Origin of the sequence: Catellatospora coxensis, assembly GCF_016862635.1 — a bacterium.
Classification (GTDB): Bacteria; Actinomycetota; Actinomycetes; order Mycobacteriales; family Micromonosporaceae; genus Catellatospora; species Catellatospora coxensis.
Genome location: NZ_BONI01000034.1, coordinates 1 through 95,043 on the forward strand (window position 1 = coordinate 1; position 95,043 = coordinate 95,043).

95 protein-coding genes and 2 riboswitches are annotated in these 95,043 nt (G+C 72.8%); of the genes, 50 read left to right on the forward strand and 45 right to left on the reverse strand.

Annotated elements, in window-relative coordinates:
• From Cco03nite_RS20295 to Cco03nite_RS20305, 3 genes are all read right to left on the reverse strand, one after another.
• On the reverse strand, positions 1 to 1,114 hold a 1,114-nt coding region (locus Cco03nite_RS20295), incomplete at its 3' end, for a peptidoglycan DD-metalloendopeptidase family protein (protein ID WP_373314282.1).
• A gap of 261 nt (positions 1,115 to 1,375) precedes the next feature.
• A complete protein-coding gene (locus Cco03nite_RS20300; protein ID WP_203693729.1) occupies positions 1,376 to 1,837 on the reverse strand; it encodes a hypothetical protein in 462 nt (153 codons plus the stop codon).
• 143 nt (positions 1,838 to 1,980) lie between these two features.
• Complete coding sequence (locus tag Cco03nite_RS20305) at positions 1,981 to 3,042, reverse strand: alanine racemase (RefSeq protein ID WP_203693730.1); 1,062 nt, start codon at positions 3,040 to 3,042, stop codon at positions 1,981 to 1,983.
• A 103-nt stretch (positions 3,043 to 3,145) separates the two neighbouring features.
• Between Cco03nite_RS20305 and Cco03nite_RS20310 the strand changes: the two genes are divergently transcribed.
• Positions 3,146 to 3,856 (forward strand): hypothetical protein, encoded by a 711-nt coding sequence (locus Cco03nite_RS20310; RefSeq protein ID WP_203693731.1) that lies wholly within the window; start codon positions 3,146 to 3,148, stop codon positions 3,854 to 3,856.
• A gap of 17 nt (positions 3,857 to 3,873) precedes the next feature.
• Complete coding sequence (locus Cco03nite_RS20315; RefSeq protein ID WP_203693732.1) at positions 3,874 to 4,494, forward strand: hypothetical protein; 621 nt, start codon at positions 3,874 to 3,876, stop codon at positions 4,492 to 4,494.
• 54 nt (positions 4,495 to 4,548) lie between these two features.
• On the opposite strand, the gene Cco03nite_RS20320 is transcribed toward Cco03nite_RS20315, so the two are convergent.
• From Cco03nite_RS20320 to Cco03nite_RS20355, 8 genes are all read right to left on the reverse strand, one after another.
• Positions 4,549 to 6,858 carry an ABC transporter permease gene (locus Cco03nite_RS20320; protein WP_203693733.1) on the reverse strand — a complete coding sequence of 770 codons (2,310 nt, stop codon included), beginning with the start codon at positions 6,856 to 6,858 and terminating at the stop codon, positions 4,549 to 4,551.
• Positions 6,855 to 7,535 carry an ABC transporter ATP-binding protein gene (locus Cco03nite_RS20325; protein WP_203693734.1) on the reverse strand — a complete coding sequence of 227 codons (681 nt, stop codon included), beginning with the start codon at positions 7,533 to 7,535 and terminating at the stop codon, positions 6,855 to 6,857. Before Cco03nite_RS20325 ends, Cco03nite_RS20320 begins: the two co-directional genes overlap by 4 nt.
• A 32-nt stretch (positions 7,536 to 7,567) precedes the next feature.
• Entirely contained in the window at positions 7,568 to 8,092 is a 525-nt protein-coding gene (locus tag Cco03nite_RS20330; protein WP_203693735.1) for a PadR family transcriptional regulator, read from the reverse strand.
• A gap of 95 nt (positions 8,093 to 8,187) precedes the next feature.
• Positions 8,188 to 8,511 carry a plasmid stabilization protein gene (locus Cco03nite_RS20335; RefSeq protein WP_203693736.1) on the reverse strand — a complete coding sequence of 108 codons (324 nt, stop codon included), beginning with the start codon at positions 8,509 to 8,511 and terminating at the stop codon, positions 8,188 to 8,190.
• A 197-nt stretch (positions 8,512 to 8,708) separates the two neighbouring features.
• Entirely contained in the window at positions 8,709 to 9,134 is a 426-nt protein-coding gene (locus Cco03nite_RS20340; RefSeq protein ID WP_239167508.1) for a TIGR03668 family PPOX class F420-dependent oxidoreductase, read from the reverse strand.
• A complete protein-coding gene (locus tag Cco03nite_RS20345) occupies positions 9,131 to 9,961 on the reverse strand; it encodes an LLM class F420-dependent oxidoreductase (RefSeq protein WP_203693738.1) in 831 nt (276 codons plus the stop codon). The genes Cco03nite_RS20340 and Cco03nite_RS20345 overlap by 4 nt, the downstream gene beginning before the upstream one ends.
• Positions 9,962 to 10,060: 99 nt before the next feature.
• Positions 10,061 to 11,023 carry a ketopantoate reductase family protein gene (locus tag Cco03nite_RS20350; protein WP_203693739.1) on the reverse strand — a complete coding sequence of 321 codons (963 nt, stop codon included), beginning with the start codon at positions 11,021 to 11,023 and terminating at the stop codon, positions 10,061 to 10,063.
• Positions 11,024 to 11,156: 133 nt separating this feature from the next.
• Entirely contained in the window at positions 11,157 to 11,393 is a 237-nt protein-coding gene (locus Cco03nite_RS20355) for a hypothetical protein (RefSeq protein ID WP_203693740.1), read from the reverse strand.
• 163 nt (positions 11,394 to 11,556) lie between these two features.
• Here Cco03nite_RS20355 and Cco03nite_RS20360 point away from each other — a divergent pair, with 163 nt between their 5' ends.
• Positions 11,557 to 12,471: an NmrA family NAD(P)-binding protein gene (locus Cco03nite_RS20360; RefSeq protein ID WP_239167509.1), complete on the forward strand. Its 915-nt coding sequence runs from the start codon at positions 11,557 to 11,559 to the stop codon at positions 12,469 to 12,471.
• Between the two features lie 39 nt (positions 12,472 to 12,510).
• Here the strand turns inward: Cco03nite_RS20360 and Cco03nite_RS20365 are convergent, their stop codons facing one another.
• From Cco03nite_RS20365 to Cco03nite_RS20390, 6 genes are all read right to left on the reverse strand, one after another.
• Positions 12,511 to 12,759: a hypothetical protein gene (locus Cco03nite_RS20365; RefSeq protein WP_203693741.1), complete on the reverse strand. Its 249-nt coding sequence runs from the start codon at positions 12,757 to 12,759 to the stop codon at positions 12,511 to 12,513.
• Positions 12,760 to 12,829: 70 nt separating this feature from the next.
• Entirely contained in the window at positions 12,830 to 13,762 is a 933-nt protein-coding gene (locus tag Cco03nite_RS20370) for an NAD-dependent epimerase/dehydratase family protein (RefSeq protein WP_203693742.1), read from the reverse strand.
• Complete coding sequence (locus tag Cco03nite_RS20375; protein ID WP_203693743.1) at positions 13,759 to 15,297, reverse strand: class I adenylate-forming enzyme family protein; 1,539 nt, start codon at positions 15,295 to 15,297, stop codon at positions 13,759 to 13,761. Before Cco03nite_RS20375 ends, Cco03nite_RS20370 begins: the two co-directional genes overlap by 4 nt.
• A 52-nt stretch (positions 15,298 to 15,349) precedes the next feature.
• On the reverse strand, positions 15,350 to 16,501 hold the full coding sequence (locus Cco03nite_RS20380) for a cytochrome P450 (protein WP_203693744.1): 1,152 nt from the start codon (positions 16,499 to 16,501) through the stop codon (positions 15,350 to 15,352).
• Positions 16,498 to 17,247 carry a glycosyltransferase family 2 protein gene (locus tag Cco03nite_RS20385; RefSeq protein WP_203693745.1) on the reverse strand — a complete coding sequence of 250 codons (750 nt, stop codon included), beginning with the start codon at positions 17,245 to 17,247 and terminating at the stop codon, positions 16,498 to 16,500. Before Cco03nite_RS20385 ends, Cco03nite_RS20380 begins: the two co-directional genes overlap by 4 nt.
• On the reverse strand, positions 17,247 to 18,248 hold the full coding sequence (locus tag Cco03nite_RS20390) for a 3-oxoacyl-ACP synthase III family protein (protein ID WP_203693746.1): 1,002 nt from the start codon (positions 18,246 to 18,248) through the stop codon (positions 17,247 to 17,249). Before Cco03nite_RS20390 ends, Cco03nite_RS20385 begins: the two co-directional genes overlap by 1 nt.
• Positions 18,249 to 18,346: 98 nt before the next feature.
• On the opposite strand from Cco03nite_RS20390, the gene Cco03nite_RS20395 reads away from it, so the two are divergent.
• The 3 genes from Cco03nite_RS20395 (at position 18,347) to Cco03nite_RS20405 (ending at position 22,387) form a co-directional block, all read left to right on the forward strand.
• Positions 18,347 to 19,519, forward strand: coding sequence for a cytochrome P450 (locus Cco03nite_RS20395; protein WP_239167510.1), 1,173 nt, complete (start codon positions 18,347 to 18,349; stop codon positions 19,517 to 19,519).
• Between the two features lie 285 nt (positions 19,520 to 19,804).
• Positions 19,805 to 21,571, forward strand: a complete 1,767-nt coding sequence (locus Cco03nite_RS20400) for a family 43 glycosylhydrolase (RefSeq protein WP_203693748.1) — start codon at positions 19,805 to 19,807, stop codon at positions 21,569 to 21,571.
• Positions 21,572 to 22,108: 537 nt separating this feature from the next.
• Positions 22,109 to 22,387, forward strand: a complete 279-nt coding sequence (locus tag Cco03nite_RS20405; RefSeq protein ID WP_203693749.1) for a DUF4193 family protein — start codon at positions 22,109 to 22,111, stop codon at positions 22,385 to 22,387.
• Positions 22,388 to 22,513: 126 nt separating this feature from the next.
• Here Cco03nite_RS20405 and Cco03nite_RS20410 read toward each other — a convergent pair whose 3' ends face one another.
• Positions 22,514 to 22,753, reverse strand: a complete 240-nt coding sequence (locus Cco03nite_RS20410; protein WP_203693750.1) for a proprotein convertase P-domain-containing protein — start codon at positions 22,751 to 22,753, stop codon at positions 22,514 to 22,516.
• 41 nt (positions 22,754 to 22,794) lie between these two features.
• Between Cco03nite_RS20410 and Cco03nite_RS20415 the strand changes: the two genes are divergently transcribed.
• On the forward strand, positions 22,795 to 23,271 hold the full coding sequence (locus Cco03nite_RS20415) for a glutaminase (protein WP_203693817.1): 477 nt from the start codon (positions 22,795 to 22,797) through the stop codon (positions 23,269 to 23,271).
• Positions 23,272 to 23,281: 10 nt separating this feature from the next.
• On the opposite strand, the gene Cco03nite_RS20420 is transcribed toward Cco03nite_RS20415, so the two are convergent.
• Positions 23,282 to 24,271, reverse strand: a complete 990-nt coding sequence (locus Cco03nite_RS20420) for an ABC transporter permease (RefSeq protein WP_203693751.1) — start codon at positions 24,269 to 24,271, stop codon at positions 23,282 to 23,284.
• A 188-nt stretch (positions 24,272 to 24,459) separates the two neighbouring features.
• On the opposite strand from Cco03nite_RS20420, the gene Cco03nite_RS20425 reads away from it, so the two are divergent.
• Positions 24,460 to 24,903, forward strand: a complete 444-nt coding sequence (locus tag Cco03nite_RS20425; protein ID WP_203693752.1) for a CBS domain-containing protein — start codon at positions 24,460 to 24,462, stop codon at positions 24,901 to 24,903.
• Complete coding sequence (locus Cco03nite_RS20430) at positions 24,900 to 26,186, forward strand: ArsB/NhaD family transporter (RefSeq protein WP_203693753.1); 1,287 nt, start codon at positions 24,900 to 24,902, stop codon at positions 26,184 to 26,186. Before Cco03nite_RS20425 ends, Cco03nite_RS20430 begins: the two co-directional genes overlap by 4 nt.
• Position 26,187: 1 nt before the next feature.
• On the opposite strand, the gene Cco03nite_RS20435 is transcribed toward Cco03nite_RS20430, so the two are convergent.
• Entirely contained in the window at positions 26,188 to 27,666 is a 1,479-nt protein-coding gene (locus Cco03nite_RS20435) for a hypothetical protein (RefSeq protein WP_203693754.1), read from the reverse strand.
• A 1-nt stretch (position 27,667) separates the two neighbouring features.
• A complete protein-coding gene (locus Cco03nite_RS20440) occupies positions 27,668 to 28,720 on the reverse strand; it encodes an NAD-dependent epimerase/dehydratase family protein (RefSeq protein WP_203693755.1) in 1,053 nt (350 codons plus the stop codon).
• A gap of 114 nt (positions 28,721 to 28,834) precedes the next feature.
• Here Cco03nite_RS20440 and Cco03nite_RS20445 point away from each other — a divergent pair, with 114 nt between their 5' ends.
• From Cco03nite_RS20445 to Cco03nite_RS20470, 6 genes are read left to right on the forward strand one after another with little or no spacing between them, the layout of a single operon-like run.
• Positions 28,835 to 29,488, forward strand: a complete 654-nt coding sequence (locus tag Cco03nite_RS20445; RefSeq protein ID WP_203693756.1) for a glycosyltransferase family 2 protein — start codon at positions 28,835 to 28,837, stop codon at positions 29,486 to 29,488.
• Positions 29,485 to 30,129, forward strand: coding sequence for a TIGR04282 family arsenosugar biosynthesis glycosyltransferase (locus Cco03nite_RS20450; RefSeq protein WP_203693757.1), 645 nt, complete (start codon positions 29,485 to 29,487; stop codon positions 30,127 to 30,129). Before Cco03nite_RS20445 ends, Cco03nite_RS20450 begins: the two co-directional genes overlap by 4 nt.
• Positions 30,126 to 30,770: a methyltransferase domain-containing protein gene (locus tag Cco03nite_RS20455; RefSeq protein WP_203693758.1), complete on the forward strand. Its 645-nt coding sequence runs from the start codon at positions 30,126 to 30,128 to the stop codon at positions 30,768 to 30,770. The genes Cco03nite_RS20450 and Cco03nite_RS20455 overlap by 4 nt, the downstream gene beginning before the upstream one ends.
• Positions 30,746 to 31,906, forward strand: coding sequence for a molybdopterin-dependent oxidoreductase (locus Cco03nite_RS20460; protein ID WP_239167511.1), 1,161 nt, complete (start codon positions 30,746 to 30,748; stop codon positions 31,904 to 31,906). Before Cco03nite_RS20455 ends, Cco03nite_RS20460 begins: the two co-directional genes overlap by 25 nt.
• The gene (locus tag Cco03nite_RS20465) at positions 31,903 to 32,376 is read left to right on the forward strand and encodes a hypothetical protein (protein ID WP_203693760.1); all 474 of its coding nucleotides are present in this window, start codon (positions 31,903 to 31,905) and stop codon (positions 32,374 to 32,376) included. The genes Cco03nite_RS20460 and Cco03nite_RS20465 overlap by 4 nt, the downstream gene beginning before the upstream one ends.
• Positions 32,373 to 33,176 carry an S-methyl-5'-thioadenosine phosphorylase gene (locus Cco03nite_RS20470; protein WP_203693761.1) on the forward strand — a complete coding sequence of 268 codons (804 nt, stop codon included), beginning with the start codon at positions 32,373 to 32,375 and terminating at the stop codon, positions 33,174 to 33,176. The genes Cco03nite_RS20465 and Cco03nite_RS20470 overlap by 4 nt, the downstream gene beginning before the upstream one ends.
• Positions 33,177 to 33,245: 69 nt before the next feature.
• On the opposite strand, the gene Cco03nite_RS20475 is transcribed toward Cco03nite_RS20470, so the two are convergent.
• The 5 genes from Cco03nite_RS20475 to Cco03nite_RS20495 form a co-directional block, all read right to left on the reverse strand.
• Entirely contained in the window at positions 33,246 to 34,217 is a 972-nt protein-coding gene (locus tag Cco03nite_RS20475) for a golvesin C-terminal-like domain-containing protein (RefSeq protein ID WP_203693762.1), read from the reverse strand.
• Between the two features lie 149 nt (positions 34,218 to 34,366).
• Positions 34,367 to 35,638: a serine hydroxymethyltransferase gene (gene glyA, locus Cco03nite_RS20480; RefSeq protein ID WP_275412064.1), complete on the reverse strand. Its 1,272-nt coding sequence runs from the start codon at positions 35,636 to 35,638 to the stop codon at positions 34,367 to 34,369.
• Positions 35,635 to 36,018, reverse strand: coding sequence for a glycine cleavage system protein GcvH (gene gcvH / locus Cco03nite_RS20485; protein ID WP_203693763.1), 384 nt, complete (start codon positions 36,016 to 36,018; stop codon positions 35,635 to 35,637). Before gcvH ends, glyA begins: the two co-directional genes overlap by 4 nt.
• Positions 36,015 to 37,193, reverse strand: coding sequence for a glycine cleavage system aminomethyltransferase GcvT (gene gcvT, locus Cco03nite_RS20490; RefSeq protein WP_239167512.1), 1,179 nt, complete (start codon positions 37,191 to 37,193; stop codon positions 36,015 to 36,017). Before gcvT ends, gcvH begins: the two co-directional genes overlap by 4 nt.
• A gap of 57 nt (positions 37,194 to 37,250) precedes the next feature.
• Positions 37,251 to 37,333: riboswitch (glycine riboswitch) on the reverse strand.
• Between the two features lie 5 nt (positions 37,334 to 37,338).
• A riboswitch (glycine riboswitch) is annotated at positions 37,339 to 37,430 on the reverse strand.
• Between the two features lie 74 nt (positions 37,431 to 37,504).
• A complete protein-coding gene (locus Cco03nite_RS20495; protein WP_203693765.1) occupies positions 37,505 to 38,221 on the reverse strand; it encodes a polyamine aminopropyltransferase in 717 nt (238 codons plus the stop codon).
• A gap of 182 nt (positions 38,222 to 38,403) precedes the next feature.
• Between Cco03nite_RS20495 and Cco03nite_RS20500 the strand changes: the two genes are divergently transcribed.
• A complete protein-coding gene (locus tag Cco03nite_RS20500; RefSeq protein ID WP_203693819.1) occupies positions 38,404 to 38,712 on the forward strand; it encodes a putative quinol monooxygenase in 309 nt (102 codons plus the stop codon).
• Between the two features lie 252 nt (positions 38,713 to 38,964).
• Here Cco03nite_RS20500 and Cco03nite_RS42910 read toward each other — a convergent pair whose 3' ends face one another.
• The gene (locus Cco03nite_RS42910) at positions 38,965 to 39,099 is read right to left on the reverse strand and encodes a hypothetical protein (RefSeq protein WP_275412065.1); all 135 of its coding nucleotides are present in this window, start codon (positions 39,097 to 39,099) and stop codon (positions 38,965 to 38,967) included.
• Between the two features lie 207 nt (positions 39,100 to 39,306).
• Here Cco03nite_RS42910 and Cco03nite_RS20505 point away from each other — a divergent pair, with 207 nt between their 5' ends.
• The 4 genes from Cco03nite_RS20505 to Cco03nite_RS20520 all read left to right on the forward strand — a co-directional run bounded on the left by Cco03nite_RS20505 (position 39,307) and on the right by Cco03nite_RS20520 (position 43,432).
• On the forward strand, positions 39,307 to 40,674 hold the full coding sequence (locus Cco03nite_RS20505) for an NsdA family TPR-like regulatory protein (RefSeq protein WP_203693766.1): 1,368 nt from the start codon (positions 39,307 to 39,309) through the stop codon (positions 40,672 to 40,674).
• A gap of 76 nt (positions 40,675 to 40,750) precedes the next feature.
• The gene (locus Cco03nite_RS20510; protein ID WP_203693767.1) at positions 40,751 to 41,209 is read left to right on the forward strand and encodes a hypothetical protein; all 459 of its coding nucleotides are present in this window, start codon (positions 40,751 to 40,753) and stop codon (positions 41,207 to 41,209) included.
• A gap of 196 nt (positions 41,210 to 41,405) precedes the next feature.
• Positions 41,406 to 42,251 carry a hypothetical protein gene (locus Cco03nite_RS20515; protein ID WP_203693768.1) on the forward strand — a complete coding sequence of 282 codons (846 nt, stop codon included), beginning with the start codon at positions 41,406 to 41,408 and terminating at the stop codon, positions 42,249 to 42,251.
• A gap of 548 nt (positions 42,252 to 42,799) precedes the next feature.
• Entirely contained in the window at positions 42,800 to 43,432 is a 633-nt protein-coding gene (locus tag Cco03nite_RS20520; RefSeq protein WP_203693769.1) for a TetR/AcrR family transcriptional regulator C-terminal domain-containing protein, read from the forward strand.
• 73 nt (positions 43,433 to 43,505) lie between these two features.
• On the opposite strand, the gene Cco03nite_RS20525 is transcribed toward Cco03nite_RS20520, so the two are convergent.
• Both Cco03nite_RS20525 and Cco03nite_RS20530 read right to left on the reverse strand, forming a co-directional pair.
• Positions 43,506 to 43,877, reverse strand: coding sequence for a hypothetical protein (locus Cco03nite_RS20525; RefSeq protein WP_203693770.1), 372 nt, complete (start codon positions 43,875 to 43,877; stop codon positions 43,506 to 43,508).
• 74 nt (positions 43,878 to 43,951) lie between these two features.
• The gene (locus Cco03nite_RS20530; protein WP_203693771.1) at positions 43,952 to 44,776 is read right to left on the reverse strand and encodes a class I SAM-dependent methyltransferase; all 825 of its coding nucleotides are present in this window, start codon (positions 44,774 to 44,776) and stop codon (positions 43,952 to 43,954) included.
• Positions 44,777 to 44,884: 108 nt separating this feature from the next.
• Between Cco03nite_RS20530 and Cco03nite_RS20535 the strand changes: the two genes are divergently transcribed.
• The 6 genes from Cco03nite_RS20535 to Cco03nite_RS20560 all read left to right on the forward strand — a co-directional run bounded on the left by Cco03nite_RS20535 (position 44,885) and on the right by Cco03nite_RS20560 (position 50,077).
• Positions 44,885 to 45,592 (forward strand): winged helix-turn-helix transcriptional regulator, encoded by a 708-nt coding sequence (locus Cco03nite_RS20535; RefSeq protein ID WP_203693772.1) that lies wholly within the window; start codon positions 44,885 to 44,887, stop codon positions 45,590 to 45,592.
• A gap of 157 nt (positions 45,593 to 45,749) precedes the next feature.
• A complete protein-coding gene (locus tag Cco03nite_RS20540) occupies positions 45,750 to 46,970 on the forward strand; it encodes a sugar ABC transporter substrate-binding protein (RefSeq protein ID WP_203693773.1) in 1,221 nt (406 codons plus the stop codon).
• Entirely contained in the window at positions 46,963 to 48,048 is a 1,086-nt protein-coding gene (locus tag Cco03nite_RS20545; protein WP_203693774.1) for a carbohydrate ABC transporter permease, read from the forward strand. The genes Cco03nite_RS20540 and Cco03nite_RS20545 overlap by 8 nt, the downstream gene beginning before the upstream one ends.
• Positions 48,045 to 48,902 (forward strand): carbohydrate ABC transporter permease, encoded by an 858-nt coding sequence (locus Cco03nite_RS20550; protein ID WP_239167513.1) that lies wholly within the window; start codon positions 48,045 to 48,047, stop codon positions 48,900 to 48,902. Before Cco03nite_RS20545 ends, Cco03nite_RS20550 begins: the two co-directional genes overlap by 4 nt.
• Before the next feature lie 130 nt (positions 48,903 to 49,032).
• Positions 49,033 to 49,473 (forward strand): hypothetical protein, encoded by a 441-nt coding sequence (locus tag Cco03nite_RS20555; RefSeq protein ID WP_203693775.1) that lies wholly within the window; start codon positions 49,033 to 49,035, stop codon positions 49,471 to 49,473.
• A gap of 40 nt (positions 49,474 to 49,513) precedes the next feature.
• On the forward strand, positions 49,514 to 50,077 hold the full coding sequence (locus tag Cco03nite_RS20560; protein WP_203693776.1) for a GNAT family N-acetyltransferase: 564 nt from the start codon (positions 49,514 to 49,516) through the stop codon (positions 50,075 to 50,077).
• Between the two features lie 43 nt (positions 50,078 to 50,120).
• On the opposite strand, the gene Cco03nite_RS20565 is transcribed toward Cco03nite_RS20560, so the two are convergent.
• Positions 50,121 to 50,612 (reverse strand): DUF4265 domain-containing protein, encoded by a 492-nt coding sequence (locus Cco03nite_RS20565; RefSeq protein ID WP_203693777.1) that lies wholly within the window; start codon positions 50,610 to 50,612, stop codon positions 50,121 to 50,123.
• A gap of 102 nt (positions 50,613 to 50,714) precedes the next feature.
• On the opposite strand from Cco03nite_RS20565, the gene Cco03nite_RS20570 reads away from it, so the two are divergent.
• From Cco03nite_RS20570 to Cco03nite_RS20580, 3 genes are read left to right on the forward strand one after another with little or no spacing between them, the layout of a single operon-like run.
• Positions 50,715 to 52,235, forward strand: coding sequence for a DUF4419 domain-containing protein (locus Cco03nite_RS20570; RefSeq protein ID WP_203693778.1), 1,521 nt, complete (start codon positions 50,715 to 50,717; stop codon positions 52,233 to 52,235).
• 57 nt (positions 52,236 to 52,292) lie between these two features.
• Entirely contained in the window at positions 52,293 to 53,837 is a 1,545-nt protein-coding gene (locus Cco03nite_RS20575; RefSeq protein WP_203693779.1) for a DUF4419 domain-containing protein, read from the forward strand.
• A 10-nt stretch (positions 53,838 to 53,847) separates the two neighbouring features.
• On the forward strand, positions 53,848 to 54,774 hold the full coding sequence (locus tag Cco03nite_RS20580; RefSeq protein ID WP_203693780.1) for a cation diffusion facilitator family transporter: 927 nt from the start codon (positions 53,848 to 53,850) through the stop codon (positions 54,772 to 54,774).
• Positions 54,775 to 54,837: 63 nt separating this feature from the next.
• Here Cco03nite_RS20580 and Cco03nite_RS20585 read toward each other — a convergent pair whose 3' ends face one another.
• Positions 54,838 to 56,358, reverse strand: a complete 1,521-nt coding sequence (locus Cco03nite_RS20585; RefSeq protein WP_239167514.1) for a fused MFS/spermidine synthase — start codon at positions 56,356 to 56,358, stop codon at positions 54,838 to 54,840.
• Positions 56,359 to 56,479: 121 nt separating this feature from the next.
• Here Cco03nite_RS20585 and Cco03nite_RS20590 point away from each other — a divergent pair, with 121 nt between their 5' ends.
• From Cco03nite_RS20590 to Cco03nite_RS20605, 4 genes are all read left to right on the forward strand, one after another.
• A complete protein-coding gene (locus Cco03nite_RS20590; RefSeq protein WP_203693782.1) occupies positions 56,480 to 58,072 on the forward strand; it encodes a GNAT family N-acetyltransferase in 1,593 nt (530 codons plus the stop codon).
• Between the two features lie 100 nt (positions 58,073 to 58,172).
• The gene (locus tag Cco03nite_RS20595) at positions 58,173 to 58,685 is read left to right on the forward strand and encodes a hypothetical protein (RefSeq protein ID WP_203693783.1); all 513 of its coding nucleotides are present in this window, start codon (positions 58,173 to 58,175) and stop codon (positions 58,683 to 58,685) included.
• Between the two features lie 197 nt (positions 58,686 to 58,882).
• Entirely contained in the window at positions 58,883 to 61,426 is a 2,544-nt protein-coding gene (locus tag Cco03nite_RS20600; protein WP_203693784.1) for a Dyp-type peroxidase, read from the forward strand.
• A complete protein-coding gene (locus tag Cco03nite_RS20605; protein ID WP_203693785.1) occupies positions 61,423 to 61,908 on the forward strand; it encodes a cupredoxin domain-containing protein in 486 nt (161 codons plus the stop codon). Before Cco03nite_RS20600 ends, Cco03nite_RS20605 begins: the two co-directional genes overlap by 4 nt.
• A gap of 38 nt (positions 61,909 to 61,946) precedes the next feature.
• Here Cco03nite_RS20605 and Cco03nite_RS20610 read toward each other — a convergent pair whose 3' ends face one another.
• Positions 61,947 to 62,882 (reverse strand): DMT family transporter, encoded by a 936-nt coding sequence (locus Cco03nite_RS20610; protein ID WP_203693786.1) that lies wholly within the window; start codon positions 62,880 to 62,882, stop codon positions 61,947 to 61,949.
• A 67-nt stretch (positions 62,883 to 62,949) separates the two neighbouring features.
• Between Cco03nite_RS20610 and pdxR the strand changes: the two genes are divergently transcribed.
• The 6 genes from pdxR to Cco03nite_RS20640 all read left to right on the forward strand — a co-directional run bounded on the left by pdxR (position 62,950) and on the right by Cco03nite_RS20640 (position 69,975).
• On the forward strand, positions 62,950 to 64,314 hold the full coding sequence (gene pdxR, locus Cco03nite_RS20615; protein ID WP_239167515.1) for a MocR-like pyridoxine biosynthesis transcription factor PdxR: 1,365 nt from the start codon (positions 62,950 to 62,952) through the stop codon (positions 64,312 to 64,314).
• Positions 64,315 to 64,408: 94 nt separating this feature from the next.
• Positions 64,409 to 65,083 (forward strand): class I SAM-dependent methyltransferase, encoded by a 675-nt coding sequence (locus Cco03nite_RS20620; protein WP_203693788.1) that lies wholly within the window; start codon positions 64,409 to 64,411, stop codon positions 65,081 to 65,083.
• Positions 65,084 to 65,189: 106 nt separating this feature from the next.
• Entirely contained in the window at positions 65,190 to 66,092 is a 903-nt protein-coding gene (locus Cco03nite_RS20625) for an extracellular catalytic domain type 1 short-chain-length polyhydroxyalkanoate depolymerase (RefSeq protein ID WP_203693789.1), read from the forward strand.
• A gap of 136 nt (positions 66,093 to 66,228) precedes the next feature.
• Entirely contained in the window at positions 66,229 to 67,413 is a 1,185-nt protein-coding gene (locus Cco03nite_RS20630) for an FIST signal transduction protein (RefSeq protein ID WP_203693790.1), read from the forward strand.
• A gap of 1 nt (position 67,414) precedes the next feature.
• Positions 67,415 to 68,917, forward strand: coding sequence for a sensor domain-containing diguanylate cyclase (locus Cco03nite_RS20635; protein WP_203693791.1), 1,503 nt, complete (start codon positions 67,415 to 67,417; stop codon positions 68,915 to 68,917).
• 161 nt (positions 68,918 to 69,078) lie between these two features.
• Complete coding sequence (locus tag Cco03nite_RS20640; protein WP_203693792.1) at positions 69,079 to 69,975, forward strand: hypothetical protein; 897 nt, start codon at positions 69,079 to 69,081, stop codon at positions 69,973 to 69,975.
• Positions 69,976 to 69,983: 8 nt separating this feature from the next.
• Here the strand turns inward: Cco03nite_RS20640 and Cco03nite_RS20645 are convergent, their stop codons facing one another.
• Complete coding sequence (locus Cco03nite_RS20645) at positions 69,984 to 73,019, reverse strand: BTAD domain-containing putative transcriptional regulator (RefSeq protein WP_203693793.1); 3,036 nt, start codon at positions 73,017 to 73,019, stop codon at positions 69,984 to 69,986.
• An 85-nt stretch (positions 73,020 to 73,104) separates the two neighbouring features.
• Here Cco03nite_RS20645 and Cco03nite_RS20650 point away from each other — a divergent pair, with 85 nt between their 5' ends.
• Together Cco03nite_RS20650 and Cco03nite_RS20655 are read left to right on the forward strand one after the other, a co-directional pair.
• On the forward strand, positions 73,105 to 73,941 hold the full coding sequence (locus Cco03nite_RS20650) for a hypothetical protein (RefSeq protein ID WP_203693794.1): 837 nt from the start codon (positions 73,105 to 73,107) through the stop codon (positions 73,939 to 73,941).
• 193 nt (positions 73,942 to 74,134) lie between these two features.
• On the forward strand, positions 74,135 to 75,043 hold the full coding sequence (locus tag Cco03nite_RS20655; protein ID WP_203693795.1) for a class I SAM-dependent methyltransferase: 909 nt from the start codon (positions 74,135 to 74,137) through the stop codon (positions 75,041 to 75,043).
• A gap of 4 nt (positions 75,044 to 75,047) precedes the next feature.
• On the opposite strand, the gene Cco03nite_RS20660 is transcribed toward Cco03nite_RS20655, so the two are convergent.
• Positions 75,048 to 75,452: a hypothetical protein gene (locus tag Cco03nite_RS20660; RefSeq protein ID WP_203693796.1), complete on the reverse strand. Its 405-nt coding sequence runs from the start codon at positions 75,450 to 75,452 to the stop codon at positions 75,048 to 75,050.
• A gap of 133 nt (positions 75,453 to 75,585) precedes the next feature.
• Here Cco03nite_RS20660 and Cco03nite_RS20665 point away from each other — a divergent pair, with 133 nt between their 5' ends.
• Together Cco03nite_RS20665 and Cco03nite_RS20670 are read left to right on the forward strand one after the other, a co-directional pair.
• Positions 75,586 to 76,623 (forward strand): glutathione S-transferase family protein, encoded by a 1,038-nt coding sequence (locus Cco03nite_RS20665; protein ID WP_239167516.1) that lies wholly within the window; start codon positions 75,586 to 75,588, stop codon positions 76,621 to 76,623.
• Positions 76,624 to 76,660: 37 nt separating this feature from the next.
• Positions 76,661 to 77,113 carry a GNAT family N-acetyltransferase gene (locus Cco03nite_RS20670; protein WP_203693798.1) on the forward strand — a complete coding sequence of 151 codons (453 nt, stop codon included), beginning with the start codon at positions 76,661 to 76,663 and terminating at the stop codon, positions 77,111 to 77,113.
• Between the two features lie 60 nt (positions 77,114 to 77,173).
• On the opposite strand, the gene Cco03nite_RS20675 is transcribed toward Cco03nite_RS20670, so the two are convergent.
• The 7 genes from Cco03nite_RS20675 to Cco03nite_RS20705 all read right to left on the reverse strand — a co-directional run bounded on the left by Cco03nite_RS20675 (position 77,174) and on the right by Cco03nite_RS20705 (position 85,784).
• Positions 77,174 to 77,398, reverse strand: a complete 225-nt coding sequence (locus tag Cco03nite_RS20675) for a hypothetical protein (RefSeq protein WP_203693799.1) — start codon at positions 77,396 to 77,398, stop codon at positions 77,174 to 77,176.
• 90 nt (positions 77,399 to 77,488) lie between these two features.
• On the reverse strand, positions 77,489 to 78,343 hold the full coding sequence (locus Cco03nite_RS20680) for an NAD(P)H-hydrate dehydratase (RefSeq protein WP_203693800.1): 855 nt from the start codon (positions 78,341 to 78,343) through the stop codon (positions 77,489 to 77,491).
• Positions 78,327 to 79,049, reverse strand: a complete 723-nt coding sequence (locus Cco03nite_RS20685; RefSeq protein ID WP_203693801.1) for a histidine phosphatase family protein — start codon at positions 79,047 to 79,049, stop codon at positions 78,327 to 78,329. Before Cco03nite_RS20685 ends, Cco03nite_RS20680 begins: the two co-directional genes overlap by 17 nt.
• Before the next feature lie 32 nt (positions 79,050 to 79,081).
• Positions 79,082 to 79,450: an SDR family NAD(P)-dependent oxidoreductase gene (locus Cco03nite_RS42915; protein WP_203693821.1), complete on the reverse strand. Its 369-nt coding sequence runs from the start codon at positions 79,448 to 79,450 to the stop codon at positions 79,082 to 79,084.
• Positions 79,451 to 79,510: 60 nt separating this feature from the next.
• Positions 79,511 to 80,944, reverse strand: a complete 1,434-nt coding sequence (locus tag Cco03nite_RS20695) for a uracil-xanthine permease family protein (protein ID WP_203693802.1) — start codon at positions 80,942 to 80,944, stop codon at positions 79,511 to 79,513.
• 267 nt (positions 80,945 to 81,211) lie between these two features.
• Positions 81,212 to 82,954, reverse strand: a complete 1,743-nt coding sequence (locus Cco03nite_RS20700) for a putative bifunctional diguanylate cyclase/phosphodiesterase (protein ID WP_203693803.1) — start codon at positions 82,952 to 82,954, stop codon at positions 81,212 to 81,214.
• A gap of 199 nt (positions 82,955 to 83,153) precedes the next feature.
• The gene (locus Cco03nite_RS20705) at positions 83,154 to 85,784 is read right to left on the reverse strand and encodes a discoidin domain-containing protein (protein ID WP_203693804.1); all 2,631 of its coding nucleotides are present in this window, start codon (positions 85,782 to 85,784) and stop codon (positions 83,154 to 83,156) included.
• A 446-nt stretch (positions 85,785 to 86,230) separates the two neighbouring features.
• Here Cco03nite_RS20705 and Cco03nite_RS20710 point away from each other — a divergent pair, with 446 nt between their 5' ends.
• Together Cco03nite_RS20710 and Cco03nite_RS20715 are read left to right on the forward strand one after the other, a co-directional pair.
• Positions 86,231 to 87,091, forward strand: coding sequence for an MEDS domain-containing protein (locus tag Cco03nite_RS20710; protein WP_203693805.1), 861 nt, complete (start codon positions 86,231 to 86,233; stop codon positions 87,089 to 87,091).
• Positions 87,088 to 87,516, forward strand: coding sequence for an ATP-binding protein (locus Cco03nite_RS20715; RefSeq protein WP_203693806.1), 429 nt, complete (start codon positions 87,088 to 87,090; stop codon positions 87,514 to 87,516). Before Cco03nite_RS20710 ends, Cco03nite_RS20715 begins: the two co-directional genes overlap by 4 nt.
• A 6-nt stretch (positions 87,517 to 87,522) precedes the next feature.
• On the opposite strand, the gene Cco03nite_RS20720 is transcribed toward Cco03nite_RS20715, so the two are convergent.
• Both Cco03nite_RS20720 and Cco03nite_RS20725 read right to left on the reverse strand, forming a co-directional pair.
• The gene (locus Cco03nite_RS20720; RefSeq protein ID WP_373314281.1) at positions 87,523 to 88,194 is read right to left on the reverse strand and encodes a response regulator; all 672 of its coding nucleotides are present in this window, start codon (positions 88,192 to 88,194) and stop codon (positions 87,523 to 87,525) included.
• Positions 88,173 to 89,408 (reverse strand): sensor histidine kinase, encoded by a 1,236-nt coding sequence (locus Cco03nite_RS20725; protein WP_373314284.1) that lies wholly within the window; start codon positions 89,406 to 89,408, stop codon positions 88,173 to 88,175. The genes Cco03nite_RS20720 and Cco03nite_RS20725 overlap by 22 nt, the downstream gene beginning before the upstream one ends.
• Positions 89,409 to 89,541: 133 nt before the next feature.
• Here Cco03nite_RS20725 and Cco03nite_RS20730 point away from each other — a divergent pair, with 133 nt between their 5' ends.
• From Cco03nite_RS20730 to Cco03nite_RS20740, 3 genes are all read left to right on the forward strand, one after another.
• Entirely contained in the window at positions 89,542 to 90,444 is a 903-nt protein-coding gene (locus tag Cco03nite_RS20730) for an ABC transporter ATP-binding protein (protein WP_203693808.1), read from the forward strand.
• Complete coding sequence (locus Cco03nite_RS20735) at positions 90,441 to 91,220, forward strand: ABC transporter permease (RefSeq protein ID WP_203693809.1); 780 nt, start codon at positions 90,441 to 90,443, stop codon at positions 91,218 to 91,220. The genes Cco03nite_RS20730 and Cco03nite_RS20735 overlap by 4 nt, the downstream gene beginning before the upstream one ends.
• Before the next feature lie 79 nt (positions 91,221 to 91,299).
• On the forward strand, positions 91,300 to 91,632 hold the full coding sequence (locus tag Cco03nite_RS20740; protein WP_203693810.1) for a hypothetical protein: 333 nt from the start codon (positions 91,300 to 91,302) through the stop codon (positions 91,630 to 91,632).
• Here the strand turns inward: Cco03nite_RS20740 and Cco03nite_RS20745 are convergent.
• Both Cco03nite_RS20745 and Cco03nite_RS20750 read right to left on the reverse strand, forming a co-directional pair.
• Entirely contained in the window at positions 91,593 to 92,108 is a 516-nt protein-coding gene (locus Cco03nite_RS20745) for an SUKH-4 family immunity protein (protein WP_203693811.1), read from the reverse strand. The two genes, Cco03nite_RS20740 and Cco03nite_RS20745, sit on opposite strands and share 40 nt — an antisense overlap.
• A 56-nt stretch (positions 92,109 to 92,164) precedes the next feature.
• Positions 92,165 to 93,046: a CE1 family esterase gene (locus Cco03nite_RS20750; protein ID WP_203693812.1), complete on the reverse strand. Its 882-nt coding sequence runs from the start codon at positions 93,044 to 93,046 to the stop codon at positions 92,165 to 92,167.
• 55 nt (positions 93,047 to 93,101) lie between these two features.
• Between Cco03nite_RS20750 and Cco03nite_RS20755 the strand changes: the two genes are divergently transcribed.
• A complete protein-coding gene (locus tag Cco03nite_RS20755; RefSeq protein WP_203693813.1) occupies positions 93,102 to 93,710 on the forward strand; it encodes a PadR family transcriptional regulator in 609 nt (202 codons plus the stop codon).
• A 107-nt stretch (positions 93,711 to 93,817) separates the two neighbouring features.
• Positions 93,818 to 95,005 carry an RtcB family protein gene (locus Cco03nite_RS20760; protein ID WP_203693814.1) on the forward strand — a complete coding sequence of 396 codons (1,188 nt, stop codon included), beginning with the start codon at positions 93,818 to 93,820 and terminating at the stop codon, positions 95,003 to 95,005.
• Positions 95,006 to 95,043: the final 38 nt, after the last annotated feature.

The following is a 95,043-nucleotide window of genomic DNA, read 5'->3' on the forward strand; positions in this document are numbered from 1 at the left end:
GGCCCGGGCCGAACGACGAACCGTTGGAAAGGCCCACGATCACGTCCGAGGCCGACGCCGGCCCCTGCGTGAACGTGATCAGGTCGTCCTTGCCGTCACCGTCGACGTCGCCCAGCGCGGGGAACTCGTTGGCGGGCGAGAAGAACTCGTGCCACTTCACACCCGGTCCGAAGGAGCTGCCGTTGGACAGCGCGACATAGACATCGCCCGCGGCGTCGTGCGTGAACGTCACGATGTCGTCCTTGCCGTCGCCGTTGACGTCGCCGACCGCCGGGACCTCCGCGCCCGGCGCGAACCAGTCGTGCCACTTCGCCCCGCCGAGGAACCCGGTGCCGGTCGACAGGGCCACATAGACGTCACCAGCCGCGGTGCCCGTGGTGCCGTGGGTGAACGCTACGACGTCATCCTTGCCGTCGCCGTTGAAGTCACCGGTCAGCGTCGTCTCCCCGGACAGGCCGAAGAAGTCGTTCCACTTCACCGACGTGCCCGCGAACGCCGAACCGGTCGACGTGGAGACGTACACGTCGGCCGGCGAGCCGTGCGTGAACGTCACGATGTCGTCCTTGCCGTCACCGCTGAAGTCGGTCGGCGAGCCGCCGAAGTACTTCGCCCCGGCCGGGGCGCCGCCGCAGTTGTCGCTGGTCAGGTAGCGCTGGTTGTAGGAGCCGGGATAGGGGGCGAGCGACACGCCGTTGATGGAGATGACCTGCCCGACGCCGTTGAGCAGCTGCTCGTAGTGGATGTGCGCGCCGGAGGAGTTGCCCGTGCTGCCGGTGATGCCGATCTGCTGGCCCTGCTGCACGACCGCGCCGTCGGGCACCGAATAGGAGGTGAGGTGGAAGTAGTAGGTCTTCCAGCCGCCGCCGTGCTCGATGGCGATGTAGTTGCCGGCCCCGCTGGGCTGCGAGAACCGGTACGCCGTGCCGGCCGCGGACGCCACGACGGGGGTGCCGCCGGTGACGCCGCCGTCGGCGCGTACGAAGTCGAGGGCCTGGCGGACCTCGGCGCTGTGGTGGCTGTAGGTCCAGCGCTGCCCGCATGGGAACGGGGCCTTGAAGTTGGGCGCGGCCCACGCCGCGGCGGGGGCGACGACGACCGAGGCCAGGGCGATCAGCCCGGCCAGGGCGCGGGCGAGCAGACGTGCCGATGGGGGGTGCACGATGACGTCCTCAGGGGTGTGGAGGGGTGCGACGCGTCGCCGCCGAGCGGCGGTCGATCAGGGTCACGGCGCGCACGTGATCCACACACGTCGATCAGGTGGGTTGAAACTATCAACCCGTGCAATCGATTTCAAGAAAGAATTTCTTCATCCCCCGCCGGTCCACGCCCCTGGATGCGGAAGGCCGGGCAAGCAGATCGCTCGTCCGGCCCCGGTTCACTCCGTGATCGCGGCGGGTGGCGGCGGGTCCTCGTACCGGCTCGCGATTTGCGCCACGACGGACACGGGCAGAAACGCCAGGGCGTACAGCAGGGCTGCCTGTCCGGGGCCCGCATGGCCGGAGGTCGCGAGCAGCAGCGTGATGGCGAACGTCGCCAGCCACAGGACGTCGGCCACCGCGTCCACGAACCGCACCCAGCGCGGGGCGAAGCTCCGCCAGCCCGGCTCGTACCACATCGTGTCGCGCCGCTTGAGCCGCTGCGCCCAGCCGATCACGGCCGCGACCACCGCGGTCGCCAGCCACAGGATCCCGATGACCAGCCCGTCCCACCGGACCGGCGTGCCCTCGCCGAGCAGCGCGACGATACCTCTACCGACCAGGTGCATCACCGCCACCGCGGCGCAGACCTCTGCCGCCACGGACCACCAGCCCATACGCTTGCGCAGACGGCTCAGCACGGCATCACCACACGGGCGCCAAGAATGATCATGTGGCGGAGTGTAGGCACCGCACGCCGCCGGCGGCAGAGCCGTTCCGGCAGGACTTCGCCGGCCGGGCCCTACGCGGCCGGCCCCGCCGGAGATCCGGACCGGGCGCCGAATCAGGTGTTGGCGCCGCGCGCGGCGACCGCCCAGCGGTCGACAGCCGTGCCACCGGAGACGACGACCAGCTCGTCGGCGAGGTTCACCGTGGCGCACACGTGGTTCGGCACCACCCGCAGGGTCGTGCCGCGTTCGGGCAGCTCCGCGCCCGGCGGCAGGGTCACCGTCGCGTGGTGCTCGGACAGGGCGGTGATCCGCGCGTCGGGCAGGTCGGGCAGCCGCCCGTGCCCGGTCGCCCACGCGGACCGGTCCGCGCCGAGCACCTTGCCGCCCGCGTCGAGGATCACGTGGTCGGCGGACCGGCTGACCACCGTCGCCACCACGCTGAGCGCCACCTCGTCGAAGTCGCAGACACCGAGTTCGACCTGCTGGGCGTCGTTGAAGACGTACACGCCGGGGCGGATCTCGTTGAGCGCCGCGACGTTGCTCCACGCCGCGGTGGGCGTCGAGCCGCCGCTGACCACGTCGGGCTCGAACCCGGCCTTGCGCAGCGCGTCGGCGGCGTCCACCAGCGCCACCGCCTCCTCGGCGGCGACACCCTCGGCCAGCGACGGGCCGTAGCCGTGGCCCGGGAACGTGAACACGCCGCGTACCCGCAGGCCCGCCTTGTCCGCAGCCAACGCGACCGCGCCCGCGGCGGCGGGTCGTACGCCGCTGCGGTGGTGGCCGCTGTCGACCTCCACCATCACCTCGACGTCGCGCCCGGCGTACCGGGCCAGGGCCTGCGCGCCCTCCGCCGAGTCCACGCCGACCCGCACCGCGGCCCGCGCGGCGACCGCCCGCAGCCGCGCCCCGCGGGCCTGGTCCACCCACAGCGGGTACGCGATGAACAGGTCCTCGCAGCCGGCCTCGACGAAGATCTCGGCCTCGGCGACCGTCGCCACGGTCAGTCCCGTCGCGCCCGCCGCGAGCTGCCGCCGCGCGATCTCCAGGCACTTGTGCGTCTTGGCGTGCGGGCGCAGGGCCAGGTCGCGCTCGCGGGTGAACGACGCCATCCGGGCGATGTTGCGGTCTAGCACGGCGACATCGACCGACACGTAAGGGGTGGGCAGCTGCGTCATGCCATCATGCTGCCACTGCCCGGGGCCGTCGCGACACGACGCCGCCAAACGCGCGGGCGCGGCGAGCGGTGTAGTCCCGTCCGCGCCCGGGTATCGCCTGATCATGAGAGCACGCACCGTCCTGGCCGGACTGACCCTGACCCTGCTGGCGACCGGGTGCGTCCCGTGGCACGACGGCGACGAGGGGCGCGACGGGCTCGGCCGGGAGCACGCCGTCTCCGCCGAGCGGGGCGACCTCGACGCGGCGGCGCTGACCGTCGTCAGCGGCGCGACCACGCTGGCCGTGCGCGCGGCCGACCTCGGCGGCGACCTGTACCGGATCAGCACCCCGGACGGCTCGCGCATCGCGCCCGACGTCGTGGAGTCCGGCGGCCGGCACCAGCTGCATCTGCGCGACACCGGCGAGCACGGCCCGGCCGCGGTGGAGATCCTGCTCGACCAGCGGGTGCGCTGGGACCTGCGTTTCTCCGGCGGCGCGAACGAGACGCTGGTGGACCTGGGCGGCGGGCGGGTGGCCGGCATGGACTTCACCGCCGGTTCGGCGCGGATCGAGGCGGTCCTGCCCCGGCCGGAAGGTCCGGTGACGGTGCGTATGGCCGGTGGGTCCAGCGATTTCGTGGTACGCGCCCCCGACGGCGTGCCGGTGCGGGTCACCGCGGGCGGTGGCGCGGCGAACGTGACCGTCGACGGCGCGCGCCGGTCGGGCATCGCCGGTGGCACGGTGTTCGCCCCGGCGGGCTGGGACGCCGCGGCCGACCGGTACGACGTGGACGCGGTGGCCGGGGTGGCCAGTCTGACGGTGTCCCGCCGCTGACCGTCTACCATCCCCGCATGCGCGAGGACGGGTCCCTTCGGTGGGATGAGGCGATGTCAGGCTGGCGGTCGGACTTCGCTGCCGCGTCGGTGCAGCTCGACCGTCAGCGGTCGCGGCTGCTCGACCTGGTAGGGCGGACGGTGGTGGCGGGCTGGACAGGCTGGGACCCGAATCGTGATCAGTGGGAGCCGCACATCCCGCTGGTGCTGGTGCTGGACGGCGGTCTGCAGCTCGAACTGCAATGGTCCAAGTGGGACGACCTGTCGATCACCTGGAACACCGTCGACCTGGCGGTCCCGCCGCAGCTGGTCGGGCGGCCCCACGAATGGCGCCGGTCAGCCCCCAAGGCGGTCGCGGCGATCGTGGGCCGCGCCCTGACCGGCTTCGCGGTGACCGAAGGTCCCTGCTTCAGCGGCGAAGGCGGCGACGACTTCTCCAACGGCCTGCCGATGCATGCCTTCGCGGGCTGGGTCACATCCGGTCTGTGGATTGCCGCCGGGGATGCCGGCCTGCACGTCTGCAACGGGACGGACTCGAACAGACTCTCGTCCGCGCCGGATGACCCGGCTAACGAGGGGGACGCCCGGGTGACGGCGCTGGCGTTTTTCGGGCTCGACGGCGGCCAGTCCTCGGCGTGAGCGCATGCGGGGCTGTTCCGCATCGGTGATCCGGTGCGGAACAGCCCCCGTACGTCACTCGGTACGCAGGCCCTCGGCGCGCATGAGGCGCCACAGCACCGGCAGGCTCAGTGCGGTGACCAGCAGGATCACTGCTCCGGCCAGTGCCGACACGATGCCGATGCCGGCCCAGTCGATCGCCACCGGCTCCCCGATGATCCGCAGCAGCACCGCGCCCAGGGCAAGACCCGCGGCGCAGGCGAGCACCAGGCCGAGCACCACCGGCACCGCGGTCTGCCACAGGATCGCCCAGCTCATGGTGCGCCGCCGGGTGCCGAACGCGACGAGGACCGCGAGCAGCCTGCGCCGGTCGCGCAGCTGTTCCAGCACCACCACGAGCAGGCTCGCGCCGATCAGCAGCAGCGTCACCGCGGCCCCGGCGAACAGCCCTTTCCGGACCTGGGCGAACTTGTTGTCGACCATCGTCGGGTTGATCTCCCATGTCGCCCCGAGCTGGTCCAGCTCCCAGCGGGTGTTGGTGACATGGTCGGCGACGTCGACGGCGGCCGGGTCCACGGTCAGCAGCGCCTGCAGTTGCAGCCCCGGCCGGTCGCGGACGGCCGCGGGCAGCGCGGCGGGGGTCACCAGGACTCCGCTGGCCAGCCCGTAGTACGGGTCGGACAGCGGCGGGACGGTGCGTGCCCCGGCCGGAACGGTCCACGGGGTCTGCGCCTCGCCGTCCCGGATCGTGACCGCCGCGCCTGCGGCCGGGGTCGGCGCCTCGGGGTTGTCCACGAGGTAGGCGTCGCCGTCCGTGCAGGCGCCGATCTCGGCGATCCTGCTCAGCGCGGCGCAGTCGCCGAGGAACAGCGCCGCCCCGGGCTGCTCGCCGTTGGGCAGTGCGGGCAGCTCCAGACCGAGCATGGCACGGGGGTTGACCGAGGTGACACCCGTGGTCGCGGCGAGCTTGGCGACCACCCCGGCGGCGTCGGACCAGCCGTGGGGCATCGCGGTGGCTACGTAGAGCTGGGCGCGGGACGGGTCCTGGCCGGTGCGCTGCTGGTAGTTGGCCTCGACGGCGGCGAACATCATCTGCAGCCCGATCGCGCCGGCGACGGCGACCGCCACGCCGGTGACGGCGCGGGCCGACATGCTGCCGTCGAGCTGCAGCCGCCGTACCGCGAGCTGCCAGGCGACCGGGCCGCCGTGCAGCCGCCGGACGACCGACTGCACCAGCCAGGGCAGCAGGGTGGCCACGCCGAGCAGGATGAGGCAGACCCCGCCGATGACCTGCCACTCGCTGAAGCCCTCGCTCGACCTGCTGACGCTGCCGACCATCGGCAGCAGCAGGAGCACGCCGAGGACCGGCATGATCAGCCGCCACCAGAGGCGGCGGCGGGTGTCGCCACCGCGGCGCACCACGCCCAAGGGCTCGATCATGACGCGGCGCAGTGACAGCACGGTGACCACGACCGCGGCCGCGGGTACGGCGAGCACGATGAGGGCCGCGAGCACCGGGTCGGGCTGGACGTCGGACGGGAACACGGTGATGTCCATCAGCTCGACCGAGCCCACGAACGAGCGCCCGGCGAAGAACATGACCGCCCCGGCCGCGACGCCGAGCAGGGCGCTCAGCATCGCCTCGCCGGCGGCGATACGCCGGGCCATGCCGGTGTCCGCGCCGACCAGGCGCACCCCGGCCAGCCGCCGGTCGCGGCTGTCGCCGCCGAAGCGGATCGCCGAGGCGACGAACATGGCCACGGGCAGCAGCAGCACCACGAAGATGATGACGACCAGGAGCAGCAGCACCGGGTCCAGTCCTTCGCTGGTGTTCTCATCACCGAAGGCGTTGCGCCGGCCGACGCCGGGGGTGTCGGCGGTGAGCTTGTCCGAGCCGAGGTAGAAGGCCAGCTCACCGGGGCCTTGCAGGCCTTTGTCACCGATGATGGCGGTCGCCGGGTAGTGCAGCCGCTCGCGCAGCAGCGCTCCGTCCGGGGACAGCAGGAGCCGGGCCAGGGCCGGGGACACGGCCATCTCGCCGGGTCGTGGCAGCGCGGTCAGACCGGGTGGCAGCGCGGGGTCGGCGCCTTCGGCCTGGAGCAGCCGCCCGCGGATGCCGTCGGTGCGGTATGCCATGTCGGTCTCGCCGACCAGGGTGCTCCGGTCGGTGCGTTCGACCTGCGTGCCGTAGTTCTGGTCGGCGCGGGAGGCGCCGCGGTCGCTGCGGGCCTGCATCATGTGCGGGATGCTGACGGCGGCGAGCAGCATCGCCACGCCGAGCCCCACGCCGACGGCGGTCAGCGCGGCGCGGGCCAGCCCGGAGCGGCCGCCGGCCAGCGCCATGCGCGCGCCGAGCAGCAGTTCACGCAGCCAGGACGGGCTCACGCGACACGCTCCAGGTCCAGCGAGGCACCGTCGCGGACCACGACCTCCCGGTCGGCGTACGCCGCGACGCGGGGTTCGTGCGTGACGAGCACGACGGCCGCGCCGGTGTCGCGGGCGGCCTGGCCGAGCAGCTGCATGACCTTCTCGCCGTTGAGGGAGTCCAGGGCCCCGGTGGGCTCGTCGGCGAAGACCACTTTGGGCTCGGTGACCAGGGCACGGGCCACGGCCACGCGCTGGCCCTGGCCGCCGGAGATCTGGCCGGGCAGCTTCGCGGCGACGTCGCCGACCTCCAGCCGGTCGAGCCAGACCCGGGCGCGGCGTTCGGCCTCCTTGCGGCGGACCCCGTCCAGCCGCAGCGGCAGGGCGACGTTCTCGACGCAGGTCAGTTCGGGCACGAGCTGGCCGAACTGGAACACGAAGCCGAAGTCGCGGCGGCGCAGGGCGCTGCGCTCGACGTCGGACATCGCGGAGATCTCGCGGCCGGCGTACACGACGGTGCCGTCGTCGGGGCGCACGATGCCGGCCAGGCAGTGCAGCAGCGTCGACTTGCCGGAGCCGGAGGAGCCCATCACCGCGACGATCTCCCCGGCGCGGACGGTGAGGGAGGAGCCGCGCAGGGCGGGGGTGGTGCCGTACATCTTGTGCAGGTCGGTGCCGACCAGCAGGGGCTCGGTCATGGGGTGGTTCTCCTTGCGGGGGCGGTCCGGGGTCACGGGCGGACTCGGGCGGCGAGCTCGTTGAGCCGGGCCGCGGTCAGTTCGAGCCAGCGCAGGTCGGCTTCGAGGTGGAACAGCGCGTGGTCGCAGATGAGCTGCTCGGCGAGGTCGCCGCCGGTCTTGCGGCGGGTCACGTCGCGCATGAGGCGCAGGTGCTCGGTGCGCTGCACGTCGAGGATCTCGTCGGCGGGACGGCCGGTCATCAGCGCGAGGACGACCTTGGTGTACAGGACGCTCTGCAGGTAGGGCTCGGGCTTCTCGGGCTGGCTGAGCCAGGCCTGCACGTCGGTGATGCCGGCGTCGGTGACCGCGTAGCGCTTGCGCTCGGGCCCCTCCCCCGGTTCGAGGCCGTCGACGACGACCAGGCCGTTCTTGAGCAGGCGGGACAGCGTGGCGTAGACCTGGCCGTGGTGCAGGGGGCGGCCGGGTGAGAAGCGCTCGTCGTAGGCGCGTTTGAGGTCGTACCCGTGTCGTGGCTTGCCTTCGAGCAGGCCGAGGAATGAGTGACCGATCGACATGCCGAGGACTGTACACCACACGTATACATCGTGTGTATACGTGTGGTGTCTACGGCAGTTTACGTCTCCGACAGAGCGTTTGCCGAGGTCAGCGCTTAGCGGCGCAGCGCGTGCTCCAGCTGGGCCTTGGTCATCGAGGAGCGGCCCTTGATGTTGCGCCGCCGCGCCTCCTCGTAGAGCTCGTCGCGGCTCATCTCACCGGACACCGGCGAGGGCGGCATGGACAGCATCCGGCCGGAGTTGATCTCCTTCTTCGCCCGGGCGCGGGCCCGCTTGGCCTCCATCGCCAGGATCTCCTCGGTGCCCGGCACCCGGGTGGCCTTCGCCTCCGCCTCGCCGATCCTGCGCTCGCGCTCGCGGACCGCCGAGGTCACGTGCTTGCGCCGACGGCTGCGTTTCTCGTCCGGGTCCTGCGGCATGACGCTCCCCTTCCGCGAGGCCACCAGCGCGACGCCGGGGCCAGGGCACTCACCTCGACCATCGTCGCGCGAACCGCGCCCGCCGCGGATTCGAACGGCCAACTCACCCCCGTACGCGGGTTCCGGCCGCCATCCTGTCGGGCTGAAGCCGCACACTGTGCGCGTGATCAGACTGCGGTTGTACAAGGCTCGCGGGTCTAAGGTTGCCGGCCCTCGCCGCTCGCGCACCATCCCGTCCAGTGCACGACGTCGACGGCGATCACCGGACCGGGTGGCGGCTGTGCGGCGTACTGCGGGTAACGCTCGGTGAGCAGGGTGAGCGCGACCTTGGCCTCGGCATCGTCGAGGGTCAGCAGGCGGGCGGCGCCGTCGGCGCGGACCCACCACAGCGCCGACCAGTCGTCGTCGTAGTGGTCGGCGAGCAGGCACACCCGCGGGTCGGCGGCGATGTTCGCCAGCCGGCGCAGGGCCGGGGTGCGTTTGGGCTTGCGGTCCACGGCGCTGTACACGGTGTCCCCGGCCAGCGCGAACACCACCGGCACCAGGTGCGGCGCGCCGGACGGGCCGACCGTCGCGAGCCGGGCGACCCGCGCGGTCGCGAAACGCTCCCGGGCGGCGCTCACCCCTTGGTGTACGTGCCGATCGCGTGCTCCCACTGCTCCAGCCCGCGCTGCACGACCGCCTCCGGGCCGGACGGCAGCCAGTGCATGGCCCGGTGGACCCCAGCCTCAGCCAGGCGCTCCAGCACGGCCGGGTCGGCGGGCACGGACATCAGCTGCACCTGGACCGGCCGCTCGGCGCGGGCGCGCAGCTCGGCGATGCGCTCCAGCACGCCGGCGTCCTCGCCCCAGTTCGGCATCCAGCCGTCGGCGAAGGCCAGCACCCGGTCGAGCACCGTCGGGCCGGTGCCGCCGACCAGGATCGGCGGGTGCGGCCACTGCGCGGGTTTCGGGTACGACCAGATCCGGTCGAAGTTCACGTACTCGCCGGAGTAGCTGGCCTCGTGCCGGGCCCAGATCTCCTTCATCGCCTCGACCCGCTCGGCCAGGATCGCCATGCGCACCTTCGGGTCGGTGCCGTGGTTGCGCATCTCCTCGCGGTTCCAGCCCGCCCCGACCCCGAACTCGAACCGGCCGCCGGACAGATGGTCGACGCTGGCCACGGCCTTCGCCGTGTGGATCGGGTCGCGCTGGATGACCAGGCAGATGCCGCTGCCCACGCGCAGCCGGGAGGTCGCCGCGGCGGCCGCCGTCAGCGCCACGAACAGGTCGTAGCAGTGCCAGTACTTGGGCGGCATCTCACCGCCCGGGTAGGGGCTCTCCCGGCTGGCGGGGATGTGGCTGTGCTCGGCGAAGAACAGCGCGTTCTGGCCGCGGTCCTCGACGAGCCGGGCCACCTCGCCCGGGCTCATGCCGTCATGGGTCGGGAAATATCCGACACCGAACTCCATACCGTGCCCCCGTCCGTGCAGCCGCCGCCAGCATATGCACTGATACCGGGTGTAATCCGGAATATCGACGGCGGCTCGCCCGGTGGCGCGCCGTCACGCCTACTCGAACAGCGTGGCCAGCCAGTCCACCGGGGTCAGCGACGCGGGGGCACGGCCCTCGCGGGCGAAGTGGTTCGCCCAGCGGCGCGCGTTCTCGTTGTACGGCGCGGCCAGCTTGTGCAGGCGTGCCAGCAGCACGATCTCGCCGCTGAGGAAGTCGGCCTCGATGTGGCCGGTGCCCCGGGCCAGGCTCTGCCACGACGAACCGCCGCCGCGCGAGTCGGCGACCGCCGCCTTGAGGATGTCGGCCCGGCGCGCGTCGTCCTCGTCCTCCGGGGTGTACGCGATCCCGGCCGCGTCCAGCACCGCCGCCGCCTCGGCCCGGATCCGCCCCACGATCTCCCGGACCCCGGCGGCCCGCCCGCACACCGCGTCAACCGCGTTGCCGACGTTGCGCAGCAGCTTGCCGTACTTCCAGCGCATGATGTCCGGGCGCGGCACGCTCTCGTATCCGGCCTTGCGGAAGGCCGCGGCGATCGCCTCTGCGGCCGAGTCGGCACCGGACGGGAAGCGGCCGATGTCGAGCAGCCCCGGGACGGGGTGGCAGTCGGCCCGGACGACGCCGGGCGTCAGGTGGGTCGTCGGCGACATGACGCAGACGCCGTACACGTGCTCGAAGGCGCGCAGCGCCTGGCGCTCGTTGTCGACGCCGTTCTGCAGGCAGACGACGGGCGTGGCGGCGGGCGCGCAGGCGGCCAGCTCGCGCAGCGCCGCCTCGGTGTCCTGGCCCTTCACGCCGAGCAGCACGACGTCGCCGTCCTGCCACTCGATCTCCCCCGGCCCCGCGACGGCCGGCACGGCCATGGTGCGCGAGCCGGTGGCGTCCTCCAGGGTCAGCCCGTGGTCGCGGATCGCGGCGAGGTGTGCGCCGCGGGCGATGAGGACCACCTGCTGCCCGGACAGGTGAAGGTAGGCGCCGAGCACGCCACCGACCGCGCCTGCCCCATAAACGATGAACCGCATCCAGCCAACCTACCCGCGGTCCGTTCGGGGCCGCGGCCTGGCAGATATACGTGTGCGCCGGTTTACAGCTTTTCTGATGTGGCCACATCAGAAAAGCTGTAAACCGGCGCGGACACACCCTTGTGAGCGGGGCTCATTCCGCCGGGTGGCCGCCGTCGCCTTCGACGATGATGTCCATCTCGCCGTCCTGGGTGAGGTCGACCATGGTGACATCGGGCTGCCCGTCGCCGTTGGTGTCCGATTGGAACAGGTCGGCCTTGCCGTCGCCGTCGGTGTCGATCGCCCACAGGTCGGGCTGCCCGTCGCCGTTGGTGTCGAGCGCGAGGATCTCGTCGTGGCCGTCGCCGCGGGTCTGCACAGTCTCACTCATGCCGGCCCCGATACCCGGGCACCACCGGGTTATGCGTGGTGGTCCTGCGTTCGCGGGCTCGGGAAGGTTCCCGGCTGCCCGGCCCCACCTTCGCGGCGGGTAAGGCGTCAAAGTCTATGGGTGCCCGGTTCCGGGCACCCGGACCCGACGGCGGGGGGACGACGTGACCACGGACCACAGGACCGTGCTGGTGATCGGGGCGACAGGGCAGCAGGGTGGCACGGCGGCCAGGGCTCTGCTGGCGCGCGGCTGGGACGTGCTGGCCTTCGTGCGTGATCCCGGCACTCCGGCGGCACGACGGCTGGCGGCGGCCGGGGCCGGGCTCGTCGTCGGCGATCTCGACGACCCGGTGTCGGTGGGCGCGGCGATGACCGGGGCGTACGGCGTCTTCCTCGCGCTGCCCATGATGGACGGGCCGCTGGTCACCGCCGACGGGGTGGCCGCCGAGCGGCGGCGCGGCTGCTCGGCCGTCGAGCAGGCGGACCGGGCCGGGGTCGGGCACCTGGTGTACAGCTCGGTGTTCGGGGCCGACAGCGGCACCGACATCTCCTTCTACGACAGCAAGGCCGTGATCGAGGCGCGTATCCGCGAGGTGGGCGTGCCCGCGACCGTGCTGCGGCCGGTGACCTTCATGGAGACGTTCACGACGCTGACCCGTCCGGCGATCGTGGCGGGCGAGGTGATCCTGCCGCTGGCCCTGCACCCGCAGACTCCCCTGCCGACGATCGCGGCGCGCGACGTCGGGGAGTTCGCGGCGATCGCGTTCGAGGACCCGTACCGGCTGCGCGGCGCCGTCTTGGAGATCGCCGGGGACGTGCGCACCGGGCCGGAGGCGGCGGCCGCGTTCGGTCGTGCCGCGGGACTGCCGGGCCGGTTCGCGCGGCTGCCGGCCGAGAACCTGCGCGCCTTCGACCCCGAGGTGGCCCGGATGTTCGCGTGGATCGACTCCCGGCCCGCGGCGCCCAAGCCTGCCGCCCTGTACGACCTGCACCCCGACCTGATGACCCTGGAGACGTGGATCGGCACGACCACCGCGTGGCGCGGCGGCCACCTGCCGTTCGGCGGCTGGGTGGCGTGACCGGCCGAGCGGCCTGCTGCGGCCCGAGAACGTGGCAGGTCAGGGCCCGCTCACGCCGTCCGCGCCGTAGATGCTCGTGTCGCCGAAGTTGTCGCCGGAGCCCTTGCCCCGTTGGCCCGAGCGGCCGAGCCGGGCGCTCTCCCGCGACGCCGCACGCACCGCCCGGCGCGCGGCCTCCATCGGCGTTCGGGCCCGCCGCCGACGCGACACCACGACAGCGAGAACGACACCCAAGGCGACGCACACCGGCACCGCGATGGCGATCAGCAGCAGAATCCCTCGGTCCATGACGACACCGTAGGAACACGGCGCAAACTCGCGGCTTCCCCGCGAACGGCCTGAGCGTTGCGGTAGACGGCTACCAGTCGGCCGCGCCGGTGAACGACGTCGACTCGGGGCGGTAGCCGAGCACCGCGCGGGCGGCGGTGATGTCCAGCGTCCGCTCGACGGCGAGATGGCTGATCGCGTACCGGGTCAGGCGTGGTGGGCGCGGGGAGCGGGCCAGTCGGTACAGCGCTTCCACGACCGTGGCCACCGGCCACACAGCGGCGAGCGGCAGGTAGACCGGCCGGGCGTGGACGCCGCGGGCGGCCAGGATGGCGCGCAGCGCGTCGTCGAGCACGACGGGTGCGGCGTCGGTGACGTTGAAGACGCCCCGGTCCACCGGTCCGCAGGCGGCAAGTGTGCACGCCTGCACGACGTTGCCGATCGAGGTGAGGCTGATCGGCTGCCGGCCGTCGCCGACCGCGGGCAGTCTTCGGCCGCGCACCGCGGCCAGGACCCGGGGCAGCAGCGTCGTGTCGCCAGGCCCGTAGACGGCATGGGGGCGTAGCACGATCGCGGAACGGTCCGCGGCGAGCACAACCCGTTCGGCCTCGGCCTTGGACTGGCCGTAGGCGTTGAGGTACCGGCCGGCCGGGGCCTCGTTCTCGGTGGCCATGACCGTCGGCCGCCGGGGGTCGTACACGCTGACGGTGCTGACGTGCACGAACCGCGCATCGGGCCAGGTGGCCAGCGCGTGCCTGGTCCCGTCGACGTTCACGGCGAAGAACTCCCGGCGCGGCCCCCAGTCGGAGACGGTCCCCGCGCAGTGCACCACCGCGTCGGCGTCGGGCGCGTCGGCGAGCGGCCCGCCGGTCAGGTCCCACCGCCGGTACGCGGCCGCGCCGACGTGGCCGGGTGCGGGTGTGGGGCGGCGGCCGAAGCCGACGACCTCATGCCCCGCGGCGGACAGCGCGCGGCACACCGCGCCGCCGACGAAGCCGGACGCGCCGGTCACGGCGACCCTCACCGGGTCACCGGGTCCGGCGTCGTCACCAGGTCGCGCAGCGCCGCGCGGTCGATCTTGTGCCCGCGACCCGAGCGGGGCAGGCGCGGCAGCACCACGATGTCGTCGGGCAGCGCGTCGTGGTCGATGATCCCGGGCAGCTCACGCCGCAGCCGGGCGGGCAGCGCGGCGGCCGGTTCCGGCCCGTCGGCGACGATCGCGAGCACGACCCGCTCGTCACCGTGTCCGGGGTCGGGCACCCCGACATAGGCGGCGTCGGCCACTCCGGGCAGCGCGGTCACCGCGGGTTCGTAGAGTCCTGGATAGAGGTTGAACGAGCCGCGGATGAGCATGTCCTTCTTGCGGCCGAGCAGCACCAGGCGGCCCGAGGAGTCGAGGCGGGCCAGGTCGCCGGTCGGCAGCCAGGGTGACGGCGGCTCGCCGAGGTAGCCGGGGCTGCGGTTCGGCCCGGCGAGCAGCAGCTCGCCGTCGTCGGCCGGCCGGGTCCTGACTCCGGGCAGGGGCGCGCCGAGCAGGTCGCCGGTGTGTCCCTGCTCGACGTGGGCGATCTTGTCGGCGGCCGTGGCGATGGCGACGGGCAGCATCTCGGTCATCGCGTACACCGACAGCACTTCGGCGTGCGGGGCGGCCGCGACGGCCCGGCGCAGCACCCCGGCGGGTGCGGGCGCGGAGCCGAGCAGGATGTGCCGCAGGCTCGGCGACAGCGGGCCCGGGGCCGCGTCGAGGACCTCGGCCAGCCGCACCGGCACGCAGTACGTGTGGGTCGCCTGCCGCTGCCGTAGGTGCTCGCGGAACAGGGCCGCCGAGCCGGTCAGCGGCGGCAGCGACCAGCGGGCCCCGGAGGCGAGCGTGGGCAGGCCGAGCATGAGCTGGTCGGTGTGCACGACGTCGCCGGGGCCGAGCGGCACGCGTTCGCGCAGCAGCCCGAGCGCCGCCGACAGCGACGCCCCGGTGTGCACCACGGCACGCGGGTGGGCGGTGGTGCCGGAGGTGAAGATGACCGCGGCGGGGGCGTCCGGGTCGGTCGCCGACTCCGGCTCGACCGGCTGCGCGGTGAGCAGCTTGTTCAGCGCCAGCGCACCGGGCGGCACGCCGGGCAGCCATCGTCCGGTGTAGACGTGGCGGGCCACGTCGAGCGCGGACAGGTTCGGCAGCAGCAGGCCGCGGCGACGGGCGTACGCGCGGACCGGGCCGAGCCGGCTCGCCGCGTACAGCAGGGCTTCGGCGGCCGACCAGCGCGGACGGGCCAGCCGCATGCGGGCGGTGAACATCTCCGGTCCCGCGCCCGGGTCAGCGAAGATCACGCACCCGCCCGCGGCGACCACGGCGATGGCCAGCACCAGCGACTCCGGTGACGGGCGTACCGAGAACAGCACCCCGTCGCCGGGGCGCAGCCCGTGCTCGCGCAGCCCGTGGCGCACCGACAGCACCTGCCGGCGCAGCTCGCCGTAGCTCAGCTCCGCACCGTCCCCCGCGACCAGCGCCACCGCCGACGGGGTCCGCCCCGCCTGCCCCAGCACCTCCTCCACCAGGCTCACCCGCCCACCTCCGGGGCCTGGGCGACCTGCATTTTCGGGGAGACTGACGGGCTCATCGGGTCACCACCAGTTCGCGGTAGGTCGGGATCAGGACGCCGCGGGCTGCGCTGCGGCGCACGATGCGCAGGGGTGCGGCGGACAGGATGGTCGCGGCGACCGCGCGGATCTCGGCCATGGCCAGCGGGTAGCCGATGCAGAAGTGCGGGCCCGCGCCGAACCACAGCCGCCGCAGTTCCGGTGGGTGCGGACGGTCCAGGTCGAACGGTCCGTACGCCTGGCAGCAGTTGTGCGTCGCGAGCAGCACCCGGTCCCCCGGCCGGACGGGGACGTCGCCGATCGCGGTCTCGGCGTGCACGCTGCGCAGCATCATCGGGGTGGGGGTGCTCACCCGCATGGCCTCGTCGATCGCGGGGTCGAGCAGCGCGGGGTCGGCGGCGACGCGGTCGAACTGCCCGGCGTCGTGCAGCAGGGCGATCAGGCGCGGGACCAGCGTCGCGACGGTCTCGGTGCCGGTGAGGAAGAACGCGCCCGCCGCGCCGCGCGCCTCGGCCTCGGAGATGCCGAGTTCGCGCATTCGGCCCATCACGGTGCTCTGGTCGCCAGCCAGGTAGGCGCGTGCCGCGATCTCGCCGACCGGTTCCAGGACCTCGCGGGCACGGCGGGCCTGCGCCGGGGGCAGCGTCCGGGTGCGCAGGGTCACCATGGACACGATCTGCTCGCCCCGGTGGAACATCTGCCGGTGGTCGTCCTCCGAGCGCGACTCCAGCCCGACGACGGCGCAGATGACCGCGCCCGCCATCACCCGCATGGTGTCGACCAGGTCCACGGGTTCGCCGCGGCCGAGCCGCCCGGACAGTGCCGCCAGCGGCTCGGCCAGGACCTGCGCGCAGAGCCGGTCGGCGTAGCCGGGGGTGAACAGCTCGGCGAGTCTGGCGCGCAGTGCCCGGTGCGCCGGGCCCTCCATGTTGAGCAGCACCGACGGACCGAGGATCGGGGTCCACAGGTCGCCGGACGAGCCGGGGCCGTCCTTGCGGAACGTCTCCCCGTCGAGCAGGACCTGCCGGGCCAGGGCCGCGTCGTTGACGACGACGCCGAGGCCGGGCACCCGCACGACCGGCCCGCGCCGGGCCAGCAGCCGCAGCAGCGGGTACGCGAACGGGTGCGCGCGCCGGTAGAGCCGGCGCTCCCAGGTGCCGGGGTTCACCGGATGTCCACCCGGTCCGGGGTGTAGCGGTGGTCGGCGTACCAGGCCAGGGTGCCGACTAGGCCGTACGCGCGCAGCCGCCGGACCGAGCCGTGCACCAGCACGTCGCGGCGCAGGCCGTAGTCGCGGGTGAGGCGGCGGACCCGGTTGACCAGTGCCCGGTCCTCGTGCACGTCCTCGATGCGGGTGCGGGGGAAGCCGCCCGCGGCCTCGTACAGCTCGGCGGTGATGGCGAGGTTGCAGCCCGGCATCATCACGTACGGGCCGAGGTACGCGGCGTCGCGGTTGCCGGGCCGGAAACGGCCGAACGTCGCCGCGATCGACACCACGGCGGGCAGCAGCCGCCGTTCCCACCAGCGCAGCGGGAACTCGTCGGCACGGGGCCGCAGCGGGCCGCTGAGCATGCGCAGCCCGTCGGCGAAGCCGCGGCGCACCGCGGCGGTCCAGCCGGGCGCGGGCAGGCAGTCGGCGTCGGTGCGGGCCAGCAGCGTCGCACCGTGGGCGATGGCGTGCCGCATGCCGGTGTCGGCGGCCGCGCCGGTGCCCTTCACCGGTTCGGTGATCACGTGCAGGTCGAGGCGGTCGGCGAACCCGGCGGCGATCTCCGCGGTCGCGTCGGTGCTGCCGTTGTCGACCACGACCACCGTGAACGCGCCGTCGGTCTGCTCGGTCAGCCGCTGCAGCGTCGCCCCGATGGAGCGCTGCTCGTCGTACGCGGGGATGACGACCCAGAGGTGGTGGCCCATCACAGCTCCGCGAACATGACGCCGAGGCTGACCCCGCCGGCCAGGCCGATCAGCGCGACCCGGTCGCCGGGGCCGCACCGCCCGTCCTGGATCGCGGTCGCCAGCTGCAGGGGCAGCGTGACGCTGGCCAGGTTGCCGTGCTCGGGCAGGGTGACCACGAGCCGGTCCGCCGGGACGCCCAGGCCCGCCCGCAGCTGCTCCAGGTAGGGCAGCGCGACCTGGTGCACGGCCACGACGGCGAAGTCGTCCCAGGTCAGGCCGGTGTCGCCGAGCGCCTCCAGGAACAGCCGGGCGCCGTTGCGCACGAACACGTCACGCAGCCGCCGCCCGTCGCCGCTGAAGTACGTCGCGTCGGGGTCGCGCGGGCGCATGGTGCCGCCGGCGGGCAGGGTGCCCACGTCCCAGGCGGTGGAGTCGGCGGCGAAACGCCGGTGGAAGATCCCGCCCGAGGCGGCCGCTTCGAGCAGCATCGCCGCCCCGCCGTCGGACAGGGTGTAGCCGGCGAACGCGTCGATGAACTGGGCCCGGTCGCGCACCTGCCAGCGGATCGCCCGCGACGGCACCTCGCCGGAGCAGACCAGCACCCGCCGGTGCTGCCCGGTGACGATCAGGGCCTCGGCGAGCTGGATAGCGTTGAGGAAGCTGTTGCAGGCGTTCTTCACGTCGAAGACCGGGCAGCTCGCGCCGAGCTTGGCGGCCACGATGTGCGCGGTCGCGGGTTCGATCAGGTCCTGCGACGCCGACCCGAAGACGATCAGGTCCACGTCGGCGGCGGCCAGGCCGTGCCCGGCGAGCAGCTTGTCCGCGGCGGCGACGGCCAGGTCGGAGGCCTGCACGTCGTCTGCGGCGTAGTGCCGGCGCCGGATGCCGGTCAGCCGCTCCACGATGGAGGCGTGCGGGACGAACCCGGGACTGTGCTCGGCGATACGGCGCTCCACCTGCGCACTGCTGAGCAGCGCGGGCGGCAGGTGCGCCTCCACCCCGACGATCCTGGCTCTCATCACACCTCCTGCACGGCCGGGACGCCCGGCTACGGGCGGTCCGGCATGGCCTACCATCTGTGCACGGTAGTCGGAGGGCGAAAATGCTTCACGGTCCGGTGACGGAGGACGCACAGGCCCGCAGGCACGAGGCGCGGCTGCTGCGGGCGGGCAACCCGGCGCTGTGGGCGCTGCTGACGGTCGGGCGGGTGCTCGGGCCGCTGGTGCGGCTGCCCCGGCTCGGCTGGGTGGTGACAGACCCGGTGCTGGCCCGGCGCGTCCTCAACGATCCCGCGTTCAGCATGGTCGGCGAGGGCGGCGTCGGCGACCTGTGGGGTCAGCTGTTCGGGGCCGAGTTCGCGTCGTTCTTCGCCGGGGCCCGCCACGCCGAGCTGCGCTCGCTGGCCCGGGACCTGTTCACCGAGGACAGCGCGCGGCGGCTGGTCGATCGGGTGCAGGGCCCGCATCACGCGCGGCTGCGCGCCCGGCTGGCGGCGGGCGAGGAGGTGGATCTGGCGGCGGTGGTCCGCATGACATCGGCGTACACCGTCGCCGACCTGCTCGGGGTGACCGTGTCCGATGACGAGGCGGCGCTGGCGCTGTTCGCCTCCGCGGAGCGGCTGGCGGCCCTCGCCCTGGGCACGCAGGCGTCGACGGCGCTCGCGCCCGAGGTGATCGCGAAGGCGGGCGGGCTGGTCGAGGCGATCACCGGCGACGTCGAGCGGGCCTACCGCACCGGTGGCCCGGACACCATCCTGGGCCGCAGCCGTGGGCTGGACCTGGGGCTCGACCTGGCGAGAGGGCTCACCACGCTGCTGGTGATCGCGGGCACGGAGACGGGCGCGTCGTCGCTGACCCGGACCGTGGCGCTGCTGCACGACACCGGCCAGCAGCACCGGCTGCTGGCCGACCCGGCGCTGACCGCCAACGCCGTGCGGGAGGGCCTGCGGGTGACCACGCCCGCGCCGGTGATCGGGCGGCACATCGCCCGCGACACCGAGATCGACGGGCGGCGGCTGCGCCGCGACGGCCGGGTGATGATGCTGACCTACGTCGCGGACAACAAGGCCGGGCCGTTCGACATCACCCGCGAGTACGTGCCGGAGACGCGGCAGCTGTGGTTCGGCGCGGGTCGGCACCTGTGCCTGGGCGCGGCGGTGGCCCGGGTCCAGCTGACCCGGCTGCTGGAGACGCTGACCGCCGACGGGCGGCCGTGGCAGGTGGTGTCGCGCGCTCCGGCGCGGCGGGTGCTCGTGCCGACGTACGAGTCGCTGCGCATCCGTACGGCCTGATTTCGAAAGGTTTTCGCCCGGGGTGGCGTGCCGTTGCCGAAAAGGTTTTCGTAGTCCATCGTGGCACCTGTCGATGCACCGGCATCCCCGGCGAGAGGAGTCCACGCCCCCAGACCGGCATCCCCACCGACACCCCCTGTACAGGTGAGGCACCGACCAGCCCTCGCGGTGACCGGGTAGGCACGGCTCCCCCGCGGCGCGTCCCGCCGTGCCGGGAGACGGCGTGCGCCGCGGCGGCCCATGGCGGCGTCTCGCCGAGCCCGCCCCTACCCGGAGGACGCGAACATGACACGCTCCCGACTACTGTCCCTGCTCACCGTGCCCGCCATCGTGGCCGCGACGCTGTTCGTCCCGCAGCCGGCCGCCGCGATCGTCACGTTCGGCTCCACCGCCGTCAATCAGAACGGCGGCAACTGCGCGGCCCTGCCCAACGGCGACACCGCCAACCTGGTGCAGCTCACCCAGCAGGTCTGCAACTCGGCCACGTACCAGCGGTTCACCTTCACGCCGGTGTCGGGCACCTCGGACACCTACACCATCGCGACGTCGACCTCGGGCAAGTGCGTGGACGTCAACGGCGCGTCCACGGCCGACAACGCCACGATCATCCAGTGGCCGTGCCACACCAACGCCAACCAGCGCTGGCGGCTGGCCGCGGTGACGGTCAGCGGCACCGACAAGACGTTCAACGTGATCTCGGTCGGCTCGGGCAAGTGCCTGGTGCCCAGCGGCGGCTCGTCGGCGGCGAACACCGGCCTGGTGCAGCTGCCGTGCAGCACCGCGACGAGCCGGGTGTGGCGTCTGCCGTCGTACGTCACCGACAGCACCGGCGTCACGGTCACCAACCCGGGCAGCCGCTCCACCACGGTGAACACCGCCACGTCGCTGGCCCTGCAGGCGTCGGGCGGCTCCGGCGGCTACACGTGGACGGCCAGCGGCCTGCCCGCCGGGCTGAGCATCAACGGCTCGACCGGTGTCATCAGCGGCACGCCGACGACCGTGGCGTCGTACTCCGTCACCGCCACCGCGACCAGCGGCGGCGTCAGCGGCAGCACCACGTTCAGCTGGACGATCACGTCGAGCGGCGGCACGAACACGTTCACCAACCCGATCAAGGCGCAGGGCCCGGACCCGTGGCTGCAGTACTACAACGGCTACTACTACCTGGCCACGACCACCTGGAACCGCACCATCACCATGCGCCGGGCGACCACCATGCGCGGCCTGGCCACGGCCACCGACCAGGTGCTGTTCAACCTGACCAACCCCAACGGCGCGGGCACCATGTGGGCCCCGGAGTTCCACCTGCTCAACGGACCGAACGGGCTGCGGTGGTACTTCTACTACACCGCCGGGCAGGAGCCGTACAACCTGGGCACCCAGCGCATCCACGTGCTGGAGAGCGCGGGCACGGACCCGATGGGCCCGTACAGCTTCAAGGCCGACCTGCTCGACCCGACGCAGAACAACACCTGGGAGCTCGACCCGGGCATCCTGCAGCTCAACGGCCAGCTGTACCTGCTGGGCACGTTCTACAACGGCTCGCAGCCGCTGTTCATCCGGCCGCTGAGCAACCCGTGGACCGCCAGCGGCACCCGCCGCATCCTGACCACCCCGACGCTGAGCTGGGAGACGGTCGGCGGGGCGGTCGCCGAGGGCGGTGAGGTCCTGCAGCGCAACGGCAAGACGTTCATCATCTACTCGGCCAGCCACTGCTCCACCCCGGACTACAAGCTGGGCATGCTCACCTACAACGGCACCGGCGACCCGCTGCTGTCGTCGTCGTGGACCAAGTCGCCGAACCCGGTCTTCCAGCGCTCCAACGCCAACGGCGTGTACGGGCCGGGCCACAACGGCTTCTTCAAGTCCCCCGACGGCACCGAGGACTGGATCGTGTACCACGCGAACAGCTCGACCAGCGGCGGCTGCGACATGAACCGCTCCACCCGGGTCCAGAAGATCACCTGGAACGCCGACGGCACCCCTAACCTCGGCGTGCCGGTCGCGACCGGCGTCACCCTGACGGCGCCCTCGGGCGAGCCGACGTCGTGACCCGTGCCGCCCGCCGCCACCGGGCCACGGTGGCGGCGGGCGGCCGCGACCCCCTCCGGTACAGGAATGAATGTGCATTTCACCGGACGACCACCGGCACCAGCGCTAACCTCGCCGCATGTCGCCAAACCGGTCATCGTGGCCCAGATCACCCACCGTGTGACGACGCGCCGATCTTCGGCGGGTCCGCGATCGAGGACCTAGATCACGGCTACACTCTCGCCCGCACGCGGTGGTGGCCGCGGGCGCCGGCGGGAGCGGGGATCCAGCTCGTCTCCTCCGCCTGCCGCACCCCTGTCCGGGGGCCGCGGGACGCCGTGCACCGTTGCCACCACGCCGTTCTCGGAGCCGTCGAGGCGATCCGTGAGGGCCGAAAAGAAGACCCTCGCAATCGCGAACCGAAACGACGGCCCCGGCGTTGAACCTGCAACACCCCGCCGCTGCCGAGATGTGACGCGGAACAACATCGGCGGGACTGGAATAGGCACCACAGTGACGGTGTTCCAACGGTGCGTCACGAGGGGGGAGAGAAAGACCATGGCAATCACCGACTACGACACGCCCCGCACGCCCGCCGTCGAGGAGGACAGCCTCGAGGAGCTGCGTGCTCGGCGTGATGCGCCCAACGCTTCGGCGGTGGACGTCGAGGAGAGCGAGTCCTACGACCTGCCCGGCGGCGAGCAGCTCGACGAAGAGCTGACCGTGCCGGTCGTGGCCCAGCAGGCGGACGAGTTCCGCTGCACGAAGTGCTTCCTGGTCCGCCACCGCAATCAGCGGGCGGCGGCCGGCAAGGACGTGTGCCTCGAGTGCTCGTGACCTGACGCGGGCCGGTGGCGGGGCCCGGGTGCGCGAGCGTCAGCTCCGCGCGACCCGGGTGGTCCCGCCACTGCGGGCTGGTGGCCCGCCGGCGTCCCCATGGGGGGCAGGGACGCCGGGCGGCTGTCACAGCGTGATCGACCAGCCGTTGAGTGAGCCGAAGTTCCACGATCGGGTGTCGCTGGCGCGCAGCAGCCAGGTGCCCGCGGCTGGCGAGGACACCCCGGCCGCCGTGTACGAACCACCCTGGTAGCTGGTGCACGCACCGGTGGTCGCCGTGACCGGCGCGCTCGCCGCCGACGTGTTGCCCGCGGTCCGCGCCCGCACGGTGAACGTGTACGACGTGGCCGCCGACAGCTTGGACACCGTGGCCGAGGTGCCGCGACCGACATGGCCAGCGACGACCCCTGGTACACGTCGTAGCCGCAGTCGCGCAGGACGAACACGGCCGCGCCGAGCGCAACCTCGCCACCGCGCACCTGGTGGCCGCGTACGGCGACCTGCACCAGCCGGTCGACACGGTGCCGGCCCACTACGTGTGGCAGTGCGCGATCGCGGCGAGCTGCCGGGACCTGGCCCTGGCGGGGCTGCTGCTGGCCCGGGGCGGGGTGCGGGCCGACGGGCGGCGGCTGCTGAGCGCGCAGGACACCCGGCGGGTGAACGCGACGATGCTGACCTCCGGCGCGTACGACGCCAGCCCCGACCTGGCGGACCGGATCGGGCTGCCGCTGAGGTCAGGGGTCGGGGGCGGGATCCTGGCCGTGGCCCCCCGCCTGGGCGCTGTCTGCGCGTGGGGGCCCGGCCTGGACTCCTCCGGCAACTCGATCGCCGGTCAGCTGGCGCTGGAGCACTTCGCCGCGCTGACCGGCTGGTCGGTGTTCTGAGCCGCCGGGGTCAGCTCACCGGCCGCGAAGGCCCGGTGATCTTGTCGATGCCCCAGCCGACGCCGACCCCGACCAGCAGCGCGATCCCGGCGGTCAGCCCGTAGGTCAGCCAGCTGGGCGCGTCGGCCAGGCGCAGCGCGGTGTCACCCAGCACCAGCAGCGCGGTGGCCAGCAGCGTGCCCGCCACGCCACCGCGGTAGGTGAAGACGCTGACACCGCCGAGCAGCACCGCGGCGACGGCGACCAGCTGACGGTCACCGGTGACGGCGAACGCCCCGCCGAGGTAGCCGACCAGGGCGATGCCGCTCAGCGCGGCCAGCAGCCCCGAGCCGGCGAATCCGAGCACCGCGCCGGCCAGCCGCTTGCCCTGGAAACGCGGGACCTCGCCGTCAGTCCGGGCGGCGACGAGCATGCGGTGCAGCGCCGTGCCCTGGAAGGCGGCTCCGCCGACGAGTGATCCGATCACGAACAGCCCCGCCCAGGCCCAGATGGCCCACTCGCTGGTCGGTCCGTCGCGCAGCGGGACGCCCTGCGCTTCGGACAGGCCCAGCGCGACGCTCTGCGCCACGGCCAGGCCGCCGAGCGACACCGCCCAGGCGGGAGCCGAGGTGAGCCCGGTGATCACGCCGAGGACGAGGCAGAACAGCAGGATCACGACTACGGCGGTCGCCGCGGCGAGCACGCCGGGCCAGTCGGCTTCGACGAGTTTGGCGTAGACGACCCCGGCGAGCGCGGCCAGTGCCCCGACCGCGAGGTTCGGGTTGCCGGTGCGCAGCGAGAACGCGAACGCGCTGGCGAGCAGGCCGAGCGAGGCCAGGCTCAGCCATAGGCCGCGGCCGAACGCGTCGCCGTCGCTCTGCACGGCCACCACGATCGCGGCGACGACGACCAGCAGGAACAGGATCGCCTCCCAGCCGATGCGGGCCAGCAGGCCGGCGGTGCGGCGGGGCCGGGGCGGGAGCGCGTCCACGGCCGTCGTGGGCGGCGCGATGATCACCATGGCTGGACCTCCACAGACCGTCGTGAATGGACGAAAGCCCACTATAGAACGGGTCCGCACGGCTGTCACCGGCGTCGCGCGCCGAGCGCGGTGCGGTCGGCCGGGAGATCGGCTAGGCTGTCCCCTGGAGCGCCGGGAAGTCTGGTCGGCAACGGTATCCGTCGACGACCGGAACAGGAGTCCCGCCCGTGCGCGCTTCCGATCTCGTGGTCCCCTGGCCCACCGTCACCATGTCCACGCCCGCGCTGGACACCACCCGCATCCTGGCCGACGCCGACCTGCCCGGCCTGATCGTGGTCGACGAGGCGGGTGCGCCGTTCGCGGTGCTGCCCGGCACGCAGGTGCTGCGCCTGGCGGTGCCGTCGTACTACCAGGACGACCCGAACCTGACCCACCTGGTCGACGAGGCCGCGGCCGACGTGTTCATGCGCGAGCTGGGCGGGCGTACGGTGCGCGAGCTGTTGCCCCCGCAGCCGCACGAGCTGCCCGTGGTCGGGCCGGAGGCGACCGCGCTGGAGCTCGCCGCGCTGATGGCGCGCACCCGCAGCCCGCTGGTCGCGGTGGTCGACGGCGGCAGGCTGCTGGGCGCGGTGACCCTGCACGGGTTGCTGGACCGGGTGGTGCCGGCATGAGCACGCAGGCCTGGCTGGCGGTGGCGGTGTTCGCGGTCGCGTACGTGTTCATCGCGACGGAGTGGGTGCACCGGGTCGCGGCGGCGCTGGGCGGTGCGGTGGTGATGCTGCTGATCGGCGCGACCGACGCCGAGCACGCGTTCTTCTCCCCGGAGTCGGGCATCGACTGGAACGTGATCATGCTGCTGATCGGCATGATGCTGATCGTGGCGGTGCTGCGGCGCACGGGGCTGTTCGAGTTCGTCGCGATCTGGGCGGTCAAACGCGCCCGCGGTCGGCCGTACCCGGTGATGGTCCTGCTCGTGGTGCTGACCGCGGTGGCGTCGGCGGGGCTGGACAACGTGACGACGGTGCTGCTGGTCGCGCCGGTGACGCTGTTCGTCTGCGACCGGCTCGGCCTGCCCGCCGCGCCGTTCCTGATCGCGGAGGTGATGGCGTCGAACATCGGCGGCACCGCGACGCTGATCGGCGACCCGCCCAACATCATCATCGCCAGCCGGTCCGGCCTGACGTTCAACGACTTCCTGAACGTGCTGGCCCCGGTAGTGGTGATCCTGCTGGTGGTGTTCCTGGGGCTGTGCCGGTGGCTGTTCCGCGACGCGTTCCGCTCCGACAGCGCCAAGGTCGCCGCGGTGATGGCGATGCGCGAGCGCGACGCGATCCGCAACCCGCGCCTGCTCGCGGTGAGCCTGGTCTTCCTGGCCGCGGTGCTGGCCGCGTTCATGCTGCACACGATCCTGCACCTGGAGCCGGCGGTGGTCGCGATCGTGGGCGGGCTGCTGCTGCTGGCGGCGTCGCGGCTCGACCCGGACGAGATCGCCCGCGACGTCGAGTGGCACACGCTGATCTTCTTCGCCGGGCTGTTCGTCATGGTCGGCGCGCTGGTCAACACCGGCGTCATCGACACGGTGTCGGCGGCGGCCGTCGACGCGGTCGAGGGCCGGCTGTGGGGTGCGACGATGCTGCTGCTGTGGGCGTCGGCGGCGCTGTCGGCGATCGTGGACAACATCCCGTACGTCGCCACGATGAGCCCGATCGTCGCCGACCTGGTCGAAGCCGACGGCACGCCGCAGGGCAACGTGCTGTGGTGGGCCCTGGCGCTGGGCGCCGACCTGGGCGGCAACGCCACCGCGATCGGCGCGTCGGCAAACGTCGTGGTGCTCGGCATCGCCGAGCGCGCGGGCAAGCCGATCTCGTTCTGGCAGTTCACGAAGTACGGCCTGATCGTCACCGTGATCACCGTGGCGATCTGCGTGCCGTACCTGTATCTGCGGTTCTTCTAGCTCACCACACGGTCAACACGACGTGGTTGACGACCAGGGCGGTCGCCGCGCCCGCTGCCAGCCAGCCGCGCCTGGCAGCGGGCGGCAGCAGGGCCGCCCCGGCCGGCAGCCACACGGCGAAGGGCAGCCAGATCCGTTCCACCTCGGCCTTGCTCAGCCCGGACAGGTCGGCGGCGGCGATCGACAGCGCCGCCGCAGCGGGTAGCAGCACGTAGGCGGCCCGGTCCCGGGGCAGGGCGACCAGGACCCGCCGCAGGATGACCGCGGCGGCGGGCCCGGCCGCCAGCAGCAGCGCGGCGAGATTGGCGAAGGCCCAGTAGCCGTAACTGCGCTCGGACGCGATGCCCTGGTAGTAGCGCTGCACCACGAGGTGGTAGCCGTCGAGCCACCAGAACCCCGCCGCCGTGAACGCCGCCACCACCAGCCCGCCGCCGAGCATCACCGCCACGAGCACGGGCCCGACGGCCCGGATGCGCGCGCCGGTGGGATCCGCACCAGCCGCCGCCGCGAGCCGCGCAGAATTCGCGGCTTGCCCGGTCGGCATGGTTCGTGGCGGCGTCGCCCGCCAGGTCGGTGTGGATTGTCTGGAGGCGGCGGCAACCACCACCGTGGCGAGCGCGATCGGGGCGAGCAGCACCAGGCCGTAGGAGAGGTGGCAGCCGAAGGCGAGCAGCCCGCCCGCGGCGAGGCCGCACAGCAGCGCCTCCGCTCGCCGCGCGGTGGTGAGCGCAAGCGCCAGCAGCGCGACGGCCGCGCTGGTCAGGCCCGCGAACAGGCCGTCGGCGGAGGCCCCGACCCAGACCGCGCCCGGCAGCAGCACCAGGAACGGCAGGGCGGTGCGGGCGGCGGCCTCCTGGCCCAGCGCGTGCAGGGTCGCCGGCACCGCCACCGCGGCCAGCGCACCGAACAGGACGCAGGTCAGCGCGGCCGCGCCGCCGCCGCCGAGCCCGATGCGGTCGAGCCAGACGAACACGAGCAGCGCCCCCGGCGGGTGGCCGGAGACATGCGTGGTCCAGGAGTCGGGCTGGTAGTCCAGGATCCGGCCGGTGAACTCGCGCAGCATGGCCGGGATGTCGGTGACGCCCCGCACCTCGGTGAGGTATTCGGCCTGTTCGGTGAGCCGCCCGGCGAGCCCGCGCCGCCAGCCGTCGATCATGGCGAGCGTGAGCGTCCAGCCCACGGCGGTGGTATAGGACGCCGCAAGCAGCCGCCGCCACGACAGCGCCATAGCCAGGCGCGGCCCGTGCAGGACGACCACGGCGGCGAGCGCGAACGCGAACGGCGTGCCGGGGCCGAGGTGCGGCTTCCAGTTCCCGTACAGCGGCGCGGTGGCGGCCTGGACCGGTGAGCCGGTCAGGTTGAGCACGAGTCCGGTGACGATCGAGCCGGCGACGAGCACGCCCGCCACCGCCGTCGTGACCTGGTCGGCGCGCGGGAACGCCGCGGTGTCCGGCCGGGTGCCGGCCTGCGTGGCGAGCATGTCAGGCCCGCAGCGGGGCGGTGGCGAACTCGGCCAGCCCGGCCGCGAACGGCACCTGGGCGGTGAAGCCGAGCTCGTCGCGGGCACGCCGTGGGCAGGCGACGACATGGCGTACGTCGCCGGCCCGGAACGCCCCGGTGACGACGGGCGCGAGCCCGTCCATGGCGGCGGCGAGCGTGGCGGCCATGTCGGCGACGGTGCGCGGTTCGCCGGAGGCGACGTTGTACGCGCGCAGTCCCGGCGGCCGGGCGTCGAGCGAGGCCAGCGCGGCGACGTTGGCCGCGGCGACGTCGGTGACGTGCACGAAGTCGCGGCGCTGGCGGCCGTCCTCGTAGACCTGCGGGGCCTCGCCGCGCTCCAGTGCCGACCGGAAGATCGCGGCGACGCCGGAGTACGGGGTGTCGCGAGGCATGCCTGGTCCGTACACGTTGTGGTAGCGCAGCGCGACGGCTGCGCTGCCCGACTCGCGGGCCCAGGCCGCGGTGAGGTGCTCCTGGGCCAGTTTGGTCGCCGCGTACACGCTGCGCGGGTCGAGACGGGCGTCCTCGTCGACGGTCCCGGGATCCAACAGCGACGCGCAGTGCGGGCAGCGCGGCTCGAACTGCCCGACGGCGAGGTCGGCGAGCTCGCGCGGGGCCGGGCGGACCGGGCCGTGGTCGGCGCAGGCGTAGGCGCCCTCCCCGTACACCACCATGGAGCCGGCCAGCACCAGCCGCGGCACCCGCAGGCGGGCCATCCCCGCGAGCAGCACGGCCGTGGCCAGGTCATTGTTGCCGACGTATGCGGGCAGGTCGGCGAGGTCGACGCCCATGCCGACCATGGCGGCCTGGTGCACGACGGCGTCCACCCCGGCGAGTGCGGACTCGACGGTGTCGCGGTCGCGCAGGTCGCCGCGGCGGACCGGGACGCCGTGGACCTCGCGGACGTCGCTTCCGGGCTGGTGCGCGGCAGGGTGCAGGCAGTCCAGCACGGACACGTCGTGCCCGGCGGCGGCGAGCGCACGGGTCACATGGGAGCCGATGAAGCCCGCGCCGCCGGTGATGAGTACACGCATGCCTTCACAACCTAGGCGGGCGGCAGGCCGTCACGGTGCGACGTTTCCACTTCGTAAGGTCTTATCTGCGTTTGGTAAGAATTAGGACCGGGTGTCACCACTATGGTCGAGATCATGATTGATGTGGTGTTGCCGTGCCTGAACGAGGCGGCCGCCCTGCCCGGTGTGCTGTCCGGCCTACCCGGAGGGTATCGCGCGATCGTCGCCGACAACGGGTCCACCGACGACTCGGCCCGCATCGCCCGGGAGCACGGCGCGATCGTCGTGAGCGTGCCGCAGCGGGGCTTCGGCGCAGCCGCCCATGCCGGCCTGCTGGCCGCCACCTCCGAGCTGGTGTGTTTCGCCGACGCCGACGGCTCGTTCGACCTCGGGCAGCTGCCGCGCGTCACCGGGCCCGTGCTGGCGGGTGACGCCGACCTGATCCTGGGCCGGCGCCGCCCGGCCACCCGCGACGCCTGGCCGGCACACGCCCGGCTGGCCAATGCCGTGCTGGCCTGGCGGATGCGCAGCAGCCTGCGGGTGCCCATCCACGACCTGGGCCCGATGCGGGCCGCGCGGCGGGAACGGCTGCTCGCGCTCGGGCTGCGCGACCGGCGCTTCGGCTACCCCCTGGAGATGATCGTCGCGGCGGCCCGGACCGGCTGGCGGGTCGCCGAGGTCGACGTCGACTACGCGCCCCGGGCCGAGGGCACGCGCTCGAAGGTCACCGGCACGGTGCTCGGCACCGCCCGCGCGGTGCGCGACATGTCGAAGGTGCTGGCCCGGTGAACGCGCAGCTCGTGGTCATCGCGAAGGCCCCGGTGCCGGGCCGGGTCAAGACCCGGCTGTGCCCGCCGTGCACCCCGCGGCAGGCCGCCGCCATCGCCGCCGCCGCGCTGGCCGACACCCTCGCCACCGTCAGCGCGGCGCCGGCCCGGCGGCGGACCCTCGTCGTCGACGGCGACCACCCCGCCCCGCCCGGCTGGACCTCGGTCGGCCAGCGCGGCGACGGCCTCGGCGAGCGCCTGGCTCACGCGTTCGCCGACACCGCGCTGCCCGGCGTGCCGACGGTGCTCGTCGGCATGGACACTCCGCAGCTGACCGCGTCGCTGCTGGCGTCGGCCGTGGACGCCCTGGACGCCGCCGACGCGGCGCTCGGCCCGGCCGAGGACGGCGGCTGGTGGATCCTCGCGCTGCGCGACCCGGCGCACGCCGCCGCATTGACCGCGGTGCCGATGTCCACGGCCGACACCGGCGCGCTGACCCTGGCCGCGCTGCACGGACTCGGCCTGCGCACCGCCCGGCTGGCGGCGCTGCGCGACGTCGACACCGCCGCCGACGCGCGGACCGTCGCCGCCGAGCACCCGCACGGCCGCTTCGCCGCAGCCGTACGCGAGCACTTGACCGCACCGCACGGAGCACTGCGATGACCAGCGCGCTGACCGTGTACGCGGGTGCGCTGCACCGGGCCGCACGCGGCGGCGACGGCGCGCTGCGGCTGGTCGACCCGGCCGGAACGCTGCTGCGCCACGTCGACACCGGCGCCTGGCACGGCGATCCCACGTCCGGCGACAGCGGGATGCTGGCCCGCTGCACCGGGCCGACCCTCGACGTCGGCTGCGGCCCCGGGCGGCTCGCCGCGGCCCTGGCCCGCAGCGGCGTGCCCGCGCTGGGCATCGACGTCAGCCCTGCCGCCGTGCGCCTGGCCCGCGCCCGCGGCGCGCATGCGATGGTCCAGGACGTGTTCGCGCCGCTGCCCGACGACCGCCGCTGGCAGCACGCCCTGCTGGCCGACGGCAACATCGGCATCGGCGGCGACCCGGCCCGGCTGCTGGCCCGCTGCCGGGAACTGCTGGGCCCGGGCGGCACCGTGCTCGCCGAGGTCGAACCGCCCGGCCGGCCCGGCTGGCGCGGCCGGGTCGCGCTGACCGACACCCGCCGCACCAGCGACCCGTTCCCATGGGCCGTGGTCGGCCTCGACGACCTCGGGCAGCTGGCCGAGCAGGCCGGACTGTGCCCGGCCGAGCACTGGACGGAGGAGGACCGGTGGTTCGTGTCCCTGAGCCGCTGACGCGGCTCCACCCGTCGCGGCTGTCCCGCCTGTTCACGTCCCGGCTGCGGTCACCGCAGCTGACCAGCCGGATCGGCCGGCTGCTCGGCATCGCCGTCGCGGTCTGCTTCGTGACCGGCTACCTCAGCCACGCGATCCAGCACCCGCCGGGATGGTTCTACTGGCCGTCGCGGCCGGTCTACCTGTACCGGGTCACGCAGGGCCTGCACGTCGCGACCGGCCTGGCGATCGTGCCGCTGCTGGCGGCGAAGCTGTGGTCGGTGTACCCGAAGCTGTTCCGCTGGCCGCCGTTTCGCGACCCCGTACACGCGATCGAGCGGCTCAGCGTGTTCGTGCTGGTCGCCGCGGCGCTGTTCCAGGTGTCCACCGGCATCCTCAACATCGCGCTGTGGTACTCGCCGATGAGTTTCTTCTTCACCACCGCCCACTACTGGACGGCATGGATCTTCATCGGTGCGCTGCTGGTCCACATCGGGGTCAAGCTCCCGATCATCCGCCGCGCACTGGGCGCACCCGGACATCCCGTGCCGACCGGCGGGCTGAGCAGGCGTGGGCTGCTCACCGCCGTGGGCGCGGCGATCGGGGTGATCACCGTCGCCACGATCGGGCAGACGCTGCGGCCGCTGGCCGGACTGTCGGTGCTGGGGCCCCGCGATCCACGGGTCGGGCCGCAGGGGCTGCCGGTCAACCGGTCCGCAGACGCCGCCGGGGTGACCGCGGCCGCCACCGACCCGGCGTACCGGCTGGAGGTCGTCGGGCCCGGCGGCACCCTGCGACTGAGCCTGGCCGAGCTGGGCGCGCTCGCGCAGCACACCGCGCAACTGCCGATCACCTGCGTGGAGGGCTGGAGCGCCACCGCGACCTGGGGCGGCGTACGCGTCAGCGACCTGGTCGCGGCTGTCGGCGGCGCACCGGGCGCGAGCGTGCGCGTCGAGTCCCTCGAACAGAACAGCCTGTACCGGATCTCCACGCTCGCCCCGCCGCACGCCGCCGACCCGCTCACCCTGCTCGCACTGCGTGTCGGCGGGCAGACCCTCGACCTCGACCACGGCTACCCGGTCCGGCTCATCGCACCCAACCGCCCCGGCGTCCTGCAGACCAAATGGGTCACCCGGATCGAGGTGCTCCAGCCGTGACCGCGACCCGCCGCCCGGCCGACCGGGCCACACCGTGGATCAGGCGGCTGCTCGTCGCCGCCGGGACGCTGGCCGCCGCGTACGGGATCGTCGGCGTGCTCACCGACCCGAGCGTGTCGCTGCCGAACTACGCCCGGTACGCGGTCACCGTGCTGTTCGGGCACGACCTGCTGGTGCTGCCGCTGGCCATCATCGTCGGCGCGGTGCTGACCCGGTGGCTGCCCGGCTGGGCGCGTCCGGTCGTGCAGGGCGCCCTGTTCGTCACCGTCGTGCTGACCGTCGTCGCGCTCCCGCTGGTGCTCGGCTACGGTCGCCGCCCCGACGACCCGTCGGCACTGCCCCGCGACTACACCCGCGGGTTCCTGCTCTGCCTGGCCGCGATCTGGCTGGTCACCGCCGGTCTGCTCGCCGCCCGCGCGCTGCGCCGCGCACCGTCCACACCCGGACCCGACACCCAGGAGCGATCATGACCAGCACAGCCGACGTCGCCGTCATCGGCGGCTCGGGCCTCTACAGCCTGCTCGACGGGGCACGCGAGGTGCGCGTCGAAACCCCGTACGGGCCGCCGTCGGACGCGGTCACCGTCGGGCAGGTCGCCGGGCGGCGGGTCGCGTTCCTGCCCCGGCACGGCCGCGACCACCGCCACCCGCCGCACCTGATCCCCTACCGGGCCAACCTGTGGGCGCTGCGCTCGCTGGGCGTACGCCGGATCCTCGCCCCGTGCGCCGTCGGCGGCCTGCGCGCCGACCTCGGGCCGGGCACCTTCGTGCTGCCCGACCAGCTCGTCGACCGCACCAGCGGGCGCGAGCGCTCCTTCGTCGAGTCGGGCGCGGTGCACGTCAACTTCGCCGACCCGTACTGCCCCGCCGTGCGCCGGGCCGTGCACGAGACAGCCGACACCATCGGCATACCGCTCACCGGCACCGGAACCGTCGTCGTCATCGACGGCCCGCGCTTCTCCACCCGCGCCGAGTCACGCTGGTACGCCGCCGCGGGCGGCACCGTGATCAACATGACGGGGGCCCCGGAGGCCGCGCTCGCCCGCGAGCTCGCCCTCTGCTACGCCGCCATCGCCCTGGTCACCGACCTGGACGCGGGCGTCGACGGCGAGCACGGCGTGACCCAGGAGGAGGTGTTCCGGGTGTTCAAGGACAACACCGAGCGTATGCGTGGCCTGCTGCTGGCCACGATCGCCAACCTGCCCGCCGAGCGCACCTGCCCCTGCCCCGACACCCTCGACGGCATGCAGCCCGCATACCTGATTCCGTGAGCGCCGGCTTCGACAGCGGTCGACCGGCCGGCGGAGCGCCCTCGCACGAGCGCTCCGCCGGCCCGATGTTCAGCCGAGCGGCTGAACGGTGGCCGAGGTCAGGCTGGTGTAGAAGCAGCCGGTGGTCGGCAGGCTGGTCGCGGCGGGCGGCGTGACGCCGTCGTAGAGCGCCAGCAGGAAGTTCTGCGGGCACCGGCGGGTGGTGCCGGTGCGGATGCCGAAGTGCAGGTGCGGGCCGGTCGAGTTGCCGGTGTTGCCGGTCAGGCCGATCTGCTGGCCCGCCACGACGGTCGCCCCGTTGGCCACCGACCACGAGGAGAAGTGGCAGTAGGTGTACACGTTGCCGTCCGCGCCGGTCAGGTTGACTCCGCGGCCGCACGAGCTGTCGTCGATGATCACGACGGTGCCGCCGCGGACCGCGTACGCCGGGGTGCCGGTGCCGACGGGCAGGTCGATGGCCGGGTAGTCGTGGTGCGGGTCGTCGTACTCGCTGCGCGGCAGGGCGCTCTTGGCCAGCGGCAGCGAGAACGCCGGGCTGCCGGTGGTGGACGTCAGCCGGATCGCGTCGGCGACGACGTAGCCGGTGCCGTTGGTCCACCGGCTCACCCCGACCACGCTGTGCGTGCCCGCGGCCAGGTTGAACGTGCCGAGGCTGACCCATCGTCCGCCGTTGGACCGCTGGTCGACCACGACGGTCTGGTTGCCGCCGCTGGTCGCCACGACGAACGGGGTGGCGTTGTTGTAGCCGGCGTCGGCCGGGTACCAGACCTCTACCGTGTGCGGGCCGGCCGCGGCGATCGTGGCGGTGAACCAGGCGGCGTCGCTGGCCGTGGTGTTCGGGGTGGCGAAGCGGTAGTCGGCGCCGTAGCGCTGCGCGGACCAGGTCGAGGTGCCCCAGTTGGCGCTGGCCGTGAACCCGCCGGCGGTGGCGTTGTCCACGATGGTCGTCGCCGCCGACGCGGGCGCGGCGGGGCCGAGCACGACGAGGGTGACGGTGGCGAGCCCGGCGACAGCGGAGCGCAGGGCGAGGGGAAGTCTCACTATCCCTCCGTCAGGGGGTGTCGAGGAATGAGAGTGAAACTATTCAACCAACATCACTGTGTATGCGAAAGACTTCTACATCGATCGTCTTGAGCGCCCTGCCCCGCCGTCGCCCGGATGGCGGCGACGGCAGGGCAGGGCGCGGCCCCTCACAACGCCGGATACAGCGGGAACGCGGCGGTCAGCGCGGCCACCCGGCCCCGCAGGCCGTCCGCCGCGGCCTCGTCGAAGGACGGCAGCAGCGCCTGCGCGACGATGTCGGCGACCTCGGCGAAGTCCGCGTCGGCGAACCCGCGGGCGGCCAGCGCGGCGGTGCCGATCCGCAGCCCGGAGGTGACCATCGGCGGGCGAGGGTCGCCCGGCACGGCGTTGCGGTTGACCGTGATGCCGACGCCGTGCAGCCGGTCCTCGGCCTGCCGCCCGTCCAGCTCGGACGCCCGCAGGTCCACCAGCACCAGGTGCACGTCCGTGCCGCCGGTCAGCACCGACACCCCGGCCGCGGCGACGTCGGGCTCGGACAGCCGCCGCGCCAGCAGGCGGGCGCCGTCGAGCGTGCGCTGCTGCCGCCGCGCGAACTCCGCGCTCGCCGCCATCCTGAAGCCGACCGCCTTCGCGGCGATGACGTGCTCCAGCGGGCCGCCCTGCTGGCCGGGGAACACCGCGCTGTTCACCTTGCGGGCGACGTCCTCGTCGTTGGTGAGCACCACTCCCCCGCGCGGACCGCCCAGCGTCTTGTGCGTCGTCGTGGTGACGACGTCGGCGAACGGCACCGGGTTCGGGTGCAGGCCCGCCGCGACCAGCCCGGCGAAGTGCGCCATGTCCACCATCAGCCGCGCGCCCACCAGGTCGGCGATCTTGCGGAAGGCGGCGAAGTCCAGCTGCCGGGGGTACGCCGACCAGCCGGCGATGATCAGCGCGGGCCGGTGTTCGAGCGCCAGCCGCTCCACCTCGGCGAGGTCGACCCGCCCGTCCTCGGCCGACACGTGATAGGCCACCGCGTGGTACAGCCGGCCGGAGAAGTTGATCCGCATGCCGTGGGTGAGGTGCCCGCCGTGGGCCAGGTCCAGGCCGAGGATGGTGTCGCCGGGCTGGATCAGCGCCATCATCGCCGCCGCGTTGGCCTGCGCGCCCGAGTGCGGCTGCACGTTGGCGAAGCCCGCCCCGAACAGCGCCTTCACCCGGTCGATCGCCAGCTGCTCCACCACGTCGACGTGCTCGCAGCCGCCGTAGTAGCGCCGCCCCGGGTAGCCCTCGGCGTACTTGTTGGTCAGCACCGAGCCCTGCGCCTGCAGCACGGCCAGCGGCGCGAAGTTCTCGCTGGCGATCATCTCCAGGGTGTCGCGCTGGCGGCCCAGCTCGGCGCGCAGCGCCGCGTGCACCTCGGGGTCGAACTCCGCCAGCGGTGCGTTCAGCGCGGTCACCGGCTGCCCTCCGCCCCGATCAGCGCGGCGTACTCGGCCGCGTCGAGCAGCTCCGGCGCCCCCGTCAGGCGCAGCCGGAACAACCAGCCCTGGCCGTACGGGTCGGAGTTGACCAGCGACGGGTCGTCGGCGACGGCCGGGTTGACCTCGACGATCTCGCCGTCGGCCGGGGCGTACAGCTCGCTGACCGACTTCGTGGACTCGACCTCACCGCACGGGTCGCCCGCCGTGACGGACGTGCCGACGGCGGGCAGCTCCAGGTAGACGATGTCGCCGAGCGCGTCGCCCGCGAACGCGGTGATGCCGACCGCGGGCACGTCCTCGTCGGACAGCCACTCGTGGTCGCGGGTGTAGCGCAGGTTCTCGGGGACGGTGTTCACGCGTGGCCTCCAGCGGGGCGGCGGTAGAAGGGCAGCTCGACGACGGTGACCGTGTCGCGGCTGCCGCGGATGTCGACGGCGAGCACGGTGCCGACGGCGGCGCGGTCGGCGGGCACGTACGCCATGGCGATCGGGCGGCCCAGGGTCGGCGACGGCGCGCCGCTGGTCACGGTGCCGATGCGGTCCCCGGTGTCCGGGTCGAGCACGGCGTAGCCGGCCCGGGGCGCGCGCCGCCCGGCGGGCAGCAGGCCCACGAGCAGTTCGGCCGGGCCCGATGCGGCGCGGGCGTGCAGCGCGTCGCGGCCGACGAACGGCTTGTCGAGCACGGCGACGCGGCCCAGCCCCGCCTCGAACGGGGTGCGCCCGGCGGTCAGCTCGTGGCCGTACAGCGGCATGCCCGCCTCCAGCCGCAGCGTGTCCCGGCACGCCAACCCCGCCGGGACCAGGCCGTGCCCGGCTCCGGCCGCGCTGATCGCCGCCCAGACGGCGGTTGCGTCGCCGGGCGCGCAGTAGACCTCGAAGCCGTCCTCGCCGGTGTAGCCGGTCCGGGCCAGCAGCACCGGAGTTCCGGCCAGCACCGCCGGGTCGATGGCGTAGTAGCGCAGCGCGTCCACGTCGGACCCGGTCACGGCGCGGAGGATGTCGGCCGAGCGCGGACCCTGCACGGCGAGCAGCGCCCAGTCGGCGGACACGTCGCGGACCATCGCCTGGAACCCGGCGGCGCGTTCGGCCAGCGCGGCCGACACCACCGAGGTGTTGGCCGCGTTCGCGACGACCAGGTAGCGCTGCTCTTCCAGGCGGTACACGATGAGGTCGTCGAGCACGCCGCCGTCCGGGGCGCACAGCATCGTGTAGCGGGCGCGGCCGACGCCGACGGCGGACAGGCGGCCGACCAGGGCGCGGTCGAGCATCGCCGCCGCGCCGGGGCCGGTCACCTCGATCTCGCCCATGTGGCTCAGGTCGAACAGCGCGGCCGCTCGGCGTACGGCGTGGTGCTCGGCGGTCTCGCTGCCGTAGCGCAGCGGCATGGTCCAGCCGGCGAACTCGGTCAGCACGGCGCCGAGCCCGCGGTGCACGCCGTGCAGCGGGGTCTGTCTTGCGGAAGGTTGGTCGTGCCCGGCCGTGTCCCGTTCGGGACAGGGGTGGGCAGCGGTCGGCGACGCGACGGCGCTCACGGGAGGCTCCCTGGTCCGGGTGCCGCGTCGGCGGCACCGGTGGTGGTTGGCCTCCCCCTCTGTCATCGGAGCCTGAGAGCTTCACCGCGTACGCGGCTTGCACCGTGGGCGCAGGACTGTTGCGTCCTGACTTTCCAGAGTTCGCCTCGCCACGGCGGTACGTGGGCCTGAGAGATTCCGGGGAGAAGTTGCTCCTTCGGCGGCCCGGTCGCGCCGGGCCTCTCCCGCCGTGGTTCTGTCGGCGAGGTATTCAGTTGTCCGCCGTACCGTAGACGCCGCCCCGGAACGCCGTCAACCGCGACCGCCGCGGGTCAGCGCCGCTTGGCGAGGTAGACGGTGTTCGTGGACTCGCGATTCTGCAGCGGGTTCGGGAAGCTGACGACCTCGGCGCGTACGTCGGTGAACACCTCGGCCAGGCGGGCGGTGAACTGCTCTTCGGGCGGGTCGTTGGACCACAGGGTGAACACGCCGCCCGGGTGCAGGTGCTGGGCCAGGCGGCGCAGGCCGGCGGGCTCGTAGAAGCCGGCGTGGCTCGGGTGGAGCAGGTGGCTGGGCGAGTGGTCGATGTCGACGACGATCGCGTGGAAGCGCCGGCCGGGGCGGTGCGGGTCGAGGCCGTCCGGCGAGGCGCAGCGGGCGAAGAAGTCGCCTTCGGACAGGCGGCAGCGCGGGTCTGCGGACAAGGTGACCCCCGCCGGGATGAGGCCCTGCTCGTGCCAGGCGATGACGTCGGGCAGCGCGTCGATGACCAGCAGGGACGCGACACGCTCGTCGGCGAGCACGGTCAGTGCGGTGTAGCCGAGGCCGAGGCCGCCGACGGCCACGTCGAAGCCGGTGCCGTCGAGTTCGGCGAGCGCCAGTGCGGCGACGGCCTCCTCGGCGACGGTGAACAGGCTGGACATGAGGAAGTCGTCGTCGAGTTTGACCTCGTAGACGTCGGTCTTGAACATGGGATCCCAGCGGCGGCGCAGGCTGATCACGCCCATCGGCGTCTGCCGCCAGCCGAGTTCCTGCAGCCGTGCGCCCATGCCGCCTCCGTCTTGGCGGTGCCCGCAGATGGGTCCAGCCGAACTGCCAGGCTAGCCGACCCGCTGACGGGCGAAGGCAACGACACGTCGTACGTCGAGGTGACCGCGTGGTCGGCGCGCACTACCGTGGCCATCCGCGCCGCCGGTACGGCTCGGTCGGATGATGGTCTTCGGAGGTGGCGATGTTCGCCCTGGTAGTGCGGTTCGACATCCGTGACGAGGAGTCAGCGGTCAGGTTCGACGAGCTGACGGCGCAGGCGGTGGAGCAGATCCGGGCGAAGGAGCCGGGAACGCTGGTGTACGCGACACATCAGGTGGCCGGTGAACCACTGGCGAGGGTGTTTTACGAGGTGTACGCCGACGACGCGGCATTTCAGGCGCACGAGGCCGCCGAGCATGTGACCGCGTTCCACGCGGCGAAGGACCCGTTACTGGTGTCGCATCGGGTGGAGTTCCTGTCCCTGGCCGCGGCCAAGGGTCTGTCCGCGTGAGCATCCATCACTGCCATTGCCGTAGTCGGGTTCGTCCGACACCGGCCCGGTAGGCCAGGCACGGGAAAGAACACGACCTGGACGTAGACCGTGCCGTTGTCAGCACCCACGAAGAAGATCAGGTGACCACCCGGCTCGCCAGGAAGGTAAGCGATCGTGGCGCTCGATCCCAACTTCAGGTCCAACGCCGCCCGAAGGACCGAGCTCAACCCGTCACCCACGTACGACGAGCCGAGAATGCAGACATCATCATCAATGGTCCAGGTCAGCCGAGCAGGCGCACAGGCCGATCAGGTCCTCGTGGTGGCGGTCGAGGATGTCCAGGGCGACGGTGATCTGCCGCCGTGCGTACGCCTCGAACTGCCCCGCTGTCAGCGCCTTGCCCATTACCGTGCCCCTCCCCTGGCTGGTGACGGGGGCGCGGCGGCCGAGTGCCATGGGATGCGTCCGGCCGCCGCGCCGTTCGGGGCGGGTGCGAATCACCCCACCGACAGTCAACCGGCGGCCATGGCCCGACTGTAGGCTTCCGGGCAGGTGCGAACGTTTCACAGGTTTAACCATGTTGATGAACCACGCTCACGAGAGGGCGGGCACGTGCGCGCCAGCACCGCACCCAACGACCGGCTGCAACTGCTGATCTCCCAAGCCGGGATCTCCTACGAGGCCCTCGCCCGGTCGGTGTGCCACATCGCCGCCGAGAACGGCGACAACAGGCTGCCGGCCAACAAGTCATCGGTGGCGCACTGGATCGCCGGAACACGCCCCCACCCGCCCACCGCCGGCTACCTCGCCGAAGCCCTGTCACGACGCCTGGCACGTCCACTCACACCAGCCGACCTCGGGCTAGGCTCAGACGATGAACCCATCTACGACCCGGTATCCCTGCCACCCGACGCCGTGGCCGCCGTCGCACACCTGGGACGAGCCGACGTGGACCGCCGCACCCTGATCTCCGGCGCCGCCTATTCGGTCGCCGCCCTCCTGCTGCCCTTGCAACAGCCCGAGATCATCGCCCGCGCACACAACACCCGCACCCGGCCCACGACCACCGTCGGCCAAGGTGAAATCGACGCCGTCCGGCAGATGACCACAGCGTTCAACGCCGCCGACGAACGCCTCGGCGGCGGCCACGCCCGCACCGCCGTCGTCGAATACCTCACCACCGACGTCACCGCATACCTGCGCGCCTCCTTCACCGCCGAGACGCTTCGCCGCTCGATGTTCGCCGCAGCCGCCCAACTGTCATACCTGGCGGGATGGAAGGCCCACGACCTCGGCCTGCCCGGGCTGGCACAGCGCTACTACCTGCACTCCTACCAGCTCGCCACCGAGGCCGACCCTCGCGCGCATGCCGCGTACGGGCTACGCATCCTCGCGCACCAGGCCATGGACCTCGGACGCCGCGAACACTGCGTCGACCTGGCCGACGCCGCGCTCGACCGGGTGAAAGGCCGCGTCGACCCCGACACCGAAAGCCTGTTCTGGCTCACCGCCGCCCGCGCCCACGCCACCGACGGCAACAACCACCAGGCACGCTCGGCCCTGGCCACCGCAGAACGGCTGCTCGACCGCAGCCGCGGTGACGCGGCTCCTGAATGGGCCGCGTCGGGCGGACCCGCCGAAGCGCGGCTCGCCAACCAGTCCGGCAAAGCCCTGCAGGCCATGGGCGACCTCAACGCCGCCGAGGACCAGCTACGACGCTCGGCACGCTGTTGGGACCCGGCCACGCACCCGCGCATCCACGCCCTCACCCTGGCCGACCTCGCCGAGATCCAATGCACCCGAGGCAACGTCGAAGCAGCCTGCCGCACCTGGAACACCGCGCTCGACGGCATGGCCGGCATCCGTTCCGCCCGCACCCGCGATGCCATCACCAGCATGCGAGCCAGCCTCGCCGCTTACCGTCGACGCGGACTCACCACAGCCCAACGCCTCGACACCCGCGCCGCCAGCCTTATCTGAGCTCCACCGACCACGCTGGAGTCCGCTCTGCACGCGCCGGCGACAGCGGCGCTGTGGCGGGTCGTATCCTCGGCGGGTGACGGACGAGGAGACTGCGGAGCGTGTCATCGATCGCCTTCTCCTGGCGTTGGCGGCGCAGCTCGACACGTCGGGAGGTCCTGCCCTCGCGGCTGGTGCGGTCGAGGCACTCGCCGATTTGAGCAGAGCCGAGGTCGATTTGATCTTCGGCCAGGCGGGCCATCTGGTTCACTACGGCGCGGGCACCGCACCGCTGGAGACGCTCATCCACTTGATCACAGCCGTCCAACGCGGCGAGACTTCGGGAGATTCCCCGGTCAGGCCGGGTGATGAAGTGCGACTCGTGGGTGAATTGCCAGAGAGTCTTGCCGGATACGACGAGACGCGGCTCCGCGAGACCGTATTCGTCGTCCGCTACGTCGGCAAGGACGCGACGGTCGACGTGCAGTCGGATCTGACCGAGGATTACGTGATCGTGACGGTGCCGACCACCATCGTGAAGCCCTTGCGGAGATAAAGCACCCTCAGCGCCGCCGTCTCCGCTCGGTACGACAGCCGCCGCCAGAGCTGGTCAATGAGCACACGGTCGGACACGACCGCAGTCTCCTCGGCACGCTCCGCTCATTCCGAACTGATCTTCAAGGCCATCACGGTGCCTTGTGGCGGATCAACGACGGTCACACTGACCGTACCGTGAGGCAACCGTGACGTCCGTGCCGACCCTGGCTCACATGAGAACTAAACTCGCCGCGCTACTCACCATCGCGGCAACTGCCGCGATGGTGCAGATAGCGACTCCAGCACAGGCCTTCATCGGCCTGTACCAGGTAAACGCCGTGAGCCCGGCCAACGCCAACTCACCGAAGAACATCTCCGCGGCATGCGCCCCCGGCGACGACATCGTCAGCGTCATGGGGCAGGTCAACAACGGCGGCGGTGACGTCCTGCTGACCCGCTCCTACATCGACGCCGCCGGCGGCGGCACCGCTTCCGCCATCGAAGCCATCGCGACAGGCGTGGCCTGGACCGTCGAGGTCACCCTCGTCTGCGCCCCAGCCGGCGCGCTCGTCAACCGTTCCGTGGTGCAGACGGTGTCCGCCTCCAACATGAACGACAAGTTCCAGACCGCGGCCTGCCCCGCGGGCGACAACATCGTCGGCGGCGGCTACTTCCTGACAGACGCCTTCGGCAACGTGTCCATCGACGAGGTCAGCTACGACGCCGCGATGACGCAGCTGTCCGTCACGGCCTACGACAACGCGGCCGTCGGCAACTACACGCTGACCACGCAGGCGGTCTGCGCCGACCCCCTGCCCATCAGCAACTACTGGAACGCCACCTCCGTGTTCGACCCCAGTTCGCCGAAAGGCACCAACGGAAATCCCTGCCCCGTCGGCTCGCAGGTGTCCGCAGTCGGTGGAGTGATCACCGGCGCGCTCGGCGACGCGTCGATCGCAACGCTCACTCCACTGCCCGTGGGCGGCGGCATCGTGGCACGCGAGGTCGGCCCGTTCGCCGGCAACTGGAGTCTGCAGATGCAGCGCATCTGCATCGGATAGCGGTCCGCCTCAGACACACACGCCCGGTTCTCCAAGGAGGAGGACCGGGCACATCTGCGCCCACTGGCCGGCCGCACTCCACGTCCGCATGGATGTCAGGCAGTCGGCAGTGATCTCGTGTTCGGTGTGGTGTGGTTCGATGCCTACCGAGCTGACTTGACGCGGTCGCCGCACGAGATCGGTGCCAGAGGAACGGTGGTCGCCGAGACAGCTCCAACTCTGCGGATCTCCGGAGCAGTTCTCAGCCGAAGAACGCCGCAATTCGGCGCTGCCAGGCCTGCATGAACCGGGGAGGCCGGGCGGGCGAGTGATTCCACCTGCGGTTCAGCTGAGTGTGAGGCGCGCCGCCGGGGCGACTCGGGTGGGTGTGGGTCACCGCACCCTGGTGTCCGGCCGGCCGCTCGGCATGCGCGGGAACTCCAGGAATGCGATGTGTCGCCCGGTGCAGCAGGCCGCGCGACGAGTTCTCGTCTGTCATCCTCATCCGCTCTCTCTATCGGTGATAGAGGGACTCTAGCACTGATAGAGTGCCAGCGGGAGGCACCGAATTGGCACTGGACCGACAGCGGATCGTCACCGAGGCCGTAGCCCTGCTCGACGCCGACGGTCTCGACGGCGTGACGACCCGCAAACTCGCCGCGCGGCTGGGTGTGCAGTCGCCGACCCTCTACTGGCATCTGCCCAACAAGGCCGCCCTGGTCACCGCGATCGCCGATGCGATCCTCGACCAGGAGTTCGGCGACATGTCACCACCCGATACCGACCAACCCTGGCAGGTCTGGTTGTGCGGCCTGGCCGAGCGGCTGCGCCGAGCGCTGCTCGCCCACAAGGACGGGGCCCGGGTCATCTCGGCCGCCCAGCTCTCCCGCAACATGGCAGCGGTCTCCGAGCTGGCGATGAGCACCCTGGTCGCGCGAGGCATCCCGCTGCGACAGGCCCGCGTGATCGTCCTGACCGTCGAGCGCTTCACGGTCGGCCACGTCCTCGAAGAGCAGGCCCCCCGCCCGGACGCGGACACGCTGAAGGATTTCGACATGCACACGTTCACCCGGCAGTACCCGACCGTGGTCGCCGCGGTCACCGAATACTTCCAACCGGGCCGCACGGTTGACGACCTGTTCCGCGAATGCCTGGAGGTGGTCATCGAGGGCGCTGCGATCAAGGCCGGGGCCGCCGCCTGACCGCTCCGCTCGAAGACCTTCTCCTGGCCTGCCGGCCACTCTCCGTTCGGCGAGTCCGCCGGGTCCGGGTCGGCTACCTCGGCAGCCTCTGCAACAGTTCGACCAGGTCCGCAGGGAACTCGAGGAGATACCTTTGCGCGGTGTACCGGACGACGCCTGAGGCTGCGACCAGGTCGACCGCCGAGTAGCCTCCCCTGCGCAGCATGACGTTCGCCATCTGCAACGGCACGATGAAACCGGCAACGGCGTCATCGGACAGCGAGTCGACGAACAACTCGTCCTCCGCCAACACCATCGCCGCGATCGCCTCCAATGTCCGAAGAAGGTCTGCGACATCCTCGGACTCGGCAGCGACAACCTGGTCCGCATAGACGCCGAAACCAAACTTGTTGATCTCCAGAAAGTCCATCATCGTGCCGAACCCTAGTACCTGATCAGCGCGCACGATTCCCACATCGGGTCCGCGGACGGACGCAGGCGCGCTTTGCCGCGACGCCCGCGTCGTCCCCAGCCTGCGGGTCAGCCCGCCCGACGAGCGGTGTAGAGCAGGTACTCCCAGTCCATCGCGCCCCAGCCGAGGTCGTTGCGGCGGCCGAGTTCGGCCAGCTCCTCGTCCAGGGCGGCGACCTTGTCCGGCTGGTCGGCGATGTTGCGGTACACCGCGATCGTCGGGCCGTAGCACGCCTTGAAGAAGTCGCGGAACTCCTCGGCGCTGGCGAACCGGTCCACCCGGACCGTGCGGCGCTCGGCGACGACCTCGGTGACCCGGTCGCCGAACAGCGCGGCGACGTGCTCCTCGCTGCCCCACAGCGGCGGCGGCTGCGCCCCGGGCGGCGGCGGTGCGGCGTACGGCTTCATCACGGCGAACATCTGCCCGATGAAGCCCTGCGGCGTCCAGTTGGCCAGCGCGATCGTCCCGCCGGGGCGGCAGACCCGGACCAGCTCGTCGGCGGCCTCCTGGTGGTGCGGGGCGAACATGACGCCGACGCTGGACATGACGACGTCGAACTCGCCGTCGGCGTACGGCAGCGCTTCGGCGTCGGCCTGCTCCCAGGTCAGCTTCGCGCCGCGCTGCTCGGCGACCTGGCGGCCGGCGTCGAACAACTCCGGGGTCAGGTCGCTGGCGACGACGTCGGCCCCGGCCAGGGCCGCGGGGATCGCCGCGTTGCCGGAGCCGGCGCCGACGTCGAGCACGCGCACGCCGGGTCCGGCGCCGCACGCCTGCGCCAGCACGGTGCCGAGTTCGGGGATGACCTCGGCGGCGACCGCCGGGTAGTCACCCAGCGCCCACATCGCGCGGTGCTTGGACTTGAGCGCGCGGTCGGCGTCGCTCGGTGCGGTCATGGTGGAGCTCCTGTTCGTGTGTTGGTGACTTCACGCTAGGAAGGGTGACCGATGTCCGACCAGTACAGGATCTGTACCGGGCACGGTCCACGCCCTACGGTGGCGGGCATGGGAGCCTCGTATCGCCAGTTCTGCCCGGTGGCCAAGGCCATGGAGCTGCTCGACGAGCGCTGGACGCTGCTGGTCGTCCGGGAGCTCGTGGCGGGTAGCCGCCACTTCAACGAGCTGCGCCGGGGCTTGCCGCGCATGTCGCCGACGCTGCTGTCCAAGCGGCTGCAGCAGCTGGTCGCGGCCGGGGTGGTGGAGCGGCGGCCGACGGACAGCGAGGTGCAGTATCTGCTGACTCCGGCCGGGCGGGAGCTGGAGCCGATCGTGGTGGCGCTGGGCGCGTGGGGTGTGCGGTGGATCGGCGAGCTGGGCGATCAGGATCTCGACCCGAAGCTGCTGCTGTGGGACATGCGCCGGCACGTCGACCGGGCGACGGCGCCGGGTGGCCGTACGGTGCTGCGGTTCGCGTTCCATGACGTGGCCCGGCCGCTGCGGGACTGGTGGCTGGTGATCACGCCGGAGGATGTCGACGTCTGCGACGACGATCCGGGGCATGAGGTCGCGGTGACGGTGACGGCGAGCCTGCGCGGGCTGATCCGGGTGTGGCTGGGCGAGCAGTCGTGGGCTGACGGGCTGCGCCGGGGCGAGCTGGCGATCGAGGGGCCGCAGGCGTTGCGGCGGGCGCTGCCGTCGTGGTTCCGGACGAACGTGTTCGCCACCGTGCCGCGCCCGGAACCGGTTCCGGAGCCGGTGGGTGCGCGGGTCTGACTCCGGGCGCCGGGTCATCTGACGTATCCTCAGGTCAGCACGGCTTCGTGGGTGTCGAGCGGGCGGCTCGGCACACGCCGGTGGCCGGTGAACCTGCGCAGCCATGATCACACACTACCCTTAAGTCCGGCATAGCGGGCAAAAGGGCGGGGCGGTCATGGTACGAGCGGGGCTGCGCGCCTTGGCCGTCGTGTGCCTGCTCGCGCTGGCCGCGTGCGGGCCGCCGCCCGGGCCGGTCCCCCAGCGCACCGGACCCGCCGACCTGCAGATCCTCATCGGCTCCTCCGGTGCCGCCGAGACGAAGGCCGTCACCGACGCCGCCGCGGCGTGGGCGGCGGCCAGCGGGAACGCGGTGACCGTGATCCCCGCCCAGGACCTGGACCAGCAGCTCGGGCAGGCGTTCGCCGGCTCGTCGCCGCCGGACGTGTTCTACGTCGACGCGGCCCGTTTCGCCGACTTCGCCAGCGTCGGCGCGCTCGAACCGTACGCCGACGCGCTGGCGGCGGCGGGCGACTTCTACCCCACGCTGCGGCAGGCCTTCACCTACCAGGGGCGCTTCTACTGCGCGCCGAAGGACTTCGCGACGCTGGCCCTGCAGATCAACGAGGACCTGTGGGCGCGGGCCGGGCTGAGCGCCGCCGACGTGCCCCGCGACTGGGCGCAACTGACCGCGGTCGCCGAGCGCATCGCGGCCCGGGGCATCACCCCGCTGGCCCTCGGCGACACCGTGGAGCGCATCGGCGCGTTCCTGGTCCAGGCCGGCGGCTGGCTGATCAGCCCCGACGGGACCAAGGCCACCGCCGACAGCCCACAGAACGCCGCCGCGCTGACGTACGTGCAGCGGTTGCTGCGGGCCGGGCTCGCCCGCTACCCGAGCGCGCTGGACACGGGCTGGGCCGGGGAGGCGTTCGGGCGGGGCCTGGCCGCGATGACGATCGAGGGCAACTGGATCAAGGGTGCGCTGGCCGGGGACTACCCGGACGTGCGGTACACCGTGCACGCGCTGCCGGCCGGGCCCGCGGGCGAGGGCACCCTGTCGTTCACCACGTGCTGGGGCATCTCCGCACGGACGCCGTACCGCAGCCAGGCCGTCGCGTTCGTCCAGGCGATGACGGCCGTGGACCAGCAGCTCGCCTTCGCCTCCGCGTACGGTGTGATGCCCTCGGTCGTCACCGCCCGCGACCGCTACCTGCAGGCCTTCCCTGCCGACCGGGCGTTCCTGGACGGCGCGGGCCACGCGCAGGGGCCGGTCAACGCGCCGAAGATGGGCAACGTCCTGTCCGACTTCGACACCCAGCTGCAGCGCCTGGCCGTGGCCGACCCGCAGGCGATCCTGCGGCGGCTGCAGCGCAACATGACGGCGGCGCTGCGTGGCTGAGGCGCACCGCCGCAGCGGCATCCGGGGCGACGAGGCGGCCGCCGGGTGGCTGTTCGTCGCCCCGGCGGTGCTGATCCTGGGCCTGTTCCTGGTGCTGCCGATCGGCATGGCGCTGTGGGTCAGCGTGAGCGGCTGGAACGGCCAGGGCAGCCCGTTCGCGCCCGGGGTGCCGTACGTCGGCGCGCAGAACTACGCGAGCCTGTTCGTGGAGGACGGGCTGACCCGCGAGAACTTCATGATCAGTATCCGGAACAATCTGTACTACGTCGCCGTCGCCGTGCCCGCGCAGACCCTGCTCGCGCTGGCCCTGGCCCTGGTCGTCAACCAGCGCTTCCTCAAGGGCACGTCGTTCTTCCGCACCGCGTTCTACTTCCCGTCGGTCACCAGCTCGGTGGCGATCAGCGTGGTGTTCCTGTTCCTGTTCGCCAACTCCGGCGCGGTCAACGCGCTGCTGGCCGCGTTCGGCATCAGCGGCCCGGCCTGGTTCGCCGACCCACGCGGGCTGCTGCACCTGCTGCTCGGCGGGCTCGGGCTGGTCGACGTGGCCAACCCACCGGCCGCGCTCACCGGCGGCGGCCCGTTCGGGCTGTCCTGGTGGGAGTGGCTGGCCGGGCCCAGCGTCGCCATGTCCACGATCATCATGCTGGTCGTCTGGACCACCAGCGGCACCTTCATGCTGATCTTCCTCGCCGCGCTGCAGGACGTGCCCGTGCAGGTCGAGGAGGCCAGCCTGATCGACGGCGCGAACGCCTGGCAGCGGCTGCGCCACGTCACCCTGCCGATGCTCAAACCGGCCCTGTTCCTGGTGGTCACCCTCGGGCTGATCGGCACCTGGCAGGTCTTCGACCAGATCTACGTGATGAGCCAGGGCAAACCCGCCAACACCACGCTCACCCCCGCCTACCTGTCCTACCGCACCGCGTTCAGCGATTTCGAGTACGGCGTCGGCGCGGCGATCTCCTTCGTGCTGTTCCTGATCATCGTGGTGATGACGCTGCTCCAGCGCTGGATCATGCGCGACCGCGACGAGCCCCGGCCGCGCCGCCGGTGGTGGCCGCGCCGCGGGAGCACGTCGTGACCCCGCCGGGCCGGGCCCGGGGCTTCCGCGCGCTGCTGGGCACCTTCCTCGGGTACGCCGTGCTCGTGTTCTTTGCGCTGGTGTTCCTGTACCCGTTCGTCATCCAGACCGCGAACTCGTTCAAGACCGAGGCCGACGCCGCCGCCCACCCGCTGTCGCCGGTGCCCGACCCGTTCACCACCGCGGCGTTCACGAAGATCTTCGACAGCACCGCGTTCCCGCTGTGGATCGGCAACTCGATCCTGGTGACCCTGCTCATCACCGTCGGGCGGGTGTTCCTGGACTCGCTGGCCGGATACGCCCTGGCCCGGCTCAGCTTCCGGGGCCGCGGCGCGATCACCGCGATGATCGTGGCCGTGATGGCGGTGCCCGGCGTGGTGCTGCTGATCCCGAAGTTCCTGGTGCTCAACCAGCTCGGCATCTACAACACGTACACCGCGCTGGTGCTGCCGCTGCTCGTCGACGCCGCCGGGGTGTTCATCATGCGGCAGTTCTTCCTGTCCGTGCCGCCCAGCCTGGAGGAGGCCGCCCGGATGGACGGGGCGGGCGTGTTCCGGACCTACTGGTCGATCATCCTGCCGATGGCGCGGCCCGCGCTGATCACGCTGACCATCCTGTCGTTCCAGGCGTCCTGGAACGAGTTCCCGCACACCGTCGTCGCGGTGCAGAGCCCCGAACTGTTCACCCTGCCCCGCGGCATCGCGAACCTGGTCAGCGGCTCGCTCGGCGCGGGCACCCAGTATCCGCTGAAGCTGGGCGCGGCCCTGCTCGCCACCATCCCCGTCGCGATCATCTTCGTGATCTTCCAGCGCTACTTCGTCCGCGGCGCGGCCGAGGGCGCCAGCAAGGAATGAACCCGCCGGTCAAACGGATCCTTCGACGTCCGTCGGGTCCGCCGACCGCACCGGACTCATCGCCCTCGCCAGGGCGGCCGAGCTGTGACGGGACCACACCGATCCGGCCGCGCCGCTACAGTCACCCGCGATGGTCACCTTCCCTGTCGACGACGTCACGCCCGCCGCCGAACCGCTGCCCACCCAGCCGATGCGCGAGCTGTTCCCCGAGGCTCTGGCCTTCGGCGGCGACCCCGACCAGGCCGTGCTGCGACCCGACGACGTGCACCCGCTGCTCAGCGTCGTCAGCCGGGCGTTTCGCGAGCACCGGCCGCTGGTCCTCCCCTGGGTAGCCGGGCGGATTCAACCGAGGGAGGACCAACCGCACATGATCGCGCTGCTCGACGACCCCGCCGACGTGCCGGTGTACGGAACGTCGCTGACCAGAATTCTGGAAGCGGCGCTGGACAACGGCGGCGGCATCGCCCACCTCGAAGTCGGCCGCCTGAACGAACTGGGCGACTCACGCCGATCACGGCACCGACCGCCCTTGGAAGCCACCCGCGCGGTCTGGCCCCCGACTGCCGACTAAACCATTCGGCTGTCCGACTCGCGTCAGGCATGATCGACTCGTGGACACCTACCTGGAGACCGAGCGCCTGGCCCTGCGCCGTTTCACCGCCGATGACGCTGACCTGCTGATCGAGCTGGACAGCGACCCGGCGGTGATGCGCTACCTGACCGGCGGCAGGCCGACCGCGCCGGAGATCGTCCGCGAGCGCCACATCCCGAACATCCTCGCCGGCTACGAGAAGTGGGGCGGCGACCTGGGGCTGTTCGCCGCGCACGAGAAGGACGGCGGCGCGTTCATCGGCTGGTTCATCCTGCGTCCCAGGGCGGAGGGCCCGCTGGACGAAGTCGAACTCGGCTACCGCCTGCGGCAGGCGGCATGGGGCAACGGTTACGCCACCGAGGGCTCACGGGCCTTGCTGGGCAAGGCGTTCACGGAACTCGGTGTGCGCATGGTCTGGGCTCAGACGATGTCCGTGAACCACGGTTCGCGCAACATCATGGAGAAGCTAGACATGACGCTCGTGGGCACCACCCCCACTCCCGCCGACATGGAGGCGATCGAGGGCTCCGTGCATGGCGGCGTACGGTACGAGATCACCAAGGAGCGATGGACGCGGCAGTAGCCGGCACCGGCGTCGCAGTAGCGGTTCGACCATTGGCCGGCGGCTAGGCCAGTGCGAGCCAGGCGTCGCTCACGCAACCCTCCTCGTACGCCCACCACCCAGCGTCCTGGCCGTCCACCAGGCACCGTTTGATCGCCGCGACATCAGCCGTGGGCGGCACATCGAGCGCCACCATGCCGAACTGTGCGATTCCCTCACCGGTGGCCCCCAGCGTGCTGAAGCGGTCGAGCACGTCGCGCAAAGATCCGGCCGATGGCCCGTCACCGAGCGGGGCGACACGGATGGTGCAGTGGCCGGACCACTGCAACCGCTCGCCCGCCCACCACTGCCCTCGGTGGTCCCGCTCGACCGAGAACAAGTCACCACAGGCGACATTGCGAACGAACCACGGCGTGTTGTCCAGCCGCACGACCTCCGGCGACAACCGAACAGCCCACAGTCCCTCGCTTCCGGCCGGCGGCCAGCCGCTGTCGTCCTGGTCCAGCGCGAACCAGACCTTCACATAGTCGTTCGGGAGGGACTCGGACCGGCGCACGGTTCGTATGCTCGACCGGGCTAGATCATCTGTCAAGCGGCCACCGGACGTGACCGCAACGGCGGCCTGCACGTGCTGCAGCGTGGCGCTACAGTCCCCCGCGTGATCACGTTTCCCGTCGACGACGTCGCGCCCGCCACCGAGCCGCTGCCGACCGAGCCGGTGAGCGGGCTGTTCCCGGACGCGCTCGCCTTCGGTGGCGACCCCTCCCGGCCGATGTTGGCATCTGACGGAGTGCACCCGCTGCTCAGCGCGGTCGCCCACGCGTTCATCGACCACCGGCCGCTGGTGCTGTCCCCCGACGCGGTCTGGTTGACCATCGCCGCAGGTGTCGCCCAGCACCTGCGGCTCCACGCCGACGAGCTGCGCCCGCAGCTGGTCCGCCACGCCGGACGCAAGCTCATGAACGTCGACCACGACGGGCCGATGCCCATCGACGCGCAATCCTGGCAGCAGATCGTGGAGCAGTGGACCAAGCTGCTCGACGGCGAGGTCGCCGACGCCGCGCTGTTCGCGTGCGACTTCTCCACCAGCACCGAGGTCGAGCGCACCGCCGCGCGGGTCGTGCTGCTCGACGCGTACTCCCCGTACTTCGTCTACTGGCTGACCTGCGTCTGCGGCATCCCGTCGATCACGCTGACCGGCACCGTCGAGGACTGGCGGCGCATCCGGGCGCGGGTCGACGTGATCGCCGGGTACGGGCTGGAGAGGTGGTGCCGCTCGCTGCGCCCGATCCTCGACCAGTTCACCCGCGCGGCGGCGGGCGACGTCGACACGGCGTTCTGGCAGGCCGTCTACAACCCGGTCTACGCGTACGGCGGCGACGTCATCACCGGCTGGGTCACGCGCTTCTACCCGTATCTGGCGGGCAACGCGCCGAACCCGATGCTGGACCTGGCGATCGACGAGCCGCGCGGCCGCCCCGGGGACGGTTATGACGGCCCCGGCATCACCAGCCGCACCGTGCCGGCGGCGATGTCGCGCGTGACCGTGCGGGTCAACGACCGGGTCACCGGTGACAACCGGGCGGTCGCCCTGCACGCCGGGCTGGTCGGGGTCGCCCAGGAGGCCGACGGCGCGCTGAGCCCGGTCGCCGGCTGGTGTCTCACCCCCGCGACCATCGAGATCGACGACGTCGTCGACCGCATCGTCCGCGACCACGAGACGACCCCGCCTGCGGAGATCAACCGGGAGGCCACCGACCCGGAGATCCTCGCGCTCTACAGCCGGATCGGCTCCGCGTCGCTGTTCGGCGGCGCGTGGCGGCTGCTCCCGGCGGTGGACACCTGGTGGCGGCTGAACGTGAGCGAGATGGCCTGGGTGGCGGGCGGCGAGGTGTACCTGCTGCGGGTGATCGACCTGGCCGACGGCCGTTGCATCGCCGCGGCGCTGGACCTCGGGCGCAGCGCGGCCGTGGCCTGGGTGTGCTGCCGGGTCACCGCGCCGCCGGACGGCGCGGGCCTGGCGGCCCCGGCCCGTGCCCTGCTCGACGACCCCGCCGACGTCCCGGTGTACGGCACCTCGCTGGCCATCCTGCTGGAGGCCGCGCTGGACAACGGCGGCGACATCTCGCACCTGGAGGTCGGCCGGCTCAGCGACCTGCCGGCGCGGCGAGGCCGCTGAACGGCGCCTCTGTCCTGAAGGGACCCCGAAACGGCGTGCCGGCGCTACAGTGCCGGGGTGTTCACGTTCCCGGTCGATGACGTCACGCCCGCCGCCGAGCCGCTGCCCACCCGGCCGCTCAGGGAGCTGTATCCCGACGCTCTGGCGATCGGCGGCGACCCTGAACTGCAGGTGCTCGTCGACAACAGCGGCAGCGGGAAAACGGTCGAGCTCAACGGCGTGCACCCGTTGCTCGGCGCGATCGGCCGCGCGTTCGTCGATCACCGGCCGCTGGTGCTGTCCCCCGACGCGGTGTGGATCACCATCGCGCAGGGCGTCGCGCAGCACATCCGGCTGAACGCCGAGGAGCTGCGATCCCGGCTGGTCGCCCACTCCGACCGGAAGATTCTCGCGGTGTACGTCGACGGGGCCATGCCCACCGACGCGGAGTCCTGGCGCGACGTCGTCGACCAGCTCGCCAAGCAGCTCGAAGCCGAGGCCAGCGGGACGGACCTGTTCGAGTGCGACTTCTCCACCAGCACCGACGTGGAGCGCATGGTGGGCCGGGTCATCATGCTCGACGCGTACTCGCAGTACTTCGCGTACTGGATGATCTGCATCTGCGGCATCCCGTCGATCACCCTGACCGGCACCGTCGAGGACTGGCGGCGCATCCGCGCCCGGGTCGACGCGGTCGCCGGGTTCGGGCTGGAGAACTGGTGCCGCTCGCTGCGGCCCATTCTCGACCAGTTCGCGCGGGCGGCGAGCGGCGACGTCGACACGGCGTTCTGGCAGCGCATCTACAACCCGGCCGACACCTACGGCGTGGAGGTCGTCACGGGCTGGGCGACGCGCTTCTACCCGTACCTGGACGCCGCCGGCGTGATCGACCGCCCGAACCCGATGCTCGAACTGCCGATCGACGAGCCGCGCGGGCGGCCGGTGGCCGGCGACGACCCGTTTGCGACCTACGACGGGCCGGGCATCGCCAGCAGCGGTGTGCCGGCCACACTCGCCAAAGCGATCATCAATGTCAACGACCGGGCCACCGGCAAGAATCAGGCGATGGCCCTGCATGCGGGGCTCGTGGGCGTCGCCCAGGACGCCGACGGCGCGCTGCGCCCGGTCGCCGGCTGGCATCTCACTCATACGAGCGTCCCGGTCGACGTCGTCATCGACCGCATCGTCCGCGACCACGAGACGACCCCGCCGGTGCCGGTCCGGTTCGAAGAGGCCACCGAGGAGCTGGTCGGGTTGTACAGCCGGGTCGGTTCGGCGTCGCTGTGCGGCGGCGCCCTGCGGCTGCTGCCGCGCAACGAGCATGTGGAGGTGTACGGGCTGATCGGCGGGTACCTGCTCAAGGTCGGTGAGCTGGCCGACGGCCGGAGCCTCGCCGCGGTCGTCTCGGACATGATCATGCACTGGACGGTGTGCCGCATCGAGGCGAACGAGCGGACGGACCCCAGACACCCGGCGCAGGGACGCCTGCTCGACGCGCCCGCCGACGCGCCCGTGTACGGCACCAGCCTGGCGATGCTGCTGGAGGCCGCGATGGACTCCGGTGGCGACATCTCGCACCTGGAAGTCGGCCGGCTCAGCGGATTGATCCGCGCCGACGGTTAACGTGTGAGCCATGGGCTCGGGACACGGCCACGGGCACAGCCACGCGGTCACCGCGACCGGGCGGCACCGCCGGGCGCTCGCCGCCGTGCTGGCCATCTCCCTGGTCATCTTCGTGATCGAGGTCGTCGGCGCGGTGGTCACCGGCAGCCTCGCGCTGCTGGCCGACGCCGGGCACGTGCTGGCCGACGCGGGCGGGGTCGCGCTGGCGCTGGGCGCGGCCGTGCTGGCGGCCCGCCCGCCGACCGAGCGGCGCACCTGGGGCTGGGCCCGCGCGGAGGTGCTCGCGGCGGCCGTCAACGGCCTGGTGCTGGCGGGCATGGGCGTGTACGTGCTCATCGAGGGCGTGCGGCGGCTGTTCGTGCCCGCCGAGGTGCACCCGGGCGGGATGGCGCTGTTCGCGGTGATCGGCCTGGTCGGCAACGCGATCGGCATCGCGATCCTGTACCGGGTCCGCGACGCGAGCCTCAACATGCGCGGCGCGTTCCTGGAGGTCGCCACCGACACCGCGACGTCGGTCGGGGTCCTCGTCGCCGCGGCGGTCATCGCGTGGACCGGATACACCCAGGCCGACGCGATCGTGTCCATCGTGATCGGGCTGGTGATCGTGCCGCGCGCGCTGAAGCTGCTGCGCGCGGCCGCCGACGTGCTGCTGCAGGCCGTGCCGGCGGGCATCGACGTGAACGAGATCCGCGCCCACATCACCGGCCTGGACCACGTCGTGGGCGTGCACGACCTGCACGTCTACACGGTCACCTCGGGCCTGCCGGTGCTGACCGCGCACGTCGTGGTCGAGGCCGGGTGCTTCTCCGACGGCCACGCCCCGCAGCTGCTCGACGCGCTGCAGCTGTGCATCAGCGGGCACTTCGACGTCGTGCACTCCACGTTCCAGCTCGAACCACCCGGCCACGTCGGCCACGAGCACGAGACCCACGCCTGAACCGGCCGTCTCGGGCCGGAGCACGACCGCGTCTGCGCAGGCCGCTGGCATGCGGCCGCGCGCTCAGGACACCCGGACCAGCATCTGATCGACCGGCGCGTAGTCGTCGGTGAGCACCGCGGCGTCGCCGGTGAACGCGGCCAGGTCGGCCCCGCTGAGCACGGCGACCGGCTCCTGCAGCATCGCGAGCCGGCCCGCGAGCGCCTGCGCGGGCAGCGTCCGGGCCGACGCGACGATGACGAAGTTGGCGCCCTCGCGGCCGTCGAGCGCGGCGCGCGGGGCGATGAGGGCCACGTGCGGGAAGACCGCCGCGACCGTGGCGACCTCGGCGCGGATGAAGCGGGTCGGCGGGCCGTCGATGACGTTCTGCGCGTACACCCCGTCCGGGCCGGTCACCCGGCGGACCTGCGCCATCATCTCGCGGGTGGTGAGGTGCCACGGCACCGCGAGGTCGCCGAACGCGTCGCCGACGATCAGGTCGGCGGAGGCGTCGGGCAGGTCGCCGAGCAGCATGCGCGCGTCGCCGACCACGGCCCGCAGGTCGGGTCCGGGGCGCAGGCCGAGGCGCTGCTCGGCCAGGTCGACCAGGCCGCCGTCGATCTCGAAGACGGTGCTGCGGCTGCCGGGCCGGGTCGCGGCCAGGTAGCGGGGCACGGTGAAGCCGCCGCCGCCCAGGTGGACCGCGTCGACCGCCTCCCCGCGGGGCGCGGCCAGGTCGGCGACGACGCCGATCCACTGGGTGTACGCGTACTCCAGGCGTTTCGGGTCGTTGAGGTCCACGTAGGAGTGCTCGGCGGCGTTGAGGTGCAGGACCCGGCCGCCGGGGCGCAGCGGGTCCACGGTGACCTGAGCGCAGTGGTACGCCGTCTCGACGTCGCACGGGTCGGGCGCGAGCACCGACAGTCCGGTGCCGGTGGCCAGCAGCGCCGCCGCGACGACCCGGGCGGGTGTGGCGGACGCCTTGGCGGCACGGTCGCGGCCGCGGTGCAGGTAGGCGCCGAGTGCGAGCGCGGCGAGCGCGAGCAGCGCCGCGGCCCCGATCATGATGGCGCTGGTGGGCAGGGCCGCGACCAGGATGAAGCCGGTGACCAGGGTCGCCGTCACCGCGCCGAGGGTGCCCACACTGGACAGCCTGCCCACCACTCGCCCGGTCTGTTCCAGGTCGCCGAGCTGGAGCTTGACGACCATGGGCGGGACCGCGGACAGCAGCATGATCGGCACGAACACGGTCGCGGCGGTGAGCGCGAGGACCACGCCGACCGAGGTGCCGCGCAGCGCCTCGCCGAGCCAGCGGACGACGGGCAGGGTTCCCGCCACGGCCAGCGCCGACAGGCCGAGCAGCGGGGCCAGCAGGCGGCGCGGGTCGCGGCGGTCGGCGTGCCAGCCGCCCAGCCACGCGCCGTAGGCGATCGCGCCGAGCGAGACGCCGATGACGGCGCTGGTGACCTGCAGGCTGAGCCCGAGGTAGGGCGCGACCAGGCGCAGCGACACCGTCTCCAGCACGAGCACGACGCCGCTGGCGAAGAAGACCAGGACCAAGGCGAGCCGGCCGGGCAGCCGGGCAGGTGTCACATCATCCGTCACCGTCGCGATGTTACGGGCTGCTCGCGGGTGCGCCGGTGAGTCGGCCGCCCCGCGTCGGCAAAGCGGCCCCGGGCGGAGGTCTTGACGTCCACATTGGCCGCGCAGGCGGTATCCTGCCCGGATGCCGGAGGCCCTGACATACAAGATCGCCGATTCTGTGGCGGAGGAGCGGGGCATCCACCGGCTCAACCACCGCACCTTCGCCGGGGAGATCCCCCAGCATGCGGCGAACCCGCAGGGGCTGCTGGTCGACCGTTTCCACGCGGAGAACACCTACGCCGTGTGCCTCGACGGCGACGAGGTGGTCGGCATGGTCTGCGGGCGCACCGCGCGGCCGTTCTCCCTGGACGGCAAGCTCGCCGGGCTGGACGGGCACCTGCCACCCGGGCGCAAGCCGGTGGAGGTGCGGCTGCTGGCCGTCGACCCGCGCTACCGGCGGGGCACAATCCTGCCCCGGCTGCTCGCCATGATCGCCGAGCATTTCGCCGCCCGCGGCTGCGACCTGGCGGTGCTGTCGGGCACCACCCGGGCGCTGGAGATGTACCGGCGCATGGGCTGCGTCCCGTTCGGCCCGCTCACCGGCGAACCGGGCGCCCAGTTCCAGCCGATGTACCTGACCATCGAGGACGGCCGCCGCCAATCCTGGACCGGGTTGTCCGGTGCCGCCGGGCAGGCGGAGAACCTGCTGCCCGGCCCGGTGTCGGTCGCGCCCGAGGTCGCCGCCGCGTTCGCCCGGCCGCCCGCCTACCACCGCTCACCCGAGCACCAGGCGGTCGTGGACGCGCTGCACCGCCGCCTGGCGGAGTTCGTGCACGCCCGCCACGCGCAGCTGCTGCTCGGCTCGGGCACCGTCGCCAACGACGCCGTCGCCGCCCAGCTGCGGCTGCTCGACCGGCCCGGGGTCGTGCTGGCGTACGGCGAGTTCGGCGAGCGGCTGGCCGACCACGCCGCCCGGGCCGGCCTCGACCACGAGGTGCTCGCCGGGCCGTGGGGCGCGCCGCTGGACTGGCCCGCGATCGAGCGCGCCGTCTCCGCGCTGCCCGCGGGCGGCTGGCTGTGGACGGTGCACTGCGAGACCTCGACCGGGCAGCTGCTCGACCTGGCCCGGCTGACCGGGCTGTGCGCGGCCGCCGGGGTGCGGCTGTGCGTGGACGCGATCAGCTCCGTCGGCACGGTCCCGGTGGACCTGTCGGGGGCGTACCTGGCCACCGGCGCCAGCGGCAAGGCGCTCGGCGGATACCCCGGGCTGTCGATGGTGTTCCTGCGGGAGCTGCCCCGGCCGTCGCCCGGGTCGATCCCCCGTTACCTCGACCTGGGCTGCTACGCCGAGGCGGGCGGGATCGCGTACACCCAGTCCTCGAACCTGGTCGCCGCGCTGGACACGGCGATGACGGTCACCGACTGGCCCGACCGGTACGCGCGCCTGGCCCGCGCCGCGGCGTGGCTCGACGCGCGGCTGCGCCGCCTCGGGCTGGCCGTCGTCGCCGCCCGCGAGGAGGCCGCCCCGGGCGTCGTCACGATCGCTCTGCCCGGCTCGCTGCCGGCCGCCGAGGTCGGCGTGCGGCTGGAGCGGGCGGGATACCTGCTCGCCTACCAGAGCGGCTACCTGCGCGAACGCAACTGGCTGCAGATCAGCCTGATGGGCCGCTGGACCTGGCCCGCCCTGCGCGGACTGGTGGCAGCGCTGGCCGGCGCGACCGGCCGGACCTTCTGACCGTCGACGCGGGGCGATCAGGGTTGTTGCTACGATCCGGGCCGGTCATGTCGCCGGACGGAGGCCTTCGCTGATGGGTGTCGGCCCGATCCACGTTCCGGTGGGAGCTGAGGCGCATCGGTGGCTGCAATGCGTCGGCGAGGCGGACTACGACGCGTTGAAGTCGGCCGACCTGCAGTCGCGGGTGTCTTCGTCGTGGCGGCTGCGAGTGCGGCTGATCGCGGAGAACGAGCGTGGCGCTCCGCTGCGCGATTCGGGCCTGCTGTGGCTGTCGTCGCACGTCCTGACGATGACCGCCGAGGTGCGGGACGCGGTACTGCCCGTGCTGGCGGGCCAGGGCGTGTTCGCCCCGCTCCGGTCCGACGACGGGGACTTCTGGATGTTCGTGCCGGACCTCTGCGACGCGCTGAACGAGGCACGTTCCTGCGTCACGCGGTTCTCCAGCGGGCGGGTGATGTACGTCCGCAGGTATGACTTCCACCCGGACCGGCTCGTGAACCGGGCGGCGTTCCGCATCCCGCAGGAGCGTTACCTGTTCTGCGATCAGCGCGTCGTCGACGCGTTGAGCGGTGAGAGCGGGGTCGGATTCCGGCAGGTCTGGCCGGCTCCCTGACGCACCGGGTGGCGCGACCGCAGCAGCGTGCTCGCCTCCCTCGGAAGCTGCGCCGCGGGGCCAGGCTCGCGAAGCAGCGCGGCCATCGCCCGCCGCCTATGCCGAGAAGTCGGGCACACCCGGGAACCGGACGCCACCGAGCGCCGACCAACGCTGACCGAGCCGCGCCACCGGCCACGCTCGGCGACGGTGCGGTGATGGGGAGGATTGTGGACATCTCGGTGAAAGCGCGGCTGACGCGCCGGCTGCTCGCGGTGATCGTCGGGCTGGCGGCGGCGCTGCTGCCCGCCGGTGCGGCCTCGGCACACGAGGTCGGCGGGGTCGGCGCGACCAACTTCGCCACCACGCTGTCCGCGCTGTCACCCGCCGTGCCCGGGGTCAGCCTGGCCGTGGTCGAGAACGGCTCCCGCCTCGAACTGCGCAACAGCACCGGCCGCGAGGTCGTCGTACGCGGCTACAGCGACGAGCCGTACGCCCGGATCGGCCCCGACGGCGTCTGGCTCAACGACGGCTCCCCCGCCACCTACCTCAACGCCGACCGGTTCGCGAGCACGACCGTGCCCGCCGACGCCGACCCGGCCGCCCCGCCGCGCTGGCGCAAGATCTCCGACGAGACCGTGCACCGCTGGCACGACCACCGCATCCACTGGATGCTCACCACCCTGCCCACCGCCGTCGCCGCCGCGCCGACCGCGGCACACCGGATCTCCGACTGGCACGTCGACCTCGACCACGACGGCACGGTCCTGTCCGCGACCGGCTCCCTCGACTGGGTCCCCGGCCCCTCCCCCACCCCCTGGTACCTGCTCACCGCGGTGTCGGCGCTGGTGGTCGTCGGCGCGGTGTACACCCGCCGGGCGCACGCGCTGGTCGCGGCCGCGCTCGGCGCGCTGATCGCCACGGACGTGCTGCACGCCGCGGGCATCGCGCTGGTCACCACGGGCAACGTGCCCGAACGGCTCAGCGCGTTCCTCGGCGACGGCCTGACCGGCCTGCTCATCTGGCCGTTCGGCCTGGTCGCGGCCGTACTGATCGCCCGGAAGGCGACGTTCCTCGGGTTCGTCGCGATGGGCGTCGGCGGGCTGCTGTCGTCGATGATGGCGCTCGACGACGCGCCGGTGTGGTGGCGCTCGTCGGCCCCGTCAGCGCTGCCGGCCGACCTGAACCGTGCGGGTGTCGCCCTGGTCGTCGGCCTGGGCGCGGGCCTGCTCGTGGCAGGCCCACTGCTGTGGCGGCGGTTCAAGCCCGCACCGCACCGCACCGCTTCCACCGTGGCATCGACCGACGCACCGCCGGTTTCCCCGCCTACCGAACCGGTTGAAGGTGTCGAGGCCGACCACGCCACGGAGTCCGTCGCATCGGCCGAGCCCGAAGGCAGGGCAGGTCACCACGAGGCAGCCCCGGTGGTGCTCGGAGCCCGCGCCGCTCGGGCCGCGGCCGCCGCCGCGCCCGGTGACGCCCCTGCGCGCGGTGACGCCACCGAGACCGGGCAGGCCGAGGCCGCCACCGTGGGCCGACGCGGTTTCGCGGGCACGCTGGCCGCGGGCGGCGTCGGCGCGATCCTCGGCGCGGCCGGCGGCATCGTGGCGGGCGCGCCGGGCGAACCTGCCGCGCCGCAGGCCGGGCCCCCGGCCGAGCCGCTGTCCGGCGTGGGGACGACCCGGATCGCGTTCCACGGCGAGCGCCAGGCGGGCATCACCACCCCGGCCCGCCCGCAGGCCCGGTTGCGGATCGTCGCGTTCGACCTGGCCGACGGCGTCGACCGGGCCGGGCTGCAGGGCCTGCTGCGGCGCTGGACCCAGGCCGCCGCGCAGCTGAGCCAGGGCCTGCCGCTGGGTGACAGTGGCGACGACATCGTGACCGGCGCCGGCCCGTCGTCGCTGACCGTCACGGTCGGGTTCGGGCCGAGCCTGTTCGGCAAGGCGGCCCTGCCTGCTGCCGCGCGGCCCGCGGAGCTCACGCCGCTGCCCGCGTTCCCCGGCGAGCAGCTGGACGCCGCGCACAGCGACGGCGACCTGTGTCTGCTGGTACACGCCGACGACGCGCTCGTGGCGTTCCGCGCCGCCCGTGCGCTGACCCGCCTGGCCGCCCCGCAAGCCCGGGTCCGCTGGCAGCTGGACGGGTTCAACAACAGCCCGGGCGTCACCCCGACGGCCGCGACCGGCCGCAACCTGATGGGCCAGCTCGACGGCACCAACAACCCGCAGCCCACCGACGAGGACTTCGCCGCGAAGGTGTACGTCACCGACCCGGCCGCACCCGGCTGGCTGCGCGGCGGCTCGGTGCTGGTGGTGCGGCGGATCCGGATGCTGCTCGACGACTGGGACGCCCAGCCTCGCGAGGCGCAGGAGCGGGTCATCGGCCGGCGCAAGGACACCGGCGCGCCGCTGAGCGGCGGTGTGGAGCGCACCCCGGCCAACTTCGGCACGACCACCGCCGACGGGGCGCTGGCGATCCCCGCCGACGCGCACATCCGCCTGGCCACGCCCGCGTTCAACAACGGAGCGGCGATGCTGCGGCGCGGCTACTCGTACAGCGACGGCGACGCGGCAGGGCTGATCTTCCTGGCCTGGCAGGCCGACCCGCGGCGCGGTTTCGTCCCGGTGCAGCAGCGCCTGGCCGGCACCGACGCTCTCAACCGCTTCATCAGGCACGAGACCAGTGCCCTGTTCGCGATGCCGCACGGCGTCGCCCCCGGCGGCCACCTCGGCCAGGACCTTTTCGGAGATGATCCGGCATGACCCGTCCCCTCCCGACCGCGCGGCCCCGCCCCGCGAGGCGCGCACCCTCCCGCCTGCTGGCGGTGACCGGCACGGTCGCCGTGACGTTCGCCGTGTCGGGGTGTGCGCTGTGGGGCCTGGAAGGCGGACCTGATGCCGAGGGCGCGGCCACGCCGCCCGCCGCGGCCACCGCCGCACCCGCGGTGGCCGCGACCGAGGGGCCTGACGGCGTGCAGCGCATCGAGATCACCGTGGACGACGAGCTGCGGCTCACCCCGCAGGTGGTTTCGGCGCGGCCGGGCCGGATCGAGCTGACGTTCCGCAACGTCGGCCTGACCCCGCACGACATCGCGCTGCGCATCCCCGCCGCCACGGCCACCGGCAACATCAACGGCTCCGCCACCGACACCGTCACCGTCGACATCACCCAGCCCGGCACCTACCCCATGCCCTGCCTGTACCACGGCACCTCCGGCATGCGCGGCACCCTCCAGATCCGCTAGCGCGACGATCTTGCGCGAGTGCACCCCATGACACATCCCTATCGGGCAGCGGCAGGGCGGCCACTCGCGCAAGGTCGTCTTGGTGCGACGCGATGTTGAGCAGGTGAGGTCGTCGCGCCGAGGATGAGGCCGCCCGCGACGACGAGCACGCCCAGGACCTGGGTGACGTCGGGAAGTGCCTGGTCCTGCAGGGAGGCGGCGAGCAGGGTGGCTGCGGGCACGACGCCGGTGAACATGCCCGCGCGTTCGACGCCGAGTCTGCGCAGGCCGGTGAACCAGGCCAGGAACGCGACGACGGTCATCATCACGGCCAGGTAGAGCAGGGTGAGCGTCTCGGTCGAGGTCGGCGGGCGCAGCCGGCCCGCCTCGCCGAGGACCAGGGCCGCCACCGCCAGCATCGGCACGGCCAGGGCGCAGCTCCACGCCGACACCCGCACCGCGCCGAGCCGGGGCAGGACGACGGCGGCGAGCAGCGAGAACAGGACCTCGCAGACGAGGGTGCCCAGGGCCGCGAGCGTGCCGGCGGTGTCGGCCGCGCCGGTGCCGTGGACCAGCGCGGTGCCGGCGACGACAAACAGCGCGGCGACGACGAGGCGGGTGGCGGGGCGTTCGCGGCGCAGCAGCGGGCCGGTGAGGGCGAGGCCGAGCGGCGCTGCCCCGACGACGGTGCCGACGACGGCCGCGTCGGCGTGTTCGAGCGCGATGAGCAACAGCGTGTTGAACAGCGCGAGGCCGAACAGGGCGACCCCGGCCAGCACCAGCAGGTCGCGGCGGCCGGGCCGGACGGGCACGCCGCGCAGGCGCGGGGACAGCCGCAGCAGTGCGGCCAGCAGGGCGGCGGCCAGCGCGTACCGCATGGTCTGGCCGGTGAGCATCGGGTAGCCGAGCAGGAGGCGGCTGAGGCTGAACGAGCCGCCAAGGATGATCATGCCGAAGGTGCACAGGGCCGCTCCGGTGAGACTGTCACGGTTCACGCACCTGACGTTATGGTTCCATTGGTATGCCCGACAGAGCCACTTGCGGCACCGGATCGAGGACCAATTGGCGGTACGCGAAGCGCTGGTCGACCTGGACCGGACCCGCCCCGGTGTCGGCGACCGGCTGACCGGGGCGCTGCGCGAGGCCATCGCCGGACGGCGCATCCCGCCGGGCACCCGGCTGCCCTCCAGCCGTGACCTAGCCGTCGACCTCGGCGTGTCCCGGGGGCTGGTGGTGAGCGCGTACGAGCAGCTGGTCGCCGAAGGGCGGCTGACGAGCCGCCGCGGCTCCGGCACCGTCGTCGCGGCATCCGCCGAGGTCGCCGCGCCCGGGCACACCCCGCCCGCGCCCACCGCGGCCGGGGTCGCGCCGCTGCGGCCGGGGGTGCCGGACCTGGGCATGTTCCCGCGGGCCGCGTGGCGGCGGGCGTACGAGCGGGCGCTGTCCACGGCCCTGGACAGCGACCTGGACTACACCGACCCGGCCGGTGTGCCGCGGCTGCGCGCGGAACTGGCGGGCTATCTCGGCCGGGTCCGCGCCGCCCGGGTGGACCCGGCCGCGATCGTGGTCACCACCGGCGCCGCCCAGGCGCTGAGCCTGCTCGGCCGGGTGCTGGCGGCGCGCGGCATGCACGAGGTCGGGGTCGAGGATCCGGGCAGCTCGGGTATCCGCGACCACCTGCTCGCGCACGGGCTGCGCCTGCGGCCGGTGCCCGTGGACGAGCGCGGGCTGGTGACGTCCGCGCTGGGAGAGGTGCGGGCGGTGTTCGTGACGCCCGCGCACCAGTTCCCGGTCGGCGTGGTGCTGGCTCCGGACCGCCGGGCCGAGCTGATCGCCTGGGCGCGGCGTACCGGCGGCCTGGTCATCGAGGACGACTACGACGCCGAGTTCCGCTACGACCGCGAACCGGTCGGCTGCCTGCAGGGGCTCGCCCCGGACGTGGTGGCGCTGGTCGGCTCGGCCAGCAAGGCGCTCGCGCCGGGCCTGCGGCGTGGCTGGCTCGCGCCGCCGCCGGGCTGGCTGGCCGCGGTGCGCCAGGCCAAGTGCGACGCCGACATGGGCGGCTCGGCCCTGGAGCAGCTCGCCTTCGCGGAACTGCTCGCGAGCGGCGGCTACGACCGGCATCTGCGCCGGGCCCGCCGCGCCCAGCGAACCCGCCGCGACGCGCTGGTCGGGGCACTGCGCCGGCGCCTGCCGCAGGTCCGTGTGTCGGGCATCGCGGCCGGCCTGCACCTGGTGGTCGAGCTGCCCGCCGGGGTCGACGACCGCGCCCTGGCCGTCCGGGCGCGCGAGGCCGGGCTGGGCCCGCTGGCCCTGTCCGACCTGCGCCTGGGCGCCTCCGGCCCGCCCGGCCTGGTGCTCGGGTATGCCGCGCAGTCCCCCGACGAGCTGGCGGCCGCGGTGGCGACACTGGCCGGGCTGCTGTAACGACCCCGGGCACGCGGGCACATAACACATCGGCGTCCATGATCAGCCGGTGGTCCGTGATCGTCTCACCGGGCGGCGGTGGCAATCTGATCACGTGTCACGCCCGTCCGACCCTGCCGAGCACTGGCAGTCCGTCTACCACCGCACCGCCCCGCACCAGGTCAGCTGGTATCAGGCCGAGCCCGCGATGTCGCTGCGGCTCGTCGAGTCAGCCGGCCCCGGCCGCTCCGTCATCGACGTCGGAGCCGGCGCCTCCACCCTCGTCGACGCGCTGCTCGAACGCGGCTACACCGACGTGACCGTGCTGGACGTCGCCCCGTCCGCGCTCGAGGCCGCCCGACAGCGGGTCGGCGCACGCGCCGGCGCCGCCCACTGGATGAACCGCGACCTGCTCACCTGGGCGCCGCTGCGACACTACGACGTGTGGCACGACCGCGCGGTGTTCCACTTCCTCACCGACCCGGCCGACCGCGACCGCTACCGCCGGGTGGTCGACGCCGCCGTCGCGCCCGGCGGCCAGCTCGTCATCGGCGTGTTCTCCGAGGCCGGCCCGGAGACCTGCTCCGGCCTGCCGGTCGCGCGTTTCAACCAGGACAGCCTGGCCGTGCAGTTCCCCGGTTTCCAGGTGGCACAGGTCGAGCGCGAGCACCACTACACCCCGGGTGGCGAGCTGCAGCCGTTCCTGTGGCTGCGGATGGTCCGTACGCCCGGCACCGGCCCGTCGGAGTGGCGGCCCGAGCCCGCGCCACGGCCCGGACGCCTGTACTGACATCGCGTGATCCGCGGGGCGCGCCCGCCCCGCGGATCACCGGCGTCCTGCCCGGTCCCGGCCCATGGACCGTCGTACTTGGAGGGTGCGAGCTAGGCTCGCCGCCATGTCTGAGCTACGCCACGCCATAGCCGTCGTCGCCCTGCTCGCCGCCACCGTGGCCGGCTGCGACGCGGACCCGCCGAGTCCGGCCGAGCCGAGCGTCTCGGCTGCGGCGTCTCCCGAGCCCGTGGAGACGCCCGCCCCCGGCGATCACCGCCTGACCATCCCCTGGAACGGCAACACCCGCTCGTTCGTGGTGCACGCCCCGCCGTCGTACGACGGGACCAAGCCGCTGCCGCTGGTCGTCGTCATGCACTACTTCCCGGGCGACGCCGACGGCATCGCCGCCACCAGCGGGATGAGCGCCAAGGCCGACCGCGAGGGCTTCCTGGTGCTGTATCCCGAGGGCTTCTCCGGCGGCATGAACGCCCTGTCGTGCTGCGGCTCGGAGGACGACGTCGGCCTGATCAAGAACCTCGTCGCCCGGATGGTCGAGCGCTGGCACGTCGACGCCAAGGCGATCTACGCCACCGGCATCTCCAACGGCGGCGACATGGCCTACCGGCTCGCCGTCGAGATGCCCGGGGTCTTCGCCGCGATCGCCCCGGTCAGCGGCGGGTTCAGCGGCGGCAGGGCCACCCAGGCCGACTTCCGCCCCACCCAGCCGGTATCGGTGATCACCTTCGTCGGCGGCCTGGACCGCCACGCCGGGGCCTTCGAGTCCGGGCTGACGGCCTGGCAGGAGCGCCTGTCCTGCAAGGCGGCCCCGGCCGGCGGCCCGAAGCTGCCCAAGGGCGGCACCCGCAGCTCGGCGACCTGCGGCGACGGCAGCGAGCTGGTGATCTACCGGCTGCCGCAGATGGGCCACAGCTGGCCGGGAGCGCAGCGGGGCTCGCTGGCCGACCCGGACGCCGGGGTGAACGCCACCGACCTGATGTGGGAGTTCTTCCGCGCCCACCGGCGCTGAACCCGGGGCCCGGTCCCGACAGGGCCGGGCCGCTTCCGTGCACAGCAGCACCAGCCGTATCAGCAGTCCCGGCGCGCGAGCGGGCGTAGTAGCGTAATTCTGGAGAAATCGACATATCGGCAGTCCGGGAGGTGCGGTGGACGTCTCCGGTGAGCAGGAACCCGGCAGGCGCTGGATGGGGGTCGGGCGCAGTCGCGCGACCGACTCCGGATCCGCGGCGATCGAGGCCGCACGCGGCGCGATGACCGGGCCCGAGCCCAAACTCCTGATCGTCTTCGCGGCGATCACCCATGACCCGCAGGCCGTGCTCGCGGGCGTGGCCGAGGCGGCGCCGGACGTGCCCGTGGTCGGCTGCACCACCCACGGCGAGATCGGGCCCGGCGGACCGGCCGACGGCACCATCACCGTGGCCGCCATCGGCGGGGCGGGCTTCCAGATCCGGACCCACGTGGCCACCGGCGTCACCGGGCGGCAGGGCGACGCCGGGTTCGAGGTCGCCGGCTGCGTCAGCGGCGTGAACCTGCCGCACAAGGTGCTGATGCTGCTCACCGACGGCCTGGTACGCGACCAGGAGAGCATCGTGCGCGGCTGCTACCGGGCGCTGGGCGCGGGCGTGCCGCTGTTCGGCGGCGCGGCGGCCGACGGCTGGCGGATGAGCGGCGCCTACCTGTTCAAGGACGGCCGGGTGCTGACCGACGCGGTGATCGGCGTCGCCATCGCCTCCGAGGCGCCGCTGGCGGTGGCGGTCAAGCACGGCTGGCGCACCGTCGGCCAGCCGATGATCGTCACCCGCAGCGTCGACGGCCGCGTCTACACCCTCGACGACCGGCCCGCGCTCGACGTCTACCTGGAACGGCTCGACGCGCCGCCGGAGGCGTACACCGACCCGGCCGCGTTCACCGAGTTCGCGCTGCCCAGGCCGCTGGGTGTGCAGCGGCGCAGCGGCGTCGAGGCCCGCAACCTGTCCACCGAGGTGGACCTGGTCGGCCGGTCGATCGGCGGCGGCGGCGCGATCGACCCAGGCGGCCTGACCTGGGTGATGACCGGTGACGAGCAGTCCATCCTGGAGGCCACCGACGACGCCTGCCGCGAGGCGCTCGCACGGCTGGAGGGCCACCCGGCGCTGGGCATGCTCACCTTCAGTTGCGCCGCGATCCGCGCGGTGATCGGCGACGACGGCATCCAGCGCGAGGGCGCGCGCCTGGACCGCTGGGCCGGGCCGCTGCCGTACGCCGGCTTCTACACCTACGGCGAGATCGCCCGAAACCACGGCATCGACGGATTCCACAACCAGACCCTCGCCGTGCTGGCGTTGAGCTGACATGCCGGGTTCGGCCGAGGCGCTGCACATCCAGCAGCTCGTCGAGCTGATGGCTGTGGTCTCGTCGTCGACCGACGAGGCCTCAGCCGTGCAGAACGCCGTCGAGCGCTCCGCGCAGGCGCTGGAGGCCGAGGTCGCGGCGGTGGTGTTCGAGGGCAAGGTGGCCGCCTCGATCGGGTTCCCGCTCGGGGCGGCGCCCAACGACGACATCGTCGCGGTGAGCCTGCACGAACAGGACTGGCTGGAGGTGCCCGGCGTCGGGCGCTGCTCGGTGGCCGCCGCGGCGTGGGAGGGCAGCAACCCCGGCCACCTCGTGCTGGCCCGGTGGGACGAGCCGTTCGCGATCGAGGAGCAGAACCTGATCCGCGGCATGGCCCGGCTGCTGGAACTGACCCTGACGATGCTGCGCACACTGGCCGCCGAGCAGTCCATCCGGGAGTCCCTGCAGGAGCGCCAGCGGCTGCTGGAGCACCTGTTCACCATCCAGCGGGCCATCTCCCGCCGCGAGGACCTGCAGCAGATCCTCGACACCATCACCCTGGCCGCGCGCGACCTGCTCGGCGACGAGATCAGCCTGCTGTGGCTGCGCGACGAGGACGACACCGGCCGGGCCCGGCTCGCCTCGGCCGCCGACGCCACCGGCATCCTTCCCGGCAGCGCCCTCACCACGGAGCTGACCGACGCCGCGACCGCCGATCAGGCGATCACCGCCGGCGACGTGGTGGTGCGTCAAGGCGGCATCGCTGCGACCGAGGTGGTCAGCCGGTTCGGCAGCGGCCCGGTGTGCGCCTCGATGGGCGCGCCCGTGTTCGACAGCGGCGTGATCACCGGCGCGCTCGTCGTGGCGTCCTGCGACGAAGGCAAGGTGTACGGGCCGTCGGACGTGCAGACGCTGCGCGCCTTCGCGGAGAACGTCAGCCTCGCCCTCACCGACGCCAACACCGTCGTACGGATGCAGCAGGCCCACCACGACGCGCTGACCGGGCTCGCCAGCCGCCGGCTGTTCATGGAGCAGCTGACCCAGCGGCTGGCGATGGCCGACGCCGAGCACACCACCGTCGCGGTGCTGTTCCTCGACCTCGACCGCTTCAAGGACATCAACGACACCCTCGGCCACGCCGCCGGCGACCAGCTGCTGACGGTCACCGCCGACCGGATCGCCGCCCAGCTGCGCGCCGGCGACCTGGCCTCGCGCTTCGGCGGCGACGAGTTCGCCGTGATGCTGCACCGGGTGGACGGGCCGCGCGACGCCTCCGCCGTCGCCGCCCGCATCGCCACCGCGCTGGGCAAACCGATGCACGTCGCACATCAGCGGCTGCGGGTCGGGGCGAGCATCGGCATCGCGCTGAGCACCCCCGGCGGCCGCACCGACCCCGTCGAGCTGGTCGGCCACGCGGACCTCGCGATGTACCAGGCCAAACGCACCGACGCGGGCGGTTACTCCCTGTACGACGCCGCTACGGCGGCGCGCCAGGACACCCGCCCGGGAGCTGTACGGGCCTGAGCCGCCGGCCACGCTCCTCTCCGCACGCGAACCGTCACCGCGCCTGGCCGGATGTGTTCAAAGGCTGTCGGGCTTCCGGCGACCATGACGCCACCGTGATACCCGTCCCGATGATGGGAGACGGCCGTCCGCAGTGGACCGCCACGAGAGGAGTGGAGTCCGTGGTGAAGGCAGCACCCACCATGCGCGTGATCGTCGCGGCCGTCGTGCTCGGCGCCGTACTCGCCCCGGCGGCGCCGGCGGCGGCCCTCCCCGACCCGCTGATCACCCTGCAGGAGCAGGCCAGCGAGAGCAGTCCCGACCCGAAGACCGTCGTCGTGTCCTGCCCGGACGACGCGTGGGTGTTCGCCGTCGGCGGCTGGACCGACGACAGCTCCGGCCAGGCGCTGCTGACCCGGCTGGAACCCGCCGCCGACCTGCGGTCGGGAATCGTGTCGGCGCGGCCGGCCAACGGCGGCACGACGCCGTTCTCCCTCACGGCCCAGGTGATCTGCGCCCGGACCCTGGTGGCCCCGACCCGGGTCGCCAACACGACCATGCAGGGCATTTCCATCGAGGTGGAATGCCCCGCGCCGACGGTCATGCTGGGCTTCGGGTTCGCGATGGGCCGCAACGCCGAGAACCGGCGGCTCGACCAGCTGGAGCCGGACGGCGACCTGACACAGGTCACCGTGGGCACCTCGGGCGTCGGCCAGACCGGCTCGCTGACCGCGTACGGCATCTGCCACACGGTGGTGGAGACGCCGGGCGCACTGATAAACATCTATCGGGCGACCGGTATCCCCGTGACCGGCCAGACCTGGCCGAAGCTCGCCACCCTCCTGCCGATGACCTTCGGCCTGGCGTTCGGTGTCGGCGCGATCGTCACCGGCCCCGGCAGCCACCTCGACGGGTTCCTGCTGCGGCCGTTCGGCGAGGGCGTCGCCCGCGCGGACCGCATCAGCACGCTGCCCGGCCTGCCGATCCTGCGCACGCCCGCCCGAACCACGAGCCTGATGGGTCCGGCCGAGGACCCGTCGCTGACGACCGTCGGCGCGCGCATCGGCACATTCCACTGACCAGGGGGTCAGCGGGGGGCTGCCGCCCGCCGGACCGGGATCAGCAGATCCCCGTCCGGCGGGCGCACGCCGATCGAGCGCATCGCCTCGCCGTACCGGTCGAACGCACGCCGGGCCTCGCCGTGCTGCCCGCCCGCGACCAGCGTGCGCACCAGCGACCGGTACGCCCGCTCGTCATACGGATCGCGCTCCAGCAGCCGCAGCAGGTACGCCACGGCCGCGCCCGGCTGGCCCGCCGCCCGGCTGGTGTGCGCCAGCATCCGCAGCATCGCCAGGTACGCCGCCCGCGCCTCCTCACGCAGCGGGCCCGCCCACTCCGCGTACGGCTCGTCCTCGAACGCGTCGGCCCGGTAGAGCTGGTCCGCGGCCAGCAGCACCAGCCGCGCCTGCGGCAACGCCTCCTGCTCGACCAGGCGGCGGCCCCGCGCCACCTGCTCCAGGAAGTCCTCCACGTCCACCCCCGTGGTGGCCGTGTTCAGCGCGATGCTGCCCTGGTCGGCCGTCAGGTAGCGGTCTGCCGGATGCGCCTTGCCCGGGTCGAGCACCCCCCGCACGATGTTGAGCAGCACCGACAGCCGGTGCCCGGTACGCTGCACGTCACCATCCGGCCACAGCAGCTCGCTCAGCTCACTGCGCGGCACCGGCCGCCCACGCCGCCCGACCAGGATGCGCAGCAGGTCACGGGCCTTGCGCGACTGCCACGACGACGCCGGGACCACCTGCCCGGCCAACTCCACCTCGAACCGCCCCAGCGCCCGCACCACGACCGGCGGGCGGTCCACCGCCGCACCGGGCCCCCCGCCGATCCGGTCCGCCAGCGCGTCCGCCGCCGCCAGCCGCTGCTCTCCGAACACCCCGTCGGCCCGCTCGTCCGGCCCCGCCCACGGCGTACGGCTCGCCAGCACGGCGATCCGGGCCGCCTCGACCTCGGCTCCCGCCTCGATCCAGATCGCCCGCGACTCCCGCAGCGCGGCACGAGCCCGCCCGGGGTCGTCCTCGGCGGCCGCCCGCAACTCCAGCGCGTCGGCCAGCCCCGCCCGGTCCCCCTGACCGCGGGCCACCCGCGCCGCCTCGGTGGCCAGATCCGCGGCCCGGCCGGCCTCGCCCTGGCTGAGCGCGATCCACCCCTGGGCCAGCAGGGCCGGACCGGACAGCTCCGGCCCGGCCTGGTCGGCGGCGGCGTCGGCGTGCCCGGCGGCCGTCTTCACGTCGTCGCCGAGCAGCACCATAGCCAGCCCCGACAGCGCCGGGACCAGCACATGCGCGTTGCCGGTGCCCGAGGCGACCTGCACCACCTGCTCGTACGCGGCCCGCGCCTGCTCGCGCCAGCCGCGCCGCCGGAACAGCTCCGCCAGACCCAGCACCGCCCCGGCGAACCGGCGCGAGCCGAACCGCTGGTAGTGCCCGATCGCCGCCCGGTAACGGCGTGCCGCCTCGTCGTAGTGGCCGAGCATGGCCAGCGCGTCGGCCTCGTTGCCCAGCGCGATCGCCTGCAGGCTCGGCGACCCGGCCGCCCGCGCGTACGCCGCGCACAGCCGCGCCGCCTCCAGCGCCGCCGGGTAGCGCGCCGCCTGCAGGTGCTGGAACGTGCGGTTGGTGTGGATGCGGGTCAGCAGCATCACGTCGCCGGTGCGGTGCGCGATCGGCAGCGCGAGCGCGAAGTGCTCCTCGCTGCCCGCGGCGTCCCCGGCGACGGCCTGCGACAGCGCCACGCTCAGGTACGCGGTGGCCAGCGCCCCGTCGTCACCGGAGCGCACCGCCCGGCGCACCGCCTCGCGCGCCTCCCCGACCGCGCTGTCGGTGTCCCCGGCCAGCAGGTACGCGTGCGCCCGCCAGGCGGTCAGCAGGGCCGTGTCGGCGCTGTCGCCGCGCTCGTCGCCCCGGGCGAACACGTCCAGCGCGCCCCGGGCGTCGCCGCGCTGGTAGGCGACCCGGCCCGCCCGCCAGGCCAGGCCCGCGTCCAGTTCGTGCCGCCCGGCGCCGAGTTCGTCGTACGCGCGCGCGGCGGCCTCCAGGTCCCCGGCCGTGCGCAGCGCGTCGGCGTGCAACAGCACCAGCCGGTGATCACGTTCCGGTTCGGGCAGCGCCGCCAACACCTCCGTGACCAGGGCGGCCTGCCCGGCCGCGATGATCCGGTCGCCGTGCTCGCGCAGCACCCGGGCCGCCCCGGCATGGTCTCCGGCGCGCAGGTGCTCCCGCGCCGCCGCGCCCGGCGGACCGTGCCGGCCGTACCAGGCCGCCGCGGCATGCGGATGCGCGTCCGGTGCCCGTACACCCCGATCCATGACCGCCACCTGCGCTATCACCGGCACCACGTGGTCGTCGTCCGGCAGCCCGGGCACCACCGGTCCGCGGACCAGCAGCCCGGTCCGGCGCAGCAGGGCGATCAGGTCCTCGGCGTCGTCGTGGCCGAGCGCCGCGCACAGCCCCGCGGTCACCGGCGTACGGTCGCCGACGTCGGCCACCAGCCGCCGTGCCGCATCGGGCAGCCCACCGAGCACCTCGGCCCGGACATACTCCCGCAGCCCGCCCACGGCCAGGGCCTTCGCCGACTCCCCCGCCGCCGGACCGCCGAGCCGGACCGCCTCCACCGCGAAGTCGACCAGCGCCGGCCAGCCCCGCGTGGCGGTGTGCAGCGCGGCGGCAAGGTCGGGATCGGACAGGCCGCCCTCCTCCGCCAGCAGCGCCGCGACATCGTCCACCGTGCGGGCGAGCTCGGCCGGGCCGAGTTCGGTCCAGCGGCCGGGCCGGCCGGTGTGCCGCCACGGCAGCGGCCGGCGCGAGGCCAGCGACACCTCCGCGTCGTCGGGCAGCTCCTCGATCGCGATCAGCAGTTCGCGCAGCTCCGGCACCGACAGTGCGGGCAGGTCGTCGAGCACGAGGCAGCGCACGTCGTCGGCGGCCGCCCCGCGGACGAAGCCGCACGGATCGTCGCCGCCCTGCCACCAGCGCGCCCGGACGGGCGGGCACAGGCCACGCAGCAGGGTCGTCTTGCCGTAGCCCGCTGCGCCGACCACGATCCGGCGGCTCGGCCCGCTGACCATCGTCGTTCGTCCCTCCGTTCTGCTCCTGACGGCACCCGATCCGAATTAACCCGTGTCCGATCCGGACGGCAAATGAATTCTTCCGGTGACAGCCATCGGACCGCCAGCACCGGCACCGGTCGATGCCCGGGACGTCGATCCGACCGACATGCGCGAACGCGACAACCCGTCCACCACGCGAATATGCGAACATCGGATGGTGTCCCAGCACGCTGGATCCAATGTGGTCATGCCTGGAATGATCATACGCGTCGACCTGGGCGAGACGCCCGAGCTGTTCGTCGTCCGCCGGTTGTTGGCCGCCATCGACAACATCTACGAGGTGGCGCTACTCGCCCGGGCCGCCACGCAACCAGGCTTGCTACCCAGACACACCGACAATCCGGACGGGTACGAGGAGGCGGCGAACTCGATCAGCCGCGCCGCCCCGATGCGAACGGTCTCTCTCAAGCTCAACAGCCCACTGGAAATTGCCCTGACGCACGCCGCCAAGATGGAGTGGTACGTCTACAGCGTCGGCGCTCTCGCACTGCTGGGCCAGATCCTCACCCTGATCGAGCGCTGGCGCAGGAATCAGCACGAGCACCGTAGCCGCGAACAGGACTGGCGCAGCCGAGAGCAGGATCTCGATGATCGCGCGCTCACGCTCGCGGCACGGAAGCACGCCAGCGATCTCATGATCTCCAAGGTCTTCGATGCCGTAGCGCTCCGCACTCTGAGCGCCGCCGACCTCACGGCCGTCGCTGGATCTTTCGCCGAGGTGATGCGGTGGAGAACAACGGCCGTCGAGCCTGTCGAACCCGCACCCGCCAACCACCCGGACGCGGCCGCCATCGAGTTGATCCGCCAAGCGCTTGCGGAAGACGCGAAGAACGGCGCGCCTGATCAGGAGCGTGATCAGGCGTTGCAGAGAGACCGGTGAGGTGGGGTCCGTCCGCTCCCGGGGTGACGCGTGGTTCCGCACGCGGCCGGGCAGTATGGCGCGCCGATAGCGGCCAGGCACTCAGATCTCGCCACCGAAGGCGGCCGGGCACGTGGTCTGACCCCCGCAACACCGCTGGCCGCCGCCACGAAAATACGTGGATCGATGTCGCACGGCGGGCTACGGTCGCCGCATGATCTACCAGCATCCGTTGGCGTACCTGCTCGGGATCGAGGGCCTCGCGCTCCTGCACGGGTGGGGCGGGGAGCACGACGAGGACTTCACGCGGCGGCGGCTGGCCGAGGTACGGGCCCTGCTGGCAAATCCGGCACTCACCACGCACGAGGGGGTGCTGGTCGGGCGGGGCGACACGCTCACCGGGTACCGGCAGTGGGCGGCGAGCTACGACGAGCCGCGCAACAGCCTGTTCGACATCGACGAGCCGGTCATGCACCGGCTCGTCGAGGCGCTGCCCGTCGGCGACGCCCTCGACGCGGCGTGCGGCACCGGCAGGCATGCGGAATACCTTGCCGGGCAGGGGTTCACCGTGATCGGCGTGGACAGCTCGCCGGAGATGCTCGAGCGGGCCCGCGCCCGGGTGCCGTCCGGCGAGTTCCGCCTGGGCGATCTGCGTGAGCTGCCGCTGCCCGACGACAGCGTCGACCTCGTCGTCTCCGGCCTCGCGCTGTCCCACTCGCCTTCGCTGGAGCCGGTGCTGGCCGAGTTCGCCCGGGTGCTGCGTCCGGGCGGGCACGCGGTGATCTCCGATGCGCACTGCGAGATCGGTTTCCGCGGCTCGATCCCGCACGCGCTCGGGCCGGCCGGCGAACCCGGTCTCGTCGCCACGTACCGGCACACGACCGGCGACTTCGTGCGCGCCGGGCTGGCCGCCGGGTTCCGGATCCGGGCGTGCGAGGAGCCGCGCGGCTCGGGCGGTGACCAGCCGCCACCGCCGCCGCCGGTGCCGCTGGCAGAGGCGGATCCCGGCGACTGGGCCGGTTGGCCGTGGTCGCTCATCACGCTGCTGCCCGAGGCGGTACGGGCCGCGTGGGCGGTGCCGGCGGTCATCGTCTGCGACTTCGAACTCCCCGAGGACGCCTAAGAGGTCAACGGGCTCGGCACAGGACTTCGCGAAGCGTCGGTTCGCAGTCCCTGACGAACGCCTCGACTGCGGTTGCGTAGTCCAGGATCGCAGCCGCGGAGTCCGCCTCCCGCACGACGAGCGTCGGCCCGTCTGCCAGCACCATTCCGTCGCCCGTCGACAGGTCCGCCTCACCTTTGATGCTGTCGCCGACCCGCGTGAACGTCACGAATATGACGAGTTCCTCGCGGAGGCCGAGGTCGTCGGTTCCGTTGAATTCCGCCCATGCTTCGAGTGGTCGAGGCTCAGTCGTCCGATGACCGGGCATGAACCACATTCCCTCGTTGCCTTGCCTCACGGTGGCGGCTGAGGTCTCGAACGCATGGTGCAGACGGCGCAGGCACTCCTGCCAGACGCTGATCTCGATCACTGTGACGGGCCCCATCTCCGAAGGATGCGTCCAGTCTCCACCTCGTCTTCAAGCCGGATGAACCCGCGCCCGTGCAGGCGCCACGGCGGTGTGCGGCTCGCCGCCGCCTGTACCGCGCGGCAGAATGGTCGGCATGACCGACACCGCGACGGGTGCCAGCACCACCGATGAGCAGGGCCGCTACGTGATCCCCGGTGGGGAGTTCACCCGCGACCAGCGCTACATCGCGACCCGGATCACCGCCGACGGCAGGGACGGCTACCCGGTCGAGCCCGGCCGCTACCGGCTGGTCGTCAGCCGGGCCTGCCCGTGGGCGAGCCGGGCGGTGATCGTACGGCGGCTGCTCGGGCTGGAGCAGGCGCTGCCGATGGCGGTCGCCGGGCCGACGCACGACGCGCGCAGCTGGACCTTCGACCTGGACCCGGACGGCCGGGACCCGGTGCTGGGCATCGAGCGGCTGCAGGACGCCTACTTCGCGCGGTTCCCCGGCTACGAGCGCGGCATCACGGTGCCCGCGATCGTGGACGTGACCACGGGCAAGGTGGTGACCAACGACTACGCCCCGATGACGATCGACCTGTCGCTGGAGTGGACCGCCCACCACCGGCCGGGCGCGCCCGAGCTGTATCCGGCCGCGTTGCGGGCCGAGATCGACGAGATCAACGCGGTGGTGTTCAAGGACGTCAACAACGGGGTGTACCAGTGCGGCTTCGCCGGGTCGCAGCGGGCGTACGAGGCGGCGTACCGGCGGCTGTTCGCGCGGCTCGACGCGCTGTCGGAGCGGCTGGCCACGCGACGCTACCTGGTCGGTGACACGATCACCGAGGCCGACGTGCGACTGTTCACGACGCTGGTGCGCTTCGACGCGGTGTACCACGGGCATTTCAAGTGCAACCGGCAGAAGCTGGCCGAGATGCCGGTGCTGTGGGCGTACGCGCGGGATCTGTTCGCCACGCCGGGGTTCGGCGACACGGTTCACTTCGGGCACATCAAGTCGCACTACTACGAGGTGCACCGTGACATCAACCCGACCGGGGTGGTGCCCGCCGGGCCCGATCTGTCGGGCTGGCTCACCCCGCACGGGCGCGAGGAGCTGGGCGGCCGCCCGTTCGGCGACGGCACCCCGCCCGGCCCGGTCGCGCCCGACGAGACGGTGCCGGATTTCGGGTGAGGCGGGCTCGAGCAGCACGCCGTGGCACACTCGCCGCGTGAAGATCGATCAGGCGGATGTGGGCGACGTGGCCGGCCTTGCCGGGTTGTTGTGGCTGGACACCGTCAAGGAGGAACCAGAAGGGCGGTCCGTCGAGGCGTTCGCCGCGGAACTCGCGCAGTGGTGGGCCGCCCATCGGGAGTCGCACCTGGCGTTCGTCGCCCGGGTCGGCGAACCGGAGATCGTCGGCATGGCGTGGGTCGCGCTCCTGCCCCGCATCCCGAGGCCGGGCGCGACCAGCCGGATGTCCGCTGACATCCAGACCGTCTTCGTGCTGCCCGAGCAGCGCGGCCAGGGCATCGGCTCGGCGCTCGTGCAGGCCGCCGCGGAGCATGCGATCCGCCTCGGTGCCATCCGGGTGACGGTCCATTCCGGCCGCAGGGCGGTGCCGGTGTACGAGCGGCTGGGCTTCGAGTCGTCGCGGCAGCTTCTGCAGCTGCCACCGGACTAGGAACATGGCGGAGGGTGGTCATGCGCTTGTGGGACGTTCCCGGCCCGTTCGCACCATCGATCACCTGAGCCGTTTCGCGCACTCCTCGGCGATGAATGCCTGCAGGTCCTGGCCCATGGACGCGGTCGCCGTCCCGGCGTTGTCCAGCCAGGCGCGCTGCCCGTCGGTGAGGGTGATCAAAAGGTCCTCGCCGACCATGCCCGTGTCCAGCGCCGCGCACCACTCGTCGCGGTCCTCACCCGACAACCCGTCGTTCCACCATGAAGACATGCTCTGCTCGTCCATGGTCTCGACGTTACGACGTGACCGGGGGCACGCGGCCGGAAACGCGTGACCACCCGGGTAGCTGATCGGCGTGTCCGGCGGCACGGCCGGTCACACCGCGGCGAGCACCGCGGGGATCTCGTCGGCGATCTCCCGGGCCAGGAAGCCGATCCGCCCGAACCGGGGTGCCAGCCGCTGGGCGCTGCCGGCGTGCGCGTACGCCGCCCAGCAGGCGGCCTGTGCGGGTTGCGCGCCCCGGCACAGCAGGCCGGTGACGACGCCGGCGCGTACGTCGCCGCTGCCGGAGGTGCCCAGGCCGCTGCCGCCGGTCTGCTCCCACCAGGTCCGGCCGTCCGGTTCGGCGATGCGCCCGAACAGCGACACCACGGCGCGGTAGCGCTGCGCGATGCGTACCGCGACATCCGTCAGGTCTTCGTCGAGGTCGCCGCCGAGCAGGTAGCGGGCTTCGTCGATGTTGGGGGTGAGCACGTAGGAGCCGGGCCGGTCGGCGGTGAGCGACGGGTCCTTGCTGAGTGCCCCGAGGGCGTAGGCGTCCAGTACGACGGTGGTTTCGGGCCTGGTGGCCGCGAGCACGTGGCGCAGCAGGGCCGCGGCGTGGTCGATGTCGCCGAGGCCGGGTCCGATGGCGACGGCCGACGCCTGCCCGGCCAGCTCGGCGAGCCGGTCGGGCAGGACCTGGCCGGGCTCGGGCAGGTCGAGGACCAGCGCTTCGGGCACCTGGATGCTGAGCGCGGTGGCCGTCGACTCCTCGACGGCGAGCTGGAGCACGCCGGCCCCGGCGCGCAGCGCGGCGACTCCGGCGAGCAGGACCGCGCCGGGGGTGTGCCGCGAGCCGCCGACGATCAGGGCGGTGCCGCGGCTGTCCTTGGCTCCGGCGACCTCGGGCAGCGGCCAGTCGCGCAGCAGTTGGACGGTGACGATGGCGGGTTCAGACCGGCTCGGCACGCAGGCCCTCCTCGCGGGTCGGGGTGGTGTCGCGGGCGCGCAGGTGGGCGACGTCGTTGAACAGCTGCGGGGTGAGGCGGCCGTCGCCGTCCCGGGCCCATAGGCTGATGGAGGTGTTGACGATCGCCTCGGCGCGGCTGAGGTCGAGCAGGCGCTGCTCGTCGAGGTCTTCGACGAGGTAGCGGATGATCTGTACGACGACGTCGTGGGTGACCAGCAGGACGCGCCGGCCGTCGTGGTCGCGGCGCAGGTCGGACAGCAGCATGCGGATGCGCAGGGCGACGTCGGCCCAGGACTCGCCGCCGGGTGGGCGGTAGTAGAACTTGCCGAGGCGCTGGCGGCGATCGGCCTCGGTGGGGTGCAGTTCCTGTACGCCGCGGGCGGTGAGCAGGTCGAGGATGCCGAGTTCCCGGTCGCGCAGCCGTTCGTCGCAGGTCAGGCGCAAGTCGAGTCCGTCGGTCATGGCTTTGGCCGTGTCGAGGGTGCGCAGGTAGGGCGAGACGAGCACCAGGTCGGGTCTGGGCTGGCCGGCCAGCCAGCCGCGGGTGGCGGCCGCCTGTTCGCGGCCCAGGTCCGACAGGGGCACGTCGGGGTCGCGCGGGGCGAGGTCCAGGCGCTGGGCCCCGGAGCCTTCGGCGAGCACAGCGGCGACGTTGCCGATGCTCTCGGCGTGGCGTACGGCGCCCAGCCATTCCAGTTCGCCCATGTCTCCCCTTGGCCACTGATGAGGTCACTGAGTTACCCGTCCGCCCGCCGTTGACACGTCCCACGCAAGGTGATCATGAAGTTATGTCCGGGACACGCCGTTGAGCCGTGCCATAAGTTCATGATCGACGCGGGTGGGTCAGGGGAGGATGGAGTCGGTGTGTTAGGCATCGCGTCGAGCATGGCTGCCGCGCCGTCGGCGGTGGCCAGGTCGGCGGCGACCCCGGTGACCGGCGCGTCCGGCACGGCGGATCGCAGCCGGGCCGCCGCCTCTTCGGTCGACGCGCCGCGGCCGTTGACGACGACGTGCGCACCGCAGCGGGCCAGGCCTTCGGCGATGGCGTATCCGATGCCCTGGGTGGAGCCGGAGACGAGCGCCGTGCGCCCGGACAGGTCGATCATCACCGGTCCATCATCCCAGCGAAGCGACACGATCCGGGCTCATCCGGGCACAGTGCGGGCTCAGGCGTCGGCGGCGCCGCGCTGCTCGGCCGGGGACAGCCCGACGCCGGGGTAGGGGCGTTCCAGGCGCTGCTGCTCACGCAGGTGCTCGGGGGCGAGCCAGCGGGCCAGGTGGTATCCGGCGATGGTGACGATCGTGCCCAGCGCGATCCCGCTGAGCTGGAACGTCGGGCTGAACACCAGCGAGGTGTCGCCGATCGCGATGATGATGCCCGCGGCCAGCGGGACGAGGTTGATCGGGTTGCCGAAGTCGACGCCGTTCTCCTTCCAGATCTTCGCGCCGAGCAGGCCGATCATGCCGTACAGGACGACGGTGATGCCGCCGAGCACACCGCCCGGGGTGGCCGAGATGATCGCGCCGAACTTCGGCGAGAAGCCGAACAGGATCGCCACGATCGCCGCGATGAAGTACGCCGCCGTCGAGTAGATCCGGGTCGCCGCCATCACCCCGATGTTCTCCGCGTACGTGGTGGTCGGCGAGCCGCCGACGGAGCTGGCCAGCATGGTCGCGACGCCGTCGGCGCCGATGGCCTTGCCCATGACCGGGTTGAGGTCGCGGCCGGTCATCTCGGCGACCGCCTTGACGTGCCCGGCGTTCTCGGCGATCAGCGCGACGACCGCGGGCAGCACCAGCAGGATGAACGCGAACGAGAACGCCGGGGTGTGCCAGCCGGCGACCTCGTTGCCGTCGGCGCCGGTGGTGGTGTGCGGCGGGAAGCCGACCCAGGGCGCGGCGGCGACCCCGGACCAGTCGACGCGGTCGTGGCTGGTCGGCCCGCTCGCGCCGGGCAGCACCGAGGTGATCGGACCGGCGACGCGGTCGAGCAGCCAGGACAGCAGGTATCCGAAGATCAGCCCGAGGAAGATGGCGATACGGCCGACGAAGCCGCGGGCGGCGACCGCGACCACGATGACGAACACCATGGTCACCAGGGCCACCCACTGGTCCTGCGGCCAGTACACCGACGCCACGACCGGGGCGAGGTTGAAGCCGATCAGCATGACCACCGCGCCGGTGACGACCGGGGGCAGCACGGCGTGCAGCACCCGGAAGCCGAGCAGGTGGATGAGCAGGCCGACCAGCGCCAGCACCAGGCCGGCGACCAGGATCGCGCCGGTGACCTGTGCGGAGTCGCCGCCCTGGGCCCGGATCGCGGCGACGGCGCTGACGAACGACGCCGACGTGCCCAGGTAGCTGGGTACGACACCCTTGACGATGAGCAGGAAGCAGATGGTCGCGACGCCGCTCATCATGATGGCCAGCTGCGGGTTGAGGCCCATGACGATCGGGAAGACGAACGTCGCCCCGAACATGGCCACCACATGCTGCGCGCCCAGTCCGGCCATGCGCGGCCAGGACAGCCGCTCGTCGGGCGCGACGACCTGGCCGGGCGGCGGGGTCCTGCCCCCGTAGACCTCACGCCATCCGAACACCGGCCACCTCACGCCCCGCTCGCGCCCAGAACCACCCGCCGACCGCCTACCCGGCGCAACGGACTGCTCACAGGATGCACCGCGCGAAGGCCGGCGGCGGACGGGCCACGCCGTGCCGGTCGCCGATCGGCCCCGGGATCACGGTCCGTCCCCGGCCCACGGGGCCACCTCGGCCGGGTACATCTTTTTTGATGTGGCCACATCAAAAAAGATGTACCCGCGCACGGAGACACCTCGCCGAACGGGCGGCTCGCACCCCAGCGGCTCTCAGGCGCGCCCGCGGGCCGGGCGCGGAAGCTCGGCGGCCTCCCCGGACAGCATCCTGGTCAGCACCGTCAGCGGCATCGGGTGGGCGAGGTGGTAGCCCTGGGCGTTGACGACGCCGAGGCGGGCCAGTTCGGACAGCTGTGCGGCGTTCTCGACACCTTCGGCGGTGACCCGCAGCCCGAGGCCGTGCGCGAGGTCCGTGAGCAGCTTGACGACCGCGTGGTCGCGCGGGTTGTGCAGCATCCCGGCGACGAACGCCCGATCGATCTTGATCCCGTGGATGGCCAGCGTGGACAGGTAGCGCAGGTTCGTCGAGCCCGCGCCCATGTCGTCGAGGGTCAGCCAGACCCCGAGCGCGATCAGCCGTTCCAGGCGCGGCCCGGCGTCGGCGAGGGTCTGCAGGTCGGCCTCCTCGGGCAGCTCCAGGCGCAGCCGGGACGCGGGCAGGCCGGTCTCGGCCAGCGTCTGCACGACCATCTCGTCGAAGGGCCCGGCCAGGGTCGGCGCGGACAGGTTCACGTTGACCCAGCTCGGCGACCGCTCCCCCAGCTCCGCGTCCATCGCGACCAGGTCCGCGCACGCCCGGTGCAGCACCCAGCGGTCGAGTGCGGGCAGGTGCCCGGCGCGGCGCGCCCCGGGCAGGAACCGGCCCGGCGGCAGCAGGCCCAAGGTCGGGTGCTGCCAGCGCACCAGCGCCTCCACCGAGGCCACCGAGCGGTCGCTGACCCGTACGATCGGCTGGTAGAACAGCCGCAGCTCGCCGTGCTCGACGGCCTGCGCGACGGTCCGGTCGACGAGTTCGACGTCGCCGGCCAGCCCGGCTTCCACGCCGACGGCCAGCTCGACCTGGTTGCCGCCGGCCTGCTTGGCCCGGTACATGGCCATGTCCGCCTCGCTGGCCAGCGTCTGCGGGTCGGAGCGGTTGCCGGAAACGGCCACCCCGATGCTGGCGTAGGGATGCAGCGCCGGGTCGTGGCGACCGTCGCGCGCGGCGATCGCCAGCAGGCACCGCCGGCCGAGTTCGAGTGCCGCCTCCTCGGCGCAGACGTCGCGCCGCACCCGGGCGAGCACGGCGAACTCGTCGCCGCCGAGCCGGGCCGCGATCTCGCCCGGTCGCAGCGCGTCGCGCAGCTGGTGGGCCACCAGGGTGAGCACCGAGTCGCCGGCCTGGTGGCCGTGCGAGTCGTTGATGCGCTTCATGCCGTCGATGTCGACGAACGCGACGGCGACCCGGTCGCCGTCGCCGCCGGCGTCCGCACAAGCGGCGGCGAGCAGGTCGAGGAAGTGCGAGCGGTTGGCCAGCCCGGTGAGGTCGTCGCGGACGGCCCGGTCGGCGAACTGGGTGGCGAGCGCGTCGAACAGGTGCGCGGCGGACACGGTGCCCACCCGGTGCGCGTCGAGGTCGACGATCAGGTCGTCGTAGCGGTGCTCGGCGGGCCGGGTGCGCAGCAGGTGCGAGGCGGCCGCGACGGTCGTGGCGCCGGGCAGGAACAGCGGCTTCCAGTCCGCGACCGCGGAAACCGGGCGTTGCCGCCACAACAGGCGTCCGTAGCCGAAAGGCCCCGACATGGCCTGGTCGAACCGTCCGCGCATGATCAGGCCCAGCCGGTCGCCGTCGGCCACGATCACGGCCATGAGGTCGCTGCGCGACCGGAACGTCGCCTCCAGCGACTCGCAGGGCGTGTCCGCGTCCACGACCAGCGCAGGACGCGCCAAGGTCCCGATGTTCCCCGTGACCGTCATCCGTCACCTCCCTGTGTCCGGACAGTCCCTCCCGAAGGTAGTCACGACCAGGCCGAACATCCAGGTCCATCGGTGTTGTTCCCAGCCGCCCCCGCCCGGAGTGCAGCCGGTCACGGTACGGCCCCGGACGCGGGAAGGCCGACCCGGCACAGCGGCCGGGTCGGCCTTCGATCAGTCACCTACCTGCGGACCACCCGGGTCACGGGAAGTTGGTGACGGTGCTCGGCACGGTGGCCGTGCCCTGCGCGGGTCCGCCGGTGGTGTTGATGACGTTGTCGATCACACCGTTGCCGCCGAGCGACACCGTGGACACGCTGTGGAACTTGACGTTGGGGTTGACCGGCGTCTCGATGCCTCTGGCGGCGTGGATCGTCGGATCCACGTTGAAGTAGCAGTAGACGCCCAGACCCCACGCCTCGTGGCTGGTCACCGTGTCGGCCACCTTGTACGCGGCGTAGCCTCTGGTCGACCCGTTCATGTAGGCCGCCTGGTTCGGCGGGTCGTAGGGCAGCTCGTTCTGGAAGAAGATCGTCCGGCCGCCCTGGCCGTTCCAGACGACGTTGTACTTCTGGTAGTGCTCGACGAACAGACCGGTCGCCAGCACGTTGTTGCCGTTGACGATGACGCCGTAGTCGGCCGTGTTGACGGTCCAGCCGATGCCCGCGCCGTGGTCGCCGCGCCACGCCCAGATGTGGTCGATGATCACGTTGTTGCTGTTGACCAGCAGGCTGGTGGTGGCCTTGCCGGCGTGCGCGCCGCCGATCCGGAAGAACACGTCCGAGATCGACGTCGGGTTGGCGGCGTGGCTGGCCGTCGACCCGTTCGGGCCGAGCTGCAGCAGCACCGGCGAGTTGGTCGCGCCGGCGTCGAACAGCACACCGGCGATCTTGACGCCGTCGACGTCGGCGACCGACATCGGGATGACCCCGTTGTCCGGGATGATCGTCGCGTAGCCCAGGCCCAGCACGACGGTGTCGGCCCGGTTGACGTTGATGGTGCCGTTGACGTGGTAGATGCCCGGCGTGAACAGCAGGTGCAGGCCCTGGGCCAGCGCCTGGTTGATCCGCGCCGCGGTGTCGCCCGGCTTGGCCACGTAGAACGAGGTCAGCGGCAGCGAGGTGCCGGGGGTGGAGCCGCTCGCCCAGGTGGTGCCGGAGGCGTTGTTGCGCAGCGACGGGACGAAGACCCGGTAGTTGCCGCCGCTGTCGAGGTACAGGTACGGCTTCTCCCGGCTCTGCGGGGTGTTGGCCAGCGTCGTGTAGACGGGGTTCGGGAAGCCGGTCGGCGGCGCGCCGACGACACCCGAGAACACCATGTTCCACACGCCGTTGACCCAGCTGCCGATCTGGCTGTCACGGGTGTACCACTGCTGCTGCGAGTACGGCCCGACGGCGCCGGAGACGCGGCTGTCGGCGATGTAGCCGCCGGAGGCCCAGCCGTAGCCGTTCGGGGCGAGGTTCAGGTCGCCGTGGATGTCCATCCGCCGGAACGGCGCGGCCTGCGACACGGCCCACCGGGTGAACCCGGCCGACGGGTAGATCGACAGGTTCTCCGCCGAGCGCCAGAAGTTCTGCGTGGCGTTGCCCTGGAACCAGCCGGCGTCCACGGTCACGTCGCCGTTGATCCGGACGTCGCCGGGGTTCTGGCCGAGACCGATGATCGAGGTGTAGAAGCCGATCTGGGCGTTGAACCCGCTGTAGGTGCCCGGCTTGAACGCCAGCGCGTAGCGCTGCAGGCCGAACTGGTTGGACTCCATCTCGTTGAAGACGGCGTCGACCTGCGACTGGATCGTCGCGCCGGACATGGACGGGTCGAAGACCTTCACGTTCGGGCCGAGCGAGCCGCCGCCCTGGATCGGGCCGCCGCTGGGGCTGGGCGAGGCCGGGACGCTGGGGCTGGGCGAGGTCGGGGTGCCGGAGCGCACGGCGACCTCCCACAGCGAGTAGCCCCAGCCGGTGGCCCGGGCCGTCATGTAGACGCGCACGTAGCGTGCCGTGGCCGACGCGCTGATGGTGGCGGTGCCGCCGGTGCCGGTGGTGGTGCTCCAGACCGTGGTCCAGCTGGTCGCGTTGGTCGACACCTGGATCTGGTACGCCGTGGCGTAGGCGCCTTCCCAGGTCAGGATGACCTGGCAGATCGGGGTGTTCGCGCCGAGGTCGATCTGCAGCCACTGCGGGTCGGCGAAGGCGCTGGACCAGCGGGTGGTGCCGCTGCCGTCGACGGCGTTGGAGGCCGGCGTGCCGGCGTTCTCGACCGAGGAGGCGGTCGCGGTCTTGCCCTGGGCCACGTTCGCGGTGCCGCAGCCGGTGCCGCCGCCGATCTCGCCGTAGACCTGGAACTCCCACAACGAGTAGCCGTAGCCGGTCGCGCGGGCAGTGCCGTAGACCCGCACGTAGCGGCCCGAGCCGGTCACGTTGATCGTCTGCACGCCGCCGGTGCCGGTGGTCGTGCTGTAGATCGTGGTCCAGCTCGTGCCGTTGGCCGAGGACTGGATCTGGAACGCGGTGGCGTACGCCGCCTCCCAGCGCAGGATGACCTGGCTGAGGGTGGCGGTGTCACCGAGGTCGACCTGGATCCACTGCGGGTCGCTGGCCGCGCTGGACCAGCGGGTGCCGTTGTTGCCGTCGACCGCGGCCGTGGCGGGCGTGCCCGCGTTCTCGACCGACGACGCGGTGACGGGCTTGCCCTGCGAGAGCAGGGTCACCGCGGCGTCGGCCGTGCTGCTGCCGATCACGACCAGGTAGGCCATGAGAAGTACGCCCACGGTTGCGAGCACGAGGGCGTATAGGGGTCTGCCGCGGGATACGGCCAGACGGGGGACGGATTGCATCTCTTCTCCCTGCTAGGGGCCTGGAGGACGGGGCCGGCCGGCCTGTGCGATCAGGACGGTCGGAGGACGGTAGAGAGCGCTCTCTGAAACAGAGGGTTGTCGTTTGTTCGATGACTGTCAAGGGCGTGTTTCCACGGTGTGTCGCAGAGATCCGTTCAGAAGGTGCCCAGGCAGCGCTTTTGTTGCCGGGTACAGCATTCCGCCCGCCGAGTTGGCACGGCCCGCTTTCGTCGATCATGGGAGAGCGATTGCCCACGATCGCCGGCGGCCGCGGACCCCCTGCGCAGGCACCTGCCGTAACCTGCTTGGTTGGCGTACACGGCAGGAATGCCCGATCATGTTGCGGAAGATGTGGCGTCTGTGACAGAACGGGCACGCCGCCCTGGTTAGCCGCGGTTCCCGCTGGGTACTGGCGGCTTGCCGGCCGCGCCGAAGAAAGGATCGCCATGGCTGATGCGGTAACCGTCGACGAGATCAACCCGGGTGACCACGCGTGCCTGACGTTCACCGACCCGGATGAGCGGCTGGACCTGGTCGCCGAGTTCGTCGCGGACGGCCTGCACCGCGGGCAGCGGCTGATCTGCTTCACCGATGCGCTGACCCCGGACGAGCTGGCCGAGGAGCTGGCCATGCGCGAGGTCGCCGCCGCGGCGGCCATCGGCCGCGGCCAGCTCACCCTGTACACCAGCCAGGACGCCCCGGCCGTGAACGGCGGGGCGACCGCCGAGCGCATGGTCGCCCTGATCGCGCAGGAGCGCCACCAGGCAGCCCGGCGCGGCATCCCCGGGCTGCGGGTCAGCGCCGACATGTGCTGGGCGGGCCGGCCGAGCGCCGTGGACCAGCTGGTCGCGTTCGAGCAGCAGGCGGCGAGCCTGTTCACCGACGGGCGGCTCACCGCGATCTGCCAGTACGACCGCGAGACCTTCGACTCGGTGACGCTGGCCTTCGCCACCGACGCCCACCACAAGACGGTCGCGGCGCTGGCCTACCACGACACGCCGCTGCTGCGGATCTGCCGCCAGCACCGACCGCCCGGCGTGCGCGTCGCCGGCGAGATGGACTACACCCACCTGCAGCCGCTGCAGCAGGCGCTGACCGAGGCGCTGCGCCTGGACGACAACATCCACCTCAACCTGGGCAAGCTGCGGTTCATCGACGTCACGGCGGCCACCGCCATCGTCAAGGCCGCCGCGACCCTGCCCGCCGGACGGCGGATGCTGGTCTCCTGCCCGTCGGCGGTGGCCGTGGTGCTCGACGCCGTCGGGGCCGAACACGTGCCGCAGCTGGCGCTGCAGAGGCAGTCATGACCGGCGCCGACCAGTTCCAGGACCCTTCGCCCGCGGTGGCGGAGCCGACGGGGCTGGACACGGTCTTCGTCGCCGACGACCTGTACTCGCTGCGCGCGGCCGTCGCCGCGCACGCGGGCGAGTTCGGGCTGGCCGAACCGGGGCTGGGCAGGCTGCTGGTGGTGGCCACGGAGCTGGCCACCAACGCCATCCGGCACGGCGGCGGCAAAGGCCGGCTGCGCCTGTGGCGGCACGACGGCTCGATCGTCTGCCAGGTCAGCGACGACGGTCCGGGCATCGCCGACACGGCGAGCGCGGGCATGAGTCAGGTGCCGCTGAGCACCGAGGGCGGTCGCGGCCTGTGGGTGGTCCGCCAGTTCACCGACGAGATGACGATCACGGTCCAGGACCCTGGCACCAGCATCACCGTCAAGATCCTTCTCTGATCCGGGTCACCGCTCCTGCCCCAGGTCGTGGGCCAGCAGCGCGACCTGCACCCGGTTGTTCAGCTCCAGCTTCGCCAGCAGGCGCGACACGTACGCCTTGACCGTGGCGACGCTCATGTGCAGGCGCACCCCGATCTCCGCGTTCGACAGGCCCTGCCCGACCGCGACCGCGACCTCCCGCTCCCGCTCGGTCAGCCGGCTCAGCAGCTGCTGCGCGTGCGCCGCCCGCGCCGCCCCGGGACCAGCGGTCACCTGGTCGATCAGCCGCCGGGTCACCGACGGCGACAGCATCGGCTCGCCCGCCGCGACCCGGCGCAGGGCGCGTACCAGCTCCGCGGGCGGGGTGTCCTTGAGCAGGAAGCCGCTGGCCCCGGCCCGCAGCGCCCGCAGCACCTGCTCGTCGGCGTCGAACGTGGTCAGCACGACCACGTCCGGCGCGTCCGGCCGGCGGCGCAGCAGCTCCGTCGCGGCCAGGCCGTCCAGGCGCGGCATGCGGATGTCCATCAGCACGATGTCGGGCGCGTGCGCGGCCACCGCCGCGGGCACCTCGGTGCCGTCGGCGGCCTCGCCGACGACCCGCAGATCGTCCAGCCCCGCCAGCATCATCGACAGCCCGGCGCGCACCAGCGGATCGTCGTCGACGATCAGCAGCCGGATCACGCCGGCCACGGCTGCCACGTCCACAACCGGAAGTCGCCCGCCGGCGTACGCCCGTGCTCGATCCGGCCGCCCGCCAGCGACACCCGCTCGGCGAGCCCGACCAGGCCCGTCCCGGTCCCCGGGATCTCCCGCTGCGGCGGCACACCGACCGGCGCGCGGCTGAGCACCTCCACCGTGATGCCCTGCTCCGGCCCGCCCTCGACGGCGACCTGCACCACCGCACCGGGCGCGTGCTTGCGGGCGTTGGTCAGCCCCTCCTGGACCACCCGGTACGCGGTGCGCGCCACGTGCGCGGGCAGCTCCACCGGATCCGGCAGCCGCCGGGTCAGCCGCACCCGCATCCCAGCCGACTCCGACTCGGCGACCAGATCCGGCAGGTCGGACAGCGTCGGCTGGGGGCGTTCAGGCTCGCCGCCGAAATCGTCGGGCGTGCGGAGCACCCCGATCACCGCGCGCAGATCCTGCAGCGCCTGGTGGGCGCTGTCCCGGATCACCCCCGCCGCGCGGGCGACCTCGTCGGCGGGCGCGTCCGGCCGGAACTCCAGCGCGCCCGCGTGCAGGCTGAGCAGCGAGATCCGGTGCGCGAGCACGTCGTGCATCTCCCGAGCGATGCGGGTGCGCTCCAGCTGGCGGGCCTGCTCGACGCGCAGCTCCTGCTCGGCCTCGGCCCGCACCGTACGCTCCCGCAGCGTGTGCACGAGCTGCCGGCGGGCGCCGACCGCCAGCGCCCAGGCGGTGGCCACCGCCAGGACCAGCCAGGACCAGGCCACCGACGGCCAGTAGGACAGTTCCTTGTCCGGGTAAAGGTGCACGTACGGCAGCAACAGCACCGCGTTGGCCGCGCCGACCGCCAGCACCGCGCCCAGCCGGCCCCGCGCGCCGAGCGTGAGCAGGGCGACGATCGCCGCCCCGCCGGACAGCGGTGAGAACGATCCCGCAACCGCGGTCGCCACGGCCAGCGCGAGCGGGCAACGCCGCCGCCAGAACAGCGCCACGCACAGCACCACCCCGGCGACGAGGTCGGCGAGCTGGATCAGCTCCGGCACCGGCCGTCCGGCGGCTTCCAGGTCGTACACGGTGAGCCCGATGAGCACCGCGGCGACGAACAGGGCGGCGTCGACCGCCCAGTCGCGGGCGGTGCGCCGCCGTACGGCCCCGTCGGGCTGCAGGTCGCCGGGCAGCAGGTGGCGCAGCAGTCGCGGCTGGTGGGCGGGGGCGGCGGTGCTCGTTATGGTGGCTCCCAGGTTACGGGCGGCCTGCTCGGGCGGGTACCGACTTTGGTCTACGCCTGCCGCCGACCAAGGTCTGCGACCGTCGCCCTGCGGCCGCTGCGCGCCGGGACCGCGGCCCGCGACGCTGGTACGCATGATCGAAGTCGCGCATCTCACCAAGCGCTACGGCGCGCAGACGGCCGTCGACGACGTGTCGTTCCGCTGCACGCCCGGCACCGTCACCGGCTTCCTCGGCCCGAACGGGGCCGGCAAGTCCACCACCATGCGGCTGATCTGCGGGCTCACCCCGCCGACCGGCGGCCACGCCACCGTCGCCGGCCGCCCCTACCGGCAGCTGGCCAACCCGGGCCGGGAGGTCGGCATCCTGCTCGACGCCTCCGCCCAGCACCCGGGACGCACCGGCCGCGAGACCCTGACCCTGGCCGCGCATCTGCTGCGGATGCCCACCAGCCGGGTCGCCGAACTGCTCGCCCGGGTCGACCTGCCCGCCGCGGCGGCCCGCAAACGCGTCGGCGACTACTCCCTCGGCATGCGCCAGCGCCTCGGCCTGGCCCAGGCCCTGCTCGGCGAGCCGCGGGCGCTGATCCTCGACGAGCCCGCCAACGGACTGGACCCCGAGGGCATCTACTGGATGCGCGGCCTGCTGCGCGACTTCGCCAACCGCGGTGGCACCGTGCTGCTGTCCTCGCACCTGCTACGCGAGGTCGAGGCGGTCGCCGACCGGCTCGTCATGATCGGCAACGGGCGGGTCGTCGCGCAGGGCGCCAAGGACGAGCTGCTGTCCGGCGCGGGGATGCGGGTACGCGCTGTGGACCCCGCCGCGCTGCACCACGCGCTCGCGGCAGCCGGGCTGTCGGCCACCCCCGCCGACGGCGGCGCGCTGCTCGTCGACGCCACCGCCGAAGCCGTCGGCCGGGCCGCCGCCGCTGCCGGCGTGGTGCTGCTGGAGCTGCAGCCCGGCCGCGCCCGGGGCCTGGAGGAGATGTTCCTCAGCCTCACCAACGGCACCACGACCCCGGAAGGGACCGCCCGATGACCGTCACCGCCCCCGCCCGCGCCACCGCCACCGTCGCGACGCCGCCCCACTCCCCTGTCCCGCTGTGGCGGCTGACCGCCGTCGAGCTGCGCAAGATGGCCGACACCCGATCCGGCGCCTCGCTGCTGGCCGTCGTCGGATTGCTCGCCGCCGCCGTCGTCACCGTGCTGTCGCTGAGCTCCGACGCCCCCGAGTTCGACTTCGGCGGCCTGCTCGGCCCGACGGTGCTGCCCGCGGCGGTGCTGCTGCCGGTGCTCGGCGTGCTGTCGGTCACCAGCGAATGGTCCCAGCGCACCACGCTCACCACGTACGCGCTGGTGCCGCGGCGGATGCGGGTCGCCGCGGCGAAGGTGCTCGCCGCGCTCGCGCTGGCCGTGCTCGCGTACGCGGCGTGCCTGGCCGCGACCGCTGCGGCGCTGCCGTTCGCGGGCGACCCCGACCCGTGGCACCTGCCCGCATCGGCACTGGGCAAGGCGGGCCTGTTCCTGGTCGTCAACGTGCTGCTCGGGGTCGCGTTCGGCATGCTGCTACTCAACTCGGCCCTGGCGATCGTGCTGTACTTCGTGCTGCCGATCGCGTGGAGCATCCTCGGCGAGATGGTGGCCGCCCTGGCCCGCCCCGCCGAGTGGCTGGACCTGTCGGTGACCTCGGGCCTGCTCCTGGAGCCGGTCATGACCGGGCGGGACTGGGCCCGGCTGGGCGCCTCGGTCGCGGTCTGGATCGTGCTCCCGATGGTGCTGGGCCTGGTCCGGGTGGCCCGCCGCGAGATCAAGTGAGGCTGACTCCGGGCTGACGACAGCCGTGGCCGGCGGACACACTCCCGTGCCCGCCGGCCACGCGTCCACTCACGACGGCGTGGACGATGCTCGATATCGTCGGCGCACGCCCGCCCATGCGACGGACCTGCCCGCCGAACGTCCCGCCCTGGCCGCCCTGCTGGTGCAGCCGGCGCGCCGGGTCGCCGCCGCCGGGGCGTACGCGACGATGCTCGACCTCGTGGCGCGCGGCGTCCTGCTCCTGGACACGGCAGCCGGCACGATCCGCGCCGCGCAGCCGCACCCGCCGGTGGCCGAGGTCACCCCGAAACTCGGCCACGTGAGCCGGGCCGAGATCGTCGACGGTCAGGCCGCGAAGCGCGGCCGGGCGTTTCAGATTCCCATGAGGACTTCCTCGATGACCTCCCCGTAGAAGGCGTCCGGTTCGACGCATGGCGGGTCCACCGCACGCAGTTCCTGTTCGATCAGGTCGGCCCAGCGCTCGGACTCCCCTGGCAGGGAGCGGACGTCTGGCATCTGTTCCCACAGCGTGGTGAACCGCAGGAGACACTCGACGAACGCGTCCAGCGAGGAATTGACGAAGCCGGGATGGGTATCGCCTGGGTACAGCGACACCGCCCACACTTCGCCTGTCGCCGGGCTCATCGCGAAGAACGATCCTGAGCAACGACCGAACCGCAGGAAGGCGTCGGGTGAGCCCACCACCTGCACCGGCTGCGGCGGCTCGGCCGTGAAGGACTCGTCCTCGATCGCACGCGGCAACCCGACCTCCGTCAGCACTCGCACCGCGTCCGGGGGCAGCGTCATCCCGCTCAGCGCGGCCGCATCGGCCCGCACCAGGTTGTCCACGCCGAAGTAGCCGGCGAGGTCTTCGTACCGGACGGACATGGGTCTCCACTCTTGGCGATCGGGCCGCAGGTCCGCCGGTTCTCGGCGGGGGCGCGTCAGGGCAGGTGGTGCTTGGCGAAGTAGTCCGCGATCAGGGTGCTGGCGTCCACGGGGTGTTCGCGGGCGTTCGGCCACTCGTGGGCCATGGCCGGCAGGGCGTACACCACGTGCTCTCCGCCGTTGGCGCAGGTGGACACGCGGCGTTCGGCCCGGCCGCGGGCGTTGGCGATCGGGGTGACGACGGGCGCGGCACAGCCCGCGGCCTCCCGCCAGGACTCGTTGGTGCTGCTCCAGGCGGGCGAGAGCATGTCCTGTCCACCCTGGAACGTCAGCACCGACACCGGGTTGCCCGTGCCGAGCGGCGTGGTCCAGGCGGCGACGGTGTCCATCCGGCCGCTGACCGGCGCGATCGCGGCGAACCGTCCCGGCAGCTCCCGGGCCAGGCGGTAGCTGAACGCCGCGCCGGCGGAGAACCCGGCGACGTAGGTCCGCTTGCGGTCGGCGGCCCAGGTGGACGCGAGATGGTCCACGAGCGCGGCGATGAATCCGACGTCACCGCTGGTGGGATCGCCCGCGGTTCCGGAGTTCCACCGGCCGCCCTCGCCCTGCGGGTAGGCGACCAGGAAGCCGCCCTTGTCCGCGAGCGGGTTCATGCCGCTCTGCCCGGCCGCCCCGGCGCTGTTGCCGGGCTGCCCGTGCAGGACCAGCACCAGCGGTAGCGGCGTGCCGGGCCGGTATCCGGGTGGCGCGTGCAGCGTGTAGTCGCGCTTCACCCCGGCGTGCACGATCGCGAGCGTGTGGTCGCCGGGGCCGGGCTGGTCGGGCGGCAGGCTGATGGCCGGGCTCGGGCTCGCGCTCGCCGCCGGCGGTGTCGGCGCGGCGGGGCTACAGGCGGTGAGTACCGTGGCGATGCCGAGCAGGGCGAAGACGCGTTTCACGAGTACCCCCTATGTCAGAGTTGACATGTCAGAATTTACATAGTGAGGAGGGCGCATGGCGGCCGGCGAGGGTGACGATTCGGCAACGACCGGTTCGACGCTGGGCTATGCGCTGCTGTCCCTGCTCACCCGCGGCCCGGCCACCGGCTACCAGCTGACCCAGCAGGTCAAGGCTCCGCTCGGGCACTTCTGGACGGCCCGGCACAGCCAGATCTACCCCGAACTGGCCCGGCTGTCGGCGGCAGGCTGGGTCGACTCCGTCGAGCAGGCCGGACCGGGCCCGCGGGCCAAGAAGACCTACGCGGTCACGCCGTCCGGGCTGGCCGCCCTGCGCGCCTGGCTGGTGATCCCGCCGACGGCCCAGCCGCGCAGCGAGATCACCCTGAAGGCGTACGCCGCCACCAGCGCCGACCCTGCCGCCATGGCCGCCCTCTACACCGACCTCGCCGAGCGCTCGACCCGCCTGCTCGCCGAGTTCGCCCAGGACGCGGAGCGCATGCGCGCCGCGGGCCAGGACGATCCGGGACACCCCCGGTTCGGCAACTACGCGGTGCTGATGATGGGCATCGAGTCGCAGCGTGCCGTACACCGCTGGGCCTGCTGGCTGGCCGCCTGCCTGCGCACCGGCCGCCCCGCCGCCTACGGAGAGCCCGCCGGTGATTGACGGGTTCGCCGCCTGCTGAAACCCGCGCGACACTGATATTGAGTGGCCAGACGGCACGACCCTCGGCACACTCCTCAGTCGGCACCGACGACGGGGGAACACCGAACATGCCATTCCAGACCATCAGCGACACCGCTGCGCCGCTGCGGCTGTGGGCCGACCCCGCGACCGTGGACGAGCGCGCCATGGACCAGCTCCGCAACGTCGCCGCCCTGCCGTGGACGCACGCCGTCGCCGTGATGCCCGACGTGCACGTCGGCATCGGCGCGACGGTCGGCTCGGTCATCGCCATGCGCGGCGCGGTGGCTCCGGCCGCCGTCGGCGTGGACATCGGCTGCGGCATGACCGCGCAGCTGACGTCGCTGCGCGGCCGTGACCTGCCCGACGACCTCGGCAGGCTGCGGTCGGCGATCGAGAAGGCCGTGCCGGTCGGGATGGGCCTGCACCAGCACTCGGTCGACGTGGACCACCTCAACACGGGCCTGCGCGGCTGGCACCGGTTCTGGACCGACTTCGACGACCTGTCGGCCCCGCACGTGCTGCGGCGCAAGGGCCGGGCGATGCAGCAGCTGGGCACGCTCGGCGGCGGTAACCACTTCATCGAGGTGTGCCTCGACGGCGAGGACCGGGTCTGGCTGATGCTGCACTCCGGCTCGCGCGGGGTCGGCAACGAGCTGGCGCAGTACCACATCGCCAAGGCCAAGGACCTGCCGCACAACGCCGACCTGCCCGACCCGGACCTGGCCGTGTTCGTCACCGGCGAGCCGACGATGGAGGCCTACCGCCGGGATCTGTTCTGGGCGCAGGACTACGCCCGGCGCAACCGGGCGGTGATGATGGCGCTGCTGCGAGACGTGGTGCGCAAGCAGTTCAAGAAGGTCGCGTTCGAGCCGGAGATCTCCTGCCACCACAACTATGTGGCGGAGGAGTTCCACGACGGGCAGGAGCTGCTGGTCACCCGCAAGGGCGCGATCCGCGCCGGGGCGGGCGACTTCGGCATCATCCCGGGCTCGATGGGCGCCTCGTCGTTCATCGTGCAGGGCCTGGGTTCGGCCGCGGCGCTGCAGTCGGCCTCGCACGGCGCGGGCCGCAGGATGAGCCGCAACGAGGCGCGCCGCCGCTTCAACACCCGCGACCTGGCCGAGCAGACCAAGGGTGTCGAGTGCCGCAAGGACAACGGCGTGGTCGACGAGATCCCGGCCGCTTACAAGGACATCGACGAGGTCATGGCGCAGCAGTCCGATCTGGTCACCGTGGTGGCCCGGCTCAAGCAGGTCGTCTGCGTCAAGGGCTGATCCGCGACGGCGCCCGCCGCACCGCCTGGTGCGGCGGG

Excerpts from the sequence above, each read along its gene's own strand:
- Cco03nite_RS20305 (WP_203693730.1), bottom strand. The coding sequence starts at position 3,042 with ATGACGCAGCTGCCCACCCCTTACGTGTCGGTCGATGTCGCCGTGCTA.
- Cco03nite_RS20310 (WP_203693731.1), top strand. The coding sequence starts at position 3,146 with ATGAGAGCACGCACCGTCCTGGCCGGACTGACCCTGACCCTGCTGGCG.
- Cco03nite_RS20315 (WP_203693732.1), top strand. The coding sequence starts at position 3,874 with ATGCGCGAGGACGGGTCCCTTCGGTGGGATGAGGCGATGTCAGGCTGG.
- Cco03nite_RS20325 (WP_203693734.1), bottom strand. The coding sequence starts at position 7,535 with ATGACCGAGCCCCTGCTGGTCGGCACCGACCTGCACAAGATGTACGGC.
- Cco03nite_RS20330 (WP_203693735.1), bottom strand. The coding sequence starts at position 8,092 with ATGTCGATCGGTCACTCATTCCTCGGCCTGCTCGAAGGCAAGCCACGA.
- Cco03nite_RS20335 (WP_203693736.1), bottom strand. The coding sequence starts at position 8,511 with ATGCCGCAGGACCCGGACGAGAAACGCAGCCGTCGGCGCAAGCACGTG.
- Cco03nite_RS20345 (WP_203693738.1), bottom strand. The coding sequence starts at position 9,961 with ATGGAGTTCGGTGTCGGATATTTCCCGACCCATGACGGCATGAGCCCG.
- Cco03nite_RS20350 (WP_203693739.1), bottom strand. The coding sequence starts at position 11,023 with ATGCGGTTCATCGTTTATGGGGCAGGCGCGGTCGGTGGCGTGCTCGGC.
- Cco03nite_RS20355 (WP_203693740.1), bottom strand. The coding sequence starts at position 11,393 with ATGAGTGAGACTGTGCAGACCCGCGGCGACGGCCACGACGAGATCCTC.
- Cco03nite_RS20365 (WP_203693741.1), bottom strand. The coding sequence starts at position 12,759 with ATGGACCGAGGGATTCTGCTGCTGATCGCCATCGCGGTGCCGGTGTGC.
- Cco03nite_RS20385 (WP_203693745.1), bottom strand. The coding sequence starts at position 17,247 with ATGGGCCACCACCTCTGGGTCGTCATCCCCGCGTACGACGAGCAGCGC.
- Cco03nite_RS20390 (WP_203693746.1), bottom strand. The coding sequence starts at position 18,248 with ATGAGAGCCAGGATCGTCGGGGTGGAGGCGCACCTGCCGCCCGCGCTG.
- Cco03nite_RS20400 (WP_203693748.1), top strand. The coding sequence starts at position 19,805 with ATGACACGCTCCCGACTACTGTCCCTGCTCACCGTGCCCGCCATCGTG.
- Cco03nite_RS20405 (WP_203693749.1), top strand. The coding sequence starts at position 22,109 with ATGGCAATCACCGACTACGACACGCCCCGCACGCCCGCCGTCGAGGAG.
- Cco03nite_RS20420 (WP_203693751.1), bottom strand. The coding sequence starts at position 24,271 with ATGGTGATCATCGCGCCGCCCACGACGGCCGTGGACGCGCTCCCGCCC.
- Cco03nite_RS20430 (WP_203693753.1), top strand. The coding sequence starts at position 24,900 with ATGAGCACGCAGGCCTGGCTGGCGGTGGCGGTGTTCGCGGTCGCGTAC.
- Cco03nite_RS20435 (WP_203693754.1), bottom strand. The coding sequence starts at position 27,666 with ATGCTCGCCACGCAGGCCGGCACCCGGCCGGACACCGCGGCGTTCCCG.
- Cco03nite_RS20440 (WP_203693755.1), bottom strand. The coding sequence starts at position 28,720 with ATGCGTGTACTCATCACCGGCGGCGCGGGCTTCATCGGCTCCCATGTG.
- Cco03nite_RS20445 (WP_203693756.1), top strand. The coding sequence starts at position 28,835 with ATGATTGATGTGGTGTTGCCGTGCCTGAACGAGGCGGCCGCCCTGCCC.
- Cco03nite_RS20455 (WP_203693758.1), top strand. The coding sequence starts at position 30,126 with ATGACCAGCGCGCTGACCGTGTACGCGGGTGCGCTGCACCGGGCCGCA.
- Cco03nite_RS20470 (WP_203693761.1), top strand. The coding sequence starts at position 32,373 with ATGACCAGCACAGCCGACGTCGCCGTCATCGGCGGCTCGGGCCTCTAC.
- Cco03nite_RS20495 (WP_203693765.1), bottom strand. The coding sequence starts at position 38,221 with ATGGGCGCACGGCTGCAGGAACTCGGCTGGCGGCAGACGCCGATGGGC.
- Cco03nite_RS20500 (WP_203693819.1), top strand. The coding sequence starts at position 38,404 with ATGTTCGCCCTGGTAGTGCGGTTCGACATCCGTGACGAGGAGTCAGCG.
- Cco03nite_RS42910 (WP_275412065.1), bottom strand. The coding sequence starts at position 39,099 with ATGGGCAAGGCGCTGACAGCGGGGCAGTTCGAGGCGTACGCACGGCGG.
- Cco03nite_RS20530 (WP_203693771.1), bottom strand. The coding sequence starts at position 44,776 with ATGACCGCACCGAGCGACGCCGACCGCGCGCTCAAGTCCAAGCACCGC.
- Cco03nite_RS20535 (WP_203693772.1), top strand. The coding sequence starts at position 44,885 with ATGGGAGCCTCGTATCGCCAGTTCTGCCCGGTGGCCAAGGCCATGGAG.
- Cco03nite_RS20540 (WP_203693773.1), top strand. The coding sequence starts at position 45,750 with ATGGTACGAGCGGGGCTGCGCGCCTTGGCCGTCGTGTGCCTGCTCGCG.
- Cco03nite_RS20555 (WP_203693775.1), top strand. The coding sequence starts at position 49,033 with ATGGTCACCTTCCCTGTCGACGACGTCACGCCCGCCGCCGAACCGCTG.
- Cco03nite_RS20580 (WP_203693780.1), top strand. The coding sequence starts at position 53,848 with ATGGGCTCGGGACACGGCCACGGGCACAGCCACGCGGTCACCGCGACC.
- Cco03nite_RS20590 (WP_203693782.1), top strand. The coding sequence starts at position 56,480 with ATGCCGGAGGCCCTGACATACAAGATCGCCGATTCTGTGGCGGAGGAG.
- Cco03nite_RS20600 (WP_203693784.1), top strand. The coding sequence starts at position 58,883 with ATGGGGAGGATTGTGGACATCTCGGTGAAAGCGCGGCTGACGCGCCGG.
- Cco03nite_RS20605 (WP_203693785.1), top strand. The coding sequence starts at position 61,423 with ATGACCCGTCCCCTCCCGACCGCGCGGCCCCGCCCCGCGAGGCGCGCA.
- Cco03nite_RS20625 (WP_203693789.1), top strand. The coding sequence starts at position 65,190 with ATGTCTGAGCTACGCCACGCCATAGCCGTCGTCGCCCTGCTCGCCGCC.
- Cco03nite_RS20635 (WP_203693791.1), top strand. The coding sequence starts at position 67,415 with ATGCCGGGTTCGGCCGAGGCGCTGCACATCCAGCAGCTCGTCGAGCTG.
- Cco03nite_RS20645 (WP_203693793.1), bottom strand. The coding sequence starts at position 73,019 with ATGGTCAGCGGGCCGAGCCGCCGGATCGTGGTCGGCGCAGCGGGCTAC.
- Cco03nite_RS20655 (WP_203693795.1), top strand. The coding sequence starts at position 74,135 with ATGATCTACCAGCATCCGTTGGCGTACCTGCTCGGGATCGAGGGCCTC.
- Cco03nite_RS20665 (WP_239167516.1), top strand. The coding sequence starts at position 75,586 with ATGACCGACACCGCGACGGGTGCCAGCACCACCGATGAGCAGGGCCGC.
- Cco03nite_RS20675 (WP_203693799.1), bottom strand. The coding sequence starts at position 77,398 with ATGGACGAGCAGAGCATGTCTTCATGGTGGAACGACGGGTTGTCGGGT.
- Cco03nite_RS20685 (WP_203693801.1), bottom strand. The coding sequence starts at position 79,049 with ATGGGCGAACTGGAATGGCTGGGCGCCGTACGCCACGCCGAGAGCATC.
- Cco03nite_RS42915 (WP_203693821.1), bottom strand. The coding sequence starts at position 79,450 with ATGATCGACCTGTCCGGGCGCACGGCGCTCGTCTCCGGCTCCACCCAG.
- Cco03nite_RS20700 (WP_203693803.1), bottom strand. The coding sequence starts at position 82,954 with ATGACGGTCACGGGGAACATCGGGACCTTGGCGCGTCCTGCGCTGGTC.
- Cco03nite_RS20705 (WP_203693804.1), bottom strand. The coding sequence starts at position 85,784 with ATGCAATCCGTCCCCCGTCTGGCCGTATCCCGCGGCAGACCCCTATAC.
- Cco03nite_RS20710 (WP_203693805.1), top strand. The coding sequence starts at position 86,231 with ATGGCTGATGCGGTAACCGTCGACGAGATCAACCCGGGTGACCACGCG.
- Cco03nite_RS20715 (WP_203693806.1), top strand. The coding sequence starts at position 87,088 with ATGACCGGCGCCGACCAGTTCCAGGACCCTTCGCCCGCGGTGGCGGAG.
- Cco03nite_RS20730 (WP_203693808.1), top strand. The coding sequence starts at position 89,542 with ATGATCGAAGTCGCGCATCTCACCAAGCGCTACGGCGCGCAGACGGCC.
- Cco03nite_RS20735 (WP_203693809.1), top strand. The coding sequence starts at position 90,441 with ATGACCGTCACCGCCCCCGCCCGCGCCACCGCCACCGTCGCGACGCCG.
- Cco03nite_RS20745 (WP_203693811.1), bottom strand. The coding sequence starts at position 92,108 with ATGTCCGTCCGGTACGAAGACCTCGCCGGCTACTTCGGCGTGGACAAC.
- Cco03nite_RS20755 (WP_203693813.1), top strand. The coding sequence starts at position 93,102 with ATGGCGGCCGGCGAGGGTGACGATTCGGCAACGACCGGTTCGACGCTG.
- Cco03nite_RS20760 (WP_203693814.1), top strand. The coding sequence starts at position 93,818 with ATGCCATTCCAGACCATCAGCGACACCGCTGCGCCGCTGCGGCTGTGG.